This is a genomic window from Psychrobacter sp. TWR1-1-1 (assembly GCF_049895865.1).
GTDB lineage: Bacteria > Pseudomonadota > Gammaproteobacteria > Pseudomonadales > Moraxellaceae > Psychrobacter > Psychrobacter immobilis_A.
The window spans coordinates 57672-173014 of the sequence record NZ_JAFCTE010000005.1 but is presented as its reverse complement, the minus strand read 5'-3'; the positions used below and the strand labels follow the sequence as shown (position 1 = coordinate 173014).

86 protein-coding genes and 1 tRNA gene (1 of these 87 only partly in view) are annotated in these 115343 nt (G+C 43.2%); 59 read left to right on the top strand and 28 right to left on the bottom strand.

What is annotated here, in order from left to right; genetic code table 11:
• Positions 1–16: 16 nt before the first annotated feature.
• From ACP69U_RS07070 to hisC, 5 genes are all read left to right on the top strand, one after another.
• The gene (locus ACP69U_RS07070) at positions 17–268 is read left to right on the top strand and encodes a BolA family protein (protein ID WP_010200621.1); all 252 of its coding nucleotides are present in this window, start codon (positions 17–19) and stop codon (positions 266–268) included.
• 106 nt (positions 269–374) lie between these two features.
• Positions 375–1643, top strand: coding sequence for a UDP-N-acetylglucosamine 1-carboxyvinyltransferase (murA, locus tag ACP69U_RS07065; RefSeq protein WP_201540651.1), 1269 nt, complete (start codon positions 375–377; stop codon positions 1641–1643).
• Positions 1644–1790: 147 nt separating this feature from the next.
• Entirely contained in the window at positions 1791–2486 is a 696-nt protein-coding gene (hisG, locus tag ACP69U_RS07060) for an ATP phosphoribosyltransferase (RefSeq protein ID WP_045447985.1), read from the top strand.
• Between the two features lie 289 nt (positions 2487–2775).
• Positions 2776–4071 carry a histidinol dehydrogenase gene (hisD, locus tag ACP69U_RS07055; protein WP_426138201.1) on the top strand — a complete coding sequence of 432 codons (1296 nt, stop codon included), beginning with the start codon at positions 2776–2778 and terminating at the stop codon, positions 4069–4071.
• Positions 4072–4150: 79 nt separating this feature from the next.
• A complete protein-coding gene (hisC, locus tag ACP69U_RS07050; RefSeq protein WP_426138200.1) occupies positions 4151–5284 on the top strand; it encodes a histidinol-phosphate transaminase in 1134 nt (377 codons plus the stop codon).
• A gap of 112 nt (positions 5285–5396) precedes the next feature.
• On the opposite strand, the gene ACP69U_RS07045 is transcribed toward hisC, so the two are convergent.
• Together ACP69U_RS07045 and ACP69U_RS07040 are read right to left on the bottom strand one after the other, a co-directional pair.
• Entirely contained in the window at positions 5397–7076 is a 1680-nt protein-coding gene (locus ACP69U_RS07045; protein ID WP_426138199.1) for an anthranilate synthase component I family protein, read from the bottom strand.
• Positions 7077–7114: 38 nt separating this feature from the next.
• The gene (locus tag ACP69U_RS07040) at positions 7115–8350 is read right to left on the bottom strand and encodes a beta-ketoacyl-ACP synthase II (protein WP_201540647.1); all 1236 of its coding nucleotides are present in this window, start codon (positions 8348–8350) and stop codon (positions 7115–7117) included.
• Positions 8351–8846: 496 nt separating this feature from the next.
• Between ACP69U_RS07040 and ACP69U_RS07035 the strand changes: the two genes are divergently transcribed.
• The 15 genes from ACP69U_RS07035 (at position 8847) to ACP69U_RS06965 (ending at position 29731) form a co-directional block, all read left to right on the top strand.
• Complete coding sequence (locus tag ACP69U_RS07035; protein ID WP_426138198.1) at positions 8847–10031, top strand: EcsC family protein; 1185 nt, start codon at positions 8847–8849, stop codon at positions 10029–10031.
• Positions 10032–10489: 458 nt separating this feature from the next.
• A complete protein-coding gene (gene rpsL / locus ACP69U_RS07030; protein WP_011281154.1) occupies positions 10490–10864 on the top strand; it encodes a 30S ribosomal protein S12 in 375 nt (124 codons plus the stop codon).
• Between the two features lie 206 nt (positions 10865–11070).
• Positions 11071–11544, top strand: coding sequence for a 30S ribosomal protein S7 (rpsG, locus tag ACP69U_RS07025; RefSeq protein WP_021814163.1), 474 nt, complete (start codon positions 11071–11073; stop codon positions 11542–11544).
• A gap of 345 nt (positions 11545–11889) precedes the next feature.
• The gene (fusA, locus tag ACP69U_RS07020; RefSeq protein ID WP_109592406.1) at positions 11890–14016 is read left to right on the top strand and encodes an elongation factor G; all 2127 of its coding nucleotides are present in this window, start codon (positions 11890–11892) and stop codon (positions 14014–14016) included.
• Between the two features lie 224 nt (positions 14017–14240).
• Positions 14241–15431: an elongation factor Tu gene (gene tuf, locus ACP69U_RS07015; RefSeq protein ID WP_055124836.1), complete on the top strand. Its 1191-nt coding sequence runs from the start codon at positions 14241–14243 to the stop codon at positions 15429–15431.
• A 379-nt stretch (positions 15432–15810) separates the two neighbouring features.
• Positions 15811–15886, top strand: a tRNA-Trp gene (locus tag ACP69U_RS07010).
• A 51-nt stretch (positions 15887–15937) separates the two neighbouring features.
• The gene (secE, locus tag ACP69U_RS07005; protein ID WP_083475710.1) at positions 15938–16426 is read left to right on the top strand and encodes a preprotein translocase subunit SecE; all 489 of its coding nucleotides are present in this window, start codon (positions 15938–15940) and stop codon (positions 16424–16426) included.
• A gap of 57 nt (positions 16427–16483) precedes the next feature.
• Positions 16484–17014: a transcription termination/antitermination protein NusG gene (gene nusG / locus ACP69U_RS07000; protein WP_045443893.1), complete on the top strand. Its 531-nt coding sequence runs from the start codon at positions 16484–16486 to the stop codon at positions 17012–17014.
• Between the two features lie 91 nt (positions 17015–17105).
• Positions 17106–17537 (top strand): 50S ribosomal protein L11, encoded by a 432-nt coding sequence (gene rplK, locus ACP69U_RS06995; RefSeq protein ID WP_010201717.1) that lies wholly within the window; start codon positions 17106–17108, stop codon positions 17535–17537.
• Complete coding sequence (gene rplA, locus ACP69U_RS06990) at positions 17538–18239, top strand: 50S ribosomal protein L1 (protein WP_045443901.1); 702 nt, start codon at positions 17538–17540, stop codon at positions 18237–18239. It abuts the gene before it with no gap.
• 446 nt (positions 18240–18685) lie between these two features.
• On the top strand, positions 18686–19213 hold the full coding sequence (gene rplJ / locus ACP69U_RS06985; RefSeq protein ID WP_045443904.1) for a 50S ribosomal protein L10: 528 nt from the start codon (positions 18686–18688) through the stop codon (positions 19211–19213).
• A 126-nt stretch (positions 19214–19339) separates the two neighbouring features.
• A complete protein-coding gene (gene rplL, locus ACP69U_RS06980; protein WP_011514491.1) occupies positions 19340–19711 on the top strand; it encodes a 50S ribosomal protein L7/L12 in 372 nt (123 codons plus the stop codon).
• A 791-nt stretch (positions 19712–20502) separates the two neighbouring features.
• Positions 20503–24621, top strand: coding sequence for a DNA-directed RNA polymerase subunit beta (rpoB, locus tag ACP69U_RS06975; protein WP_087814768.1), 4119 nt, complete (start codon positions 20503–20505; stop codon positions 24619–24621).
• Positions 24622–24809: 188 nt separating this feature from the next.
• Positions 24810–29042 carry a DNA-directed RNA polymerase subunit beta' gene (gene rpoC, locus ACP69U_RS06970; protein WP_055124834.1) on the top strand — a complete coding sequence of 1411 codons (4233 nt, stop codon included), beginning with the start codon at positions 24810–24812 and terminating at the stop codon, positions 29040–29042.
• Positions 29043–29209: 167 nt separating this feature from the next.
• Positions 29210–29731, top strand: a complete 522-nt coding sequence (locus tag ACP69U_RS06965; protein WP_426138197.1) for a DUF6586 family protein — start codon at positions 29210–29212, stop codon at positions 29729–29731.
• Between the two features lie 322 nt (positions 29732–30053).
• Here the strand turns inward: ACP69U_RS06965 and ACP69U_RS06960 are convergent, their stop codons facing one another.
• Positions 30054–32702: a penicillin-binding protein 1A gene (locus ACP69U_RS06960; RefSeq protein WP_426138196.1), complete on the bottom strand. Its 2649-nt coding sequence runs from the start codon at positions 32700–32702 to the stop codon at positions 30054–30056.
• A gap of 193 nt (positions 32703–32895) precedes the next feature.
• Between ACP69U_RS06960 and ACP69U_RS06955 the strand changes: the two genes are divergently transcribed.
• From ACP69U_RS06955 to ACP69U_RS06900, 12 genes are all read left to right on the top strand, one after another.
• Positions 32896–33951: a pilus assembly protein PilM gene (locus ACP69U_RS06955; RefSeq protein WP_426138195.1), complete on the top strand. Its 1056-nt coding sequence runs from the start codon at positions 32896–32898 to the stop codon at positions 33949–33951.
• Positions 33951–34613: a PilN domain-containing protein gene (locus tag ACP69U_RS06950; protein WP_426138194.1), complete on the top strand. Its 663-nt coding sequence runs from the start codon at positions 33951–33953 to the stop codon at positions 34611–34613. The genes ACP69U_RS06955 and ACP69U_RS06950 overlap by 1 nt, the downstream gene beginning before the upstream one ends.
• Positions 34610–35344 (top strand): type 4a pilus biogenesis protein PilO, encoded by a 735-nt coding sequence (locus ACP69U_RS06945; RefSeq protein ID WP_045453405.1) that lies wholly within the window; start codon positions 34610–34612, stop codon positions 35342–35344. Before ACP69U_RS06950 ends, ACP69U_RS06945 begins: the two co-directional genes overlap by 4 nt.
• Positions 35344–35877: a pilus assembly protein PilP gene (locus ACP69U_RS06940; RefSeq protein WP_055124829.1), complete on the top strand. Its 534-nt coding sequence runs from the start codon at positions 35344–35346 to the stop codon at positions 35875–35877. Before ACP69U_RS06945 ends, ACP69U_RS06940 begins: the two co-directional genes overlap by 1 nt.
• Before the next feature lie 27 nt (positions 35878–35904).
• Positions 35905–38244, top strand: coding sequence for a type IV pilus secretin PilQ (pilQ, locus tag ACP69U_RS06935; protein ID WP_198330549.1), 2340 nt, complete (start codon positions 35905–35907; stop codon positions 38242–38244).
• A gap of 164 nt (positions 38245–38408) precedes the next feature.
• Positions 38409–38969 carry a shikimate kinase AroK gene (aroK, locus tag ACP69U_RS06930; RefSeq protein WP_045453412.1) on the top strand — a complete coding sequence of 187 codons (561 nt, stop codon included), beginning with the start codon at positions 38409–38411 and terminating at the stop codon, positions 38967–38969.
• Between the two features lie 118 nt (positions 38970–39087).
• Positions 39088–40197: a 3-dehydroquinate synthase gene (aroB, locus tag ACP69U_RS06925; protein ID WP_198330550.1), complete on the top strand. Its 1110-nt coding sequence runs from the start codon at positions 39088–39090 to the stop codon at positions 40195–40197.
• A 129-nt stretch (positions 40198–40326) separates the two neighbouring features.
• Positions 40327–41400, top strand: a complete 1074-nt coding sequence (locus tag ACP69U_RS06920; RefSeq protein WP_198330551.1) for a hypothetical protein — start codon at positions 40327–40329, stop codon at positions 41398–41400.
• A gap of 911 nt (positions 41401–42311) precedes the next feature.
• Positions 42312–46775: a glutamate synthase large subunit gene (gene gltB / locus ACP69U_RS06915; RefSeq protein WP_426138193.1), complete on the top strand. Its 4464-nt coding sequence runs from the start codon at positions 42312–42314 to the stop codon at positions 46773–46775.
• A 180-nt stretch (positions 46776–46955) separates the two neighbouring features.
• Complete coding sequence (locus ACP69U_RS06910) at positions 46956–48377, top strand: glutamate synthase subunit beta (RefSeq protein ID WP_201602883.1); 1422 nt, start codon at positions 46956–46958, stop codon at positions 48375–48377.
• Between the two features lie 162 nt (positions 48378–48539).
• Positions 48540–49775 carry an FUSC family protein gene (locus ACP69U_RS06905; protein WP_426138192.1) on the top strand — a complete coding sequence of 412 codons (1236 nt, stop codon included), beginning with the start codon at positions 48540–48542 and terminating at the stop codon, positions 49773–49775.
• Between the two features lie 245 nt (positions 49776–50020).
• Positions 50021–51256, top strand: a complete 1236-nt coding sequence (locus tag ACP69U_RS06900) for an FUSC family protein (RefSeq protein ID WP_426138191.1) — start codon at positions 50021–50023, stop codon at positions 51254–51256.
• A gap of 228 nt (positions 51257–51484) precedes the next feature.
• On the opposite strand, the gene ACP69U_RS06895 is transcribed toward ACP69U_RS06900, so the two are convergent.
• Positions 51485–52606 (bottom strand): ABC transporter substrate-binding protein, encoded by a 1122-nt coding sequence (locus tag ACP69U_RS06895; RefSeq protein WP_426138190.1) that lies wholly within the window; start codon positions 52604–52606, stop codon positions 51485–51487.
• Between the two features lie 404 nt (positions 52607–53010).
• On the opposite strand from ACP69U_RS06895, the gene ACP69U_RS06890 reads away from it, so the two are divergent.
• Positions 53011–53274, top strand: coding sequence for a hypothetical protein (locus ACP69U_RS06890; RefSeq protein ID WP_109591911.1), 264 nt, complete (start codon positions 53011–53013; stop codon positions 53272–53274).
• A gap of 75 nt (positions 53275–53349) precedes the next feature.
• On the opposite strand, the gene ACP69U_RS06885 is transcribed toward ACP69U_RS06890, so the two are convergent.
• Positions 53350–54180: an HAD family hydrolase gene (locus tag ACP69U_RS06885; protein ID WP_426138189.1), complete on the bottom strand. Its 831-nt coding sequence runs from the start codon at positions 54178–54180 to the stop codon at positions 53350–53352.
• A 300-nt stretch (positions 54181–54480) separates the two neighbouring features.
• On the opposite strand from ACP69U_RS06885, the gene ACP69U_RS06880 reads away from it, so the two are divergent.
• From ACP69U_RS06880 to ACP69U_RS06870, 3 genes are all read left to right on the top strand, one after another.
• The gene (locus tag ACP69U_RS06880; protein WP_426138188.1) at positions 54481–54996 is read left to right on the top strand and encodes a hypothetical protein; all 516 of its coding nucleotides are present in this window, start codon (positions 54481–54483) and stop codon (positions 54994–54996) included.
• 382 nt (positions 54997–55378) lie between these two features.
• Complete coding sequence (locus ACP69U_RS06875) at positions 55379–55858, top strand: BLUF domain-containing protein (RefSeq protein ID WP_404643416.1); 480 nt, start codon at positions 55379–55381, stop codon at positions 55856–55858.
• A 181-nt stretch (positions 55859–56039) separates the two neighbouring features.
• Positions 56040–56855 carry a hypothetical protein gene (locus ACP69U_RS06870; RefSeq protein ID WP_426138187.1) on the top strand — a complete coding sequence of 272 codons (816 nt, stop codon included), beginning with the start codon at positions 56040–56042 and terminating at the stop codon, positions 56853–56855.
• Positions 56856–56994: 139 nt separating this feature from the next.
• Here ACP69U_RS06870 and ACP69U_RS06865 read toward each other — a convergent pair whose 3' ends face one another.
• The 3 genes from ACP69U_RS06865 to parC all read right to left on the bottom strand — a co-directional run bounded on the left by ACP69U_RS06865 (position 56995) and on the right by parC (position 60228).
• Positions 56995–57315, bottom strand: a complete 321-nt coding sequence (locus tag ACP69U_RS06865) for a hypothetical protein (protein WP_426138186.1) — start codon at positions 57313–57315, stop codon at positions 56995–56997.
• Between the two features lie 145 nt (positions 57316–57460).
• Entirely contained in the window at positions 57461–57928 is a 468-nt protein-coding gene (locus ACP69U_RS06860) for an AC76 family protein (RefSeq protein ID WP_193009066.1), read from the bottom strand.
• On the bottom strand, positions 57928–60228 hold the full coding sequence (gene parC / locus ACP69U_RS06855; RefSeq protein WP_426138185.1) for a DNA topoisomerase IV subunit A: 2301 nt from the start codon (positions 60226–60228) through the stop codon (positions 57928–57930). Before parC ends, ACP69U_RS06860 begins: the two co-directional genes overlap by 1 nt.
• A 571-nt stretch (positions 60229–60799) precedes the next feature.
• On the opposite strand from parC, the gene ACP69U_RS06850 reads away from it, so the two are divergent.
• From ACP69U_RS06850 to ACP69U_RS06835, 4 genes are all read left to right on the top strand, one after another.
• Positions 60800–62527, top strand: coding sequence for an AMP-binding protein (locus ACP69U_RS06850; protein ID WP_201605164.1), 1728 nt, complete (start codon positions 60800–60802; stop codon positions 62525–62527).
• Between the two features lie 640 nt (positions 62528–63167).
• A complete protein-coding gene (locus tag ACP69U_RS06845; RefSeq protein ID WP_426138236.1) occupies positions 63168–64895 on the top strand; it encodes an AMP-binding protein in 1728 nt (575 codons plus the stop codon).
• Positions 64896–65136: 241 nt separating this feature from the next.
• On the top strand, positions 65137–65853 hold the full coding sequence (gene rph, locus ACP69U_RS06840) for a ribonuclease PH (protein ID WP_045443953.1): 717 nt from the start codon (positions 65137–65139) through the stop codon (positions 65851–65853).
• Between the two features lie 77 nt (positions 65854–65930).
• A complete protein-coding gene (locus ACP69U_RS06835; protein WP_198330562.1) occupies positions 65931–66428 on the top strand; it encodes a hypothetical protein in 498 nt (165 codons plus the stop codon).
• Positions 66429–66548: 120 nt separating this feature from the next.
• Here ACP69U_RS06835 and ACP69U_RS06830 read toward each other — a convergent pair whose 3' ends face one another.
• Positions 66549–68684 (bottom strand): WG repeat-containing protein, encoded by a 2136-nt coding sequence (locus tag ACP69U_RS06830; RefSeq protein WP_426138184.1) that lies wholly within the window; start codon positions 68682–68684, stop codon positions 66549–66551.
• A gap of 214 nt (positions 68685–68898) precedes the next feature.
• Here ACP69U_RS06830 and ACP69U_RS06825 point away from each other — a divergent pair, with 214 nt between their 5' ends.
• On the top strand, positions 68899–69663 hold the full coding sequence (locus ACP69U_RS06825) for a hypothetical protein (protein WP_238049337.1): 765 nt from the start codon (positions 68899–68901) through the stop codon (positions 69661–69663).
• A 115-nt stretch (positions 69664–69778) separates the two neighbouring features.
• On the opposite strand, the gene hemJ is transcribed toward ACP69U_RS06825, so the two are convergent.
• The 6 genes from hemJ to serB form a co-directional block, all read right to left on the bottom strand.
• Positions 69779–70213, bottom strand: coding sequence for a protoporphyrinogen oxidase HemJ (hemJ, locus tag ACP69U_RS06820; RefSeq protein ID WP_045453451.1), 435 nt, complete (start codon positions 70211–70213; stop codon positions 69779–69781).
• A gap of 89 nt (positions 70214–70302) precedes the next feature.
• Positions 70303–71337: a biotin synthase BioB gene (gene bioB, locus ACP69U_RS06815; RefSeq protein WP_426138235.1), complete on the bottom strand. Its 1035-nt coding sequence runs from the start codon at positions 71335–71337 to the stop codon at positions 70303–70305.
• Between the two features lie 359 nt (positions 71338–71696).
• A complete protein-coding gene (locus ACP69U_RS06810) occupies positions 71697–72203 on the bottom strand; it encodes an SCP2 sterol-binding domain-containing protein (RefSeq protein ID WP_198330565.1) in 507 nt (168 codons plus the stop codon).
• Positions 72204–72605: 402 nt separating this feature from the next.
• Positions 72606–73007 (bottom strand): AciT family ciprofloxacin tolerance protein, encoded by a 402-nt coding sequence (gene aciT, locus ACP69U_RS06805; protein WP_227676010.1) that lies wholly within the window; start codon positions 73005–73007, stop codon positions 72606–72608.
• A gap of 239 nt (positions 73008–73246) precedes the next feature.
• Positions 73247–74242, bottom strand: coding sequence for a DUF368 domain-containing protein (locus ACP69U_RS06800; RefSeq protein WP_426138183.1), 996 nt, complete (start codon positions 74240–74242; stop codon positions 73247–73249).
• A 176-nt stretch (positions 74243–74418) separates the two neighbouring features.
• On the bottom strand, positions 74419–75609 hold the full coding sequence (serB, locus tag ACP69U_RS06795) for a phosphoserine phosphatase SerB (RefSeq protein ID WP_060491848.1): 1191 nt from the start codon (positions 75607–75609) through the stop codon (positions 74419–74421).
• Positions 75610–76103: 494 nt separating this feature from the next.
• Here serB and ACP69U_RS06790 point away from each other — a divergent pair, with 494 nt between their 5' ends.
• From ACP69U_RS06790 to ACP69U_RS06760, 7 genes are all read left to right on the top strand, one after another.
• Positions 76104–77570 carry a hypothetical protein gene (locus ACP69U_RS06790; protein WP_426138182.1) on the top strand — a complete coding sequence of 489 codons (1467 nt, stop codon included), beginning with the start codon at positions 76104–76106 and terminating at the stop codon, positions 77568–77570.
• Positions 77571–77754: 184 nt separating this feature from the next.
• Positions 77755–77991: a PA3496 family putative envelope integrity protein gene (locus ACP69U_RS06785; RefSeq protein WP_045443968.1), complete on the top strand. Its 237-nt coding sequence runs from the start codon at positions 77755–77757 to the stop codon at positions 77989–77991.
• 283 nt (positions 77992–78274) lie between these two features.
• Entirely contained in the window at positions 78275–78832 is a 558-nt protein-coding gene (locus ACP69U_RS06780; protein ID WP_426138181.1) for a YecA family protein, read from the top strand.
• Between the two features lie 85 nt (positions 78833–78917).
• On the top strand, positions 78918–79364 hold the full coding sequence (locus tag ACP69U_RS06775; RefSeq protein ID WP_201582054.1) for a YbjQ family protein: 447 nt from the start codon (positions 78918–78920) through the stop codon (positions 79362–79364).
• Positions 79365–79424: 60 nt separating this feature from the next.
• Positions 79425–79889, top strand: a complete 465-nt coding sequence (locus ACP69U_RS06770) for a YbjQ family protein (RefSeq protein ID WP_055124801.1) — start codon at positions 79425–79427, stop codon at positions 79887–79889.
• Between the two features lie 132 nt (positions 79890–80021).
• Positions 80022–80207, top strand: a complete 186-nt coding sequence (locus ACP69U_RS06765; protein WP_426138180.1) for a hypothetical protein — start codon at positions 80022–80024, stop codon at positions 80205–80207.
• Between the two features lie 288 nt (positions 80208–80495).
• Entirely contained in the window at positions 80496–81419 is a 924-nt protein-coding gene (locus ACP69U_RS06760) for a bile acid:sodium symporter family protein (RefSeq protein WP_426138179.1), read from the top strand.
• 101 nt (positions 81420–81520) lie between these two features.
• Here the strand turns inward: ACP69U_RS06760 and ACP69U_RS06755 are convergent, their stop codons facing one another.
• Positions 81521–82624, bottom strand: a complete 1104-nt coding sequence (locus ACP69U_RS06755; protein WP_426138178.1) for a formate/nitrite transporter family protein — start codon at positions 82622–82624, stop codon at positions 81521–81523.
• A 317-nt stretch (positions 82625–82941) separates the two neighbouring features.
• On the opposite strand from ACP69U_RS06755, the gene ACP69U_RS06750 reads away from it, so the two are divergent.
• The 5 genes from ACP69U_RS06750 (at position 82942) to ACP69U_RS06730 (ending at position 90391) form a co-directional block, all read left to right on the top strand.
• Positions 82942–85875: a valine--tRNA ligase gene (locus ACP69U_RS06750; protein ID WP_426138177.1), complete on the top strand. Its 2934-nt coding sequence runs from the start codon at positions 82942–82944 to the stop codon at positions 85873–85875.
• Positions 85876–86097: 222 nt separating this feature from the next.
• Entirely contained in the window at positions 86098–87915 is a 1818-nt protein-coding gene (locus ACP69U_RS06745; protein WP_426138176.1) for a hypothetical protein, read from the top strand.
• 8 nt (positions 87916–87923) lie between these two features.
• Positions 87924–89219: a VWA domain-containing protein gene (locus ACP69U_RS06740; protein ID WP_426138175.1), complete on the top strand. Its 1296-nt coding sequence runs from the start codon at positions 87924–87926 to the stop codon at positions 89217–89219.
• A gap of 295 nt (positions 89220–89514) precedes the next feature.
• Positions 89515–89937: a YbaN family protein gene (locus ACP69U_RS06735; RefSeq protein ID WP_201600785.1), complete on the top strand. Its 423-nt coding sequence runs from the start codon at positions 89515–89517 to the stop codon at positions 89935–89937.
• Between the two features lie 244 nt (positions 89938–90181).
• Positions 90182–90391, top strand: coding sequence for a cold-shock protein (locus tag ACP69U_RS06730; protein ID WP_045453470.1), 210 nt, complete (start codon positions 90182–90184; stop codon positions 90389–90391).
• Positions 90392–90571: 180 nt separating this feature from the next.
• Here ACP69U_RS06730 and ACP69U_RS06725 read toward each other — a convergent pair whose 3' ends face one another.
• Positions 90572–91654: a YeiH family protein gene (locus ACP69U_RS06725; RefSeq protein WP_426138174.1), complete on the bottom strand. Its 1083-nt coding sequence runs from the start codon at positions 91652–91654 to the stop codon at positions 90572–90574.
• 233 nt (positions 91655–91887) lie between these two features.
• Between ACP69U_RS06725 and ACP69U_RS06720 the strand changes: the two genes are divergently transcribed.
• Positions 91888–92823, top strand: coding sequence for a LysR substrate-binding domain-containing protein (locus ACP69U_RS06720; RefSeq protein ID WP_426138173.1), 936 nt, complete (start codon positions 91888–91890; stop codon positions 92821–92823).
• Between the two features lie 148 nt (positions 92824–92971).
• Here ACP69U_RS06720 and ACP69U_RS06715 read toward each other — a convergent pair whose 3' ends face one another.
• Positions 92972–93433, bottom strand: a complete 462-nt coding sequence (locus ACP69U_RS06715; protein ID WP_045453475.1) for a universal stress protein — start codon at positions 93431–93433, stop codon at positions 92972–92974.
• Between the two features lie 436 nt (positions 93434–93869).
• Here ACP69U_RS06715 and ACP69U_RS06710 point away from each other — a divergent pair, with 436 nt between their 5' ends.
• The gene (locus ACP69U_RS06710; protein WP_426138172.1) at positions 93870–96947 is read left to right on the top strand and encodes an insulinase family protein; all 3078 of its coding nucleotides are present in this window, start codon (positions 93870–93872) and stop codon (positions 96945–96947) included.
• Between the two features lie 100 nt (positions 96948–97047).
• Here ACP69U_RS06710 and ACP69U_RS06705 read toward each other — a convergent pair whose 3' ends face one another.
• Both ACP69U_RS06705 and ACP69U_RS06700 read right to left on the bottom strand, forming a co-directional pair.
• Complete coding sequence (locus tag ACP69U_RS06705; protein WP_426138171.1) at positions 97048–98376, bottom strand: serine hydrolase; 1329 nt, start codon at positions 98374–98376, stop codon at positions 97048–97050.
• Positions 98377–98537: 161 nt separating this feature from the next.
• Entirely contained in the window at positions 98538–99101 is a 564-nt protein-coding gene (locus ACP69U_RS06700) for an NUDIX hydrolase (protein WP_045453478.1), read from the bottom strand.
• Positions 99102–99692: 591 nt separating this feature from the next.
• On the opposite strand from ACP69U_RS06700, the gene ACP69U_RS06695 reads away from it, so the two are divergent.
• Complete coding sequence (locus ACP69U_RS06695; RefSeq protein WP_055124790.1) at positions 99693–100427, top strand: NUDIX hydrolase; 735 nt, start codon at positions 99693–99695, stop codon at positions 100425–100427.
• A gap of 66 nt (positions 100428–100493) precedes the next feature.
• Here the strand turns inward: ACP69U_RS06695 and ACP69U_RS06690 are convergent, their stop codons facing one another.
• From ACP69U_RS06690 to nhaA, 3 genes are all read right to left on the bottom strand, one after another.
• Entirely contained in the window at positions 100494–101858 is a 1365-nt protein-coding gene (locus tag ACP69U_RS06690; protein ID WP_314886081.1) for an oxygenase MpaB family protein, read from the bottom strand.
• A gap of 92 nt (positions 101859–101950) precedes the next feature.
• Positions 101951–102535 carry a DUF2799 domain-containing protein gene (locus tag ACP69U_RS06685; RefSeq protein WP_314886083.1) on the bottom strand — a complete coding sequence of 195 codons (585 nt, stop codon included), beginning with the start codon at positions 102533–102535 and terminating at the stop codon, positions 101951–101953.
• A 149-nt stretch (positions 102536–102684) separates the two neighbouring features.
• Complete coding sequence (gene nhaA, locus ACP69U_RS06680; protein ID WP_087813539.1) at positions 102685–103887, bottom strand: Na+/H+ antiporter NhaA; 1203 nt, start codon at positions 103885–103887, stop codon at positions 102685–102687.
• Positions 103888–104405: 518 nt separating this feature from the next.
• On the opposite strand from nhaA, the gene ACP69U_RS06675 reads away from it, so the two are divergent.
• The gene (locus ACP69U_RS06675; protein WP_193009040.1) at positions 104406–105161 is read left to right on the top strand and encodes a TSUP family transporter; all 756 of its coding nucleotides are present in this window, start codon (positions 104406–104408) and stop codon (positions 105159–105161) included.
• Positions 105162–105273: 112 nt separating this feature from the next.
• On the opposite strand, the gene ACP69U_RS06670 is transcribed toward ACP69U_RS06675, so the two are convergent.
• The 3 genes from ACP69U_RS06670 to radC form a co-directional block, all read right to left on the bottom strand.
• The gene (locus ACP69U_RS06670; protein WP_314886085.1) at positions 105274–106650 is read right to left on the bottom strand and encodes a dicarboxylate/amino acid:cation symporter; all 1377 of its coding nucleotides are present in this window, start codon (positions 106648–106650) and stop codon (positions 105274–105276) included.
• A 944-nt stretch (positions 106651–107594) separates the two neighbouring features.
• Positions 107595–110540, bottom strand: a complete 2946-nt coding sequence (locus ACP69U_RS06665) for an acyl-CoA dehydrogenase (protein WP_426138170.1) — start codon at positions 110538–110540, stop codon at positions 107595–107597.
• Positions 110541–110887: 347 nt separating this feature from the next.
• The gene (radC, locus tag ACP69U_RS06660) at positions 110888–111571 is read right to left on the bottom strand and encodes a RadC family protein (RefSeq protein WP_201502515.1); all 684 of its coding nucleotides are present in this window, start codon (positions 111569–111571) and stop codon (positions 110888–110890) included.
• Between the two features lie 127 nt (positions 111572–111698).
• On the opposite strand from radC, the gene coaBC reads away from it, so the two are divergent.
• Together coaBC and ACP69U_RS06650 are read left to right on the top strand one after the other, a co-directional pair.
• Positions 111699–113117, top strand: coding sequence for a bifunctional phosphopantothenoylcysteine decarboxylase/phosphopantothenate--cysteine ligase CoaBC (gene coaBC, locus ACP69U_RS06655; protein ID WP_426138169.1), 1419 nt, complete (start codon positions 111699–111701; stop codon positions 113115–113117).
• Positions 113118–113156: 39 nt separating this feature from the next.
• Entirely contained in the window at positions 113157–113939 is a 783-nt protein-coding gene (locus ACP69U_RS06650; RefSeq protein WP_426138168.1) for a sulfite exporter TauE/SafE family protein, read from the top strand.
• A 48-nt stretch (positions 113940–113987) separates the two neighbouring features.
• On the opposite strand, the gene ACP69U_RS06645 is transcribed toward ACP69U_RS06650, so the two are convergent.
• On the bottom strand, positions 113988–114905 hold the full coding sequence (locus ACP69U_RS06645; protein WP_426138167.1) for a histone deacetylase family protein: 918 nt from the start codon (positions 114903–114905) through the stop codon (positions 113988–113990).
• A gap of 118 nt (positions 114906–115023) precedes the next feature.
• Positions 115024–115343 carry the 3' end of a YbjN domain-containing protein gene (locus tag ACP69U_RS06640; protein ID WP_426138166.1) on the bottom strand. The gene runs 490 nt beyond the window's last position, so only the last 320 of its 810 coding nucleotides appear in the window; its start codon lies beyond the right edge, outside the window; the stop codon is at positions 115024–115026.

Genomic DNA, 115343 nt, shown 5'->3' with positions numbered 1-115343 from the left:
TAAGGCAGAATATTCTATGAGCATGAACGCTGATGATTTGATTGCATTTTTACAGACTCACTTCCCAGACGCTTTTATTCAAGCTGCCAATCAAGGTAATAAGTTTGATGTACGCGTGGTTGATGCCAGTTTTGAAGGTAAGCGTGCCGTGCAACGTCAGCAGGCGATTTATGCATTAGTCAATGATAAGATCGCCAGTGGCGATATTCATGCGCTCAATATTCAAGCGCTGACGCCTGCTGAATGGGACGTTCAATCCAAAGGCTAGACCGTTATACATATGATTGGGCTTATTAGACTGGCTATTATGTTGGCTGGGTGTGATTGGTCTGATTTTCACTATTTTTAATACTCATCGTTAGGTTGTCACTTCTATGGATCAATTTTTAATCACTGGTAGTAGTCGTATCGCAGGGGAAGTTACTATCTCAGGCGCCAAAAATGCTGCTTTGCCGTTACTTGCCGCTATGATATTGGCCGAGACGCCAACGACATTGCACAATGTGCCATCGTTGCAAGATGTGCGGACGTTGATTGAATTGATCGGTGGTATGGGTATCAAAATCCAAAAGCAGGACGATACTGTCACCTGCGATACCAAGAATATCGATAATTTCTATGCACCGTATGATTTAGTAAAAACCATGCGCGCATCGATTTTAGTGCTTGGACCATTGCTGGCACGTTTTGGTGAGGCAGAAGTGTCATTGCCTGGCGGCTGTGCCATTGGTTCACGTCCTGTTGACCAACACCTAAAAGCCTTTGAGGCGATGGGTGCTGAAATTAGTGTCGAAAATGGTTACGTAAAAGCACAAGCGCCAAAAGGCGGTAAGCTGATTGGTTGTAACTACTCTTTTGATATGATTACCGTGGGCGGTACTGAAAACGTTATTATGGCAGCCGCACTTGCTAAAGGTACGACCGTCTTAGGTAATTGTGCCCTTGAGCCAGAAGTCGTTGATTTGGCCAATATGTTGGTCGCGATGGGCGCTAAAATCAGCGGTATCGGCACTTCGATTATGACCATCGAAGGCGTTGAGCGCTTACACGGTTGTGAGTATTCGGTGGTACCGGATCGTATCGAAACAGGCTCATACCTTGCTGGCGCACTCATGACGCGTGGCGATGTGTTGACTAAAAACACCTCTGCGCTATTACTAACACCTGTATTAGAAAAATTCGAAGACATGGGTGCCATTATTACCACTGGTGATGGTTGGATTCGTGCGCAGATGAAAGGTCGCCCTAAAGCGGTTGATATCCGTACTCAGCCGCATCCAGGTTTCCCAACCGATATGCAAGCGCAGGTCATGGCTATTGCGTGTCTGGCGGATGGTACGAGTACCTTTATCGAAAATATCTTTGAAAACCGCTATATGCATGTCCCTGAGCTTAATCGTCTAGGCGCTTCTATCCAAGTAGATGGTCATACGGCCGTAGTAAAAGGCGTCGAAAACTTCACCGCTGCCCCTGTGATGGCGACTGATTTACGTGCGTCTATGTCATTGGTGATGGCAGCGGCAACTGCTGAAGGTGAAAGTTTAATCGACCGCATTTATCATATCGATCGTGGTTATGAGCATGTCGAAGAAAAGCTGCGTGCGCTTGGGGTCAATATCGAACGTATCAATACTAACGACTAATATCGATTTACTTATCAAATCCATGACCTCAATGATTGACACGATTGGCATTGATATGAATAGCTTAGCAATCTACCACTATTAGTAACCTACCAATAAAAGCCCCCTTCAGCGGGGGTGTTAACTGCACATGGACATGATGTCATTATGACTGAAGCAAGCAATAGCCTACCAAATGATGGTTTATTAAATGAAGTAAATGATGAGTTTTCAGGCTTAACACTGGCCTTATCAAAAGGTCGTATTCTAGAAGAGACCATGCCATTGCTACGCGCAGCTGGTGTTGAGTTATTAGAAGATCCTGAAGCCTCACGCAAACTTATTTTTCCAACCTCAAACCCCAATGTGCGTGTATTGATTTTGCGTGCCAGTGATGTGCCAACCTACGTTGAGCATGGCGCGGCTGACTTTGGAGTGGCGGGTAAAGATGTGTTGCTTGAACATGGTGCCAACCATGTCTATGAGTTACTTGATTTGCAAATTGCTCAGTGTAAGTTGATGACAGCTGGCGTGAAAGATGCGCCGCTACCCAATCGTCGCCTACGTATTGCGACCAAATACGTCAATGTTGCCCGCGCTTACTTTGCCAGCCAAGGTCAGCAAGTGGATGTGATTAAACTGTATGGCTCTATGGAGCTTGCGCCGTTGGTCGGGTTGGGTGATTTGATCGTCGATGTGGTTGATACAGGTAATACGTTGCGCGCAAATGGTCTTGAAGCACGCGACCATATTTGCGATGTGTCCTCACGCCTTATCGTCAATCAAGTGAGCTACAAGCGTAAATTTGCGTTACTTGAGCCGATTTTAGATAGCTTTAAAAACAGTATTGCTAGCGCTTCATAAATTAATTCCTAATGAATCAATGCTTTATCAAACGATACTAATCATTGGTAATCTTAAGCATTGTCATACAAATTTTTAAACCAGTTTAGCGCTATAAAATAGATATAGCGTGCTAAACTGGTTTTGTTGTATTTGCTTGCCAGAAAGTATGAGGTTAGTATAATCTGAACAAACTAAATATATAGAAACTGGTATATCAGCCATCACAATTATTATTAATACTCAATACCCCTCATTTTTACATCGCTAATTTTCAGCAGTCTTTTATGCTCAGATATAGGATTAAGTCATGCGCCAACTAAGTACCCAAGATGCCGATTTTGACAGTCAATTGACAGAGTTACTTGCCTTTGAAACCGTCAATGATGCCGATTTGTTAAAGACCGTTGATGATATAATCGCGCAAGTTAGGCATGATGGCGATCGCGTCGTACTGGCGTTAACCCAGCAATTCGATCAGCATCCAGCGACAACGATGCAAGAGCTAGAGCTGTCTAAAGAGGCGCTTGCTGAAGCGTTTGCGAATCTTGATGATACAGTAAAATCCGCATTGACCACCGCAGCAACGCGTGTGCAGGCCTTTCATGAGCGCCAAGTACAAGAGACTTGGCAGTATGAAGATGAGCTTGGTAATCGCTTGGGTCAAAAAGTCACTGCACTTGATCGAGTAGGCATCTATGTCCCTGGTGGTTTGGCCTCTTATCCGTCTTCGGTATTGATGAATGCCATTCCTGCCAAAGTGGCGGGTGTTAAAGAGGTCATCATGGTAGTGCCAGCGCCAAAAGGCGTGCTCAATCCATTGGTATTGGCAGCTGCGCATTTGGCACAAGTCGACCGTGTCTTTACCATCGGCGGTGCGCAAGCGGTTGCTGCCTTGGCATATGGTACCGAAACGATTCCAGCGGTGGATAAAATCACTGGCCCTGGTAATAAATATGTTGCTGCCGCCAAGCGCGCAGTATTTGGTCAAGTTGGGATTGATATGATCGCTGGTCCTTCTGAAGTATTGGTCTATGCAGAGGGCGAGGCGCAAGACCGTGCTGATTGGTTGGCCATGGATTTACTGTCACAAGCTGAACATGACCGTATCGCTCAAGCTATCTTTGTCACAACCAGTGAACAGCAGCTAGCTGAAGTTGCCGCTGAGATCGAAAAAGCATTGGCAGAATTGCCAAAAGCCGATATCGCCCGCGATTCGCTAAAAAATCGTGGCGCACTTATTTTAGTCAAAGACCGCGTGGAAGGTATGGCTGTGATTAATCGGGTTGCCCCAGAACATTTAGAGTTGTCAGTTGATCATCCTGATGCGCTACTCAACGATATTCGTCATGCAGGTGCTATTTTCATGGGACGTCACACGCCTGAGGCGATTGGTGACTACTGCGCAGGACCCAATCACGTGTTGCCAACATCTGGCACTGCGCGTTTCTCTTCACCGCTAGGTGTTTATGATTTCCAAAAGAAATCCTCTATTATTTATTGTACTGAAGCCGGTAGTAAGCCATTGGCTGAGACCGCAGATATTTTAGCGCAACGTGAGGACTTAGAAGCCCATGCGCGCTCAGCCCGTTATCGTTATCAGTAACGTGGCTTGATGATTGCTTTTGAATTGTACTTTTGAGATTTATATTTAATAATTTATGTGGCTAATAGTAGGATAACTTATGAGTGAGTTAAAGATAGACACCAGACTTTGGTCATCTAAAGCGCGTAATTTGTCACCTTACGTTCCTGGTGAGCAGCCTCAGCATGAAAATTTATGCAAATTAAATACCAATGAAAACCCATTCCCACCGTCACCGAAAGTAGGCGAGGCAATCGCAAAAGTCCTAGAGCAGCAAGCGGCTGATCTGCGTTTATATCCAGCGCCTGAGTCTGATGATTTGCGTGCCGCATTGGCACAACTCTATGATATTGATATCAACCAAGTGTTTGTTGGCAATGGCTCTGATGAAGTATTGGCGCTAGTATTTGCCAGCTTTTTCCTAAAAGAGCGACCTGTTTTAGCACCTGATATCAGCTATAGTTTCTATCCAGTCTATGCGCAGACCTTGGGTATCGAGCTGGTACAAATTGCCTTGGAAGAAGATTTTAGTATTGATCCTGATGCTTATCGCCAGCCTTGTAGCGGCATTATCATTGCCAATCCAAATGCCCCAACTGGACTGCTATTATCGCTTGCCGATATTCGCAAGCTGGCTAGTGAGCACTCAAACTCAGTGATTGTGATTGATGAGGCTTATATTGATTTTGCGCGGGCAGCTGACGGTAGCTCAGATGCAGAAATTTCAGCAGTGAGCCTAATCAATGAGTTTGACAACATTCTTGTTACCCAAACCTTTTCAAAGTCACGTTCGCTTGCTGGATTACGCGTTGGTATGGCTTTTGGTAATGCCTCATTGGTTGAAGCCTTAACCCGTATGAAAAACAGCTTTAATAGCTATCCACTGGATAAGCTGGCGCAAGTAGGGGCGACTGCCAGTGTATTGGATGTTGAGTATTTTACCCAGACCTGCCAGCAAGTCATCGACTTACGCCACTCTCTGACAGCAGAGCTGACAGCGTTAGGTTTTGATGTGTTGCCATCGCATGCCAACTTTGTTTTTGCCCGCCCTAAAGATGGTAATGCTAAGACGGTAGCGAATGCGTTACGTGAGCAAGGTATCATCGTCCGTCATTTTGACAAGCCACGCATCAATGAGTATTTGCGTATCACTACCGGTACAGCAGAGCAAAACAACCGTTTGATAGATGCTTTACAGACGTTGCAGAAAGAGGCTGAAATCATTGCTGATTAATATCTGGTTCGCGATTTAAATCCTGATAATTGCATCACGATGCTTGTATTGATAAAAAGCCTGCCAACATTATGTTGAGCAGGCTTTTTGACAAATTTCTCTAGTCACGTTTTTAGAACAATCTTAAGGGTATTTGTGGGTATTTTTTTTGAGTTAAAACGCTTAATAGATTACCGACTTTATCCAAACATTCTTGGTATTCAGCATCGCAATCAGAGGCAACAGTGATACCACCGCCTGCCCATAAGCTGATATGTCTTTTTTTCAGCCCATTATGTGATGAAGTGTTAGCTTGCAGCGTACGAATGAGTACATTCCATTGACCACTGCCATCAAAGTTCATATAGCCCAATGTGCCGCAATAAGCACCGCGCGGTGCAGTTTCTAGCTCAGATATAATTTCAACTGCCCGCTTTTTTGGTGTGCCAGTAATCGAGCCAGCAGGCAAACTACCAAACAAAACGGCGAGTGGGTGAGTGTCCGTCTGTAATTCTGCGGTAATGGTGCTGACCATATGGTGCACATTGCTAAAACTCTCAATCGAGAATAACTGCGGCACTTTGACGCTGCCAATCTTGGCATATTTGCCCAAATCATTACGTAGCAAATCGACAATCATCACATTTTCGGCGCGATCCTTTTCACTATCAGTCAGTTGCTGTTTATAAGCATGGTCTTGTTGAATATTGTTGCTGCGCGGCATGGTCCCTTTGATGGGCTTAGTGATGATATGGTGCTTGCCAGTATCGATATCCTTGGTAAATGTAAAAAACAACTCAGGCGAGCAGCTCAATAATTCAAACGGATGCTGGGACGTATTATTTTTGATTTCACGGTTAAAGGGATTAACCGCTAAGTATCCAGCAAAAGGTGCTTGGGTATTACGATGTAAAGCAGGTAAGTAATCAATCAGCATCGGCAAAGCGCTATTATCGCTAGGGTTATGATCAAAAAAACCTTGCCATTCTTGGGTTAGGTTGATTTGATAACAGTCGCCTTGCTGTAGATATTTTTGGGTTTGATTGAATGCTTGTTGATAGTCTTGTTTGCGCCATCGTGACTTTAATACTAAAGGAGCAGGCAGTGGTGATGCTGTCAGTTGCGTTTTATTGAGACAGTTATCAGCCAGATTTTTATCTACTATATCTAAATAAGAGACAAGTGCCGTGATCATTTTATTTTTTTGCTGATTATCAGAGTCGTTTTCAGAGTCGTTAGCAGTTGCCTTTATCGTTAATTCCCAACCCGTGTTGCCATGATTTTTCTCAGGTGCTAAGTAAATATCATAATGTCCTAATACGGCACAAGGCTGTGCTGCTCGCTCAATTTTGGCGGCCGGGCTTAGCTCATGAGCCGCAATATCATAACCAATAAAACCTATCAGACCATGATGATAACTTGGTTTTTCATTTAAATCGCTTACTGATTCTGAGTTTTCATTATCAGTCTCATAAGTTTGACTATAACTGATTAATTCATCTTGCCAGTCGCTATAACTCCTATAAGTGACAGTGATATCATTGTGAACGGCGTCACGATAGGTTTTTGTGACTTGATAAAGGGCTGCTTGTTCGTTAGAATTTGACGTTTTTTCAGAATAATCATAAACAGACCAGCTTACTTTTGGCAATAAGCCAATCACCGGTTGACCATCATTGTTGAGCCAAACCAATTGCCAGTTTGCCTTAGTATCTTGTGCGATTAAATACTGCTGTAGCAGCGGCATAAATTCTGCAGCCGATAGGTCACCAAAACGCCAGCTAGGTTTAGTAGCTGGCGATGGATCAGACATTATTTGCTCAGTTTTGAGAGGATGTGCTGCGAGCATAGTTAGGCGTCAAACTTCTTAATGATTAATGTGGCATTAGTACCGCCGAAGCCGAAGCTGTTGCTCATTAGTGTCTCAAGCTTGGCTTCACGCATTTCGGTGACAATATCAAAGCCTTCAGCCGCAGGATCTAAATTATCAACATTGATACTGGGTGCAATGAAGCCTTCTTGTAGCATCAATAAGCAATAAATCAGCTCTTGCGCACCAACGGCACCAAGGCTATGACCTGTCATAGATTTAGTAGAGCTGATCGCAGGTACTTGACTGATATCATCGCCAAATGCTTTAGCAATGGCTTTAAGCTCAGTGATGTCACCTAACGGCGTGCTGGTACCGTGGCTGTTTATATAGTCGACAGTTTGCAAACCAGCTTCGGCTAGGGCTTGCTGCATACAGCGCACGGCACCTTCACCACTTGGCGCAACCATTTCAGCACCATCAGAGCTGGCACCATAACCGACGATTTCAGCCAGTATATTGGCACCACGTGCTTGTGCATGTTCTAGACTTTCAACCACGACCATCGCACCACCAGCAGCAATCACGAAGCCATCACGATCTTTATCATAAGCTCTTGAGGCGCGCTGCGGTGTCTCATTATATTGAGTACTGACTGCACCCATGGCATCAAACATACAAGACTGTGTCCAATGTTCCGCTTCGCTACCACCCGCGAGTATCACATCTGCTTTGCCTAATTGAATAAGTTCAGCCGCATGACCGATACAATGGGTTGAGGTGGCACAAGCAGAGGTGAGCGAGTATGATACGCCTTGGATTTTTAGACCTGTAGCAAGCGCCGCTGATACTGAGCTGCCCATTGTTTTTGGCACAGCCATCGCGCCGACACCGCGCAGACCTTTATCCCGCATGGCATCTATGGCATTGACAATATTCTCTGTCGACGCGCCGCCAGAGCTTGCGACCACGCCCACGCGTGGATTATTATTGATGGTTTCAAGCGACAAACCAGACTGCTCAATGGCGTTTAAAGCACTGACATAAGCGTATAGACTGGCATCACTAAAAAACCGCTTCAACTTACGATCGATACCACTGGTATCAAGCGTCGACTGGTCGATACTGCCGCTAACGTGTGATTTAAACCCATGCTCAGCATAAGCCTCATTAAATGTAATGCCAGACTGCCCTTGCTTTAGAGCGGCAGTAACCGTGGCTAAATCATGTCCGATACAAGAGACGATCCCTGCTCCAGTGATAACAACGCGGCGCATATTCTATTCCTTATGAGTAACGATTTTTCACAATTACTTTTAATAATCGTTTTTAAGTATGTATTTCTATTATTTAATATTAGGGTATGTTGAGCGTTAAAGTCTCATTTTACAATCATTGTGATGATCATAGTAAAACTATATGCTTGGTAACTGATTATTTATAAGTAACGAACTACTTATAAATAGAAGTACAAGTGTACTGTGAGTTATGGCACATGATAACGTATCGAGCGTCCAAAATCTTTGTACAAGTGCAAAATAACGACAAAATCGTGCTTGCTGTCTAAAGCCATCTAAAAAGACCATTTGCTTGAAGACAGCTTGCATAATGGTATCAATCATACATTAAGTGATACTTTTGGATACAAAATTTGTGATTGCGATAACATTGTTCGCACTGACATTGATTATAGTGATTGACTAGAATGGCACATCTATTATTATAAATCGCTTACAATAAAACAAAATTACTCATCACATTAAGGACATCACGATGGCGAAGCGTAGCACTCTCTCTAAAGGTATCACTACCGTTGGCTCTTTTACTCGCAACAATCTAGAGCGCGTGGGCGCTATGATTGATAGCATGAATGCTAAGACGGGAAAACCGCGTCAATACAAAGCAGTCAACTTAGGCGATGAAGACTATCAGCAGGATTTATTCCGTGAGCAAACGTTAAAAGCCACTCAGCAATTATTAGGGTCACGTTTTGCCACTTATGGTAAATATGCCAAAAAAGTAGTGCCAAACAGTTTTTTTCAGTCGACGGTCGATGGCGCTTTTGCACAAGTGGCAAACCTTGCTTCTAACTGGAGTCAGATTGATTTACCTAATGAACATCGTTTCGCCAATATCGCAAGCTTAGATGATGAAGAGCGTTATGCATTAGCCACTGATATCGCCAATCAAAACCGTGCATTGGCAACGATAGGGGGCTTAACAGGTTTGGCTGGGCTTCCTGGTTTGCTTGCTGATACGCTATGGCTTTTATTGGTATCATTACGTACCGTCTATCAGTTGGGTGCTGTCTACAATAAACCCCTCACAGGTAAGCAAGGTGTCAAAATGGCTTATGAGCTGTTAGCGAATGCTGATCTGAGCAAGATGCAAGAAAAACAAGCATTGCTAGCAGGTATTGGCATTGGCAAAGGTTTATTGGATAATGCCCAAAGCAGTGGTCTACACAATGAGCTAAAAAACCTAGGTTTAAAGGATAAAAACGTCAACTTTTATGCAGAACAAGTTGACAGCATTGCCAGCCAGGTCGGTATTGACCTGGATAAAATCAATTTAACATGGATACGCAAATTCTTACCAGTTACCGCTGTTATCGTTGGTATGCGCTACAACAGCCAGCTCATTGATGAAGTGATTGGCGTGGCTCAAGCGACTTTTGCCCCAGAAGCCAAACTTGCCAATCGTGCAATCACTGATGATAGCGGTAATGAAGCTAAGGTAAACAAAACAGCTGACAATGAAAAGCAGCAAGATGCTGAGAAAGAGTCAAGCAAGGATACCGATAGCAAGAAAGATACTGCTGAAGAAAAAAATAACCATCAAGAAGTTGATGAAAAGGTCATGAAAGAAACGCAGAAAGACGACAATGATAAGCAAGGTGGTCAGAACAAATCCTCTGATAGCAAATCAAACAAGACGGCTAACAAGAAAAGCAAATAAGAGCGTCTAAATAATCAGACTTACCTGTTTTCTTTCTTCAGCCAGCTTCTATCATAGAAGGATTATGAGCTGCATATCTACTACTAATTTTGGCGATAGTGTCTTCTTTCTCTTGAAAAACAAGATAATATCGCCATTTAGTACTTATAAATTGCTATTTATTTATAGTTAAACATCTTATTTAAATCGTTCGTGACGCTACTTTCGATATACTGTATGACAATCTACTTTTTAGCTGATTTTTAACTAAAAATAGAGAAAGTGTTATAGTAGTAGGGTGAATGCATATCTATCAAATGTTGTAAAGTGCAATCACGCATAAGTGGTTGAAATAGCAGCAACAACTCTTTATAATACACTGTCCTAAAAATGGGTGTACCAAAATCTGTCATTAAAGTCAGATAGATGGTGCGTTTCCCCATTTTTTTGTTTTATACCAAACGGGAGAAGGATGCCTCATGGCAACAACTAACCAATTGATTCGTAAAGGTCGCAAAACCATCAAGGAAAAGTCAAAAGTTCCTGCGTTGGAAGCGTGCCCACAACGTCGTGGTGTATGTACTCGCGTATATACTACTACCCCTAAAAAACCTAACTCAGCCATGCGTAAAGTATGTCGTGTACGTTTGACTTCAGGCTATGAAGTATCAAGCTACATCGGCGGCGAAGGTCATAACCTACAAGAGCACAGTGTTGTTCTTATCCGTGGTGGTCGTGTAAAAGATCTACCAGGTGTACGTTATCACACCGTCCGTGGTGCATTAGATTGCGCAGGCGTTAAAGACCGTAAGCAAGGTCGCTCTAAATATGGTGCTAAGAAGCCTAAAGTTTAATAACTAATCGTTATTAGCTAAGCTTTTTTATACCAAACATTAACTGTGCATGGGTCTGGTGTTGACAGTATTATTAAATTAGTAATTCACTGTTAAAACATACCGCCGTGCAGTAAGGCTGACTGACAACTCGATATAACGCCATCCAATATTAATTGGTGCGAGATTGTGAATGTCAGACACTCCTGAAGAAAAGGATATTTATTATGCCAAGACGTCGCGTCGTTGCTACCCGTGAGATCCTACCGGATCCTAAGTTTGGTAGCCAAACTGTTGCAAAATTCATCAACCATGTAATGAGTCATGGTAAAAAATCTACTGCTGAGCGTATCGTTTACGGTGCACTTGAGACAGTAAGCGAAAAACGTAAAATCGAAGATCCAGTATCTTTCTTCGAAGAAGTTTTAGAAAATGTACGCCCAATGGTAGAAGTGAAAGCTCGCCGCGTTGGTGGTGCAACCTACCAAGTACCAATGGAAGTACGCCCCTCCCGTCGTACTGCCTTGGCTATGCGTTGGTTAGCTGAAGCTGCTGCTAAGCGTTCTGAAAAATCAATGGCTTTGCGTTTGGCTGGCGAATTGAATGATGCTGCTGATGGCAAAGGCGCTGCTATGAAAAAGCGTGACGAAGTTCACCGCATGGCAGATGCTAACAAAGCGTTCTCTCATTACCGCTTCTAAGCTACTGTTTATTAGTAGTAGCTTTAGATTAGCTGGCTGAAGTCAGCTAATCTTACATTGTTATTTATTCTATTGATTGCCGCCATCATTTATCTTGTTGTAACTAGTTTTTGACTATCAACAACGAGATGGCGGACATCTATCAAGATGTCTCTCTTAATTAAGTATGCTTGTCACAAGAGAGCATCCCAAATCTGATGCCGCACTATTCTTAGTATTTGCTCTTTTTTTGTCCGTATTAGGCTCAATAATCAGTAAGTAATATGAAGCTGACCGCTTTGTCATAGAGTATGAGGTAGAGACACAATACATTATTATATACACGACTTTTCCTAGGAAAACACTATGGCTCGTAAAACTCCCCTAAAACGCTATCGCAACATTGGTATCTCAGCGCACATCGATGCTGGTAAGACAACCACTACTGAGCGTGTTTTATTTTATACCGGTGTTAGTCACAAACTTGGTGAAGTACATGATGGCGCAGCCACTATGGACTGGATGGAGCAAGAACAAGAGCGCGGTATTACTATTACCTCAGCGGCGACGACTTGTTTTTGGTCAGGTATGGCAAAACAGTTTGACGAACATCGTATCAACATCATTGACACCCCAGGTCACGTTGACTTCACGATCGAAGTTGAACGTTCTATGCGTGTACTTGATGGCGCTTGCATGGTTTACTGTGCAGTAGGCGGCGTTCAGCCACAGTCTGAGACCGTATGGCGTCAGGCAAATAAATATAAAGTTCCACGTCTTGCATTTGTAAACAAAATGGATCGCGTCGGCGCTGATTTCTATCGTGTTATTGAGCAGATCAAAACTCGTCTAGGTGGTAATCCTGTGCCATTGGTTATTCCAATTGGTAAAGAAGATGACTTCGAAGGCGTTATCGATCTAGTTACGATGAAAGCTCTTTATTGGGATGAAGCATCTCAAGGTATGGAGTTTGAAGAGCGCGAAATCCCAGCTGAATTACAAGAAAAAGCAGAAGAGTATCGTGAGATTCTTGTAGAAAATGCGGCTGAAGCAACAGAAGAATTGATGAATGAGTATTTAGAAAATGGCGAGTTGTCTGTAGAGCAGATCAACGTTGCTATTCGTCAATTGACTATTGATAACCAAATCATTCCATTACTTTGTGGTACTGCCTTTAAAAACAAAGGTGTACAAAAGATGTTGGATGCGGTTATTCAGTATCTTCCAGCACCAATGGATGTACCTGCTATTAAAGGTATCCTTGATGACAAAGATGAAACTGAAGGCACTCGTGAAGCATCAGATGACGCACCGTTCTCAGCTTTAGCATTTAAAATCATGAATGACAAATTCGTTGGTAACTTAACCTTCGTTCGTGTTTATTCAGGTGTTTTGACGCAAGGCAGCAGTGTTTATAACCCAGTTAAAATGAAGCGTGAGCGCGTTGGTCGTATCGTACAGATGATGGCTAACTCTCAAGAAGAGTTGCAAGAAATCCGTACTGGTGATATCGCTGCATTGGTCGGCATGAAAGACGTAACGACTGGTGATACGCTATGTGATGAGCAAAATGTTATCACGCTTGAGCGCATGGAATTCCCAGATCCAGTCATCAGCCTAGCGGTTGAACCTAAGACCAAAGCTGACCAAGAAAGAATGTCAATCGCTTTAGGTCGTTTGGCGAAAGAAGATCCATCGTTCCGTGTACATACTGACGAAGAGTCTGGCCAGACAATCATCAGTGGTATGGGTGAGCTGCATCTAGAGATTCTTGTTGATCGTATGAAGCGTGAGTTTAACGTTGAAGCGAACATCGGTGCGCCGCAGGTTGCTTATCGTGAAACGATTCGTAACACAGTTGAGCAAGAAGGCAAATTCGTACGTCAGACTGGTGGTCGTGGTAAATTCGGTCACGTTTGGTTACGTCTTGAGCCACTTGATCCAGCGGGCGATACTGAATATGAATTCGCTGAAGAAGTTGTTGGTGGTACGGTACCGAAAGAATTCCATGGTGCTGTTGATAAAGGTATCCGAGAACGCATGAAAAATGGCGTACTTGCTGGTTATCCAGTGGTTGGCGTAAAAGCGACCTTGTATGACGGTTCTTACCATGACGTCGACTCGGATGAGCTATCATTTAAGATGGCTGGTTCTATGGCATTCAGAAAAGGCTTCATGGCAGCAGATCCAGCGCTACTTGAGCCAATCATGAAAGTTGAAGTTGAAACGCCTGAAGATTATATGGGCGATATCATGGGCGATCTTAACCGTCGTCGTGGTTTGGTACAGGGTATGGAAGACCTACCTGGCGGTACTAAGCAGATCCGTGCCGAAGTGCCATTAGCAGAAATGTTTGGTTATGCCACACAAATGCGCTCAATGTCACAAGGCCGTGCTACTTATTCAATGGAATTCCAAAAGTACGCTGAGATTCCAAAATCAGTTGCTGCTGACATCATCTCTAAATTCAACAATAAAGATGATGACGAGTAAGTAATCGTCTATTAAATATGACAATGTAGCTATTATCTCTATGTTGTCATAGAAGAATACGCCAATAATTGGTTAAAAGACTTGTTATTGGCGGTGATTTTCTTATAATATCTGCACATTAGTATGTGTACCCTTTTAACAATTATCTTAATGTGGTCAAGATCGTCTTTGTTATCGTATTTATACGAGCTTAGCATTTGACCCCAAAAAAAGAGGAAATACCCATGGCAAAGGCCAAGTTTGAACGCGTAAAGCCACACGTCAACGTCGGTACAATCGGACACGTTGACCACGGTAAAACAACCCTAACAGCTGCCATCGCAACTGTAGCAGCAATCACCTCTGGTGGCGAAGCCAAAGACTACGCGTCTATTGACTCAGCACCAGAAGAAAAAGCACGTGGCATCACCATCAACACCTCACACGTAGAATATGACACCCCAGCACGTCACTACGCTCACGTCGATTGCCCAGGTCACGCCGATTATGTTAAAAACATGATCACTGGTGCCGCTCAAATGGACGGCGCAATCCTAGTCGTATCAGCAACTGACGGCCCAATGCCACAAACCCGTGAGCACATCCTGCTTTCACGTCAGGTTGGCGTACCGTACATCATCGTATTCATGAACAAATGTGATGTTGTTGATGACGAAGAACTGCTAGAACTCGTAGAAATGGAAGTTCGTGAACTTCTTAATGACTACGACTTCCCAGGTGATGACACCCCAATCATCCATGGTTCAGCCACTGAAGCCCTAAAAGGCTCACAAGAAAAATACGGCCAACCAGCGGTTGTAGAACTTCTTAACGTTCTTGACACCTACATCCCAGAGCCAGAGCGTGACGTTGACAAAGCATTCCTAATGCCAATCGAAGACGTATTCTCAATCTCAGGCCGTGGTACTGTTGTAACAGGTCGTGTTGAATCTGGTATCGTACGCGTAGGCGACGAAATCGAAATCGTTGGTATCCGTGACACTCAAAAAACCACCTGTACTGGTGTAGAGATGTTCCGTAAACTGCTTGACGAAGGTCGTGCAGGCGAAAACTGTGGCGTACTACTACGTGGTACTAAGCGTGAAGACGTACAACGTGGCCAAGTACTCGCTAAGCCAGGTTCAATCACTCCTCACACCAAGTTTGACGCTGAAGTATATGTATTGTCAAAAGAAGAGGGTGGTCGTCACACACCCTTCCTAAACGGCTATCGTCCACAGTTCTACTTCCGTACTACTGACGTAACTGGCGCAATCCAATTACAAGACGGTACTGAAATGGTCATGCCTGGTGATAACGTTGAGATGGGCGTAGAGCTTATCCACCCAATCGCTATGGACAAAGGTCTTCGCTTCGCTATTCGTGAAGGCGGCCGTACGGTAGGCGCTGGTGTTGTTGCTAACGTATTGAACTAATCTATCCGTCTCAGTAATGAGATTGTAAGTTAGTCATAAAAAGCCATCCTTGTTTAAGGGTGGCTTTTTTTAGATTAAATGATCAGGAAATATGGTTATTCTTCGATAGTATGATCAAACCTTTCGTTATCTTATCCAACATAATTAGCCAGTTATACCTATAACGTTTAGAATTTACTTTCCAATCTATTGTAATTCTTAGCGGAGCTTGCTATATTAACGCTGCTTCTTATTAGTCGCTTGTATCTTCATTTTGTTAAAGTAATGATGATTCAATAGCACATCCAAATAAGAGTAAAACTAGGTAAAAGTAATAATTTTACCGCTAAAGGCTTGCATTTTATATCAAATATTGTATAATGCTGTCCTTTACACCCATAGGCGATTGGCTCAATTGGTAGAGCATCGGTCTCCAAAACCGAGGGTTGTAGGTTCGAGTCCTACATCGCCTGCCATCTTCTTATCACATCTTTGTTATACCTCACCATCTCCGAAGCGAGTTCTTTATGAGCAATGATCAAGATAACCTCGAGACTAAGTTATCTGATGCCAAGGCGGGTGCTGGTGGAATGCTGTCTAAAGGTAAGCACATCTCAGCGGGCAATCAAACAACTGCTGTTGAAGTAGCTAAAACAGGTTCAATAAAAGATGTGGTACTGTGGCTACTTGCCGCAGCAGTATTAATCGGGGCGACGTTAGTTAATCAGTATTTACCTGGCTATTGGCAACCTGCCAATGATGTTTGGGTACGTATTGGTATTATCGTTGCCCTTATTGTATTCGCCTTAGTATGCTTGGCATTAACGCATCAAGGCCGCGCTTTTAAAATATTATTAAAAGACGCTGCTGTTGAATTGCGCCGAGTGACATGGCCAGGTAAAGATGAAACGTTTCAATATACCTGGCAGGTCATTGTCATGATTGCCATTGTTGGTTTTCTGGTTTGGTTATTAGATAACTTTTTCAATTGGTTCGTTGGCATCTTTATTGGTTAGTCGCACGTATTAGTGAGTCTTACCCCAAAATTTACTTATAATGATCAGGAGCGTGATATGCGTTGGTATATTGTCCAAGCGTTTTCAGGATATGAAAAGCAAGTACAGCGTTCATTAACTGATCGTATTAATCGTAGTGACTTTGCTGAATCATTCGGTGACGTATTGGTTCCTACTGAAGAAGTCGTCGAAATGAAAGACGGCAAAAAGCGTAAGAGTGAGCGTAAGTTCTTTCCAGGTTATGTATTGATCCAGATGGAAATGAACGACAATACTTGGCATATCGTTAAAGAGTGCCCACGTATTATGGGTTTCATCGGTGGTACACCTGAAACACCAGCGCCAATTACGCAAGTAGAAGCAGATCGTATTTTAAACCGTTTGAATCAGACTGAAACCGATCCACGTCCTAAGACTCTGTTTGAGCCGGGCGAAGAGCTGTTGGTTATCGATGGTCCATTTACTGACTTTAAAGGGTTGGTAGAAAAAGTGGATTACGAGAAGTCTAAACTACATTTAACGGTAAACGTATTTAATCGACCGACTCAGGTCGAGCTTGAATTTAGTAAAGTTGAAAAGCTAGACTAAATCAGCAAAAAAGTTCATCAACCGGGGAGCTGTTAGTCAATAAGGTTTATACCACATTGATTTGGCGCTATTACCCATTTAGGAGAAAATCATGGCTAAGAAGATTGATGGTTACATCAAACTACAAGTCCCTGCAGGCAAAGCAAATCCTTCACCACCGATTGGTCCAGCATTGGGTCAAAAAGGCGTGAACATCATGGCGTTCTGTAAAGAATTTAACGCTGCGACCTCAAACCAAGAGCCGGGTCTACCGATTCCTACTGAGATCACTGTATATAGCGATAAGTCTTTTACTTTCATCATGAAGTCACCACCAGCTGCATACTTACTACGTAAGGCTGCTGGTATTGCTAAAGGTTCTGGTACACCAAATACCGCTAAAGTCGGTAAAGTTGACCGTGCACAACTAGAAGACATCGTTAAGACCAAAGATGCAGATTTAACTGCTGCTGATCTTGATGCTGCTGTTCGTACCATCGCTGGTACTGCACGTTCAATGGGTATTACCGTGGAGGGTGTGTAAATGAGCAAGCTAACCAAACGTCAAAAAGAAATTCAAAGCCGTATCGTACATGAAAAGCAGTATACAGTTGAAGAAGCGGTTCAAATCCTAAACGATTTACCACCTCTTAAATTCAAAGAGTCAATTGATATTGCGATTAACTTGGGTGTTGACCCACGTAAATCTGATCAAGTGGTTCGTGGCGCTACCAACCTACCTGCTGGTACTGGTAAAACCAAACGCGTTGCTGTATTTGCTCAAGGTGCTGCTGCTGAAGCCGCCAAAGAAGCTGGTGCAGATATCGTTGGTTTTGAAGACCTAGCAGAATCAATCAAAGCTGGTAACATGGACTTTGATATCGTTATTGCTGCTCCTGATGCAATGCGTGTTGTTGGTCAACTAGGTACTATCCTAGGTCCACGTGGTCTAATGCCTAACCCTAAAGTCGGTACGGTTACGCCTAACGTTGCTGAAGCGGTTACTAACGCTAAAGCCGGTCAAGCACAGTATCGTGTAGACAAAGCAGGTATCATCCACACGACTATCGGTCAAGTTGGTTTTACTGCTGAGCAAGTAATCCAGAATGCTGAAGCACTGATTGCAGATTTAAGACGTGCTAAGCCTGCTACTTCTAAAGGTACTTTCATTAAGAAAATTACCTTGTCTAGCACGATGGGTCCTGGTCTAAGTATTGATCCAGTTCCATATCGCACAGCAAAATAATCAGATATTTGCCTTTATTTGACAATTTTAAATAAAGGCTGCAAAAATATTTTAAAGAATTAGGTCAGCGTAGCAAACGCTATGCTGTCTAAGACCGTAGGTAGAAAGCGGTTTTACGTTTTTATTAATTGTTTTCGGATCATTAGTAATAACAACGAGCTGTTTTTGTTAATCGACGAAAGATGAAAATCTTAGTTGTCCTACGCAGACGGTGACCCACCCAGTTGTTGATAAGAGCCGATAGTTCAATCTATCACTTGATGTCATTCTGATAACGGTGCCGTAATCAGTCGTTATGAGTATATTTATCTTTAATAAATATACTGATAACGTGTCGTATCAAGTCAGTCTAAGCGATTCGTTTAATTATTGAATGCCAATGCTTAAAAGCTTAGGTTTAAATGATTAAATATTCAGCTGATTGATAAGATTAAAGGAGTCAACTTATGGCATTAACGCTAGAGCAAAAACAACAAGTTGTGGCTGAAGTGTCTGAAGTTGCTGCTAATGCTTACTCAGCAGTAGCTGCCGAATATCATGGTATTGGTGTTGCAAAGCTTACTAAGCTGCGCGAACAAGCCCGTGAAAAAGGCGTCGTTTTGAAAGTGGTAAAAAATACCCTAGCAAAACGTGCGTTTGAAGGCACTAAGTTTGAGAGCATGTCAGACCGTATGACTGGTCCATTACTTTTGGCTTTCTCTATGGAAGATTTGGGATCTGCTGCTCGAGTTGTTTTCGAGTTCAGTAAAGATCACAAAGCTTTAGAGACCAAATTGGTATCAGTTGGTGGTGTTGTTTATGGTCCAGAAGAGCTAGAGCGCGTATCGAAGCTACCAACTCGCGACGAAGCAATCTCTATCTTGATGGCTACTATGAATGCACCAGTTACCAAGCTTGTTCAAACTATGAACGCTGTTCCTAGTAAGCTTGTTCGCACGGTAGCAGCAATCAAAGACGCAAAAGAAGCGGCATAATTGCTTGTTTTAACGTAACTTTGACATCGCCGATTGCACTTTACTGCCAACACTATTTGAAAATTTGGCAAGCAATCCAAGCGATTTTAAAATCAATTAATTTTTATCAGATAACGGAGAGTTCTCATGGCACTATCTAAAGATGACGTGTTAAACGCAATCGCTGAAATGTCAGTAATGGATATCGTTGAATTAATCAGCGCTATGGAAGAAAAATTCGGCGTAACAGCTGCTGTTGCTGCTGCACCTGCTGCTGCTGGCCCTGCTGCTGCTGCTGCTGAAGAAAAAGACGAGTTTGACGTAGTTCTTGCCAGCTTTGGCGAGAAGAAAGTTGGCGTAATTAAAGCCGTACGTGAAGCTACTGGTCTTGGCTTGAAAGAAGCGAAAGATTTGGTTGAAAGCGCTCCAGCTCCAATCAAAGAAGGCGTTAACAAAGCTGAAGCTGAAGAGTTGAAAAAGAAACTTGAAGAAGCTGGTGCAACTGTTGAACTAAAATAAGCTTCGCTTATCTTAGTGTTGTACAAAAAAAGCTGGTAATGCCTTGCATTGCCAGCTTTTTTTTACTATAATTCGTAGCTTGACCTTTTGTGTCTGCCAACATACGTATGCAACATCACGGTGGATACCCATCAAAAGGACAGACGATATACATGCAAGCACACATGCCAGTTTTTGAAATCAGTTAATTTAAGCTAAACGTCCATAGATGTTTGGCATTTTTTTGTGTCTGCATGCTTTCCCATTAACACTATAGTTTATACTGATTCTAAAAGTTATAGTTACCCCGATTATTATTAATTCTGAAAAGCTATTAAGTTTAGGTTGTCCGTTTCGCAGAGTATTACTGTCAGTAGTTAGGCTTATAGACGGTACATATCAGCGACGATATTAGTTTTGATAGAATTGTTGGTTTTGAAAGAGCCAGTTTTTTGAAAGAAAAATGACTAAATACAATCAGTTTTGATAGCAGATAACTTAGAAATACCCTTGAACGAGTCATTTTTTCTTACCTCTATGAGTAAGTTTTGCTTAAAAAGTAATATATTTTAGATGATGTGATATTGAATTTGGTTGTCTGAGTGGTCATATAGACTGACTTAGATACCGATCATAAAATGAAAGTAAGGGTGCTAAGTAAGCACTGATAGCAGAAGTAGTAATTGACAAAAGATATCAACTGAACACGATTACCTGTTTTATATTATCGTTTACGTCGCCAAGTTTGCATCGTATTTATGCACGCTGGCCACGCTTTTAATTTGTTTCCACGTTTACTGTAAGGACTCTCGATGGCATATTCTTATACTGAAAAAAAGCGTATTCGCAAAAGTTTTGCTGAATTGCCCACTGTGATGGACATTCCCTATTTACTGTCTATTCAAGTAGATTCTTACGAGCAATTTTTGCAAGAGCACAAAAAGCCAAAAGCTCGTGAGAATACTGGTTTGCAAGCTGCGTATTCCTCTATTTTCCCAATTGAGAGTCACTCTGGTAACGCAGAGCTACAATTCGTTGAATATTATTTAGGCACGCCTGAATTTGACGAACGTGAGTGTATCTTGCGTGGCTCAACATTTGCCGCGCCTATGCGTGTCAAAATCCGTTTGATCATCAAAGACAAAGACAGCAAAGACAAAGACAGCAAAGCGGCTATTAAAGATATCCGTGAGCAAAGCGTCTATATGGGCGAGATGCCGTTGATGACGGCTAACGGTACTTTTATTATCAATGGTACTGAGCGTGTTATCGTATCTCAGCTACATCGTTCACCTGGTGTGTTCTTTGACCATGATAAAGGTAAGTCGCATTCAAGTGGTAAAGTGCTTTATAACGCACGTATTATCCCTTACCGTGGTTCATGGTTAGATTTTGAATTTGATGCCAAAGACTTAGTTTTTGCTCGTATTGACCGTCGTCGTAAGCTATTGGCTTCAATTATTCTACGTGCGCTTGGTCTAACAACGTCTGAAATATTAGATTTATTCTTTGATAAAGTAGCCGTATATAAAGGTGAAGAGCAATTCGAGATTGATCTGGTTGCTGATCGCTTGCGCGGTGAGATGGCTCAGTTCGATATCGTATCACCAGAAGGTGATGTCATCGTAGAGCAGGGCAAGCGTATTAATGCACGCCGTATTCGTCAGCTTGAAGAAGCAGGTATGACGAAGATTGCGATACCTGATGAGTATCTCTATGAGCGTATTTTAGCTGAAGATATCGTGGTGAATGACGAAGTTATTGCTAAAGCGAATACGCTAATTGACCATGAGTTATTGGTTAAGTTGAGCGCATTTGAAGCCAGCGAGTCTATCAAAGAGTTCAGCATTCTATTCACCAATGATATCGATCAAGGCAGTTATATTGCCGACACTTTGCGTGCTGATAGTACGTCAAGCCGTGAAGAAGCATTGATTGAAATCTATAAAGTCATGCGTCCAGGTGAGCCACCAACGGTTGAAACCGCTGAAAAACTATTTGACAGCATGTTCTTCAACGCTGATCGTTATGACTTATCGAACGTCGGTCGTATGAAATTTAACCGTCGTTTAGGGTTAGAGTTTGATAATACTGATGATCCAGACATCCAACGCGCTCGTAGTGTATTGACCAATGCCGATATCGTTAATGTCCTAAAAGAATTGATTGAGATTCGTAATGGTCGCGGCGAAGTCGATGATATCGACCATTTAGGTAACCGCCGTATTCGTTCGGTCGGCGAGATGGCAGAAAACCAATTCCGTGTTGGTCTAGTACGTGTCGAGCGTGCAGTCAAAGAGCGTTTAAGCTCAGCGGAATCTGATAACTTGTCACCACAAGATTTGATTAACTCAAAGCCAGTAGCGGCTGCGGTCAAAGAATTCTTTGGTTCAAGCCAGTTATCACAGTTTATGGATCAGAACAATCCATTGTCTGAAGTTACCCATAAACGCCGTGTCTCAGCTCTAGGACCCGGTGGTCTGACCCGTGAACGTGCAGGCTTTGAAGTACGTGACGTACATGATACTCATTATGGTCGCGTATGCCCGATTGAAACTCCTGAAGGTCCAAACATTGGTTTGATTAACTCATTAGCGACCTTTGCAAAGACCAACAGCTTTGGCTTCTTAGAAACGCCTTATCGCCGTGTGGTTGATGGTAAAGTAACGGATGTCATTGAGTATCTATCAGCAATTGAAGAAGTAGGTACGGTCATTGCACAGGCTGACTCACCAGTAACCGCAGAAGGCGCGTTATCTGATGAGATGGTCAGTGTGCGTAGCTATGGTGAATTCGTCCGTATGCCGCCAGAAAAAGTGACGCATATGGATGTGTCGCCAAGTCAGGTTGTATCGGTAGCTGCTGGTTTGATTCCGTTCCTAGAGCATGATGATGCTAACCGAGCGCTTATGGGCTCGAACATGCAGCGTCAGGCAGTTCCTACATTACGTGCTGATAAGCCGTTAGTAGGTACGGGTATGGAGCGTCACGTTGCGCGTGACTCAGGTGTTTGTGTGATCGCTAAGCGTGGCGGTGTGATCGAAGACGTTGACGCCTCACGTGTTGTGGTTCGTGTCAATGAAGATGAGATGATTGCTGGTGAAGCTGGTATTGATATCTATAACCTCGTTAAATACACGCGTTCTAACCAAAACACTTGTATCAACCAACGTATTATTGTCAACCAAGGTGATGCTATTGCTGTAGGTGATATCTTGGCCGATGGTCCGTCAACGGATCTTGGTGAGCTTGCACTAGGTCAGAACATTCGCATTGCATTTATGCCGTGGAATGGTTACAACTTCGAAGATTCAATATTGCTGTCTGAAAAAGTGGTGAAAGAAGATCGTTTCACCACGATTCATATTCAAGAATTAACTTGTGTAGCACGTGATACCAAGCTAGGTACTGAAGAAATTACTGCCGATATTCCAAACGTTGGCGAAGCGGCGCTATCAAGTCTTGATGAAGCAGGTATCGTTTATATCGGTGCTGAAGTCGACGCTGGTGATATCTTAGTTGGTAAAGTGACGCCAAAAGGTGAAACGCAACTGACGCCAGAAGAGAAATTGCTCCGGGCTATCTTTGGTGAAAAAGCGGCTGATGTTAAAGACACGTCGCTACGTGTACCAACATCAAGTAAAGGCACGGTTATTGACGTGCAAGTCTTTACTCGTGACGGCGTTGAAAAAGATGCACGTGCAAGAGCAATTGAAAAATCACAGCTTGATAGCTATCGTAAAGATTTAAAAGAAGAGCTACGTATCTTTGAAGAAGCGGCTCGTGGTCGTATCGGTAATCTGTTAGATGGTCAAAAAGTCAGCGGTGGTTCTGGTCTAAAAGCCGGTACAGTGATGGCATTGGCCGATATGAAAGATATGAGCCTTGAGACTTTGCTTGATATTCAGCCTGTTGAAGAAGAAATCTCTGAGCGTCTCACGCAAATCGCTGAGTATTTGGTTGATAAGCAAAAAGACATCGATGTTAAGTTTGCTGAGAAAAAACGCAAATTAACCGCTGGTGATGACCTACAACATGGCGTACAAAAAATCGTTAAGGTATATCTAGCGGTTAAGCGTCGTATTCAGCCTGGTGATAAAATGGCGGGTCGTCATGGTAACAAAGGTGTGGTATCGCGCATTATGCCAGTTGAAGACATGCCTTATGATGAAAATGGTAATACCGTTGACATCGTCTTGAATCCGCTTGGTGTACCATCGCGTATGAACATCGGTCAGGTTCTAGAAACGCATTTGGGTATGGCAGCGAAAGGTTTAGGTGAGAAGATCGATGGTATGCTCAAATCGCAAGCAGCGATCAAAGATTTACGTGACTTCTTAGACAAAATCTATAACCAAGTCGGCGGTGAGCAAGTTGATCTTGATAGCTTAAGTGATGATGACATCATGGCGCTAGCAGATAACTTGCGCGCTGGTGTACCAATGGGCACAGCAGTATTTGACGGCGCAAGAGAAAGCCAAGTTAAGGATCTGTTAGAGCTTGCTGGTATGGATCGCGATGGTCAACAGACGTTGTATGATGGTCGTACTGGTCAGAAATTTGACCGTAAAGTAACCGTTGGCTACATGTACATGCTGAAACTTAACCATTTGGTTGACGACAAGATGCATGCGCGTTCAACTGGTTCTTATTCACTTGTGACGCAGCAGCCACTCGGCGGTAAAGCTCAGTTCGGTGGTCAGCGCTTCGGTGAGATGGAAGTCTGGGCACTAGAAGCTTACGGCGCGACTTATACGCTACAAGAGATGCTGACTGTGAAGTCGGATGACGTTGAAGGCCGTACGCGTATGTACAAAAACATCGTTGATGGTGAGCAGTATATGGATCCAGGTATGCCTGAATCGTTTAACGTACTGACCAAAGAAATCAAATCACTGGGTATTAATATTGAGTTAAAACAAACCCATTAAGCACGGCTGACTGAGGCTACTTTTAACATGGTCTCAGTCAATTATTATCCTTAGTGGTCAATCTAAAAGCAGTACGCGCATCGCTGCTGCTTTTAGTGATTTGTCTCAACCCTGTTCATTGCCTTCATTCATCTTATTTGCGTCAATAATACGCTGTCAGATGATTATAAAGATAACGGAGAAGCAACTTGAAAGATTTACTCGATATCATGCAAAGCCCTACCGGCAACGGTAACCAAGAGTTTGATAGCATCCAAATTACATTAGCCTCACCTGACGTAATCAAGTCATGGTCACATGGCGAAGTAAAAAAGCCTGAAACTATTAACTATCGTACGTTCAAGCCTGAGCGTGATGGTCTATTTTGTGCCAAAATATTTGGCCCAGTAAAAGACTTTGAATGTTTATGTGGTAAATATAAGCGCCGTAAGTTCCAAGGCGTTATCTGTGAAAAATGTGGCGTAGAAGTGACCACTGCGAAAGTACGTCGTGATCGTATGGGTCATATTGACCTAGCCAGTCCAGTGGCGCATATTTGGTTCTTAAAATCATTACCAAGCCGCATCGGTCTATTGCTAGACATGACGCTACGTGATATCGAGCGCGTTCTGTATTTTGAAAGCTATATCGTTACTGAGCCAGGTTTGACTTCTCTAGAGAAGTATCAACTGCTTGATGATGAAGACTATTATAAGGCCCTTGAAGAATTTGGCGATGAATTCACTGCCAAAATGGGTGCTGAAGCGGTTCAAGACCTATTGAAAGATATCGATTTAGATCTTGAAATCGATGATTTGCGCGAAGCGATTCCGCAAACTGGTTCTGAAACCAAGCTTAAAAAGATGTCTAAGCGTCTTAAATTATTAGAAGCCTTCCGTGATTCTAATAACAAGCCTGAGTGGATGGTGATGAACATCTTGCCAGTACTACCACCAGATTTGCGTCCGCTAGTACCACTAGAAGGTGGTCGTTTTGCGACGTCAGATCTAAATGATTTGTATCGCCGTGTGATCAACCGTAACAACCGTCTAAAGCGTCTGCTTGAGCTGAGCGCCCCTGATATCATCGTACGTAACGAAAAGCGTATGTTGCAAGAATCAGTAGATGCCTTGCTTGATAACGGTCGTCGCGGTCGTGCGATCACTGGTAGTAACAAGCGTCCATTGAAATCTTTGGCTGATATGATCAAAGGTAAGCAAGGTCGTTTCCGTCAGAACTTACTTGGTAAGCGTGTCGATTATTCTGGTCGTTCGGTGATCGTTGTTGGTCCGACGCTACGTCTACATCAGTGCGGTTTACCAAAGAAAATGGCACTTGAATTATTCAAACCATTTACTTATAACAAATTATTGTCTCATGGTTTAGCGACCACGATTAAAGCTGCCAAAAAGATGGTAGAGCGTGAAGAGCCGCAAGTGTGGGATATGCTGGCCATGGTTATCCGTGAGCATCCAGTGCTTCTTAACCGTGCACCAACGCTTCACCGTTTGGGCTTGCAAGCATTTGAACCAGTACTTATCGAAGGTAAAGCAATCCAATTGCATCCGCTCGTTTGTACCGCGTTCAACGCCGATTTTGATGGTGACCAAATGGCCGTTCACGTGCCATTGACGCTAGAAGCACAGCTTGAATCACGTGCGCTAATGATGTCTACCAATAACATCTTGTCGCCTGCGAACGGTGATCCAATCATCGTACCGTCACAGGATGTTGTACTGGGTCTATATTACATCAGTCGCTCGTCTATCAATGCCAAAGGCGAGGGCATGATTTTTGCCACCGTTAATGAAGCATTGCGTGCGATTGGTTCAAACGATTTGCATGTAAACGCTAAGATCAAAGTGCGTGTCACCGAGACGCATATCGATGAAGACGGCAATGAGACTAAAGAAATCAGCTTAAAAGAAACGGTTGCAGGTCGTTTATTGATCTGGAACATCATGCCTAAAGGTATGTCTTTTGATGAATGTAACCAAGAGATGACGAAGAAAAACATCTCTCGTTTGATCAACTCTTGCTACCGTAAAGTTGGCGTTAAAGAAAGTGTCATGTTTGCTGACCAATTGATGTATCTTGGTTTTGCCCAAGCGACATTGTCTGGTGTGTCTATCGGTATTGATGACATGGTCATTCCACCACTGAAAAAGCAAATCATCGAAGTGGCAGAAGGCGAAGTTCGCGAAATCGAAGATCAATTCGAGCAAGGTTTTGTGACCGCTGGTGAGCGCTATAACAAAGTGGTTGATATCTGGTCACGTACCAATGACAAAGTCGCTAAAGCGATGATGGACAACTTAGCCACTGATAAAATCATGAACGCCAAAGGTGAAGAAGAAGAGCAGAAGTCATTCAACTCTATCTTTATCATGTCAGATTCTGGTGCTCGTGGTAGTGCGGCGCAGATTCGTCAGTTGGCTGGTATGCGTGGTTTGATGGCTAAGCCAGATGGTTCAATTATCGAAACGCCAATTAAAGCAAACTTCCGTGAAGGCTTGACCGTACTTCAGTACTTTATTTCAACGCATGGTGCACGTAAAGGTCTTGCGGATACGGCACTTAAAACGGCTAACTCAGGTTACTTGACGCGTCGTTTGGTTGATGTGGCACAAGATTTGGTTATTACCAGTGATGACTGTGGTACTGAGCAAGGCTTGCTCATGAAACCACATATTCAAGGTGGTGAAATCATTGAGAAGTTAGGTGAGTTAGTACTAGGTCGTGTGACGGCTCGTGATGTGACTTATAACGATGATGCCGATAAGGTATTGATTCCAGCAGGTACTTTGATCGACGAGCATTGGGTAAACGTGCTTGATAACAATGCGATTGATGATATCTGGGTACGCTCAGTTATTACTTGTAATGTTGAGCATGGTGTTTGTTCACAGTGTTATGGTCGTGATTTGGCTCGTGGTCATAAAGTGAATATCGGCGAGTCAGTCGGTGTTATGGCGGCACAGTCTATCGGTGAACCAGGTACTCAGTTAACGATGCGTACATTCCACGTGGGCGGGGCAGCAAGCTCAGCATCAGTGGATAACAGCATCTCAGTTCGTAGTGCTGGTCAAGCGCATTTCGAAAACATGAAAACGGTTCAACATACCGATGGTCACTTAGTCATCGTATCGCGTTCAGCTGAAATCGCCTTGACCGATGAGCTTGGTCGTGAGCGTGAACGCTATAAAGTGCCTTATGGTTCTAGCGTGCTTGTGAAACACGAAGATCAGGTTGATGCTGGTCAAACCATCGCTAAATGGGATCCGCACACGCATCCTATTATCACAGAATTTGCTGGTACTGCACGCTTCAGTGAGATTACGGATGGCTTAACTGCTACCGTAAAAGTTGATGATGCGACTGGTATGAGCTCATTTGAGATTCTTGCTACTCGTGACCGTTCAAGTTCAGCAAAAGACTTACGTCCTGCGATTATCTTGAACACTGACGAAGGTAAAGAAGTGGTTTACTTCTTACCAGCTGAAACCATCATTCGCGTCAGCGATGGTGAAAAAGTAGCAGCCGGTTCGATTTTGGGTCGTGTACCACAAGCCTCTTCAGGTACTAAAGATATTACCGGTGGTCTACCACGTGTTGCTGACTTGTTCGAAGCACGTCGTCCGAAAGATCACGCCATCATGGCAGAAATGACAGGTGTGGTTAGCTTTGGTAAAGAGACCAAAGGTAAAAACCGCTTCATCATCACCAATGAAGATGGTGAGATTCATGAAGAGCTAATCCCGAAATGGCGTCAAATCAACGTCTTTGAAAACGAAACGGTAGCACGTGGTGAAGTGATCGCTGATGGTCCACAGAACCCGCATGATATCTTACGTTTGAAAGGTCAGACTGCACTTGCTGATTATATCGTTAACGAAGTACAGGACGTTTATCGCTTGCAGGGTGTAAAAATCAACGATAAGCACATCGAAGTGATTATTCGTCAGATGTTGCGCAAAGTTGAAATTACCGATGGCGGCGATTCAAACCACTTTAAAGGCGATCAAGCAGAGTACTCTGATATCAAAGCATTGAATGCTAAGCTGGAAGCGGAAGATAAATTCCCAGTACAGTTCGAGCGTCAATTACTAGGTATCACCAAAGCAAGTCTGGCAACAGAAAGCTTTATCTCAGCAGCATCATTCCAGGAGACGACCCGTGTACTAACTGCGGCTGCCGTGACTGGTAAAGTGGATGAACTACGTGGTCTGAAAGAGAACGTCGTTGTTGGTCGATTGATTCCTGCTGGTACTGGTTTGGCTTATCATAAAGCACGCAAAGAGAAAGCGGAGCAAAAACTGCTAGATAAAGATCTTAAAGCAGGGTTTGACAATGCAGCATTTGATATGTCAGCGAGCACGGATAGTAAAGACTTTGCAAGCTTTGATGAAGCCTTTGCACAAGAGCTTAATCAGGATAATTAATAGTATTAAGCGTCTTTGATTTATTGTTAATTTGATAAAAAGCCAGCCTAAGTTGCTGGCTTTTTTGTGTGTGCAATAAAGTGAGAAATGCATGGTACTGTTATCTAAAAAAATAGTACACTGGAAAATATGCCCTAATTTACACTTTATATAAGGATAAGTCGCAAATGGCAGGTAAAACCCGCGTTGCCAAGTATCAAGCAGATAGAACCAATCAAAAACTGTATTTCTGTCGTCTATCCTGCCAAGCAGCGGGAAGTACCGATGATAAGCAGCTATACCAAGCCCATTGTGAAACTGCTATTTTTCATCTATACGGTGCCTTTCTCGCATTCACCCAAGAGCTAGGTTATTTTTATAGTTTAAACATGAGCGCACCAACATTGTCAGATATTGAGCAAGCATTGAGCGAGCGTACCCAAGTATCGCCTGAGATTCAGCGATTACAGCAGTTACAGCAGCAGGGTTTTTTGGCCAATGTAGAGCGTGCGTATCAGCGTTGTCTGTACGCCGTGCCACCAGATACTATCGTAGATCAAACACCAAGCAATACTGCCTCACCTGATCTTATTGTTAACGTTGTGACCTTGTCGAATCAATGGCTGCCAGATGAGACGACCATACGAGAATGGCGTCAGCAGTTTTTAGAGCTGATTGAGCAACTACGTGCTGGTATGGTTGAGTTCTAAAAATAGTTATTAAAATTTTATCTCATTTTTATCACCATTTTTAAAATGAAGACGTGTCCTATAGTCAAAGAAAAATAAAACCGATACGATTGTATTATGGTGCTACTGGTAAAAATTTTACTTGCTTGCTGTATTCACAGAGGCTGCGAAAATTTTATCCCAGCAGCACTGTAGCGATTTAAAAATACTTTGACTATAGTTGACTGATGACTATTCTTTAATAGAGTGGTATTGATCAAAATATTAAGTATAAAAAAGGCTTATTTAGCGAGTGCTAAATAAGCCTTTTTTTGCGTCATAAGTTTATATTATTAATGGTTGTCTACTCTGGTATCGGTGGCATGCGCTCAACGGGTGTTACCGATAAAGGGTTTTGCGGCACGCTATCATTACTACGACTGTTACTAGGTTTGGCTGCTTGAGAGCTAGTTTGTGCTTCAACAGGCTCAGTTGGTGGTGATTTACGCTGTTGAGCCTGCGTCTTAACTGGTTTTTCTGATTCGCTGCTATCCGTATCTTCATCATCGGCCAGAATACCATCATCAGTCATTTCTATAATTTTTTGCTTTTGTTTTTTCGATTTGGCGCGGTTATTGATAGATACCCACTGATGAGGCGTATCTTTAAGTTGGGCTTTCATAAAATCCATCCAAACGGGTAGGGCTGCCACACCACCATATTCGCGACGACCCATGGTTGATGGTTGATCAAAACCCATCCATACGACAGTTGCATTGGTAGGATGAAAACCTGCAAACCAAGCGTCTTTTGCTTCATTGGTGGTACCAGTCTTGCCACCAATATCATCACGACCTAAAGCCTTGGCTCGTACTGCCGTACCACGCTGTACGACGTCACGTAAGATATCTGCCATCTCAAAAGCGACTCTGGGTTGTAAGATTCGAGGTGCTTGCTTAGCCACTGCATATTGAACCGCTGGCGCTTTTAAGCGATCGGCCTGTGGACTAGCATCATAAACCTTTAAATTTAGCGCTTTACCGTTTTGTTCAATGTTATCACTGTTTTCTAAATTTTGTTCTTTAACCATCACTTCATCATCGATAGCACTGTCTTCATTTTCAATTGACTTCTTATAATCTTCGATGAGATTTCTATTGAGGTCTTCAAGTTTTTCATTGAAGCAGGTGGCACACGCTTGGCGTGGGTTTGCCTGAAAGAGGAGGTTATTATTATAATTATAAATTTGTTCGATAAAATACGGCTGTACACGGTGACCGCCATTCGCGAACGTGGCATAGGCTGTTGCCATTTGTAACGGTGTTGCTTGTCCTGCACCTAACGCTAACGACAAAGTCGTCGGTAGCTTTTCTTTATCAAGTCCGAATTCATCTAATAGGTCGCGCGTATCAGAGATACCAATGGCTTGTAAGAGACGAATAGAGACTAAGTTACGAGATAAATACAGTCCACGGCGTAAAGTGATTTCGCCTAAAAAACGTTGATCAGAATTTTTCGGTTTCCAGTCACCTACTTGAATCGGTCGATCCGAAACAATGCTATCTGGGCGATAGCCTTTTTCTAGAGCAGCGGTATAGACAAGTGGTTTAATGGTTGAGCCTGGTTGACGCCAGCCTTGTAGAGCACGATTGAATTTACTGTGATTAAAGTCAAAGCCACCGACCAATGCTTTAACAGCGCCAGTTTCTGGATTCAATGAGACCAGACTTCCTTGTAGTTTGGGAATTTGTCCCAACTGCCAATTACCATTCGCGGTCGGTATCAAACGAATGATATCGTTTTTATTGACAATTTGGCGAGCGTTGTCAGGAAAGTAACCAATACGATTGGCAGAAATATACTTGCGTGCCCAGCTCATCCCAGACCAACCAACGGTCACATTCTCACCAGAGGGCATTATCGCCTCAAAACTGCGAGCATTAACCTTGGTGACTTTGGCAGGAGTCATATTGCTATAGCGTCGGAAATTTTCTAGCGGTTCATCATTTGCTTCAGCCCCGCGCCAACCATGACGATGTTCGTAAGCCACCAAACCGGTCAGTACCGCCGCTTCCGCATCTGTCTGTGCTTTGCTATCAACCGTAAGGCGTACTCGCCATCCACTATGCATCACTTGCTCACCATAGCGATCAACTAAGGTAGAGCGTGTCATTTCTGCCAAATACGGCATATTGACGTCGAGCTTCTCTTTATAGAGGTTAATGCCTACTGGTGAGCTGATCGCTTCGTCGCGTTGTGCTTTGCTGATATAGCCTAACTCGTGCATGCGTCCAATAATCCAGTTGCGGCGAGTCAGCGCGCGACTGGGATTGGCAACAGGATTATATTTAGAAGGGGCTTTGGGTAGACCTGCCAACATTGCTGTTTCAGCAATTGTGAGGTTTTCTAGGGATTTACTATAGTATTTTTTGGCCGCGGCGCGGATACCATAAGCGCCTTCGCCTAGATAGATTTTGTTGACATAAAGCGTCAAGATATCATTTTTACTGAGCTCATCTTCTATTTTACGTGCTAAAAATAGCTCGACTAATTTACGATTTAAGGTGCGCTCTGGACTTAAGAAATAGTTTTTGGCAACCTGCATAGTAATGGTAGAGCCGCCCGTTTGGCTGTCGTCATCAGTTACTACTTCTGTCACCGCGCGACCAAGACCTTTAATACTAATACCACTGTGCTGAAAAAAGGACGCATCTTCTGCTGCTAAAAAAGCGTGAGTCAAATTTTCAGGAATATCTTCAAAAGTAACAGGTAAAGACAAACGGTTACCATATTGGCCAATGAGTTTGTCATCACTACTATATATCTGTAATGGCATCTCTAAATTCGCTGTTTTAATCTCTTGAATACTGGGCAGGGTAGGCGATAAATACATCGCCATCCCATAAAAACCAATGGGCACAGCAAGTGCTAAGATAACTGCCAATGCCAAGCAGGCAATAACAAGCCCCACCAAAAAGTGAATGAGACGGGCGGTAGCATTTTTTTTGGTCATAAGAAGACTTATCAATTAAAATTTGCAACAGATAATGTATTATACCTTGAACAAAATCAGCAGGTCATAATAAATGTGTAAGTTGACCTTAATAACTTATTTAAATGCTTGAATCTATCTGTTAAGTAAAGTATTGTACTGAATTATTACAAATAACTATCAGATTGTACACTTAATATAAGGTATAGAGTTTGTGAGGCTATTTACTTCAAAAAGTCGACATTTGATTGGTGTTGATATCTGTGCCACTTCAGTGAAGTTGGTTGACATAGAGCGCCAACAAGGTATGTTTCATCTAAAATCTTATGGCATCGAAAGATTGCCAGAAGGTATAGTCGTCGATAAACTTCTTGTAGACACTGAAGCGGTCGGTCATATCATTGCTAACTTAGCTAAGCGCTGTCACGTCGCTGGTAGTAGTGCTGCAACTGCCGTATCAGGATCAGCAGTGATTACTAAAATTATTGATATGGATGCTGCGCTAAGCGATGTTGAGCGCGAAGCTCAAATACGTTTAGATGCTGATCAATACATACCTTATCCATTAGAAGACGTCAACTTAGACTTTGAAGTTTTAGGACCTTCTTTAGTAAGTGATGATATGGTGCAAGTCTTACTTGCCGCATCACGCTCGGAGAATGTTGACCAAAGAGTTGATGCCTTAACCTTTGGTGGTCTTCAAACGAAGGTTATGGATATCGAATCCCATGCGATAGAGCGTGCTTTCGGACTCATGGTAGATAACTTGCCAAATGCCCCTGAATTAGTGGCTTTGATAGATATTGGTCATAATCAAACGACTTTATATATCGCTAAGAACGGTGAGTTTATCTATAGCCGTGAACAACTATTTGGTGGTGTTCAGTTGACAGAAGCGATACAAAATCGTTATGGACTATCTGCTGAAGAAGCGGCTATCAGTAAGCGTGAGCGTACCTTACCAGATGACTACTACTTTGATGTATTGACGCCTTTCATTGAGAATACCATTCAACAAATTACTCGCTCATTGCAATTTTACTTCTCTTCAAGCCAATACAGTAGTATCGATCATGTGGTTCTTGCTGGTGGTAGTAGCTCTATTGCTGGTCTTGCTGGCATGGCACAGCAAAAACTTGGGGTAACTGTCAGTATTGCCAACCCTTTTACCAATATGACTATTGCACCAAATATCGATAATGAGCAACTGGCCATTGATGCACCAATTTTAATGGCTGCATGCGGTCTTGCGTTAAGGAGCTTCGACTAATGGCTCGTATTAACCTATTACCTTGGCGCCAAGAAGAGCGCGAGCGTCGCAATAAAGAATTTCTCACGTTAGTAGTGGCAGTGACTTTGCTTACTTTATTGGCTGCATTTGCTTCATGGAGCTACTTTAACAACGAGCTTGATGAACAACTTGATGCGAACGCATTGATTGAAAAAGAAAATGTGCTTTTAGATACGGCTTTGACTGAAATTGATAGTCTGGAGCAGCGCCGTGACGATATCATTTCACGTATGCAAGTCATTCAAGACTTGCAGGGTCGACGTCCTGTGCCTGTTCGTTTATGGGATGATCTTGCTAAAGCTATCCCGCCGGCACTTTATTTGAATAACCTCAAACGTGAAGGCGATGTTTTGACGCTGACAGGTCGAGCTGATAATCCAAATATTGTATCAAGTTTGATTCGTAATCTTGATGATAGTAAATGGATGGGTGATTCAGCCGTTAGTAATATCCAACAAAATATCAGTGCTTATGAATCTGCACCAGTGCTTAATAATACGGTCACCGCTGGTGAACAGCCGCGTCCTATTTATCCTGAAGACAGTTATGTACAGTTTGTGATCACGACCAAAGTACAGTCGGAAACAGCCGTTCCTGTAGAAGGTGCTGACGGTACCACTGTACCTGGAGGTGAGTTATGAAGCTTAACCGTAAAAAAAGCTTGATTAAAACCAAAAAAACGGCCTTGAAACCAAAGCAACAGTTTGATTTACAGGAGTTTCGCCGCAGTTTTGAGTCGTTAGACTCTGAAAACTACGGCAGCTGGCCATTACCTGTAAAGGTAACGGTAATAGGGCTTATCATTACGCTCATCGCAGCGTTGGCGTGGGCTTTACCGATTAGTAGTAAAATCGATGAGATCAATGCTGCTGAGAGCCAGCAACAAACGTTACTTGATAGCTATCGTGAAAAAGAATCACGCGCGCGTCATTTAAAAGCTTACCAAGAGCAAGTTGTCCAAATGGAAGCTGAGTTCAATACCTTACTCGATCAGCTACCAAAAGATACGCGTGTATCAGAGCTGGTTGAGGGCATTAACATGACGGGTGTCGGCAGCAATATACGTTTTCAAGACATTTCAGTAGAGCCTGAGATTGAAAACGAATTTTTTATTGAGCAACCTATCCGCATTGCTGCTTTGGGCGAATATCATCAGTTTGGTAGCTTTATTAGTGGTCTTGCAGCCTTACCACGAATCATTACTATGCATGATTTTGAGGTTAGCAATCCGCAGCCGACATTGGATGTTTTACCGGAGCTTAATTTGGTATTACAAACCAAAACCTATCGTTCAAAAGAAGCTGACCCTGAGGGTGATGAAACGGTTGCTGTCACTGACGCTGCAACCACTGATAATGCAGGAGGCAACTAATGAATATTCAAAAACTGCCTACGCTATTGGTTTTAAGCATGGCTGTATTGTCCATGACAGGGTGTGCGGATCGCATTGGTATGGCAGAGCAATCAATGACCGATATCCGTAATCAGCCAGCTCAACCTATTGAACCACCGCCCAAAGCTGAGCTAGTAGAAGACTTTGTTTATAGTGCCAGCGCACAGCGCAGTCCATTCTTACCACCGAGTTTAGTCAATGTCCAAGGTCCTACCACTTCCATCGATGGTGTGCGTCCTGACATTACCAGAGTGAAAGAACCTCTTGAGCAATATGAGCTATCGCAACTGATTTTTCGTGGTGTCGTAATTTCACCTGAAGGTCAGCGATATGCGTTGGTACAACGCCCTGATGGTTCAGTCGCGAGTGTGAAAGTAGGTGATTATCTTGGACTAAATGACGGCCGTATTGTTGAAATCACGCCGACCCAGATTAACTTGATTGAAATTGTGCCAGACAGCCGCGCTGGGTTTGTTGAAAAACCCCAGTCGTTGGTTTCACCCATAAGCTAAGTCGGCAGATTTTTTGAGGAATAAATAATGACAGTACGCAATAACAAGGTAATGATGATGAGCAACCGCGTATCTTCTGCTTTTGCCATTTCAGCATTGGCAATCAGCATGGTAGCAGTGAGTAATAGTGCCCATGCCGCACAGCGCATTAACGAAGTTTCTGTGGTACAAACTGCACCATCAGTGACGCAAATGCGTTTGGGATTTGACGGTTTACCAGTGTTACCTGCCGCCTATCAGCTTGATAACCCTAGCCGTTTGGTACTAGATTTTGAAAAAGTGCAGAATGGACTTGCTAGTCGCTTTAATGAATACAATATTGGTATGATTGATAAGGTCACGACGTTGAATAGTGACAGTACTACGCGCCTGATTGTTGAGCTAAAACAGGCAGGTAACTATACGACATCGATTGAGGGTAACGATTTACTATTAACCATTACCGATCCTAATCGTCCAGTAATGACCAATGATCCTATCCAAGACGTACTCAATGACAATAATGCGATCACGACGACAGCAGTCGTTACACCGATTGTAGAAACCAGTAGTGCACCGGCAGTCAATATAGCCAGTAAAACGGTGGTTAAAAACCAAGTGCCTGCTGATACCATGGTGGTCAGAGTTAACCCATTATTAAGCCCACAACTTGCTGCATCGCAAGTGAGTAAGCAATATAGCTATGATGGTTTGAGTGCCGTCAATTTTGCCGCAGGAAATGATGGTGGTGGCAACGTTAGCATCGCACTTACCAATGAAGCCATTCCCGTTGATGTACAACGTCAAGGCAACAAGTTAGTGGTACGCTTAACGGGTAGCACCGTGCCAAGAAATTTATTGCGCCGTTTGAATATTAATAGTGGTCTGGTTGATAGTATTGATACTAAAAACCAAGGTCAGAATGGTGTAATCACTATTAATGTCAAAGAAGATTATGAGTATCAGGCTTATCAATCAGGCAATCAGCTGAATATTAATATCAGAAAACCTGAGCTACTACGTGAGCCAACACTTGAAGAAAAAGTCTATAGCGGTGAAGCGCTATCTATGGAGTTTCAAGACGTTGAGATTCGTAGTGTCTTAGATATCCTAGCGCAGTTCACAGAAATGAATATTGTGGCTAGTGATTCAGTCGCGGGCAATATCACCTTACGCCTGATTAATGTCCCATGGGATCAAGCGCTAGATATTATTCTAAAGAGTAAGAATCTTGGTAAGCGTGAAAATGGCAATGTCATTTTGGTTGCGCCTTCCACCGAGCTTGCTGAGCAGGAAGCACGTGAGCTTGAAGCACAGCAAGCAGTTGAGTCTTTTGCGCCATTACGCACAGAATATATTCGTCTTAGCTATGCAAAAGCGCCAGATGTTTTGACACTTATTTCTCAAGGCAGTGGCTCATCAGGTGGCAGCAATGCAAATGCTGCTGATAACAATACCTTATTGTCTAATCGTGGAACGGTAACGGTAGATGAACGTACCAATACTTTAATTATTAAAGATGTGGCTGACAGTATCGAAAATATCCATAAATTGATTGGTAAAATTGATATTCCAGTCCGTCAGGTCATGATTGAAGCGCGTATTGTGAGTGCCACTGATAGCTTTAGTAAAGAGATTGGGGTTCGTTGGGGTATCTTGTCAAATGGTGCTGCTAACAACCGTAATTTATTGGTCGGTGGTAGTAATCAAACGCTATGGGATTTAAAAGACTTCGATGTAGAAACGACGACGGTAAATGGTCAAACAGTTTCTTATCCTTCATACGATATTACTCGTCCTGATAACTTAAACGTCGATTTAGGGGTTGCCAACCCTGCTGGTAGTATTGCCTTTGGCTTGCTTAGCATGTCAGATGTGATGCTTGATCTTGAATTGTCAGCACTGCAAGCGGATAATCGCGGTGAAGTGATTTCTACGCCGAAGATTCTGACAGCAGACAAGCAAACGGCGAAAGTCTCTTCAGGGACGCAGATTCCTTATCAAGAAGCGTCTGCCAGTGGAGCAACTACCACTAGCTTTAAAGAAGCAGCATTGAGTTTAGAGGCCACACCAAATATCACCCCAGATGGTAAAATCGGCTTGCAATTGTTAATCACTAACGGTACGCCGACCATTATTAACAATCAGGTTGCTATTGCTGAAGACTCTATTTCGACCAATGTTATTGTTGAAGATGGTCAAACGGTTGTGTTGGGTGGTGTCTTTAAGAATCGTACCAGCAATGGTGTCGATAAAGTACCTTTCTTAGGAGATCTGCCTTATATTGGTCGCGCTTTCCGTAAAGACGTGCGTAGTAATTCTAAAGAAGAGTTATTGATATTTATCACGCCAAAATTAATCAATGATGGTATTAGCCGCATAGATTAATCATTTATTGATTGGTTTTCGCTCAAAAGAAGCAAGCATCAACGCTTGCTTTTTTTATGGGAAAATTTTCATATTGATTGAATTTTACTAACAATAATCAACGCTCATTACTAGCCAGAATATCAATGACGTTGTATCATAGCTAATTTAGCTGAGTAAGTATTATGGTGGAGGAATTGCCGTCGGTGTTTTTAGTAGGGCCGATGGGAGCAGGGAAGACAACCATCGGTAAATTGCTGGCTAAGCAGTTGGGGCGCACCTTTGTAGACAGTGATTGGTACATTGAATCGCAGACAGGGGCTGACATTGCTTGGATATTCGCTAAAGAAGGCGAGGCGGGCTTCCGTGAGCGTGAAACGCGCGCCATCGATGAGTTGACTCAAAAAGACCAAATCGTCTTAGCGACAGGTGGTGGCGCTGTGATGTGTGCTGAAAACAGAGCGTTTTTGCATCAGCGCGGTATCGTGGTTTATTTGAATGCGCCAGTTGATGTGCAAATGGCTCGCACGGCTAAAGACAAATCACGACCACTGTTACAGCAGCCAAATCCTAGAAAAATCTTGCAAGATTTATATAGCACTCGTGATCCCTTATATCGCCAAGTCGCTCATATTATTATGCCAACTGGTCATACTTATCCCCGTCATATGGTCAATCAGCTTTTACAGCAACTAGAGTCATTTACTGACTCGACTGCTATAGCACCAGAAGATAAAGAAAATTAACCATAATGATAAACTTTATCAAGGCGTGTCCTCATTTAAAAATGGCGATAAAAATCAGGACGCGCCCTAGTTAAGCTCAGCTACTTTTATCTCATTCAAAATGCTTAGGGAGTGTTTAATGGCAACGCCACTGTTTCATGACGGTTTAACGGTTCATACGCAAAGCCATGACTATCCAATCGTCATTACTGAGAAAACAGCGATAAATCACAACAGTATGGCAAAGATGATCACACCTTATATTCGTGGTCGCCAAGTATTGATTGTCACTAATGATACTGTTGCGCCTTTATACCTAAACGCTTTAGAAAAAGAGTTAACAGAGCAGTTCACTGTGCGTGTTTGCGTATTGCCAGATGGTGAGCAATATAAGCATCAGACCAGTATCAATCAAATTTACGATGTATTGATGGCAGCGCATTTCAATCGTGACGTTACGCTTATTGCTTTAGGTGGTGGCGTTGTGGGCGATATGACGGGCTTTGCTGCTGCAAGCTTTATGCGTGGTGTAAATTTTATCCAGATTCCAACCACGCTACTGTCACAAGTGGATTCGAGCGTTGGTGGTAAGACGGGCATCAATCATCCTCAAGGCAAAAACATGATTGGCGCTTTTTGGCAGCCGCAAATGGTACTCGCTGATATGAGTACGCTCAAGACTTTGCCAGCGCGCGAGTTGTCAGCTGGGTTGGCTGAGGTCATTAAATACGCGCTCATTATGGATATCACGTTCTTAGATTGGCTGGAAGTCAATCTGCCGGCGATGATGGATTTGGATTTAGCGGTACTTGGTGATGCCGTAAAACGCTGCTGTCAGTATAAAGCCGATATCGTCGCGCAAGATGAAAGAGAGTCAGGCGTGCGAGCATTGTTAAATTTTGGTCATACTTTTGGTCATGTCATTGAAACCCATGAAGGCTATGGTAATTGGCTACACGGTGAGGCAGTTGCTGCTGGCATGGTACAAGCCGCAGAGTTATCACAGAAAATGGGTTGGTTAACGGCTGAGGACGTTGCTCGTATTAAGCGTATTTTAACCTTAGCAAATTTGCCTATCACCCCGCCACGCATTGATACACAAACGGCGCTAAGCTTGATGGGACATGATAAAAAAGTGAAACACGGACAAATCCGCCTGATTTTGTTAAAATCACTAGGTCAGGCCGTATTGACCAATGATTTCGATGAAGATCTTTTACTCGAGGTATTGTCACAACACCGCGTATAATGTCTTAAAGCTTTAGTGCTCATGAATACTCACTGAACTCAAGGGTTTAAAGCAGACTGGCTCGCCGCCATTCTACTTACTGCGCATCTCTTGAATGCGGTCAACTTTATTTTCACCAAGGATACTCCCATGGCAGCTTCAAGAACGACGCCGCGTACCGCTAGCCAGTCATATCGCCGTCAAGCGTTGATTTGGCTGATAATGACCTTGCTGCTGGGTGTGGTTACGGCTCTGATTTGGATGTTTAGTCAAACGCCAGCGATGGGTGCCAAAATTGAAAATGCCCCCATATCAGCACCGCAACCATTGAGTGCTGAGCTTGAGCAGCCCTTAAAAATAGAGTCGTTACACGAGCTTGATACCGACGTGCAGCCCATTAGTTTTGATACGACGGTACGTGATTTGCGCAATTATCCTGCTGAGTTTAAAGACAAACGTTATTTGTTGGCGAATAAAGGTAAGTGGACAGTGCAGGTGATGAATGTCGCCGAAAACGATGTGATTGTCAGTTATCTAGAAGGCCGCGCAGACCGTAATAAATTTGCTTATTTCCGTTATCTTGACGATGAAAATCAAGTCCGCTATATGTTAACTTATGGGCTCATGAGTAGTCCACAAGAAGCGGTTGGCGCGGCAAAACTGATAGACTTTAAGTTGCCAGCCAATGTGCGTGTGTTGCCAGAAGAGATCAATCGTTATGTCGGTATCATCGATAATTATGAACGCCCTGATCCGGTTAAAGATTTGAGCACCAGACGCACACGTTCTGTTGATTTAAAACCGACTAAGCGCGAAGTGCCAGTGCGCCAGCCACTGCCAGAAACGAATAATGGGGACAATGCTGGTCGTAGCAGTCAAGAAACTGCCAGTAACAGCGACAATGAAAGTATCCGTCAGTCAGCGGACACCTCCGATACTTTATCGGTCACTGAAGAGCGTATTGTTGGCAATGAAGAGGAGGTCTCCTCTGTTACCACGCCTAAAAATGAAGGTAGTGGAACTAAGTCTGAACCAGAGAATAAAAAACCAGTGACATCAGGCACTGAAAATACCACTAAAAAACCCCCAGTAGTCGCAACACCAAAGCCGCCAAGTAGTACCAGTAGCACAAATTCTGGCGCAAACGCTACTAGCAAGAATACCAATCCTCCTAAGAGCAACAATGACAGCATAAAAACATTGATAGAAGACAAAAGTAATTAGAGTGTGTTTGTCCTTTGATCATATCGTTGATAGCTATGATAACCTCGTTACTACTATGATTGACAAAAACCCACTGACAAGCTGGTTAGTGGGCTTTTTTGTGGAGCATCATAAAGCATATAATTAGTACTAAAAATACATTTCCAAAAGAAGTTGATCTTAATTAAGTATCTCAACTAAGCCTTGTCACAGATACTATGTATCAAAATTTGCATAGAACATTTAATCATCCTATAACCAATAGTAATAAGTTCTCTTACAAAATATGGTGGGTGAATCGATAGAAAAGACTAGATTTTTTGTCCGTCATTAACTAATATAACTGTGGGCGACGTTCTGTATAGTTATCGTAAAAATTGTTTTTTAACAATGAATTGGTAAACTTCTATCATTTAAAAGATACGTTACTAAAATTTTTTGTCTCAAGCGTTGTCACTTGCTATCTATAATTAAGCTATCGCAAGTGGCGCAACCTCTCTTATTATTGCTCTCTTTAGAGTGAATGAAGCGCTTGATTACAGAGCGTCAGATATTCAAAATTAGTCAAATGCACGGTTATTACATGCGTAGTCAATCAGTCTGGATTGCTAGGCATGGTGTGATAACAAGTGACACTCAAGATAGCGACATTGCGTTATTGACGATTAGGTAACGGGTATACAGGGCTGTATGTCATTGCCAAGGGCGACCGTTTACTATCTTTTAATATGTTAATGATCTATTGAAACATCATTCAATGACTGGGAGTGCCAGAGCTTTCACCTTAGTCCCAAAGTATGATGTCTATGAGCGTCACATCATTTATTAATTCGGATATACGAATATTAATTATTAGCCCGTTCTGCTTACGGTCTTCAGTTTATGATCTGCATTGGATGCATAAATTGCCCGTTCACCTAAAAGGACTAGCCATGTCAATGATTTCCTCGCAAACCCACCTGGCCACGCCAGATGACTTTTCTGATAACTGTGGTTTTGGTTTGATCGCTCATATTGAGGGACAAGCCAGCCATGATTTGGTAAAAACTGCTATTCATAGTCTAAGCTGTATGACCCATCGCGGCGGTGTTGCTGCTGATGGTAGAACGGGTGATGGTTGTGGTCTACTACTGGCGACGCCTGTTGAGTTTTTTAGAGGTATTGCTGCTGAGCAAGGGTTCGCGATTACTAACAACTTTGCAGTTGGTATGATCTTTGTCAATTTAGATGAGACAAAAGCTCGTGATAGCCAGCAAGTGCTTAGCGATGAGATTGTTGCCCAAGGATTAGAGGTTGCTGGCTGGCGTGATGTACCGCTTGATTTGAGCATCGTCGGTGACATTGGCCGTGAGACTTTACCTGATTTTAAGCAAGTGTTTGTCAACGCACCCGATGATTTGGCAGCGGATGACTTTAACCGTAAACTGTTTGTCGCACGCAAAAAAGCAGAGCAGCGCTTGGCTGATGATGAGCTGTTTTATGTGTGCTCATTAAGCTGTCAGACGATTATCTATAAAGGTTTGGTGATGCCATCAGACTTGCCAGCATTTTTCTTGGATTTGCAAGATGCGCGTTTGGCATCGCATATCGTGGTATTTCATCAGCGTTTCTCCACCAATACCTTGCCGCGTTGGCCCTTGGCGCAGCCGTTTCGTTATCTTGCCCACAATGGCGAGTTGAATACCATCACAGGCAATCGCAACTGGTCTGAGGCACGGACGCCAAAACTAAAATCAGACAAATTGCCCAATTTGAATGAATTGACGCCACTGGTGAACAGTACGGGCTCTGACTCATCAAGCTTAGATAATATGCTTGAAGTCCTCATGTCAGGTGGTATGAATCTATTCCATGCGATGTCGATTCTCGTGCCACCTGCTTGGCAGAATGTCGATAGCATGGATATGGATTTGCGCGCCTTTTATGAGTTTTATTCGCAGCACATGGAAGCGTGGGATGGTCCAGCAGGTTTGGTGATTCAAGATGGACGCTATGCGGTCTGTATGCTTGATCGTAACGGTCTGCGCCCATCGCGCTGGGTAACGACCAAGAACGGCTATATCACCGTTGCCTCTGAAGTTGGTGTGTGGGATTACTCGCCAAAAGATGTATTGGCAAAAGGACGCGTTGGCCCTGGTCAAATGCTCGTTATTGATACTTTAACGGGTCAAATTTTAGATACTAAAGCGATTGCGACGTTACTGAAAAAAGCCCATCCGTACCGTAAATGGCTGCGTGAAGAAGCAACCCGTATCCGTGATGATGAGCGTTTAGAGGAAGAATTAGCAGCGCAAACATGCCGTGGTAATGAGCTAAAAACACTGCAAAAAATGTATCACATCACCAATGAAGAGCGTACTGAAATTATCCGCCCCAACGCCGAAAATGGTCAAGAGCCTGTCGGTTCAATGGGTGATGATACGCCCATGGCAGTGTTGTCGCAGCAAATCCGCCATGTCGGTGACTTTTTCCGCCAGCAGTTCGCACAGGTGACCAATCCACCGATTGATCCATTGCGTGAATCTATCGTGATGTCATTGCAGACCTGCCTCGGTGCTGAGACCAATGTGTTTGCGCCATCAGCGCGAGATGCACACCGTATTATCTTATCGTCGCCTGTACTGTCAGCCAGCAAGATGCAGCAGCTTGAGACCTTGGGTGATCCAGCCTTTAAAATGGCGCGTATTGATTTAAACTATGATCGCACCCTTGAGTTATCAGAAGCCATCATGGCTATCTGCGAGCAAGTGGCTAACAGCATCCGAGCTGGTCACACTTTGATTGTGTTGTCTGATAAACATATCGATGCCGATAAAGTACCAGCCAACGCCATCATGGTAACGGGTGCGGTGCATCATTATTTGATTGGTCAAGGTATTCGTACTGATGCTAATTTAATCATTGAGACTGGTTTGGCGCGCGACTCGCATCAAGTGGCAGTATTGATTGGTTTTGGTGCGACTTGCGTGTATCCATACTTGGCTTATGATGTTATTGACGACTTAGTAGCGACTGGCGAGCTGCTTGGCGATCCGATTCAAGCGCGGGTTAATTTCCGTAAAGGCTTGGATAAAGGCTTGCTAAAAATCTTATCAAAAATGGGCATCTCGACCATTGTCTCTTATCGCGGCGCGCAGTTATTTGAAGCAGTGGGTCTCTCTGAAGAGGTGGTGAGCCTGTGTTTCAAAGGCGTACAGAGTCGTATTAAAGGTGCGACCTTTGCTGACTTAGCTGCCGATCAAGCACAGCTAGCGGCGAATGCTTTCAAGCGCCGCGCGCCACTCGATCAAGGTGGCTTACTGAAGTTTGTCTTCAACAAAGAATATCATGCCTTTAACCCAGACGTGATTAATAGCCTGCATACAGCTGTACGCACGGGTGATTACGACAATTATCGTAATTATGCCAACTTAGTGAATAGCCGTCCTGTGGCGACCTTGCGTGATTTATTGCAATTAAAAACAGATAACTCTATCGATGTGAATGACGTAGAGGATATCTCAGCTATTCTGACGCGCTTTGACTCGGCAGGCATGTCGTTAGGAGCATTGTCACCGGAAGCCCATGAAGCGATTGCCATGGCGATGAATACCATCGGTGGACGTTCAAACTCTGGTGAGGGCGGCGAAGATCCAGTACGTTATGGCACGCTGCGCAACTCAAAGATCAAACAAATTGCCTCGGGTCGTTTTGGCGTCACCCCAGCGTATTTGCGTTCAGCAGAAGTGATGCAAATCAAGGTTGCACAGGGTGCCAAGCCGGGTGAGGGAGGTCAGCTGCCGGGTGGTAAGGTCAATGCTTTGATTGCGCGCTTACGTTATTCTGTACCGGGTGTGACGTTGATTTCACCACCGCCGCATCATGATATCTATTCTATCGAAGATTTAGCACAGCTGATTTTTGACTTAAAACAAGTCAATCCAGATGCCTTGGTATCGGTGAAACTGGTCTCACGTCCGGGCGTTGGTACTATCGCGACTGGTGTGGCAAAAGCCTATGCCGATTTAATCACCATTTCAGGCTATGATGGCGGCACAGCAGCCTCTCCGCTATCGTCTATCCATCATGCAGGGTCACCATGGGAGCTAGGACTTGCTGAGACCCACCAATCACTACGAGTAAATGGCTTGCGTCATAAAGTTCGTATTCAAACTGATGGTGGTCTAAAGACAGGACTTGATGTGGTAAAAGCCGCTATCCTTGGGGCAGAAAGCTTTGGCTTTGGTACCACGCCGATGATAGCCGTTGGTTGTAAATACCTACGCATTTGCCATCTTAATAATTGCCCGACTGGGGTTGCGACGCAAAAAGCCAAGCTACGTGACGAGCATTTCATTGGTGAAGCAGAGATGCTCATTAACTTCTTTAAATTTGTAGCAACTGAAACGCGCGAATGGCTTGCCGCCCTTGGTGTGCGTAGTATGGAAGAGTTGGTCGGACGGACTGACTTGCTTGAAGTATTAGAAGGTAACACGGATAAGCAGCGTCATTTGGATTTAACGCCATTATTATTTAGCCATCCGGCCAGTAGTGGTAAAGCCCAAACCTGTCAGGTTGAGCGTAATGAGCCATTTGATAAAGGCTTACTCGCTGAACAGATGATTAGTGATATGCTGCTCAATATTCGTCAAGGTAATGGCGGCGATTATAGCTATTATGTCGGTAACTGTGATCGCTCTATCGGCGCGCGTATCTCTGGTGAAATTGCGCAAGTATGGGGCAACCTTGGCATGAGTGATATGCCAATTAAACTGCATCTGACTGGTACTGCTGGGCAAAGTTTAGGCGTCTGGAATGCAGGTGGTCTAAATATTGAGCTAGAAGGCGATGCCAATGATTATGTCGGCAAAGGCATGGCTGGCGGTGAGATTGTTATTTATCCACCAAAAGACTCAAGCTTTACGGCGCAAGAGACCGCCATCATTGGTAATACCTGCTTATATGGCGCAACGGGCGGCAAACTATATGCAGCTGGTACTGCTGGCGAGCGCTTTGGGGTGCGTAACTCTGGCGCGCACGCAGTCATCGAAGGCACAGGCGATCATTGCTGTGAATATATGACAGGTGGTATTGTCACTATTCTTGGGCGTACGGGTCTCAACTTTGGGGCAGGTATGACAGGTGGTTTTGCTTATGTGCTCGATATGGAAGGGGACTTCTTTGACCGTTGTAACCATGAGCTGATCGATCTGAATCGTATCTCAAGTGAGCAAACCGAAGAGCATCGTATTCATTTGCAGCAAGTGATTGAAGCGCATGTTAATAAAACAGGCAGCGCGTGGGGTCAGACGATATTGGCTGACTTTGAGCACTATGTTCGTAAGTTTTATTTGGTGAAGCCTAAAGCGGCAAACATTGCGAGCCTTCTCAAGACCACCATGGCTGACCCACAGTAGCTTTGCTTGGATTATCCAATGTTCCGCTTTTAAAAACCTTTTAACTCAGAGGTTTTCAGCAGGTAAGTGACGGTCACGATATAAAGCTCTTAATTTTGCGATAAATGAGACATCGTTGACTGTCACCGCCCACTTTAAAAAAGCTTGATATAAAAAGCCTCATATTAAAGAGACAATACCATGGCAAAACGCTTAGAAAATAGTTTTCAGTTTTTAGATGTACCACGGCTTGAGCCGACCAAAAAAGACATCGCCACGCGCTCAACGGAATTTGTTGAAATTTATAAACCGTTCGAGAGTGAAGCCGTTGCGCAGCAATCGCACCGCTGTCTGGAGTGTGGTAACCCTTATTGTGAATGGAAGTGCCCTGTACATAACTACATTCCTAACTGGCTCAAATTGGCCACCGAAGGGCAGATATTTCAAGCGGCTGAATTGTGTCACCGCACCAATACGTTGCCTGAGGTCTGCGGTCGCGTCTGTCCACAAGATCGCTTATGTGAAGGCGCTTGTACCTTAAATGATGGCTTTGGCGCTGTGACCATTGGTAATGTCGAAAAGTACATCAACGATACCGCCTTTGCACTTGGCTGGCGTCCGGATATGTCTGATGTGGTTTGGACAGATAAAAAAGTCGCGATCATCGGTGCAGGGCCAGCAGGTTTGGGCTGTGCGGATATACTCGTTAGAAATGGCGTAAAACCAGTTGTGTTTGATAAGCGTCCTGAAATTGGTGGTTTACTGACCTTTGGTATTCCAGAGTTTAAAATGGAAAAGGACGTCATGCGTAACCGCCGTGTCATCTTTGAAGGCATGGGCATGGAATTTCGTCTTGAGACAGAAATCGGTACTGATATTAGTATTGATGAACTGTTAAGCGAGTACGATGCGGTATTTATGGGCATGGGTACTTACACTTATATGCGTGGCGGCTTTGCTGGTGAAGAGCTTTCCGGTGTTCATGATGCGCTAGATTACCTAATTGCCAACGTCAATCGTTGCAACGATTGGGAAAAAAATCCTGAAGAATATATCGACTTTAAGGGTAAAAGAGTGGTGGTGCTAGGTGGTGGTGATACTGCGATGGATTGTAACCGTACCAGTATTCGCCAAGGCGCTGAGCAAGTAGTTTGTGCCTATCGCCGTGACGAAGAGAACATGCCAGGTTCGCGCCGCGAAGTGGTCAATGCTCGCGAGGAAGGCGTTGAGTTTCTATTCAATCGTCAACCGACAGAAATCATTGGCTTGAATGGTAAAGTGAATGGCGTGAAAGTCGTCACGACTCACTTGGGTGCGCCAGACAACCGTGGTCGTCAGCGTCCTGAGCCGATTCCTAATTCAGAAGAAATTATCCCATGTGATGCTGTGATTATGGCTTTTGGCTTCCGTCCTAGCCCTGCTGACTGGTTTGAGTCTCAGCAAGTGGCAATGGACAGCTCTGGGCGCGTGCTGGCAGCGGAAAAGCAAACCTTTAAATTCCAAACCAAAAACCCCAAGATATTTGCTGGTGGTGATATGGTACGTGGTTCTGATTTGGTCGTGACCGCGATTTGGGAAGGTCGTGAAGCTGCTGAAGGTATTTTGGACTTCTTAGAGGTATAATGGGTTTGGTTTACATCCAATTATTGACCACTCTATTTCGATCTCAAACGTCTTTTGCCTTTTAACAGGTAAGAGACGTTTTTTTTGATATCAGCAGTACATGATGGTTCGATATTACTTTTCATTGACTATATATTCTTCAATTAATAAGAGTACCTGTGCGTGAAACCAAAAATTTGGCAACGATTTACTGCACCATTCATTGAACCTTATGCGCGCTATCAGCACGCTGATATCTTGCACGCCATACGTATCGGTGCAGCCATTGTACTTGCGCTGTTAGCCAATCAAATAAGCCATTTTCCACACGGAGAATGGACGACGATCACTGTCTTTATTATTTTAGGATTGCTACAGTATCAAGGCGCTATTTATACCAAAGCCAAAGAGCGAGTACTAGGCACGGTTTTGGGTATTGTCGTGGCATTTGCAATCTTATGGTTCAATAAAGGGACGGGTGCTTGGTTAGGGATAGAGTACCTGCTTATTGGTATCGTCAGTGGGATTATTGGTTATTTTTCGGTCAGGCGGCTAGGGTATACTGGATTACTCACTGGCATTACTATGCTGATGATCGTCTCTAACTTGAATCAAGTTAATATGGCGCAAGATGGTGTCTATCGCGCACTCAATATCTTAATCGGTACAGGTATTGCGGTCATGGTGACAGTGATCTTACCTCTAAAGTCGACGTTGATGTGGCGATTCTTATTGGCAAATAATTTAGAAGCCTGTAGTACTCTTTATGCTGGTGTCGGACATCATATCGATGCTGAAATAGTGGCTCCCAAGTCGCTTGTCTATACTAGAGCAAAAAGCTCAGCTAGCCTGTCTTATCCTCAAAGTAGCGCTATTGCAGATATGCCTGTCAATAAAGCGTTGATAAAATCGCTGCAGCAAATAAACAAGCGACTACTTGCAGTACGTCCACATATCGCTGCAACAGCAAGCGAGTCCGGCATTCATAAAGAGACGATAGAAACGATTCAGCGTACCCATCGCAATATCATCGGTACCATCGATTTGTTACTCAGTGCAGCACCGCGTTTGGCGAATATCGATATCGACGATGATAATCATACGCTACTGATTCACTATCAACACGAGCTCACCCAAGCCATGCAGCATATCGCGGCAGTATTACGTAGTCCAGGCGATCAGACTTTTCGACCTATTACGCGTATTGCGCTATCAGAATATCCTAGCGTACAGTATGCAACGTTTGAGTGGCAAGGATATTTTTGGTTGACGCAAACGTTACAAGCACAACTACAACAGTTAAGTGATCTGCTACAAACGACCAAACCGCAGTGGTATGCCGCTTCTGGTCTGCGCTATCAAAGGCGTGAGCAGCGTAGAATGAAAGAGCAGGGTGGCGAGTCCGATTTACACTTGTAAATATAGGAGGTGCTGGCAAGTATTTGTCAGCACCTTTCAGCATTACCAATAGCCAAATGCTATGTTGTTAGGGTGTTTTTTCGTCGTTATGTGCTAGCATGTTTTGACCTTCAGCGTCTTTTATCTTTTAATAGGTAAAAGGCGTTATTTTTTGATCATGACTTTATCATCGCTTTATTAATAGTTAAGCCAGTAGCTAGAATTTAACCGATTTTTTCTTCCTTCACTTATAAGAGATACCCTGCGTGAAACCGACTTTTTGGCAACGATTTACCGTCCCGTTTGTAGAGCCTTATGCCCGTTATCAGCATGCAGATGTTTTGCATGCCATACGTTTGGGTCTGGCTGTACTTATTGCGCTCTTGTTAAATGAGTTTACGCACTTGCCGCATGGTGAGTGGACGACCATTACCGTGTTTGTGATTTTGGGTTTGTTGCAATATCAAGGAGCGATTTATACCAAGGCTAAAGAGCGGATATTGGGTACTTTGCTTGGGGTAGTAGTTGGGCTTAGCTTCTTATGGCTGATTAAAGATATCGGTGGCTGGCTGTGGTTGTATTATGGGCTGATTGGCATTATCAGTGGCATCATCGGTTATGTGGCGGTCAAGCAATTGGGCTATATCGGTCTGCTGACAGGTATTACCATGCTGATGATTGTGTCGAGTCCTGACCACAGCAATATTACTCAAGATGGCTTATATCGCGCGTTCAATATTTTGCTTGGTGCAGGAGTAGCGGTGGCCGCAACGTTAATTTTACCGCTTAAATCGACGTTGATGTGGCGGTTTTTGTTGGCCAGTAATCTTGAGACCTGCAGCAATTTGTATGCAGGGGTTGGCAATCATATTGATGCGGATGTCTTAGTGCCTAAGCCGTTTAAATATAGTAAGGCGACCAGTTCGGCCAGCATTATTTATCCATCGAACAGCTCTATACCAGATACACCCGTCAATAAGTCCTTGGTGAAAGCGCTACAAAAAATCAATAAGCGTTTGCTTGCCGTGCGCCCGCATATCGCCGCCACAGCAAGTGAGTCAGGCATTGAAAAGGAAACACTAGAAACCATTCAGCGTACCCATCGTAATATCATTGGTACCATTGATTTATTGTTAAGTGCGGCACCGCGTTTGGCCAATATTGAGATTGACGATGAAAACCATATTTTGCTTATTCATTATCAGCATGAATTGACGCAAGCGATGCAGCATATGGCGGCGGTATTACGTAGTCCAAATGATGAAGTATTTCGACCGATTACGCGCATCGCTGTATCAGAATATCCAAGCGTAGAAAATTTAGGCTTTGAGTGGCAAGGCTATTTTTGGCTGACCCAAACGCTGCAAGTACAGCTGCAGCGGCTCAGTGATTTATTGCAAACGACTAAGCCAAAATGGTTTGCCGCCTCTGGTCTGCGCTATCAACGCCGCGAGCAGCGCCGTATCGAGCACAAAGGCAGTGAAAATGATTTGCACTTATAAATATAGTCAATCCTATATAAATCAGATACAGTGTCAGGCTCGCTTAGTCTACTATTCGTAGTATTTTCGCTCGCCTTCCTTGTATCCAAATTATATTGAACCGACTATAAAAGTTAAATAAAAGCCAAGAAAGAATAAATAAAAAACGCTGACTTTATTAAGTCAGCGTTTTTTTTGCGGTAACAGTTGTTAAAAAAGCTATTAAAAACAGCTATCAACAAACAGTAATTAACGGCCAGTTTTTAGCTTATCCCAATACTGCTGATAGATTTGCAATGCTTCATCGCCCACATCTTCTTGGAACTCCGCTTTTGCCAGCACGTCTTTGCTCGGATAGATGGTTGGATTGTTTCTCACCTCTTCTGGCATCATCTCACGCGCAGCCATATTAGGCGACGCATAACCAATCTCTTCGCTGACGATTTTGGAGTTCTCAGGACGCAGCAAGTAGTCAATAAACTTGTGCGCTGCATCGACTTGTTTGGCGTTTTTAGGAATGACAAAATTATCCATCCACAAGATAGCGCCTTCAGTTGGATATTTATAAACCAAGCTAGTCAAGCCTTCGTTGTTGGCGATAATTGCCTCGCCATTCCAACTCATACCAACCGTGGTTTCGCCTTCCATATAAGGCATACGCGAGGCATCCGAGTTAAAGGTCTTCACATTTGGCATCAAGGTCGTGAGCTTCTCATAAGCGTCTTTGATTTCGTCAGGATTTTTACTATTACCTGAATGCCCAAGGGTCAATAGCGCCATGCCAAACACTTCGCGCATATCGTTCATCAGCATCACTTGCCCTTTATACTCAGGACGCCATAAATCGTTCCAGCTATTTACGGTTGCAGGATCGACCTTGTCACCATTAATGGCAAGACCAGTGCTGCCCCACATATAAGGAATCGAATATTTGTTTTCTGGATCAACCTTGGTATTGGTAAAAGACGTATCAAGATTCTTAAAATTGCTCAATTTGGATTTATCGAGCTCTTGCAGCAAGCCTTCTTTGGCCATTTTTTCGACATAATATGTTGATGGGATGGCTAAGTCATATTGGCTAGAGTCATCGAGCAATTTAAGCTTGGCGTACATAGCTTCATTAGAGTCGAAAGTGGTGTAATTGACCCGAATGCCTGTCTCTTCAGTAAAGCCGTCAAGGATTTCTTGCGGCATATACTCTGACCAGTTATACAGATTGAGCGTTTCAGCACTCGCCGCTGTACCATCAGCCGCCGTATGGTCTGACTTACTACAGCTAGCAAGTGCTAGCCCAACAGCCACGGCTAATAGTGCTTTTGGTAGTATATGAGCGCTACGAGCAATGTTGTGGGGCGATGATAAATGAGTCAAAATATCTCTCCTAAATAAGAATGATGCAAATGAGTAAAAAGTTAAATGATAGATAATGGAAGCTAAGGGCTAAATACTAAGTGTTGAATATAAGGTATCGAGCCAGTTGTGAAACTATTATGGCTATGATTGTTAAGAATTTAAAGGGCAAGGAAGAAGTTCGTTCTTCATAATATTGCTAAAAGTGGCACTGATAAATGGCTGAAGAATCTATAAAAGCACAAATATGAGATTTACTGCTGAATTTGAGTAAGATAATAAGCGTAAATAATCATGCTATGATGAGAGCTGCTTTACCCTTAAGCCATGAGTTTACAACGTGGTTTTTATAAGATACAAAGAGTACCGATAAAATAAAAACAATCGAATGTTAATTAAATGGTTCGAATTAAAAGAGGCAAAAGATGAATAATCGTAAACGTGCTGGACTGATTACTGCTGTGCTTGGCATCGTCGCCTTTATGACTATGTTTAACGCTGGCTCGCCGACACCTATCGTTAATTGGCCGGTTGAGACGTACATGGGTTTGGCATTTACGATTGGCTGGTTGAGTAATGTGCCTGTTTGGTTGGCCTATGTGCTGGCAGCGGTGGTGCTTATTTTGATTGTTGTCGGATTTTATAAAATCGGTAGTTGGCTTTATAGTTTAATGACGAAGCATGGTTAGATTTATCTGGGGCGTGTCCTTATTTTAAAAATGAGGACACGTCCTAGATAAATAGCAATTTGCAAAGTCTGATTATTAAGACGCAATATGAAATTGCTCAAGCACCGACTGAATACCGCGCTCCTCAATCGTACCCGTGACGAAGTCTGCACGCGCAATCAACTCTTGCTTTGCATCACCCATCGCCACCGCATAGCCGACCAAGTCAAACATCTCTAAATCATTCATCCCATCACCAAACGCCATACACTCACTGGCATCTACCCCATAATATTGACAGACGTCTTTAATGCCTCGCGCCTTGGATGCCTCTATCGGTAAGATATCTGCGCCGATATGATGCCAATGGACGAGCTTTAAATCGTACTGGGCAAAATCGACGTCTTGCATTTTCTCTTGTTGATTGTTAAAAAATACTGAGCATTGATAGACGGTATTTCCTTTATGATATTCAGGGTCAACGATAGAGTTTGGCGTGATGGCATTAAACTCGCGCAAGCGCTCATTTTCACCTGACCAAGCGATATGGGTGGCAGAGTCAAACTTATGAATCAACTCGCTCTGTTGGCACAGACGCACGATGGTATCCGTTTGCTCAGCGGACAACGGATAGTGGCTAATCCGACCCTTTTTATCAAAACTATACTGTCCATTCATACAAATAATCGCATCTAAGACATCAGCTTCGAGCAAGGCTAAAATATCTGCTGGCAATATGGCTTTGGAGCGTCCCGTTGAAATCACCAGCTTAATATCAGTACCTGCAAGCTCCTCAAGGGTCGCTTTGTTGTGTTCGGCAATGATGCCATTGCGGCTCAAGGTATCATCGATGTCAAAAAAGATGATCTTGGGTGTCGGAGTCTTGATAGTCATACTTTCTGTGGCGATTTTGTCTTCGATAAACATGATGATCCTATTGTTTTTTAGTCGTTTCAATACCAATGATTTAGATACTACTACAACACACCCGAAGAGATAAATACCTATAAAGTAACCTGCGATGATGCAAATTTGGCTACTGCTGCGGTATTAGCTTTGCTGGCATTGCGATTGATTTGCGCTTATTTGAAAGATTAACAAAAACTCTAAACGATATAATTAACTTAAGAGTGGCTATTTATTATAAGGTTGAGATTAACGATCAATATCAGTTAACAAAATGATGAACGATTTTTATCAGTGTATCCGCTACCTAAAGGAGCTAGTATGAAAATTTTTACCTTAAAATCAGTCACCACTTTGACGGCATTGGCAACATTGGCACAATCTGCCAATGCCTTTGCAATGGATGTTAAGTTTAACGAAGCTGCTTGGAATGGCAAAAAAATACCTGAAGGGCAGCAGTGTCTAAACTATGATGGCAAAAATCCAGCCACGCCGAGCATGACGGTCTCAAACATACCGATGGGCGCGGAGAGCTTGGTTTTCGTTTATAACGATGTGAGCAATAAACGTATGCAACATGGTGGACATGGCATTGTAGAGTTTGCCCTACCAGAAGGTGCTACGAGTGCTGAGATTCCACGTGTGTTTGGGCACACTTATGAAGTGTCAGTCGGGATTGAGATGATCGCGGAATATCGTAGCCGTGCAGGGGAAGCGGGAGGGGCGTATAAACCACCTTGTTCAGGTGGTAAAAATCATCTGTATACGGTAGATGTGCAGGCTTGGCAAGGCGATAGTGTGCTTGCTGAGACAACGGTTGAGATGGGTCGGTATTGATTTGATGCCTTGGTCGTTTTAATGAGCGTAAAAAAGCCGTCTATACCGTGTGTATAGACGGCTTTTTAGTAAGAGTAAGTGATGTTTGCAACGTCTGAGCTATGAGTAAGCGTGGGTCAGTCGTATGTTAGGGTTGAGACCGTGCTATAGGAATATATAGATTAGGCTTGTTAACTATTAGAATAATGATATCGCAGTCATTGTACCAATTTTTATAGTACAATTGTACTCTGAGAAGTATAGGCGTCCTATTTCATTAAAATTCCAATGGTTATTTCTAGAAATACAATGATGCTAGATGACAAAAAACCACTAAGAAAAAAAATTTTATTGATTATACTTTATCTTAAATTAGATCAGGTTTTTATAAATAAGGTTTCTCATGACTATAGCGACAAGCCATACTCCAGAAAGCAAAAAAATAAATGGCGAGCATATTCTTATCAACATGATATATATCGCCAAAAATGTCGACCTAGATTCGGGAATCGAGCTGACTCGCGCGCTTGAGTATTGGCGAAGGTATTTTGAAGAAAACAATATAGCTTCAGCTTTAGTCATTAGTGAAGGTTATTTCGTTCAAAGTTTTCAAGGGACAAGACCCGCTATCAATATTGCCTTAGAAAAAATACTTGACGAGCATTCAACCATTTTTCCCAATATTGTTAATATAGAGGAAATAGAGTCGCGTCAATGGAATGGGTTTTTAGTGAAACATCTAACATCAAGCGCTGAAGATGAAGACTATGCCCTCAAAAGCTTCTCAGCAGGTTCTGACTATAATCCCTATCTAATGACAAGTGCTCAGATTAAAAGCTTTTTGACAGCAGTTTTTGAAAATGCTGACTCTAACAAGTCTTAGACGATTTTTCTATTCTGATTGTCGTAAAAAAGCCGTCTATACCGTGTGTATAGGCGGCTTTTTAGTTGTTTTCAATATCTTATATTTATAGATCGTAAAGGTTGAGTGTTGTAATTCTACATATGTTGTGTATTATCATCTGAGGCGTTCGCTATTTGAATAACTTAAACGGATTATACATATGAAAAAATTGTCTTTATTACTAGTAACGCTTTTAGGTTCATCAATCGTATTAAATAGTTGTGCGACTATCGGTCTTACAGATTATGCCAAAAACGATAATAAAAAGGAGCACACAAAAAACGTTTTATCTGAGAGCGTCATTGCAGTGGGATATCCTAATAAACCTATACAAGGATACGAAGATGCTATGATTCTAGCTGGTAAAAATTATAGTTTTTTGGTAGAGCCTGTAGTCTCTGCTAATACGCAATCTAATCTGTTTAAAAGAATTTTCGCTCAAGTGGATTTAGGCTCGTTATATATCGACACTCAATCTTCATATACCAATCGTAATATTCAACAAAAAACTCAAGCTGGTTCCAATGAGCTTATTCTAGATGTAGAAAATGATGAATCAAATCAAATTAAAAACGTACCTACAACTGTTGGCTTACTATATGCTAAGCCGATTAGTGCCCTAAAGATTAACGAGCAATCAAAGTTAGAAAGTTTTGGATTTGAATGTAAGACAGCCATTGTTACTGAGCAAAAAAATTTAATTTGTCAGCGTGCAGTAAACGTTGAGCTGACGGTAGCTTCTGCAGTACAAAACATTAATGACGTCAATTATAAGCTCAAGCAGCCCTTAAATATCCAGTTGAATTATAAGTGGGAGACAGGCAGTAACGCTAATAAGTTTAGCGCGGTTCTACTACCAGTTGCCATGGCAGTAGATATCGTCACTCTACCTATTCAAGCTTTAGGTGTTGGTCTTACATATGCAGCTTTCGCAGCAGCATATGGTCAATGCGGTAGTAGTCGTAGCTGTATATAGCGTGTCGGCTTTCGAAAGTTAAAGCGTGCCTTCCATGCACCTTTCGGGTTTTATTTATGTAATGGAAACCTGAAGTTCAGCCTACGCCAGGCCGTCAACTCTATATGATAAAGGCATCATTTATATTTACTAATGCAATTTAACCAACGACGCTACCCATTTCAAAAATAGGTAGATAAAGAGCAATAATGGTCAAAGGAATAAGAAGAATAGCCAAAGCTAAGAGAAAATATTGAGTGGTAGCTTGCCATCTTTTTGACGATTCCAACAAATAAACCAAGGGTATTGGTATTAAAGCTAGCCCTAACCAATATTCATGAGTACTTAACACGACCTCAGTAAAGACTGGTACATCAACACCAAAACTTCTATATAATTCTTCAAAAGTAGGAGTCACCAAAATTACTGCAAGTGCGCAGAATAAAAATAAAAAAGATACAGATATTGCTAAAATTTTCATATAGTTACTAATAATTAAAGTCGTAAACTGCGTCCAGTTTTCTATTTTTTAACGTTATTACTCTCATCGGTGTATGGAACGCACCTTACGCCTAATATTATCGGGAGAAAAATTCCGCACTAGGCTAGTTTCTCTAATTTGATGCTTAAATTTTATAACTATTTTTTCTACGATTATTTTTACGTTGTCTACGCTTTCTCCATTCTAAATTTCCTTTTTGGTATGTTGCTAAGTCTTCAACATAACTCGATTTATTTAGCCATATTATCTCTACAATAAATGTTGGGAACATAAGTAATAGAAATAACCAGATTGAAAAGTCTAGGATATTATTATTTAAAAGGAATAAAAAATTTACTATCATCACCAGTAAGAAAGTAATGAACCAGTTTTGAGACAGTTGCAGTTCATTCAAGTAGTAGCGTTCATCATGACGATGGTTCTTGATCTTGATAAGTTTTTTCTTACGGGACCATATTTGAAAGTTTTTGAACACTAAAGGTGCTTTACTAAAGTAGCCTTTTACTTTAGAGAAAGCCCATACTACTATAAGGAGTGCTACTCCATTAACTAAAGTTTCTAGTTTGATCATTTCCCAAAAATAATTTACCATCACCCAACCTCAACACTCGTCACATTCTGAAAGCCTCTTGGCAACTGACCACCACGATTGCCGCGCACACCCGTATAGTTAGCCAAATCATTTGGCTTGAGTGTCACATGGCGTTTGCCAGCGGTAATAATTAGGCTGTCTTGTTGACTAAGTGGCGTGATGGCGAGCACTTCCTCATTCTCTTTTAACTTGATAAGTTTATTGCCTTTACCGCGTGCCTGTTCAGGCAAATCATCGAGGGCAAATATCAGCAAATATCCAGCATTGGTCACGACAGCAATATGGTCAGGCGCTACATTGGTATTGCCACTGTCAGCATTATTAGCTGTTTCTACTGGCGCATCGATACGCGCAACAGGGAGCAAACGACTATCAGCCGCTAGGTTAATGATGTTTTTACCCGCTTTTTGATTGCTATCGAGATTGCCGATGGTGTTGATAAAGCCATAACCTGCGGAGCTAGCGAGGATGATGCGCTGATTGTCAGCACCAGTTAATAGCTGCTCAAAGCTAGCACCTGCTGGCGGTTTTAGCACACTGGTCAGCGGGTCGCCTTGACCACGCGCAGACGCTAAGTTATGCGCATCAATACTATAGCTGCGTCCAGTGCTATCGAGCACATATATTTTCTCATTGGATTTGCCACGGACGTGCGCTTGATAGCTGTCACCTGAGCGATAGCTCATGCCAGCAGCATCGACGTCATGACCTTTGGCAGCACGAATCCAACCTGCCTTTGATAGGATGGCAGTGATCGGTTCGCTCGGTACAAGGTCAGATTCTTTTAATGCTTGTGCTTCTTCGCGCTCTGCCAATGGTGACACGCGCTCATTGCCATGTTCTTTCATATCGGCTGTCAGCTCGTCAATCATCAGATTGGTCAGACTGTCTGGATTGTCCAAATACTCTTGAATGATCGCGCGTTCGGCAGCCAGTTCATCTTGCTCGCGGCGTAGCTCAATCTCTTCTAGTTTAGCGAGCTGACGCAGACGAATATCCAAGATGGCATTGGCTTGGATGTCAGTCAGGTCATAATCTTGCATTAACGATAACTTTGGATCGTCCTCTTCGCGAATGATGCGAATGACTTCATCAATATTAAGATAAGCAATCAGTAAGCCTGCGAGGATGTGTAAGCGCTTGTCGATTTTATCGAGGCGATATTGTAAGCGACGGGTGACCACTGATCGGCGGCAGACCAGCCATTCATCAAGAATTTCTTTTAGGTTTTTGACCTGCGGCTTACCATTTAGGCCAATCATATTCATATTGACGCGATAATTGCTTTCAAGGTCTGTACTGGCAAACAGGTGACTCATGACACGAGCGACATCGACCCGTGTTGATTTTAATTCAAGTACGATACGGCAGGCGTTTTCATGATCTGACTCATCATGGATATCAGTAATCCAAGGCAACTTTTTGTCCGTCATGAGCTTAGCGATTTGCTCTTGAATTTTATTACCGGATACTTGGTAAGGTAGCGCGTCAATGATGACGAGATTCTTTTCTTTAGGATCAATATGGAAGGTCGCACGCATTTTATAGCTACCGCGTCCAGTCTCATACATCGCTTGCAAGTCTTTTTTACTGGTAATGATTTCAGCAGGGGTTGGCAGATCAGGTGCGGGTATCGATTGGGTTAATTGTTTAACTGATAGCTCGGGATTTTTTAGCAAACGAATAGCCGCGCGTACCACTTCGTTGAGATTATGTGGCGGAATGTCTGTTGCCATACCGACTGCGATACCTGTTGTGCCGTTTAATAGTATGTTAGGTAGGCGGGCAGGTAGGGTAGTTGGCTCTTGCATCGTGCCATCAAAGTTATCTTGCCAATCGACCGTGCCTTGTCCGAGTTCTGCAAGCAAGGTATTGGCATAAGCCGACATTTTGGCTTCGGTATAACGCATGGCGGCAAAAGATTTAGGATCATCTGGGCTACCCCAATTACCTTGACCTGTAATGAGCGGATAGCGATAGCTGAACGGCTGCGCCATGAGCACCATGGCTTCATAACAAGCGCTGTCCCCATGCGGATGGTATTTACCCAAGACGTCACCGACGGTACGCGCAGATTTTTTCGCTTTTGCCGTTGATTTTAGCCCCAGCTCACTCATGGCGTAAACAATGCGACGCTGGACAGGTTTTAGGCCATCGGCGATATTTGGTAACGCCCGATCCATGATGACGTACATCGCATAGTTGAGATAGGCCTGCTCAGTGAACTCTGCGACTGAGCGAGTATCCATCGGTTCATTAGGAATAATAGGGTCAATCGTATGATCAATAACATCGGACATAAAATAGGGTTCACTTATCAGTTTTAATAGGTATAGATAATTGGTGCAAGCGTACAAATAGGATAGCGCTATCGTAAAGGATATTGGCAAAATTAAAAAGGCATAAGTCAGAATAGACGACAGGTCGTGACGTGCTGGATAATGATAAAAAGGGTACACGACGTAACTTTGTGACCTTAACAGAGCTTGCTACTGCCCTTGATAGTAAAGGTAAAAAATAGTTAACGATAAAACACTATAAAGAGTATTAATGAATAAATGTTCGCTAATAAATCGCTGAAAAATTATCGATTATCGATACTAAGATTTTGATAACTATGACATTATTGAACGTCAAGACAGTTTGCGAACTCAAGTAGCAATCTTTTATATTGAGTAGTCTGTATAAAGTGTGTATGTTAATGAACAGAGGGCTATTTACCGCTATATTGTTTGCTCATCACCATATGATTGCCTCACAGCCAAGCCTGCCGTTACGATGACAAGCCTGCGCTCTGAGTTCTTATATTTTTATCACACTGTGATTCGCATGGGTTGACGGTAGCGTACTATTACTAGGAGAGAAAAGATTATGGAAAATCACAGTAACCTAATTCGTCGTAACGATAAAGTGTGGGTCAAAACTTACGAAAAGCTTGGTATTCAATACGACATTGATATGCCAGCCGCTAATACTTCTTTAATTGATATATTTGAGCAGAATTTTACGAAGCACGCTGGCAAGACAGCGTTTGTCTGTATGGATGCAAAACTCTCCTACGAAGATTTAGATCGTTATAGCAAACAAATTGCTGCCTACTTGCAATCACTTGGGTTAAAAAAAGGCGATAAAGTTGGCGTCATGATGCCAAATATTTTGCAGCTACCGGTTGCCGTATTGGGTGTGCTGCGTGCTGGCATGACCTTGGTTAATGTTAACCCGCTTTACACCTCAAAAGAGCTTGAGCATCAACTAACAGACTCTGATACCAAAGCATTATTTATTTTAGAAAACTTCGCCAAAACCTATGAAGACATTGGTAAGGACTTGGTTGACCATGTCATCGTGACGTCGATGGGTGATTTGATGAGTCCATTAAAAGGCTTTATCGTTAATATGGTCGTGCGTCACGTGAAGAAGCTTGTACCTGACTATAATCTTAAAACCAGCACCAACTTCAAAACGGCGCTGAATCGCTTCTCAGCCAAAAATTACAAACGTCCAGATAACATCTGCCTTGATGACATTGCTGTTTTGCAATATACCGGCGGTACCACAGGTGTTGCTAAAGGTGCAATGCTCACGCATGGTAATTTAGTCGCCAACCTGATTCAATGTGATACCTATCTTGGCGATGCTTTTGATAAGTTTGAAGGTATGGATGAGCAGCCAGTTATCATGACCGCCTTGCCGCTATATCATATCTTCTCGTTTACCGTTTGTGGTATGTTTGGCTTATATCGCGGCTGTATCGGGCTACTGGTACCAAACCCACGTGACGGCGCAAGCTTAATCAAAGCTTACAAAGATTATCCACCAGCGTTTTTCCCAGCGGTCAATACGCTGTTTAATGCTTTAGCAAATAGCGATCCATTCAAAGCTTTAGATCATAGCAAGCTTGAGATGTCGATGGGCGGTGGCATGGCAGTATTAAAAGACACCGCTGACAAATGGCAAAAAATTACTGGTAATGTAATCGTACAAGGCTATGGTCTGTCAGAGACGTCTCCTGTGGCGTCAGCAAACCCAGAAGGTACGGGCGAATTCTCAGGTAATATTGGTCTACCGATGCCAGCAACAGACATGGCTATCTTGGATGAAGAAGGTAATGAGGTCGCACTGGGTGAGCGCGGCGAGATTTGTGTTCGTGGTCCACAAGTGATGAAAGGCTACTGGAAACGTGATGATGCTACTGCTGAAGTCATGACGTCTGACGGTTATTTCCGTACGGGTGATATCGGCGTGATGGATGAAGAAGGCTACTTTAAAATCGTTGATCGTAAAAAGAATATGATTTTGGTATCTGGCTTTAACGTCTATCCAAACGAAGTCGAAGATGTGATGTCAGGTCATCCAAAGATTTTAGAGTGTGGTGTCATCGGTATCGAAGACGAAAAGAGCGGCGAAGTGCCAAAGATTTATGTCGTGCGTAGTGATGACAGTTTGACTAAAGAAGAAGTGCTTGCTTATAGCAAAGAGAATTTAACTGGTTATAAGCGTCCTCGTTATGTTGAGTTCATCGATGAGCTGCCAAAGTCAAATGTCGGTAAGATTTTGCACAAAGATTTGCGCGTGCTGGAAGAAAAGAACCACGGTTAATCAGCTAGCTTTCAGCGCCAGAGTATTTTTATGAGTGTCTGCTACTGTTTGTTAGGCACTCGTAAAGTCATCATGATAAGTCACCACGATACTAATGATAAAAACTAACGCTACGAACTAAATCTGCAAGAAACTATCAGGATGCTAAGTTATCGTGATAGTGGTGGTTGTGATACTGGGTGTCGTGATCCAAAAATGGTAAGGTTGCTGGTATGCTGCCTTATCATTTTTTGTATTTATTGCTTTTTTTGTCGCTATGCCCCAGTCAGGTAGAGATAGAGAATTTTTAGCAAAACTGCTATAGTGCTTACCGACATATTTGTCTATTTATCGACGAGATGACGTTAGTTTTGCGCTATATCTCTGATAAAACTATCAGGGATAAAGGGGGTTTTAATTCGGAAATGACGAGTTATTGTGCTATTTATTAAGGACTTAACGTTGCGCTTTGATTGACAAAGCTTGTGAATGATAAACATTTTTTGTTACCACGTTTTTTATTCACAAGCTTCTGCTGTCATTGATCAATCACAAAAAATAATGGTGTTTTCATTAGATTATTCTACGTTTTTAACGGTAACATTTAGGGAAAATTATGACCGACAGTATCAATAAAGAGACCACAAACGATAACGCTGCAATGAATAATAAAGACAGCGTATTTCCTACTATGCCGACGATAGATAGTGACAGCCCATGGTTGAAAACTTATGAGCGTTATGGCATTGATGCGACTATCGATATGCCTGATGACAATACCTCTTTACTTGATGTGTTTGAGCGTAACTTTAGCCGTTATGGGAAAAAAACGGCTTATATTTGTATGGGTGCATCGATTAGTTTTAAGGAATTGGATTTATACAGTCGCCAAATTGCCAGTTACTTACAATCATTAGGCTTGGTAACAGGTGATAAAGTTGGGGTGATGATGCCCAACCTCCTGCAATATCCAGTGGTTGCTTTGGGGATCATCCGTGCAGGTATGGTGTTGGTCAACGTCAATCCTTTATATACCAGCCGAGAGTTATCGCATCAGCTGCATGATAGTGGCACCAAAGCCCTGTTTATCGTAGAGAACTTTGCGAACACCTATCAAGAGGCAGAAGACAAAGGTCAGGTTGAGCATGTCATCGTTTGTAAGATTGGCGATATGCTAGGAACAGTGAAAGGAGCCGTCGTTAACCTCGTTGCGCGCCATGTCAAAAAAATGATTCCGGCTTATAGTCTGCCACACAGCGTGAGTTTTAAGCACGCTTTAAATGCAGTATCAGCCAGCAAATATAAGCGCCCTGATTTGAATTTAAGCGACGTGGCATTATTGCAATATACGGGCGGTACGACAGGGGTTGCCAAAGGTGCAATGCTGTCCCACGGTAACTTAGTTGCCAATATGCTACAGATTAGTGCATTGATGGACAGTGCATTTGATGATGATGTTGATGCCAATGATGTCATCCTGACGGCACTACCGCTATATCATGTATTCTCATTTATGGTCTGCGGCATGTATGGCATGTACCGAGGTTATGCAGGCTTGCTTATCCCAAACCCTCGTGATTTGGATGGTTTGATTAAAGAGATGGCCAAATACAAACCCGCCTTTATCCCTGCGGTGAATACTTTGTTCAACGGTCTAGTACACAAAGACGGCTTTGCAGACTTAGATTTCTCTAACCTAAAAGCGTCTATCGGTGGCGGTATGTCTGTCTTGCCAAGCGTGGCAAAAGAGTGGCATAAAATCACTGGTCTGCCTATCGTGGAAGGTTATGGTTTGTCAGAAACTTCACCAGTGGCTGCTTTTAACCCGATGACCATTGCTGAATTCACGGGTAAAATTGGTATCCCTGCCTCTAGCACCAATATAATACTAATCGATGATGATGAAAATGAAGTCGCATTGGGTGATCGCGGCGAGATTTGTGTCAAAGGGCCGCAGGTGATGATAGGTTATCAAAATCGTCCAGAGGAAACAGCTGAAACGTTTACTGCCAATGGCTTTCTGAAAACTGGCGATATCGGTATTATGGACGAAAAAGGATTTATCAAAATCGTTGATCGCAAAAAAGACATGATTTTGGTCTCTGGTTTTAACGTCTATCCGAACGAAATTGAAGAAGCCATGAGCGAGCATCCAGCTGTGGTAGAATGCGGCGCTATCGGTATTCCAAACGATGACCGCGGTGAAGAGCCCAAGTTGTTTGTGGTCAAAAAAGGCGATGTGACTGAGCAAGAGTTGCTTGATTTTGGCAAAAAGCAACTGACTGGTTACAAGCGTCCGCGTCACATACAATTCGTCGATGAATTACCAAAATCAAACGTGGGTAAAATCCTGCGTAAAGAATTGCGTAAGATGGAAGGGTTAGAATAAAGTTGGTGCTATTTCTTTGTTAAGCCAATGACTGGCTCAAGTAGCGGCGCAATAGCTCGAACGAATCTTGCTATTGCGCCGCTGCCACGTTAGGATATCTCAATATTTACGTCTGCTATGGCATCCAATCATTATTTATTTTAGCTTATTAATAGTTTGCTAGATAAATGATGGTTAGCCACATAATGATAGACACCTCATTTTATGACACCGCCTTTAAAACATTGTACTAGGGATTTTTATGCGTATTGACAATCGTGAGCTTGACCAACTTCGCTCGATCAGCTTTGAGCGCCATTATACTAAGCATGCCGAAGGGTCAGTGTTAGTCAGCTTTGGTGATACCAAAGTATTGTGTACCGCTAGTGTTGAATCTGGCGTACCGCGTTGGCTCAAAGGTAAAGGCAAAGGTTGGATCACTGCTGAGTATGGCATGCTGCCACGCGCGACCAATACTCGTAACCAACGTGAAGCGGCACGCGGTAAACAATCAGGTCGTACCCAAGAAATCCAGCGTTTGATTGGTCGTAGCTTACGAGCGATGATTGACTTGAGTAAGCTGGGTGAAAATACCATTTATCTTGATTGTGATGTTTTGCAAGCTGATGGCGGTACTCGTACTGCTAGTGTGACGGGGGCTGCTATTGCGCTTATCGATGCATTAGAGAGTATCCAAAAAAGCAAAAAACTCAAGGCAGATCCACTGATTGGTTTGGTCGCTGCGGTCTCTGTTGGTATGAAAGACGGCAAAGCGTATCTAGATCTAAACTACGAAGAAGATGCCAGCTGTGATACCGATTTGAATGTGGTTATGACCCAAAAAGGCGAATTTATTGAGCTACAAGGAACAGCGGAAGAAAAGCCATTTACCCGCGCTCAAGCCGACGATATGCTGATTCTTGCCGAAAAAGGCATCGCTGAGTTGATTGCCATGCAAAAAACAGCATTAGGTTGGTAGTCCTATTGATGACTACTTGCTCATCGTATTTTTATTAAAATTTTACTTTCTTATTACTCTGTAACAGGTAGTCATGCATGCTCAAGCTGACAGACGATGGTGCCAAAATCACGCTACAAGATCAGCCCAAAACGACTGAAGAGGGCATGTTTTGGTTTGGCTCAGCATTATTAATAGGAGCAGTGGCGGTTGCTTTGGCAATGAGTCTGCTGCCTGAGCGCTTGGCTATAGGGGCATTGGCGCTACTGATTATTGGTAGTTTTATCTTTAATCGAAAACGCCAACAACAGAAAAAAGCCATGGCTGGCGTTATCAGTAGCGGCATCTTGTGGCTGCGTGCTGGTGAGCTGGTGCATGACAATCAAGGTAAGCGTCAGCATATTCAGTTGACCGACGGTGATAAAATCATGCTTATTGGTGAGCAATTACAGATTATTGATTGTGATGATATATGCAAATACCGTATTAGTGGCTTTGATAGTATCCAAGAGGCAACCGCCGCCAAAGCTATTTTGCAAGGTCAAGCATTGGGCAAGCGCCATGTGAATATCAAGATGGGTGATAATACGTCCTAGCATTAAAAATCTAGCATGGTATCTAGATATCATAATATGTACTGACGTAACGCAATCACTTGAACCTCACCGAATATCTGAAATACTCAGCGAGTTACTTTATTTTGTGGCTTTAATTTATTAAGGTAGCTTCTCTATAAGAATAGATTCTTTCGTTTTTTTGTTGAAAATGAATTTTTGCTTATCGCCTACAAAGTGTAGTTCATCCTTATAGCCGTAATCGAGCGGCTCGTCTTTAAAGTCTATAGGAATGATGATTTCTCCTTTAGCGTCAATTAATCCCCATTTTTCTTCTGACTGAACGACAATGCTGTCATTATTTAATGCTGTGATTTTAGAGAACCGCTTATCAGGATGAAGGCGCTTGCCTTGAGCATCATATAGGCGCCAGTCTCCTGGGTCAGAAAACCCTACCATTGTGGTCGTCATACTATCTGTCGTTGCACTATCAAATATACTAAACTCTTTTATATCGTGGTATTTGATAGGCACTATGGTCTTATTGGTGGAACTTATCATACCCCATGCGTTTGGTTTTGCCGCAAAGTAGGTCTGCGCCCCAATTTGCATCAGTCTATTGTACATGGGCGGTATCAGCACGTTGCCTTTCACATCTATCATGCCAGTCTTACCGTTTTTACTGACCCTATAGCGATTAGGATTATCATAAGTAATCCTGTCAAAGGGTAGCGGTAAAACCTTACGACCTTGTTTATCAATAAACCAGTTTTTATTGTCTATTTTGGCAACCGCAATACCGTCATGAAATGCTTGTGCATGCTTATAAATGTTTTTAATGACCAGCGTTCCAGCAGTATTTATATATCCCCATTTGCCGTCTTTTTGAACTGCTGATAGGCCATCACTAAATGGAGATATATCTTCATATACGATAGGAGTCATGAGCTGTTCTTCTTTATTAGCCAAACCTTGTAGACCATCACGTGCCACTAAAAATAGCCCATTGAGTGAGATGCCTTCATAATCATAGTCATCAGACAAATATATCTTCCCAGACGAATCAATGACTCCTTGATTATGGCCTTTTGCGATAGAGCCATAGCCATTTGCATAACAGCAAATTAGCATATCATATTCAGGGGGTATCAGGATGCTGCCGTGACGATCGATAAGCCCGTACTTGTCCTCTTTCCTGATCGTTCGAACACCTGATTCATCATCTGGATATCCCAATTTATCGTATTCTACTGCTAAAATGATTTCGCCAGCACCATTAATGAGACCGTATTTTTTGTTTTTTTCAACCACTCTCAAATCTTGTTCATCGGCGGTACTAATATCAGCGTATTCAACTGGAGCGATAAGTTGACCCGCGGAGTTGGCAAGGCCGTAAAGATTGTCGTTTTTTAATTCGTATTTTTTATCGTCAAAAACGGAGATGTTATCGTAGTTGGCTGACGATACAATCTTACCTTCGTTATTAATAAAGCCAACCTTGCCATCCTTTTCGAATGTTTCTACTCCAACCTCATCGGGATAGAAGCTAGGTAGTTGGTCAAACTCAAAGGGATGTAGAATATTGCCTTTTAAATCTATGAGCCCCCATTTGTCCTCCTTCTTTGCTTTTAGCATCATAGGACGATGCGAAAACGTTTTAATCTCTTGATACTCAATTGGGCTCAGTAGATTTCCTAGTTCGTTGGTTAGACCATATCGGTTACCTATAGCAACTTTGCCGTAATAAGGCTCTCTACAACAAAATAATCGGTCGTATTTTGCAGGTAAGACAATATGACCTTTTTCGTCAATTAACCCTTTTTTCTCCTGTTTTGAAATCAAGGCTCGATTGTGATTGTGGTCATTATCTAGACTGTCAACCCAATCATACTCCAAGGGCAATACGATGTTTCCAAGAGGATCAGCCACTCCATACTTTCCGTCTTGATTTAGACGAAAGTAGTGATTGTCATAGAGCGTAATGCCATCATAAACGGTCGGTAAAATCTGTTTTCCTTGTTTGTTGATGATACCTTTTTTACTGCCACTAGCCACCCCTAATAGCGTGTCATTAATATCAATAAAGTTGTCGAACGCATAGTCTGTTAACAGCGCCCCTTTTTCATTGACTAAAGCCCATAAGGTGTTATCAAGCGTTGCCACCGTTAATTTATCTTCGCGTAAACAGCCTACGTAGGTAGCACCATTCACTGACGGTTTGACGCACTCTTCATTGGCATGGACCATAGAAGTGGGTATAAAAATACAAACAATAATCAGTTTTTTAATCGATAACACGCTATTTCCTAAGTTTTTTATCGTTTGGATGAATAATAACTCAACTAAATTTTAATAGTAAGGCGGTCTTAAGGTTTTCTTATAATGCATTTGGGTTTGAGAATGTATTCACAAAGCTTGCAGCGTCATGTCTAAATGGTTTATAAGTAAGATTAGAAAGTCCTATGATTATAGTTTATGTTGTCATTTATATTTTATTGACAAGGAGTTGGTCATGTCGCGTTTGCCTGTGTCTATGTCGTCGTCGGTTACAGCGTCGTGCAGTCTTTTATTGTTTACCGTTGGCCTAGTAGGTCAAGCCCATGCAGATAGTATGAGTGCGCTGATAGCCCAAAAATCTGTGCAATCTGATTTCAGTGCACGCTATACACCATCATACTCTTCCGTGCCCTCTGCCAAAGTCAGCACGCGTTCTACCATTCAACGTGCAGGAACTTATCGCTCAAATTCTGCCAGTACTCCACCAGTGATTCAGACATCCTATCGTTATCCTGAAGTAGCGCGTCAAGCACCAGCAGTGATGCCCGCTTTTTTATCGGGTAATTATGATAATGTCGATAGCGAGTATTTACCGTTACTGAGCAGTGCGGAGATGCAGAGTAGTTTGGCCGCACGTGAAGTGGTTAGCACCGCCCGCAAGATGGCGCTGAACGAGCGTGCGATCATTCAAGGTGGCTGCTGGGACTATCTCAATGCCGTATTTAAACGCGCCGGGGTGACACGCGATACCATTCATAAAGGTACTTATGGTCAAGGCCCGTATGCCAATAGTGGCGAGATTGAAGTTGGGGACTGGCTCTATTATATCAATCATGGCTATAATGGCGTCGAGCATAGTGGACTGTTTGTCGGCTGGGTTGATGAGCGTGCAAAGCAAGCACTGATCCTCAGCTATGCGGGCGAAAACCGCCGCGAACCTGCGCGTTACCGTGTTTATGATTTGAGTAATGTCTATCAAATCATGCGCCCTAGTGTTTAAGCTTTCATATTTATGATGTCCTAAAAAAAGCGCCCGTTACTTTAATAAGTAACGGGCGCTTTTAGTTTAGAGGTATTCAGATTTAAAAATTAGTTATGAACATATTTATTGGAATTTAGAAGGGCTTTACTACTACTAAGATGACGATAATGACTAATGCAAACACTGGTACTTCGTTAAACCAGCGCCAAAATTTATGCGTCTTATAATGCGGATTATCCATTAGCTTTTTACGATAAAATCCACAAGCACCGTGATAGCCAGAGAGTAGCACCACTAATAATAGCTTGACGTGTAACCAGCCTTGGGTTTTATATACCTCCCAGCCTAGCCCCAACATCCATAGACCGAAGACCCATGTGGCTATCATCGATGGCGTCATAATACCGCGATATAGCTTGCGCTCCATAATAGCAAAGCGTTCGTGGCTGATGCTGTCGTCACTCATCGCATGATAGACAAATAAGCGTGGCAAATAAAATATCGCCGCAAACCAGCAGACCATCGATATAATATGTGCCGCTTTAATCCAATTGAAATAATCTGCCATCATATTCTCTCTTACGATTTAATATTTTATCATCAATAATGTCGGCAAGCTTAGCGCAGATTATCCAATAATGGTAGCGATAAAAAACGCTACTCTGCCATCACCACTTGCGATTGATGACCACTCATCGCATCCATCACAGGCAATACTTTGGGCGCTCTTGGCGCGGCAAATTGCTTTGTTAGACCAAGCTCACGCATGAGTCTGTCATCGCCTGATTGGCTTGCATTGCCAGTAGTCAGCAGTTTATCGCCATAAAAAAATGAGTTGGCACCTGCCATAAATGCCAAGGCTTGCTCAGAGTCGGATAGGCTTTCGCGGCCAGCAGACAAACGCACATAGCTGGTCGGGCAGCAAATACGTGCTACGGCAATAGTACGAATCCATTCAATCACTGACAGTTGACCTTCTGCCAATACTTTATCGCCAATTGGTGTGCCAGCAATAGGGACGAGTAAGTTGACCGGAATTGACTCTGGTGCTTTGGGCATTTTTAGCAGCTCATGTACCCAATCGATACGGTCGTCACGGCTTTCACCCATACCGACGATATTGCCACTACAGACATTGATGCCTGAGTTGCGCACGTTGTCTATCGTATCTAAGCGCTCGTCATAGCTTCGCGTGCTGACGACTTGCTCATAATAACGACGTGAGGTATCTAGGTTATGATTGTAATAATCGAGTCCAGCATCCGCCAGCTGCGTCGCTTGATTGGTATCTAGCATACCAAGGGTCATACAGGTTTCAAGTCCCAATGCCTTGACTTCTTTGATCAGCTCAACCACATAGGGCATGTCTTTGGCGCTTGGATGTTTCCATGCTGCACCCATACAGAACCGTGACGAGCCACTGGCTTTGGCACGTTTGGCTGCAGCAATGACTTTATCGACCTCTATGCGCTTCTCTGCTTGTAATTTAGTCGTGTCGCGGTGGTGACCTGACTGTGAGCAATAGCCACAATCTTCGGGGCAGTTACCTGTTTTGATCGACAACAAAGTACTGATTTGTACTTCATTGGCAGTGAAGTGCGCCCGATGTATCGTTTGCGCTTGCAACAACAAATCCATCAATGGCAAATCAAACAGTTCGGCGATTTCTTCGCGGCTATGCTTACGGGTCATTTGTTGGCTGGCGGTGGCATCCGTTGTTAAGTTGTTTAAAAAGTCATTGTTCAAGCCGCTGTGGCTGTTATTTTTATTATTGAACGTGTCAGTGGGGCTACTGGCATTAGGCTCTGAGATGTTAAGTAATCCTGCCATCATATAATTCCTTTTATAATAGTTTTTGCAACAATCATTTTGAAGAGAATAGTGGTTAAAAGAGTTGTGTGTAAAGCCATAAAATTTTAGGTAATAAAAAAGGCTGCGATATAGTATACCGCAACCTTTTTAGAAAATCAGAACACTGCGAAAGAGTAAAGTAACTGAGCGCTAAATAATCGTGATCTGTTTTCTTTATTTACGTCGATCTATTTACGTTATTATTTGCCAAGTTTGTGCTTAGCAACCCCAATCCAATGATTGGCAAGTTTTTGTGCTTTATAAGCATAAGGCTTGGCTTTTTGGATATAAGGTTTACATTCTTCTGGAACAGCTGGCACGATATGCTTAGCAAGCTTATTGAACCACATCATTAGGCTGTAATCGCCTTCGATGCTGAGGTTGCCTTCTTGTACAGCAGTCATAAAGGCAGGAAGATTGCCTTTGGTCAAAAGCTTAACACCTGTCATCGAATCTTTGAAATTGATGGTGAGGTCTGCTTTTTTAGCATGACCACTGTATTGGCTGAAGCTACCATTATCAAAGACAAAATAACGGGCGATATCCGCTTCAGTGCTGGCAAGCTCAATCGTCACATTGCGATCAGCGAATAGTGCTTTCACATCTTCGTTATCACTATCAGCAAGCATGGACAAACGATAGCCAATCACGGCCAATAGCACATCTAACGGATCAGATTTAATATCTAATACAGGAACAGTAAACATAATCGAACTCCTAAAGAATGAGACGCAAAATAATGCGTACTTTATAACAATTTTTGTGACAAATATATAACTAGATTATAAACGATAGAGAGGTTGCTATTCTTTAGGAGTTACGTAGAGAGCGTTAAGTATCTTGTAACATCCAATGACCTCATCTTGATTAAAACAAGTTGTTAATATTTATAAAAATGACAGTAGAAAAGAGAATAGCAACGAAAATGAATGCTCGCACTACCTATGCTAGATTGAGCGAATGTGATGGCAGGTTAATCGTAATCTTTGGACGAGATACAGTCGAATAAAGATAATGTAATACAGGCTATATAAAAGGCAAGTGAAAGTACTGCAAACAGAAAATGAGGCAACCTAACAGCGTCGCTCGTTGATATAATTGCGACTCTATCAGTGGAAGCGTGGTTGGTAGTCGTCATCATAAACAGGCGTATGCTCGATATAGCGTGCCGCTTGCAATTGACGCTGCTGCTGAACGGATTGACTGACATCCTCGTAACGTAGTGCCCGATACAGCACCCAGCCCGCTAAAGGCAACCAACTGATACCCATGGCGATGATATAGCTGTGCCATTCTGACAGCTCTGATAGCATAGGACGACCCGCCACAATGCTTTGAATCGCCTCAACTGCTAGCCAATATGCCATACCACCAAATAGATACCAGAGCAGCCAGCGCTGTGAGGATAAGGCAAGCGCCAAAATCAAGCCTGCCAGCAAGCTATAACCAAGCAGTGCCGCCGTGCTCCACGTTTCTATACCAATAACCGAAAATATAGTCAGTAACATCATTCATCTCGCTATTCATAAGGTGAATTCCAATAGGGTCATTATGAAAGTTTGGGGAACAAAGCTAAAGAGGGGACAAGCGACTTTGCGACAACCGTTGACGTTTGGTTTTTTAGCACATTTTGATGGTTTTGTATGGCAAGGTTTAAGCATAAGCGCCGCAAGGATGGGCGCTTATTATTAAGAGTATATAGGAGAGTTTTTGGGTTTTAAAAAGAGACTGATGCAGGTTTAAGGTAAGGTTAAGCGCGATTGCTACGAGTGCCCCACCAAGACAATAGTGAGACTAAAATCGCGCCTAGCAGCATCAGTCCTACAGTGGTTAGCCAATGTGAACCAGTAGGATATTGCCATGGCATCACGTTGTTGATCGCGTCACTATTAAGCGCGCCTAACGCATCTACTTTCCATGGCCATACTTTCACAAGCGAGCCTGCGATAAAACCTGTGAGCAAGGCCAAAGTTGCCTGATAGTAGCGAGACAATAACCATTTAAGTGCGCGAGTAAATAATAACAATCCCGTTGCCATACCCGCAATGACCGTGAAGATTATCGTAAAGTTAAGGCTATGTACGGCTTCTAATACTGCGTCATAAGCACCTAATAGTAATAAGATAAAAGACCCAGATATACCTGGCAGTATCATGGCACAAATAGCGACTGCCCCTGCAAAAAACAAATAAGGCAAGCTTGGTGTGGTCGTGAGCAATGGTAAGCTGCTAATGACCACAGCGGCAACAAGACCAGTCACGAATAGTGCTGCCCGCCCTATATTCCAACGCTGAATCTCACTCAATAATATAAATACCGTTGCGACAACCAGTCCAAAAAAGAACGACCAAATAAATAACGGTTGATTATCCAATAGATGTTTGATAATACCGGCTAAAGTAGCAAAACTGGTGGCGATTCCCAATAACAAAAACAACAAAAAAGTGGCATCAACTTGTCGCCATACCGCAACCAAACCTTTGATTCCGCCTTTCTGTCGAAATATCTGCCAGAGATTGGGGCCGATGCTACTCAGGGCATTAATCAAGCGCTCGTAAATACCAGCAATCAGCGCAATGGTACCGCCAGAGACACCCGGTACGATATCCGCTGCCCCCATGGCCATTCCTCTGATATAAACCCCAAATAGTTGCTTTGGACTATCGGAGGATGCAGCAGTGCTGCTCTTATCCAGTGGTTGTGGCGCTGACGGCTCATTTTGCCGCGGTGATGGTGATGCCGTCATGGACAATCCTTTTTAATTTAAAAACACAGTGAAAGTTAATGCGATGCTGCTAAGTATGCTAGGACAGTGATGCGAAAATTGACTGTGGCAATGTAGCAATGTAATAAGACATAAAAGCCAGATTAATGTTAAAAACACTAACCTAGCTCCATGGTATGGTATTGCAAGTGTAGTCGTTACTCAGCAGGCGCAAGTGCTGGATAACCAAGGGCATAAAGTATGCCTTCAAGCCCTGTGACATTGATGGCGGCATCAGCACGTGCTTGGACAATGGGCTTAGCATGATAGGCGACGCCTAGGTCTGCAATGGCCATCATCGGTAAATCATTGGCACCGTCACCGATACAGACCACTTGTGACATTTCGATGCCTAAACGTTCAGCAGTATGCTCAACGATAGCCGCTTTTTTGGCACCATTGACGATGGGCAGCTGTACGTGACCAGTGACTTCCCCTTCGTCGATATCTAGGGCGTTGGCGTGAACTTCGTCAATGCCTAATTGCTCAGCGATGTAGCGCGCAAAGTAGGTAAAGCCGCCTGATACCAGTACGGTATGGTAGCCCAAAGCCTTTAGTGCACTGATGGTAGTGCGAGCGCCCATTGATAGCGTTAGGCGGCTGCAGATATCATCCAGCACATCGGTCGAGATGCCTTTTAGTAACGCTACCCGCTGGGCAAAAGACTCATCAAAATCCATCTCACCGCGCATTGCCGCTTCCGTAATGGCTTCGACTTCTTCGCCGATGCCGGCTGTTTTTGCCAACTCAACGATGACTTCTTGCTCGATTAAGGTGGAATCCATATCAAAGCAGGCAAGCTTGTGGGTACGTAGCATATGACCGACTGATAAAATATGGCAATCGACAATATCCAAGCGTTCAGCACTGCTCGCTTGATGACTATCGTTATAAGCTTCGGTCAAGTCATGACGCAAGCGCGTGGTCAGCTGATCATCAATGATGTGAGCTGCTGCGGTCTTTTTGCCAGGATGCATGAGCGTATCAGTGACTGGAACCAACAAATAGCGGAACACTTGTGCTTGAGTAAAAGGCAAGCGCTGTGCGTTTGCTGCCGTTGGCTCTGTATCAGAAACGGTAATATTGACAAAACTGGCATCAGTATCTTCAGCGACGGTGACCAAATGCCAGCTTGGCTGTTCATCGACCCATGATTGCACATACTGGTGGATATCAAGCGTCGATACTTTGGTCGGTAGCACAACAATAAGAGCAAAAACTGGCAGGGACTGTAGCGCATCAAAATCTTGTAAGTTCGTGTTATCTGGTAACAGTGACGCAATAGAGTCAACGGCTTGTTGCCATGCTTTGCTGTCTTTTGGTAACGAGTAAGATGTATTGTGTGGCATGGCTCAATGGTCCCTTGTATGCTCATATAAGATTGGGAATAATAGCAGCTTTACTCGGCAGCGCCTATAGATGACGCACAAAGTATCACCGTCGATTAAAGATGGCAGCAATCATTAAAAAATCATTTGAAATTGAATGTGATTATTATGATAAATTTATAAATCTACTAACGCTATAAGACTTATTATGGTGATATAGTAGATAAGATAAGCGGACTGTATTCATGATGATATTCACAACAATGCTCTCAGTCACCGCTTACCAAATGTGCCGTAGATTATCCTGAGTATTAGTATTTGAGACAGCGGTTTTTAAGTAACCAAATCTTGTTGTAAATGCTATTGTAGGCAACAACAGACGTGTTAGGTTATGGTACTTAAATTCAATACATACTTATTAAGATGCGTACTATTATAGTTTTTTTAAATTCGCCAAAAAATGAGGGATAGCCTTGTTTTTTTAATTTCTCTTATCCAAAAAAGTTTACCATATCATGACGTATTTAGCGCCGCGGCAAGGGTTGTTTGCCATTATTCTTCTGGTTAGTTTTTGTTTGCAGACGTTGTTATTGGTCATCAGTACCGATCAACAGCTGAGCAAAAGTCGTGCGTTAAAAGGCGAACAGATGGTCGCCCAGCTGATTGATGAAGCAAGGTTGTCTTTAGAAAATAAAGACCGTGTCAGCTTAAGTGTCATTGCCAATCGCTATACCAGCGAGCAAGACGTGACGCGCATATTGATTAAAGACAATAACGACGACATCTTGGTGCCTGTTGGCAATGCGCCCATGCAGCAAGGTGATACCATTCGTCAGATTGCCACCAATGGCGATTCGGTGATTGGCAGTGTGTCGTTGACATTAAAAGATATTAGCAAAGGCGAGATTATCGCTATGCAATGGCCGTTCGTCATCGGTACGATGCTGCTGCATTTGTTGCTTTGGCTGGTTTATGGTTACCTTGCCCGTCCAACCAAAGAGCAAATTAACGCGCTTAGCCGCGATATTCAAGATTTGCATCGTGAGCAGTATATGCAAATCGATCAGCGCAGTTATGATCGGGAGTTTGAACGCCGTGCCACGGATATGGATAGAGAAACATCGGAGCATTCTGTAGAGAGTGCGACGGACGGTCAGCCAGCCAATGCACACAAATTGGATGTACATAGTGAAGTAAACCAGTATTTAAGAACGCAACAGAATCAAGCGGCGACTGATACCACTGGCTCTGATAGTCAGCCTATCGATAGTACGACTGAAGAGCGAGCGGAGCATGATGCAGCAAATGGTGCTGCCCAAGATGAGATAAGCCGTGCTCCTAAATCTGGTAGCGCCTCTCGGTTGTCTGCCACCCGTTCATTCGACAGTGTGAGAGTGCAGATTGTATTCCATGACGAGTTCAATATGCTTGAGCGTCTGGCACCGGCTCAGCGTTTACCTTATTTGGCATTATGTACGCAGCTATTAAACCAAGCGGTGACCGAGTTACTAAAGCAGCCATTGTTGCTGGGTGTCAGCGCGATGAACGAGCCGCGTTTCGATGACACGGGTGCTAGCGTGTTGTTAAAGGCGGACAATAGCCATGCCAAAGTGGCGTTAGCAGGCGTGATGCTGGGCAAGCTGTATTTGATGCTCAACAAAATCATCCATGACAAGCACATTGAGCTAAGCCGCTTTGCCCTTCCTGCTAAAGCAGGTGTCAGCGATGATGCACAGGCGCAAGCAATGACACAATTATTACACAGCGTCGGCAAAAAAGAGCAAATGCTGATTTTGTTACCCAATGCAGGTCTTAAGCAAATCAGCCACCATGTGCAGGTACAGAGTATCATGCGCCCAACCACGGTTTATGAGCGTGAATGTGCGGTGTTCGATGGTGGTAATGATTCGATGATCCAACGCTTAGCAGATGTGCGCAATGCGGTATTGATGATTGAAAGCGCAGATGAGTCGGCTATTTAATGCTGCTTATATTCGCTTATTACTATACAATTGTCTGAGATATTGTCTCTGTCGTTATCTTTAAACAGCCTAAAAATAAGGCAGTAATAATAAAAAGCATTGACAACGTGAAGTAGAGACTTTATAAGGCATATATATATTAATGTATTCTTAATACCCTTGCTAAAAATGATAGGAGCTTGTCATGAGTGATGCTGATATTGACGACGATTTTGATGATGATTTTGTCGACGATGATGATGCAAAGATGGTGGAAGAGGCCGAGACGAGCGTGCGTACGCGCTTAAGTAGTCTTGAGAAGCGTCGACTGATCGATAATCTGCTAGAAGAAAAGCGTTTGGCCAAAGAGCTAAAGGATGATCTAGACGATATAGACAATTTCGATGAAGATGGCGATGATTGGGATGATGACGATCTTTAGTTTTTAAACTTAAGTCATAGCCTAATGTGAAAGTGCTCAGTCATTTAAGCCGACTAAAGCCTTTTAATAACGGCATATTAGCTGACAGTGTAATGCTAATGATATCGCGATCGTTATTTTTTGACGGTTGCTCGCCACCCGCTCTATGCAATGATTCTTATTTTATAAAGATGGTTTGGGTGCTTTACCGAAACCATCTTTACCTTCAAATTATCCACTATTCTGCACTTAACCGATCGTTTATGGCGACTGCCGCACTCTATCTTTCAAGGACAATTACATCATGAGTAACCAACTAAGCTTCGATGAATTATTAGACTATTTGGACAATCAAGAGAGCCCATTTGTGCTTGATAGTGTCGCCGCGCATGGTTTTTTGACAGCGACAGTCATTGGGCGCTCATTACCGAATTGGCTGGATGCACTGTTTGAAGGCCATGTTAGTGAAATTCCAGAAAACGTCATCGACGGTATTCAGCGCTGGCGCGATTCTATTATCGCTGAGCTAAAAAACGAGACGCCTATTGAGCTACCGTTTGGTGAAGATGCGGGTGATGAAGAAGTGGCCGTTGATTTTTCAGATGAATCAGATATTGTTGCTTGGTCCATTGGCTTTGTCGATGCGATGTATGGCGATGAAGCCAGTGATTGGTTTGAAGATGAAGAGACGGCTGAAGATGTGGCTGTCTTGACTTTACCAATGATTTTGCTAAGCGGTATCGATGATGAAGATCCAGAGCTTGCAGAGATGCGTAAAGATGAAGACAAGCTGGCACAAATGGCCAATAGCATCGAAGGCAATTTGACCGAGTTATTCTTATTGTTCCATACCAACGATTAGCCTTTTTTATCAATATAGGGACAGCGTGGTTTGGTCTATATCCAAGTTGACGCTGTCTATATAACGTCACCGATAAGGTCGTATTATGACTGTGCAACTCTCCAATCTTGAGCATTTGCCCAACTATCAAATCACCGAGCGTTTAGATGTGGTGTACGGCAGTACCGTACGCTCAAAACACGTCGGCAAAGACTTGTTTGCTGGACTAAAAAATATCGTCGGTGGTGAGTTAACGGCTTATACCGAGCTGTTAGAAGAGTCACGGCAAGAGGCGATCGATCGGATGATTGTCAAAGCAGAAGCTTTGGGTGCAGATGCAGTTGTGGGGTTGCGTTTTTCGACCTCTAGCATCGCGCAGGGAGCTTCTGAATTGTTTGTCTATGGCACCGCTGTCAAAGCCATACCGATGCCACAGCAAGTCTATCAAACCCCACCAAGCGACTCTCATCATCAGTCTGGTCAACAGCCAAATCTACAAAATTCTGCACCGACAGCGACCGATGACTTGCCACGTTTCAACCCTTTTGGTTAGCTAACCAAATCTTAAAGCATCGATGCTTTTTTATGATAAGTTTATGACAAGAGACGTGCCATGAATAATTCCCTTACCCAAATGCTTATCAATTACGCACCGTTTATTTTACTATTTGCTGCTGGTTGGTTCTTTGGGTCGCGTCATGAGCGCCAACATCTCGCGCAGTTAAGCATTGCAGAGCAAGAATTAAGCCATATTATGGTCTCAAGTGAGCGCTTTTATGTGCCGAAACTTGTTGCCAATACTGAGGGCGAGCTGGTACTTGGTAGCGTGGTTATTGCCCAAGATTATTTCAAAATGATTATCGCTCGGGTATTGAGCATTTTTGGCAAAAACTTGACCACTTACGAGACCTTACTCGACCGTGCCCGCCGCGAGGCTCTTGTACGTATGCGTACCGAAGCACAAGCCAAAGGCTATAACCATATCTACGGCTTACGTCTAGAAGTTAGCAATATCAATCAATTGGGCAGCATGGTTGAAGCCATCGCTTATGGCACTGCAGTGAACAGCCGTGAGTAACTCTAAAGCGCAATGAATCACTCAGAATTAATGTAATCAATATCTACGATTAAATGCTAGTCATGCGTTTTGATTGTCCCTCATCTATACCGTTTCTTACTTACCTCACCTGTTATTTATAAAGAATAAACCATGCTTCTTCTACAGATTATCGCTGGATTTATAATCTTTTATATCCTCATAAAAGTGGCTAGTTGGTTTGGAAGTAGCGACAATTCGCCAATTTCTTTGGATTCTTCTTGGGATCAGGATAATCTTGACGATAGCGATTCAGGCAGCAGCGACTCAAATAGCGGTGATTCAGGTGGTGGTGATTGAAGGTTGCTGTTCAATGATATTTCATCGTTTTCTAAACCCAAAAACCATATTTGACTGATGAGTCGTTGAATAAAGCAAATAAGGGCGACTTTACCCCTATATACTTGCTTTTAACATGTCTTATTTTTTGCTGTTTTTTAATTGATTGTCGGTGTTTAACGGCTATTGATTATGAGGACACGCCTTAGCAAGGATTGCTAATCAGGCATCATTTAATCAGCATAATCGGTCTAAAAATTCATCTATAAAATGAATCTATAAACAGCTCTTATCTACAAGGATGTAGTTATGGAAGGTCTTGCAATAGTCACGTTAGTCAATTCAATTATCATTCCTATTTGTCTGTTTTTAATCATGATGGGCATGGGTCTGACCCTCGTCACCAACGATTTTAAACGGGTTTTAAAATACCCAAAAGCAGTCGGCATTGGCTTGACCAATCAGTTGATACTGTTACCTATCATTGGCTTTGCCTTGGCCAGTATCATGCCATTACGCCCAGAGTATGCCGTCGGGGTTATGCTCCTCGTATTGTGTCCGGGTGGCACTACCTCAAACTTATTTACCTATTTAGCCAAAGGCGATGTGGCGCTGTCGGTGACGATGACCGCGATTGCGAGCGTGATTACCGTCTTTACCATTCCCATTGTGCTGAGCTTTTCATTGATTTATTTTATGGGCAGCGGTAGTGAGTTTGAGTTACCAGTAGTAGAAACGATGCTGACTTTGGTGGTGCTGACGATAGTGCCTATTAGTGTCGGCATGCTGATTAAACGCTATGCACCAACCGTTGCCGATCGCTCACAAGTCTACGTATCTCGATTTGGGGTGATGTTTTTAACGTTTTTAGTGCTGTTTTTGGGCTATGTCCAACGCGATATCATTGTCGACGCCTTTATCGCTACGGGTCCCGTATCGGTATTATTAAATCTCTCAACCATGGCGCTCGGTTATTATAGTAGTAAATGGCTCGGTCTCAACTGGGCGCAAAGAACCTCGGTGACGCTAGAAGTCGGTTTGCAGAATAGCACCTTGTCGATATTTATGGCATTGACACTATTATCTAACTATGACATGTCGATGATGCCAGCCATTTATACCTTGGTGATGTTCTTAAGCGCGGGGATTTTGGTGCGTATATTTAGTGCTCAACACGATAAGCTAAGAAAAGCTGAAATAGAAAATAGCGTGTTGGCAGCGCGTATGCTGTAGATGCTGAAAACCCATAACAGGTTTAAATATTGAACCTTGTTATGGGGAATAGGTGAGTTATCTATTTATAGCATTTAGGATTTAGCATTAACCAATACCAATCAAGGTCGGCGGGTATTTATACTGCTTCTAGCTTCCGCTTGTTCGCTGGCTGTTTGTTCTTTCACTTTTTCGATTTGAAATAAGAAGGTACGGTTTTTAAGTACCGCCACAAACACCACGCCGCCGACGGTATTACCCACCAATATCACTACTAAAAACAGTAAATAACGCCCCAAGCTGACGGTATTGCCGTATAGCAGGGCAGAAAAAATCTCAATATTGCCCACGATACTGTGATGCAATCCTAAAAAACCAATACTGCCAGTAATAAGCGTTACCAAAACGATGCGGCTAAGGGTGTCGCGTGCTGAGGTCACAAGCCAAGCGGTGACGCCCATCATCCAACCTGCTAAGATGGCGCTACCAAATATGACCCACCACCTAAACCCTAAAATGTGTTCGGCATAAGTGTCGATGTCGCTCACGCTAAACAGCTGCATATTTAAACCCAACCCTATCATCAATGCGGCAAACAAACAGCCGCCAACGATGTTGCCAGCGATGACAATGCCCCAAAGGCGTAGTAATTTATGTAGCGGTTCAATCTTATTAAGCACAGGTAGGCTTAATAATGAGGTTTGTTCGGTGAATAATAGCGACTGACCAATGACCACGATGATAAAGCCAATTGGGTAAAGTAGGGAGGCGAGCACGATTGCGTATTGGCTTGGTAGCACACCACTCAACAGCGCAAAAGCCGATAAAATCATAAAGAAGCTAATGCCAATCTCAAGCCCAGCGGTAAAAGCACTGGTAAATAGCGAGCCAAGCGAACGCTCAAAGGTTTCTTTGGCATCCATCACTTGCTCAACCAATATACTGGCATAGCTCTTTGCTTGGCTTAAATTGTCATCATTGGCGAGTTTTTTGATGGTTTCTTTATCTGCTTCGCTCATATCTTCAGAGAAATCTTCGTCTTCTAAACTTTCTGTCGCCTTGGTATCATCTGGAATCGCAGTCTTGCTAACGTCTTTATCTTCAGTAACAGATGGTTGGTAAGCGCTATCATCAATCAAGCGCTTATCGTCTATTTCATTAGCGTCAGATTCATCAGCTTGAGAGTGGCTGCTATTGTGATAGGTGTGCTCGGTATCTTTGGACACGGTCGGCTCGCTGTTTATAAGATCATGATTTTAGGATAAAGACGCCATTTATATGCTAGTGATGTTATAGAATATACCTCATAGCATGACCCATATTTTATAACATCACTAGCACTTATTTTGTGGGATTCTCATTCGATTGGGGACGTTTATGGGCTTTTGCGCTTATTAATGTGGCAATGCCACTCTGCAAGTCTGATAAATCACCTTAGCATCTAACAAAATCTGCCTATCTGCGTTAAAATCACTCTATTCATGATTTTCCTAATTTTTATATTCGCTTTAATCACATTCAATCAATAAAAGATAATGCCATTATGAGTAACCACAACCTCACTAAATCTATTCAAGCGGCGCTTAGCCAGTTAGAGAATGCGTACAATCCTGCGGAAGTCGAAGCGGGCATGTATCAAGGCTGGGAAGAAAGCGGCTATTTTAAGCCGACCTTTGATAAAGAAGAGTCGTTTTCTATCGCCTTGCCACCACCGAACGTCACTGGCTCTCTGCATATGGGTCATGGTTTTAACAATGCGATTATGGATGCGCTCACCCGTTATCACCGCATGGATGGTGACAATACGCTATGGCAACCGGGTACGGATCATGCGGGTATTGCTACGCAAATGGTTGTTGAGCGTCGCTTAGAAGCACAAGGCATCAAACGTCGTGACATGACGCGCGAAGACTTCGTCGATAAAGTATGGGAATGGAAAGAAGAGTCGGGCGGTAATATCACCAGCCAAATTCGCCGTTTGGGTAGCTCGGTTGACTGGTCACGTGAGCGCTTTACCATGGATGATGGTCTATCCAATGCGGTAAAAGAAGTGTTCGTACGCCTGTTCGATGATGGTCTTATCTATCGTGGTAAGCGTTTGGTGAACTGGGATCCTAAGTTCCAAACCGCACTGTCAGATTTAGAAGTAGAAAACCACGACGAAAAAGGCAGCTTGTGGCATTTCCGCTATCACTTCACTGATAAAGACCTGACCACTCAAGATGGTAAAAACTATCTGGTGGTAGCCACCACACGTCCTGAGACATTGCTTGGTGATACTGCTGTTGCGGTCAATCCTAGCGATGAGCGTTACGCACACTTAGTTGGCAAAACTATTACCTTGCCAATCACTGGTCGCGTCGTGCCTATCGTCGCTGATGATTATGTCGAAAAAGACTTCGGTACAGGCTGCGTAAAAATCACCCCAGCGCATGATTTTAACGATTATGAATTGGGTCGTCGTCATAGCTTGCCATTGATTAACATCCTCGATGAGCGCGCCAATATTTTGCCAGCGATGGAAGTTTATCCTGACTTGCAAACGCGTGAGCCAGAATTAGAAACCACACCTAGCGAGTATGCTGGACTTGAGCGTTTTGCCGCTCGTAAGTTCCTCGTGGCGCAAGCAGGCGAGCAGGGCTGGCTAGAAGACATCGAAGACTATGCACTAAAAGCTCCGCGTGCTGAGCGTGGCGGTACGATCGTTGAGCCGTGGTTGACCGATCAGTGGTATGTCGCTGTTAAAGAGCTTGCTAAGCCTGCGATTGACGCGGTAGAAGACGGCAGCATTGAGTTCGTCCCTGCGCAGTACAAAAACATGTATATGTCGTGGATGACCGATCTGCAAGACTGGTGCATCAGTCGTCAGTTGTGGTGGGGACATCGTATCCCTGCATGGTATGACGATGCGACTGGTGAAGTCTATGTCGCCCGTGACGAAGCAGAAGTGCGTAGTAAATACAGTCTCAGCAATGATGTGATCTTGCGCCAAGATGATGACGTACTTGATACTTGGTTCAGCTCGGGTCTATGGACGTTTAGTACGCTTGACTGGGCAGACGTCAACGCTGATCCACGCGTGATGGATACTTTCCATCCAACCAGCGTGTTGGTGACAGGTTTTGATATTATCTTCTTTTGGGTAGCCCGCATGATCATGATGACCATGCACTTTGTGAAAAACGAAGACGGCACGCCGCAAGTACCGTTTAAGACCGTTTATGTGCATGGTCTGGTACGTGATGGCAATGGTCAAAAAATGTCAAAATCAAAAGGCAATGTCTTAGATCCGATTGACCTCATAGACGGTATTGATCTAGAAGCACTGGTAGAAAAACGCACCAGCAATATGATGAATCCAAAAGACGCGGCCAAAATCGAAAAGCAAACGCGGAAAGAGTTCCCAGAAGGCATCCCAGCCTTTGGTACGGATGCACTACGCTTTACCTTTACCTCGCTTGCCAGTACTGGTCGCGATATCAACTTTGATCTAAAGCGTGTCGAGGGTTATCGTAACTTCTGTAATAAAATCTGGAACGCCAGCCGTTTTGTACTCATGAACTGTGTCGATAGCGAGGGCAATGCAAAGCCTATCGACCAAGCGGCAAACCCTGAGGTATGGGAATTGCCAGAAAAATGGATCATGAGTCGTCTGAACTCTACCGTTGCCCATATTCATCAGCATTTCGCTCAGTATCGTCTCGATATGGTCAGCCAAGATATCTATGAATTTATCTGGAATGAGTACTGCGATTGGTACGTTGAGCTTGCCAAAGCCAGTCTAAATGATGACTCGGTATCGGATGAACGCAAAGCGCAAATCCGCTATGTACTGCTGCACGTGCTAGAGACGGCGCTACGCTTTAGCCATCCAATCATGCCATATCTGACCGAGCAAATCTGGCAGACGGTTGCGCCACTGCTAGGTCGCAAAAACACGGACAGCATCGTGGTCGCTGACTATCCAAAAACGGATGACGTACAAATCAGTGAGCAGGTTGAGGCAGATATGGCGTGGCTACAGGAGCTAATTGCTAGCGTGCGTAACATCCGTGGTGAGATGAAACTGGGTAATGCGGTACGTCTGCCAGTGCTACTACAAAATATTTCGCTAGCAGAAGACGAGCGTCTATCACGTATCGCCAATCAGTTTAAAGCACTTGCTAAGGTCGAGAGCCTAGAGATCGTCAAAGAAGGTGATGAAGTGCCACTATCATCATCAAGCATGGTCGGTCAGCTACGTGTACTCGTACCGATGAAAGGTCTGATTGACCCAACGGCTGAGCTGGCACGTTTAGGTAAGTCATATGATAAGTTAAAAGGTCAAGCCGAAGGCATCGCGCGTAAGCTCGGTAATGAAGGCTTTGTCAGTAAAGCACCTGCGGAAGTGGTCGATGCAGAGAAAGCAAAACTGGCTGAGCTAGAAGGGCAGTTGACCGCGATGACGGCGCAGATGGAGCAGTTGAAAGCGTTGTAATAGACCTCTTGCAAAAGTACCATTTCATTGACCTCGGCTAACAGAATATCGATGGCTAGCAATGACTTATGCAAGAGATCTAATCTATCACTTTAATAATTAAAAAAACGCCTTCAATATGGAGGCGTTTTTTTATATGGATAGGGGTTTTAATAATCGAGTAGATGTTTGTGTGGTATTATTCCCAATAATTTAAATTTGGCTTTAAAATAGGCTAGCTCTATGACGCGCTCTTTTTATAACTTTAGCAAAAGAAAACTAAAGCTTGTTGACTATAAGTTGTCAAACGTATTAAAACTCCATTATAAGCTGAGTTATAGTGAATGTAGTGCATACAAAGAATGTAAAAACCCAGTTTTTAGAAAACTTAATAGCTGTGCTTTACATTGTCAAGATGAAGAAGTTGAAGTTAAATATATAGACCGTTATCTTAAGGAGTTTTGTGTATTTTTGATGGAATATTTGATTGAAAAAATAAGAAATGATAAATTTTATACTGTGAGCAAAGCTGGATCAGTTCTAACTGACTATCCTGATAGTGAGTTTGAGTATAAAAATATTATTTTTAATAATGAGTTGAAGGAAAGAATAGGTGGAATAAGTATTTCAGTTGAAAATATAATTTTCCCAAAAGTAAGTGATTTAGAAGATTTTATTCAAAATGCTAAAACGATAGTAAGATATTTAGGGAAAGTTAATTTCAAAAAATGTCAATTTAGTTTTTTATATTTTAATGGACCCAATAACTGCTATTATGAAAATTGTACATTTAATGAAGAGCTAAAAATACATCCATTTCCACAAATGAAAAATAAAGAGAACGAAGATAGTATTGAGTATAGATACATAGATTGTAATTTTGAAAAAAATATCTATCTATCGGCATCTATTTTTACTGATGAGATGAAATGTAACATGTTCTATCATTGTTTTTTTAATGAAAGCATAATTGTAAATAATTTAAAATTCAAAAAAACATTATTAAAGTTTCCTGATATCTTACAGGTTATAGAAAATAAAAAGCTAGTTGATATTAATTTTGATGGAAAGAAAGAGTTTGATAGAATTAAATGCTGCTATAAAATTAAAAATTTATCAATTATTGACTGTAGTTTCGAATCTGAATTTAAGTTAAATGGAATTAGCAAAGAGTACTATCAAAGTGTTGAAAATGCAGGATACGAAATTGAGAAGAGTATTTTTCATGTAAATAACCTAAGTATAATAGACAATAAATTTAAATCTAAGGTTGAAATTAAATATAGGACTGTGGAAAAATTAATATTTAATAACTCCAATGTGGACAAGGTTTTTGATACGTTTCAAAGTGTATTTATAGAAGCGAAATTCAGCAAGAGTATTTTTAATGATTTCGCTGGTTTTGAAGAAGTAGATTTTGGTGTAACAGGTAACGAGGATAACAAAGAAGATAAGCAGTTTTTAACTATATTTGAACATGTAACGTTTCTAGACTTCTCAAGTTTTAGAGGGGCTAACTTTAGGTCAGGTTTAGACTTTTCAAAAACCAATCTAAAAGATACGCCTAATTTTCTTAATGTTGATGTTAGCTTCACGAATACGACACGTGAGACTTTTAGGATCATTAAGAACTCTTTCGATGATGTAGGAAATAAACTTGAAGCAAATAAATTCTTTGCTGAGGAAATGGCAGTTTATAAAAAAGAGCTTGATGAGGATGGTGACAAATGGGACAGATTAGTCTATCGGGCGAACGAAGAAATTTCAGATTTTGGAAGAAGTTATATAAAGCCTAGTGTTTTACTATTCTTAAGCTTAATAATATATACGAGTTTGCTATCTATTCATGAATCATTTTTCGAAAACTATGATTATCTCTTACATCCTTGGGTTAACTGTTTGTCAATTCAAGCTAATGAAGTTGCAAAAAACCTATTACCTTTTAGTAAGTTTTTAGAGAAAAAGAGTGGTATTGAGTTTGTCAGCTTATTATTTTACATTTGGTTTGGCATACTGATCTGGCAAATTGTGGTAGCAGTTAAAAGACATACACAACGTTAAGGAACACCATGAACCATCTCACCGTCGGACAACGCGCGCCTTTAACCAACCTTGCCATTGACGATACCACGCCAATCACGCTGAAGTTTACCCGCCAAAGCCCGATAGAGATGGACGTCAGCTGTTTTGCCTTAGACGCAGAGGGCAAACTGATTAACGATGATTACATGGTGTTTTATAATCAGCCAACCTCTCCATGTGGGCAAATCAAGCTCACCCATTACGAGTCGCAGCCAACGGCGAGTAAAGGCATCCAAGCCGAGTTTGAAGTCAACTTATCCAAACTGACTACTAATATAGACAGCTTGTTTTTTGTATTATCAGCCGACACGCCGCTGAATCAAATTCAATCGCTAGAGATTGGCATTTGGCAGCAATCGCAAAAGGTACAGGCAGAGTATCACGCAGCAGACTTTGCCCAGCAGCAAGCCAGTATGTTGATGCAGCTTTATCGTAAGAGTGGCGTTTGGCGGGTATCCAACGTCGCGCAAGGCTTTAATGGTGGACTTGCCGCCATCGTGCAGCATTTTGGTGGTGATGTAGAAGATAGTAGCCCAAAAGTAGCAGACGTGACCGCAGCACCACTTCAAGCAAAACCATCGTTAGAGAAGGTTATACTAGACAAAGCACCAAAATTGGTCAATCTGGCTAAAAAAGCCACGATATCGCTTGAAAAACGCCAATTACAGCAATTAACGGCAAAAATTGCGTTGGTGTTAGATGCCTCAGGCTCAATGAACAGACAGTATAAACAAGGCCGCGTGCAAGAGGTGGTCAATCGTCTATTGCCATTGGCAGTGAGCTTCGATGATGACCAAGCGCTAGACTGCTGGGCGTTTGCCCGAGATCCACAGTATTTGGGCGAGATTGGGCTGAGCAACTATGACGATTTCATTGACAACGCTCATGGCGGCTGGCGCAAATGGGCGCTTGGCCCGCGTGTGAATAACGAAGCAGAAGTCATGAAAGCCGTGACGGAGTTCTATCAAAAGGACGGCTTAGATGTGCCTGTCTATGTTTTGTTTATCAGTGATGGCGGAGTGAATGACAATCGCGGTATCACGAGAGTCATGACGGAAGCGGCGAAACTGCCGATATTTTGGCAGTTCGTAGGCTTGGGTGGTCGTAGTTATGGCATCCTAAAAAAACTAGACGACATGGCAGGGCGCGTGATTGATAATTGCGACTTTTTTGAACTTGATGATTTGGATGATATCAGCGAAGAAGCTCTTTACGAGAGCATGTTAGAGGAATTCCCAAGCTGGTTAAAAGAAGCACGCGAGATAGGATTGATAGCGAAATAACTAAATTAGGATAGTATCTTCAACGATAAAACCGTTTATAGTCTAGACTGTGAGCGGTTTTTTATTACTAACAACTTAGCCAAAGGTTGTGAGCTCACTTACTCAACCACTAACCAAACATACCTATTGATAGCAAAAACCTCGTAAAAATAGCATTGTACCGTTTTGAGTGATATTGCATGCTTAGCTACCTTATAGGTAGGTAGCTCCATAAATGATTATCTGGTTTAAGACGTTAGCTGTCTAACCTTTATCGAATATTAGCCACTCCATATCATTCAATGACAGTATTTTTATGAGCCAACACAAAAAAGTCTTTTATTATCGACCCAAAACCAATCAGCATAACAGCCCAACGGTGCGTTGGACGTTTGTCATACTGGGCTGGCTATTTTTTGTATTAGGGATTATCGGTGTGTTACTGCCAGTCATGCCGACTGCGCCTTTTATATTACTGGCGGCAGGTTGCTGGGCGCGTAGTTCGCGGCGCTTTCATTTTTGGTTGATTAATCATAAATACTTTGGGAAATTTGTCCGCGATTGGGAAAATAATCATGCGGTGCCACTCTATGCTAAGTGGTTAGCGACAATAATGATGACTATTTCAACAACGATGTTATTTTTTAATATTCCCGCCGATATGATATGGATGGCATGGCTGGTAGCCGTGGTCTGTACTGGGGTAGCGGTCTATTTGTTCCGTTTGCCAAATGCCTAAAATGCGTTGATTTTCAGGTCAAAAATCGTAAGAAATAGGCTTTAGTTACATGAAAGCTAAGATAAGACTTGCGAAATCAGGATGTTCCCCCTATAATACGTCCAAGCTTAAGAGCAGTTCTGCACCAAATCATTACCTCGTAGTATTAGTTATAATCCTTCGTTTTAATATTTATCGTTCAGTAGCTATTTGCAAGCGTTATCGGTCACTAGGCCATTAATAAATTTAAAAGTAGGATTATATTATGTCAGACGTTCAAAAAGGTACAGTTAAGTGGTTCAACGAAGCTAAAGGCTTTGGTTTTATCGCTCCAGAAACTGGCGCAGACGTTTTTGCTCATTACAGCGAAATCACTGGTTCAGGCTTCAAAACTTTAGCTGAAGGCCAAGAAGTTGAGTTCACTGTAACTCAAGGTCAAAAAGGCCCACAAGCCCATAACATCGTTGCTATCTAATTTGTCTTTATAGACACTTAGAGCAAGATGAAAAAAAAGCGAACCTTCGGGTTCGTTTTTTTTCGTCTAAAATTTGGTGTAGATTACTTATAAAAAAGCCTACTTACTATGTTAATAGTCGTAGGCTTTGTTGATTCTGCATAAATTTATAGTGGGCAAGCTATCATAGGAATGAGCGTCTTATAAAAAACTGATACCTATATTGATTAGACCACCGCCAACGATCAGCCAAGCGAACATAATCGCCCCCAAGATAAGGGGTTTAACGCCAGCTTGTTTAATAGCGCCCAAATGCGTGGTTAGACCTAGCGCAAACATCGCCATGGTAAGCAGCACGTCGTCTAGCATCACCATACTACGCTCAAAGCTTGCGGTCATCGGCACCCAAGTGTGTAGTAAGACGATGGCAATAAATATAAAGGCAAACCAAGGCACTTTGACTTGTTGGACGCGATTTATAAACGATGGTTTTTTGCCATTGTCGCTGCTACCTTTGGTTAAGGCAAACGATAAAATAAGTAAAAAAGGGGCAAGCATCATGACGCGTATCATCTTGGTGACAACCGCTGTGTCACCCACTTCAGGACTGACGGCGTTACCAGCGACGACGACTTGCGCCACTTCATGAATGGTGGAACCCGTATAAATCCCGTACTGCTGAGCATTTAGCCAAGGTTGCAACCAACCAAGATGGTATAAAAATGGATAGAGCAGCATCGCAACCGTACCAAAGACCACCACTGTCGCCACGGCAATAGTGACTTTGTGTGCTTCCGCTTTGACCACTGGCTCAGCGGCAATCACTGCGGCGGCACCGCAAATGCTTGCGCCTGACCCAATTAATAGCGTCGTTTGTTTATCGACTTTTAACCATCGGGTACCTATCCAATAGGTGAGTAAAAAGGTCGATGTCAATACCAATGCATCGCTCATCACCGCAGACAGTCCGACACTTGATACTTGCGTCAGGGTCAGCTTAAAGCCATAAAACATGATGGCGAGGCGCAATATTTGACCTTTGGCAAATGCCACGCCGACACTTAAGCGCTCAGCAAGGTTAGGATAGACCGTATTGCCCAATACCATACCAAGGAGAATGGCTAAAGTGAGAGAAGACAAGCCGACGATACGTCCATTGGTCCATGTGTTGACACTAGTATTGAGCCATAAACAAAATAAGCTGCCAATCAGCACGACAATAAGCCCTGCTAAATGGCGGCTGCGCGGGAAATAATTATTTACTGATTGGGTCAAGGCGTACATGACTGACTGTCCTATTATGTATTATCTATAATCGAAATAAGCATAAGCTTATGAATAGACATTATAAGGCAGACCAATATATAATAAAAACAGATTAATTAGATAAAACCTATCGATTTTTTAGGTTAATAAAAGTCTTTGGGTTAAAAATATGGGTTTTTAGATAATAAAGGGTTTTTAAAATAACAGGTGGTTTTTAAGTTGTATCAATAAGATAGGGTGTCAGAGAAATTATGAAAAAAGCCATGCAGGTATTACCAAAGATTACCCTCAAGCAATTATCAGTGTTTGTCAGTATTTATCAAACGGGTAGTACCAGCCGTGCCAGTGAAGCGCTGTATTTATCGCAGTCGGCGGTCAGTAGTGCGCTGACAGAATTAGAAGCAAGGCTGCAGATGCCATTGTTTGAGCGCGTCGGGCGTAGGCTCAATCAGCACCCCAACGCCCATCCTATTTATATACAGGCACAAGCCATCTTGGGGCAGTCCTTAACTCTAGAGCATTATCATAAGCATCAAGCAGGGCAGATTCATATCGGTGCCAGTACCACGATCGGCAATTATGTGCTGCCGCCGCTGCTTGCCAAGCTATATGCGGCGCTACCCGACGCCCATATCGATATGTATATTGCCAATACTCAAGAAGTGGTCAGCGAAGTTGAGCAGTTAAATGTTGATATTGCGCTCGTAGAGGGTATGCCGCGCCCAACAGACATGAAGGTGATTGAGCAGCGTGCGTGGCGGACAGATACCTTGATGATCTTTACCAAGCGTGATAGCAAATGGTTGACAGACATGGCAGCGTATAACGATGCGGATAATTGCTACGAGCTTAGCATTGCACAACTGGCAAAGCTGCCGCTATTGGTACGAGAGGCAGGGTCAGGTACACGGCAAATTATCGACGAGCAGCTGCTGAAGCATTTGCCTGATGCGGAGATTGTGATGGCGATTCAGCAGTCGGAAGCTATTAAGCATATGGTGAGTGCAGATATTGGTCTTGGTTGTTTATCACAGCATGTCATTCAGGCAGAGCTGACAGCAGGAGCGCTGGCACAGGTGAAAGTCGCGGGCATCGATTTGTCACGAACTTGGTGGCTAGTGTGGCATAAAGCCCGCCATCAAAGCCCGATTTGGCAAAGCTTTATTGATATTTTGACAGAAGATTGATTTTTTTGGTAAATATAGAAGTATTGGTAAGAATGTTTACTATTTTAATCAGTAATAAAGAAGCGCACTGTCAGACAATGCGCTTTTTTTAATGAGCTTTTTTAATAGTTTTAACTAATTTGGAAACGACGTTAAGTCTTTTCTTAAACTACTTATTAACGGGTTTATCCAGTCTTACGACTAAGCTATCGCATGGGACGTTAGGCAAGATATTATCTGCCGTCGCGCCACTGAGCCACGCTGCGATACCATGGCGTTCGTGACGACCGATGACTAGTAAATCAACATCATGCTTGTGGCAATAGTTGACGATGCCTTCACTGTTAGAGATGGCAGTGGTCACTTCAGAATTCACCGCATGCAAGTCATTACGCTCCAAAAACTGTGCCAATTTGGCGCGCGCTTCCTGACAGCGTTCATCGTCAATCTCATCGTATAAGCTGGAGGCTGGCACCAGCTCATAGCCAAAGCCAACCATAGTATCTTTGACGATATGTAATACCGATAACTTAGCGTTAGGACGATTTTCGACGATACGTTTGGCCTTTTGGGCGACCACATCAGCATCGGACATTAAGTCGGTGACCAATAAAATATGTTCGTAACTCATAGCGGCTCCTTGTGACAGATGATTTTAACTATAGCACTACTGATGGCTGCTGTTAAGTAAGCTTTGAGTTCGCTTTGTGAAAATCCGACATTCTGCCATATTGGTCATCTTTATCACTAGAGTATCTTGACTTATGAAGGTACGAACCCCATCTAATTCCGTTAGGCAAATTCTTTTTAATTTATACCGGTGCATTGCTGTCATTTAAAATAATGCACGGGTACATGCCATTAAATTTGAATATTACTCATAGGTTAATCACAATAATACGCACAATATTTTTATATAAATATCATATAAAAAAGACCCTACGATAAGTATTACATACACTATTTATCTATTGTTTACTCCGATTTTATTTTATCGCCACTGGCTAGATTTAGTCACTAATCGCATATTATTCTAAATAAAATTAGAGCAATCCATAAGGAAAATTATGACCAACACGTTATCTACTACTGATCTAACTTTGCATCCTGCCTTTGAGCTGATTGAGCACCGCCATATCGATGCATTATCGATGGACGTATTGATAAGCCAACACGTCAAAACAGGCGCGATGCATTACCATTTGGCACATCCGAGTGACGAAAATGCCTTTTTGGTGGGCTTTCGAACTCAGCCAATGGATTCAAAAGGCGAAGCGCATATTTTAGAGCACGTGGCTTTATGTGGCTCTGAGAAGTTCCCCGTTCGTGACCCGTTTTTCTCCATGATTAAACGCTCATTAAACACGTTTATGAATGCGATGACCGCTGCCGATTGGACGGCGTATCCTTATGCGACGCAAAATAAAAACGACTACTTTAATTTGCTTGCCGTTTATTTGGATGCCTCGTTTTTTCCAAATATTCATCCGCTGGATTTTGCCCAAGAAGGCATTCGTGTAGAGTTAGACGAAAATGACAAGCCGCAATTTAAAGGCATCGTTTTTAATGAAATGAAAGGCGCAATGAGTGGTGAGATTGACCAGTTGTATCATACGGTCGCCCATCATTTATTCCCAACGACGACGTATCACTATAATTCGGGCGGCGATCCTGCCGATATTCCTGACTTGACCCATACTGAGCTGGTTGAATTTCATCAGAGCCATTATCATCCGTCAAACAGCGTGATTATGAGCTTTGGTAATATTCCAGTCGCTGAAACCCAAGCCAAAATCCATGAAGATGCCTTGATTCAGTTTGAAGCAGGTAAAAAACACGTCTCACGTCCTGAAAAACGCCTGTCTGCACCGATTAGTGCGGTTGATACTTATACGGCTGACGAAGCAGGGCCTGACCAAACGCATCATGTGATTGCATGGTTATTACCATCGATTACTGATCCGAAGCAGCGTTTAGCATTGCGTTTATTAGAAGGCGTGTTGGTTGAACATGCTGGCTCACCGTTACGTGCTTATTTGGATAGCCATCCACTTGGTAAAGCACCAAGTCCGCTACTAGGGCTGGATGACAGTCATTATGAAATGGTCTTTTATACCGGTCTGCGCGGTTCAAACCCTGAACACGCCGAAGCGGTAGAGCAGGGCATTATTGATTTGCTTAAAGAGGTCGCGAGCCAACCGATTGATGATGAAACGATTGAGACGATTCTGCATCAAATCGAGATTGATCAGCGCCATATTGGCGGCGATAGCATGCCCTATGGTCTAAATCTGATGCTAGAAGGCTTTAGCACTGCTATTCATGACGGTAATCCTATCGATGTCTGGGAAGTTGATGAGCATTTACAATGGCTGCGTGAACAAGTAAAAGATGCGCAATGGTTACCGAATTTAATCAAGACTCATTTGCTTGATAATCAGCATCGTGTGCGCGTCACAATGACGCCTGACAGCGAAAAAACTACCCGTTTGGCAGCAGCTGAGCAGACTCGTCTTGATACCATCGAGATGGATTTGACCGCTGATGATAAAGCTATCTTAAAACAACAAGCGCTTGATTTGGCCGCGCGCCAAGCAGCGCCTGATGATTTAAGTCTATTACCAAAAGTTGGTCTAGAAGATGTACCAACCGATATCAGCTTTAAGCAAGGCACGCAAAAGCAGATTAATTTGAGCGGCAAAGAAAGTACGTTATTTGAATATGAAGCGGGCACCAATGGCTTATATTATTATCAAATAATTGTACCGTTGACTGATGCGATTGGTAATGAGGATACAAGCGAGCTACCCGTTAATGAAGTCATTAATCATCCGCTATTGCCTATTTATTTAAGCTTATTATCAGAGCTCGGTACAGATTCTCTAAGTGCCCATGAAATGCAGGCCAAACAAGCGGCGCATTCATCAGGGGTGACGGCGCGTATCAGCCAACGTACCAATGTCGATGACAGCCAAGCGATTAGCAGCTACTTTGTGGTGGCAACGCGCGCGCTGAATCGTAAACCTGAAGCGATTGATTTGCTCAAAGAAGTCATGGAACACAGTATCTTTAGTGAGCATGATCGTATCAAAGAAATCTTGCAGCAGCGTCAAGCAGGTTGGCAATCAAACCTTGCTGGTTCAGGGCATTCTTATGCCATGCAAACCGCCAGCCGTGGTATGAGTCGTCAAGCGCAGTTAGAATATGTACGCAGTGGTCTGCCAGCATTGAACGCGCTAAAAGACTTCTTGACCCATGCCAGTAGCGATGATGCACAGTGGGATAAACTTGCAACCAGCTTGATGGACTTACATCAACGTTTAATCAGTTTACCTAAGCATGCCGTCATCATCTGTGAAGCGGAGCAAACTGAACGCTTAAGCAATTTAATCGTTGATAGCTGGAAAGACAGTCAAGCGCCAAAAATTGCAGCGCAGTTAAAAAATGCTGATGCAAGTATCGACGCCAATATTCCAAGCGAGTTTGCCGAATTGCAACTTGATACGGCGTTAAATGGTGATAAAGACGCGGTCGAAGCGCTAGAAAGTGATGTGGTGCTCGATGTTGAAGACTTGGCGTGGTTAGTGCCAACCAACGTCTATCATAATGCCAGTGCTTATACCGTGCCAGCGGCTGATCATCCTGATACGGCAGCCTTGATGGTATTAGCGCCTTATCTACGCAATGGTTATCTGCATAGCGCTATTCGTGAGCGCGGCGGTGCTTATGGCGGCGGTGCGGGCTACGATGCCAATGCCTGTGCCTTTAAGTTCTTTAGCTACCGTGACCCGCAGTGTGCTGAAACTTTTGCGCACTTCGATGCCAGTATCGAGTGGCTATTGAATGAGCCGCAAACGGACGAGCAGTTAGAAGAAGCCATCTTAGGTATTATCTCAGGTATGGATAAGCCAGGCTCTCCAGCAGGGGAGGCGGTTAAAGCCTGCTTTGCAGATTTGCATCATCGCGGTGTAGAGTGGCAGCGTAAAATGCGTGCCTCAATATTGGCTGTGACCGTGGCAGACTTGCAGCGCGTTGCTAAGCAATATCTACAAGGTCAAAAACACGTGCGGGCAGTACTCGCACCTTATGATAAAGAAGCAGCGGTAAAAGAGTTAGGCTTTAACGTTTGTAAAATTAAAAGCTAATCTTCTTCAAGTCTGCTGATTTAATTATTATAAAAAAACCGCCGCTTTCACTAAAACTGGAAGCGGCGGTTTTTATTGCTTGATAGTGTTTTTTACAGGTTTACTTTCTAATTAAGTAATTTGCCACCGCTTTATAAGCTGGTAGCGAGGTAGGGTCGATTTTACCGTTACTAGCATCCGGATATGACGCAAAACGAACGATGACCATATCGGCTGCTGGATCCACATAGACAGTTTGACCGTGGACGCCGCGTGCCGCATAAATGGGCGTGGGGTTATTAAATAACCACCACATGCTTGTGTAGCTGCCGTTAGTCAGCTGCTTATAATCGGCTTTCGCAAAAGCCTCTTTATCGCCACCCGCTTCGATATTATCAACGACCGCAGCTGGGAATAAGCGCTCACCATTAATCTCACCTTTATTGAGCATCAAGCTACCAATGCGTGCCATATCATGCAAACCTGCACTAAGACCGCCGCCAGCAAACGGCGTACCTTTAGCATCGACCGTCATATATGCGCTTTGTTCAGCACCGATTTTTTGCCAGATGCGTTCCGAGAGTAATTCATTCACCGCTTTACCAGTCGTACGCGAAATAATCCAACCTAGCGCGTCGCTATTGATGGTGCGATAGTTGAATGCTTCCCCATGTTCGCCGTTCTTCTTAACTGTTTGCAGGTACTCAAAGTAACCATTGGGTCCTTTATAATCTTTCGGTTTTGGTAATGGGCTTGCCGCTTCTGAATACTTCCAGATATCGGCATTAGGATCGGCATAGTCTTCGCTATAATCGAGCGCTGTGGTCATGTCCATGACTTGGCGTACGGTTGCATCACCAAAGCCACTGTTTTTGAGCTCTGGAATGATAGACGCCACCAAGGCTTTATCGTCAAGCTTACCTTCGGTCACGAGGATTTCTGCTAACAGCCCAGTCATTGATTTGGTCATCGACATCGCCGCATGATTGCCCAGCTCATTGAGGCAGCCGTTTTGGCGCTCGTATACCACCTTGCCATGATGCATGACCATAATGCCGTCAGTATAATTGGCATCCAGTGATTGCTTCCAAGTCATCGGGCGCTTACTGTTAGTAGGCATAAAGGTGATGGCATCGATGTTTTTGTCTAACGCATAGCTGAGCTTGGAAGGCGCGCCGATACCGCGACTGACGTCAGTAGTGGGCATCAATTCACGGATATGACAGACCGTCCAACGCAGCTTGGGAAAACTAAAAAAATTAGAGGAAGGTTGAGTAATCAGTTTATCGGCAGGCGGCGGAAAACCTTGCATCCAGCCAAGCGTTTGTGGGTCGGATTGTTTGGCGGTTAACCGTGCATCTTCCGCATGGCTGGTGATACTTATACTGGTTAGAGTCATGGCGATGGTCAGTGGTAATAGAGGTAAAGAGCGTTGCAATAAAGTCAGCATAATATTCTCGCAAGTCGGCTTAAACGATCAACTTCAGACAATAAAAAACCATTGATAAGTGGCTATATTCAAAACTTAGCATAAGACTTATCAATGGTTTTTACCAACCACTTTTGTAAAGCAGTCGATTTTTTATAAGGTTATTTTTTATATGCTTAGGGCTAGTAGCGCTTGATCGCTTGGTCTTTACCGATGATATCCTGATGAATAGGGAAATTTTCATGGTTATCGTATTGCTTGCGGTCAGCAAAGTAGCTTTTTAGGGTGCGACGTACCGCTTCAAAGGCAAGTTTGTCCCATGGAATGTCTTCTTCGGTAAATAACGCACAATCAAGACTTTCAGAGCCGATGCCATAAGCGCCGTCTTTTAGCTCAGTGATATAGATGCTATAGATTTGCCCGATATCAGGAATATCATATAAGCAATATAAATGCGGATTGATGACGACCGCTTCTGCTTCTTCAAAACTTTCACGAGCGGCCCCTTCTGCCATGGTTTCGCCATTTTCCATAAAGCCCGCTGGCAGTGTCCATAAGCCATACTGTGGCTCGATCGCGCGGCGACATAGCAGTACCCGATGCTTATGCACAACGAGTGAGCCACAAATCACTTTTGGATTTTCATAGTGAATATAGTGGCAATTGGGGCATACCAAGCGTGGGATATTATCCGTGGCTGGTATTTTGCGTTCCGCTTCATGACCGCATTGTAAACAATAGCGCATATCAACTGCCTTATTTAATGATAAATCTACATGATAAATAGAAATGAGAAAAAGGATTGTCATTCTTTGAAGAATTATGATTCTTATTTTATAAAATAGTATGACTTTAGCTTATCAGATGTTATGTGATCATAGCTGTTAATCCTAAGATAACACAAATTCTCATCACACTGGCAGTGATAATAACAAGCACACAGGTTTGCGCAACTGCTTACGGCTACGATTGCTATTAATGAATGCATCAGCAGGCAGAGCAGGACAGTCACATAAAGTATAAGCAGTCACGATAAGATTGCGCTAGGCTAGACTCACGCTAACTATTGAATGATAGCTTTACTTATAACGACAGTAATGGCTGCCGCGACTGGTGTTGTTCTAAGTAAGGGCAACCAGCAAAGCGCGCACATTTATCAGAGTAGGGAGTATTAAAAAATGCCACTTTACGTCGCCAAGCATGACGATGAATGAATGGAGGCCAGCATATAGATGCGATATGCGTAGCAATAACACTGGCGCAAGCGTTGTACACATTGCGAGAGATAAGCTCCACCATCCGATGCTTAATTCTAATAAAAATATAGGGCAATAATCATGTTACTTCCCCCGCAGTCGCTACGTTTTGATGAGTTTTCAGTCGCTGTGCCGGATTTTATTCGTTATCCCACTATTAGAACGCTGGCGGAACGGGTACAGCATGAGACCTTAAATGCCGTCACCAGTCCTGCGCTGTATGATGCTAGCACTTCTCGTAGCACTCGCATTCTAGATAGCTTGTATCAAACACCCATTGCCGATGCCTCGGTATTGGTTGCCATTACCCATGAACGCCATCCAAAACTGCTACTGACACGCCGCGCTGCGCACATGAACAGCCATGCTGGCGAGGTCTCTTGCGTTGGTGGTAAACATGACGCAGGCGACGGTAATAATGTCGTTACCGCTTTGCGTGAAGCCTGTGAAGAGACCGCACTACCACCTAATAAAGTCCAGCTAATTGGTCAATTGCCCATTCAAACCTCCAAAAGCGGTATGAGTGTGCGTCCTATTGTGGCGCTGATTGCGCCCGATTTATTATTAGTACCTGAGCTTGGCGAAATCTCGCGCATTTTTTGGGCAGATTTTGAAACCTTGCTGACTCAGCCTACTGTCGAGTATGCGGTAGAATATGCAATGCAAGATAAGATCGCGACCATTCTCACGCCTAGCTGGCAAGTGGATGGTGAGACGGTTTGGGGTCTGACAGGACGAGTCATTGCCAGCTTGTTAGAAACAGGCTTTGATCGCCAGCTTGAGTGGTATTATCGCATCCAAAATACGCGAAATTAATCCGTAAGGCGACTGACGTCTAATCCTTATTCATTTTTTTATTTACTAGGCTTTATTTATAATTCCTTACTTATAATATTCGTCGTTTTTCTTTAGCCACCAATTCATATTATCTTGGCGTTTGGCGCGGAAGGCTTCTAGTTTTTCGGCTATCGTTTGATTGTGTTGGCGTGCCGTATCAAGGGCAAAGAGAATCGGCACCGATGATAAGACGCCAAAGCGGATTTTTGATTTTGGCAAATCCAGCCCATCGCCGATATCATCGCCGACCAAGGTACGGGTCACGCTAGCATTGACCATCTCAACGAAACGCCCCCGCCGATTGTCTTCGCCCATCAGCTGACGCGGCAAATCATGCAGAGCTTTGGCTAATGGCTGTCCCATTTTAAAATCAAGCTGCTGAATTGATAAATAGGTATAGAGCCACTCCCAACAAGCGGTTTCATCTTTTGGCAGGCGATCTAAGTCAACGCCCATCCAATAGCTGGCAAGATTCCATAGATGCAGGATACCTTCTGCTTCTTCAGTGCTGATGCGTGCACCAAGCAGCCGTAAGCCGCGCATAATCAACAATGAAAACTGCAAATGAGTAGCAATCATATCGGTTTGGTTGATAGGAAGACCCCAATAGGCGGTATTCCAGCTGCCATCTGGGTTATGGTGTTGGTCGGCATTTGGTATGACGCCTTTAGCAGCATGGCCTTTACCTTTGAGCAAATTTTGCCGTACTAAAGTATGAATTTGCCGCACTTTGATCGATTGCCGCCAACCTTCAGAACCAATCGCCAATACTTGCTGGATAGGCTGATGGGTATTGCGTGCACTCGTATTCGACTTATGTAATAGTGGATGTTCAGAGACAGCTAGGATATAAGCGTAAGTACGCATCAGGCGCGGCAGGGCATCATGCATCAATGCACCTGTCTGAATGAGCGGCAGGGAGAGGGCAGGAATGCTGTAGCCTGCCATCAGGGCGACATTACGTAATAGCCAAATCAACATCAGTGGATAGCGCCGATAGGCAACCGCGCCGATTTGGGCGAGCTTGGGGTTGAACCAATCAGGATGACGGCTAAATTGTTCAGTCAAAGCGTTAAATGCAGGGTTATTTGCGAGGTCAGAGTCTAGGTTATTGCTGTTGTCGCTGATAATAACTTGCTGTAAAGGTTTTGCAAAACGAATGCTATCAGCGGCCAACGCATCTGCCAGTGAATCGCCAATATCGTAGCCCGTTACTATTTCATTTAATAAATCTTGCGAGATAACAAAATCTTTTGGCAGCAAATAACGTCTAATGCGCTTTAAGACTTGCAGGTCGCTATGGTCATCAATCGCGGTCGTCCGTCCGTGACGCTGATAAGGTTTTATTGAGGGTTGTTGGTGACTCAAAGTATCGGCCGTCTGTTTATCAGTTATGTTGATTGAATCCATATTTATCAAATGCCTTTTTACTAAATGCCTTTTTACTAAATGCTTTCTTACCAAATGCTTTCCTATTAGATCATTTCACAAAGCCAATAATATTAATAGTTATTTGACTGGTTTAGAGCTTCTAATTGTCTTTGCATGGTATTCATACGGCGCTTGGCTTTACGTAGCTCGTCGGCTAATGACAGCAATCGCGCGCGCGCTTCTTTTTCATTAGCAAAGTCTAGCATCGCCCCACTTTCTAGCTGATCAAATTCTTCTTGGTAGGCTTCTATTAGGCGCTTGTCTTCGTCTAGCTGACTGTCTAAGGTGTAATAGTCTAAGCCTTTTTGATTGGCAGTTTGCAATGTATTCGCCAAGGTTATTGGACAGACATTGTTGAGCTGACGTCCGCGTCGACCGACATTGTATGCATTACTGGTCGTGCAGTATTGCTTAAGCCCCAGCTGGCGACCGCGCTCCCATGCTAGATAGTTGGGGGCAACACTGGCCTTGGCACAGGCTTTGGCATGTGATGCGAGACGGTCTGATTGGTAACCTGCCACGCCATCATTATAGCCAATAGCCTGCCAGTCACCAATGAGGCACTCCTGCTTAGAGAGCGTGGCACAGCTTGATAGTAAAACAATGCTACCAAGGATAGCTAACATTAACGAAGGCCGCGGTGCAAACTGTCGCATGATTACCTTTTCCATGGCTATTGATGCAAGCCCGAACATAGCTGATGAAACATACTTTTAATCAATTATGTCCGGATATCAAAACTCGTGAACTATCAAATAATAAGCCACCGATAAGCTAAATCGCCTTTAAGTGGCTTGTTGTCCTATTAATGAGGGCGAGTCAGATCGACTGATGTGCCGCTTGCATTGTCTTTTAGGCTGACTTTAAGCATGAGATAACCGGCAATACCAGAGACGATTGAACCCATAATAATACCTAGGCGTTCATCGAATAAGGCTGTGTCACCAGCAAATGCCAAGCCGCCGATGAACAGACTCATGGTGAAACCAACACCACAAAGTAAGGCTGCACCGTAAATCTGCTTATAGTTCATGCCTCTTGGCATGGTTGAGATGCCAAGCTTAAATATCAACCAGCACATGAACATCACGCCCAGTTGCTTACCGATGAATAAACCGGCTGCAATACCAAGTGGTACTGAATGGAACAGCTCAGCGAAGCCTGCACCTTTGAGGGATATACCTGAGTTGGCAAACGCGAACAACGGCAAGATACCGAAGGCAACGGTATTGTGTAGATCGTGCTCTAGCTCTTCTAGTGGTGAATGCTCAGGATCAGTACGATCAAACATAGGAATAAATAGGGCTAAGACCACCCCAGCCAAGGTGGCATGGATGCCAGATTTGAGTACCGCAATCCACATGATTACACCGATTAGCAGATAAGGCGTGATGCTGGTGACGTTGCGACGATTAAGAAGGTATAGAAAGGGTAGGCATAGACCTGCCACTGCTAATGACTCTAATGACAAATCACTGGTATAAAATAAAGCAATGATTAAAATTGCGCCAATATCATCAAAAATCGCAATCGATACTAAAAATACTTTTAAGGAGTTGGGAACGCGGTTGCCTAACAAGCTCAAAATACCTAGGGCAAAAGCAATATCAGTCGCGGCTGGAATCGCCCAACCTTTCCAAAACTCAGGCTCGTTATAGTTAAAGAGCAGATAAACAATCGCTGGCATGATCATGCCACCGAGTGCCGCACCAGCTGGCAGGATGATTTGCTTGACGTTAGACAGCTCGCCGATTAAGACTTCACGTTTTAGCTCAAGTCCCACTAAGAAAAAGAAAATCGCCATCAAACCGTCATTGATCCAGTGATGAGCGTCTTTAGCGATAGCGAACTCACCGATTTGAATGGCAACGGGTGCGTGAATAAAGCCTTCATACCACACATTAAGAGGGGAGTTGGCAATAATCATTGCAGCAATGGCAGCCAATGCTAAGACGATACCGCCCGCTGCCTCAAATTCAAAAAATGCTTTAATCCTGCGTATTGCCATATCATCCTCATTTGCTAAATACAATTTACTAAACACGAATTATAAAATAATCCAATAACCTCAAATAATCTATGTCACGACTCATAAAGACATGATAGAAAGCAACAGTTTCTCATACTCTTATTGATATAGACAACAAAATACGTCAACCAAAAGTTATAAGTGCCGCTTGTCACCTCAATAATAGCGATATTATAAAGTCGATAGAACAGACAAAAGCGTGATAACTCATTAAATATTTTTAATCGATCACTGCTTATTTTAGAGGCTTATTGAGCCTTTAGACAAATCTAGCAGACTTTTTTACGTTTTTGGCTTTTTTTAGCGTTTTATCTTTATAATGAGCAGCATTTTGTGATGTTATGTCACAGCTTTGATACATATCAGCAGTACTACTACTATTGGCTAATAAATAGCAAAGTTGGTAGCAATACTGATAGTGATAATTTATTCTCAGTTCCTACAGCCAGTTTTTAGGACTTTCTTATTTTTCATCATAAAATTTACAGGTCAGCGTCATGGATTTATCGCTTTCGTTAGAGGTTATATTAATGCTTACCGCTGTGGCAGCGTTGGCAGGCTTTATTGATGCCATTGCTGGTGGTGGCGGATTATTGACGATTCCCGCCATGTTGCTTGCTAATATTCCACCAGTGCTGACACTCGGTACCAATAAGCTACAAGCCGCGTCAGGTGCGTTAGCAGCTTCTATTACGATGATTAGGAAAGGGGTGGTCAAACCGCAGCGTATTAAAGTGGCTATTATAGGCGCTTTTATCGGTTCTGTTATCGGTACTATCGCCGTACAGATGTCGCCGCCGGATCTGCTTGAAACACTAATTCCGTTTTTGATTGCGGCTATTGGGATTTATACCTTGTTTGCGCCTCGACTCGGTGAAGTAGAAGCCGCGCCGCGTATCTCAGAAGGTAAGTGGCAAAAAGTGGTTGCACCGTTAATTGGTTTTTATGATGGTTATATTGGACCAGGCACAGGGATGTTTTTTGCGCTCGGCAACGTGGCGTTGCGTGGTCGGCAAATTATCGAAGCGACAGGCGCAGCAAAGGTATTGAATTTATCGACCAATATTGGCTCGTTAATATTCTTTATTTTGGGTGGTAATGTTTTGTGGAAAGTAGGGCTGGCAATGATGGTTGGACAAACGATTGGTGCATATTTTGGCTCTCATATGGTGGTCAAAGGTGGTAGTAAGCTGATTCGTCCGGTGATTGTATTGGTGTGCTTGGCGATGATAACCAAATACGTTTTTGGTTGATTACTGTCTATCAAGAAAATATATTTAACGATATAAAAAAAACCTCAGCCAATATGACTGAGGTTTTTTTTATATCGTTAATAAATTATCAAAATCTATTCAATGCGAGTGCCTAGCGGCGACGATCGATATCATCGTACTCACTGCCCATGATCCCATCACTAAAGACTTCAGAGAATTCACGCTCATTGTCTTCATCAATGTGACCATCGAACACGTCTTTTGCGCCAGCGTTAGGATCGTTATAAATAGCCAAATCCATTTTGCCTTCTGATTTTGCCACAATAGCGGTCACAGCGGCATCACCACCGACGTTCACTGCGGTACGTAACATATCAAGGATACGATCCACACCTAAGATTAAGCCAATACCTTCGATAGGTAGACCCACTTGGGCAAATACCATGGACAGCATAATCAGACCAACACCCGGTACACCAGCGGTACCGACGGAAGCCAAGACGGACATTAGAATGACAGTCAGATACTCAGTCACGCCCAAGTCAATACCATAAATATTGGCAATGAAGATGGTCGCAGTACCTTGCATGATGGCGGTACCATCCATGTTGATGGTCGCACCAAACGGAACAGTAAATGAAGCAACTGAGTTGTTTACACCCATACGCTTGGTGACTGTACGCAAGGTAATAGGAATTGTCGCGTTCGAGCTTGAAGTACTAAAAGCAAAAATCTGAACTTCACGCATTTTTGCCAAAAAGGTTTTGATGGATAAGCCTGAAGAGACTTTGAGTACAATCATCATAGTGACAAAGAAATGGAATGCCAATGAGCCGACCAATACCGCCACATAACCGAGCAGTGACCAAATCAAGTCTAAACCCAACTCTGCCATCGCTTTGGTCAATAGAGCAAATACACCATAAGGCGCAAGATTCATAATGATGGTCACCATTTTTAAGATGACTTCATTGATTAATTCTAAGCTCTGCACTAAGCCTTTGGCAGGTTTACCCACCATCAAGATACTAACACCGATCAAAATAGCAAAGAAAATAATCGATAACATATCACCATTTGCCATCGCACTGATGGGGTTTGATGGGATAATGTTAGAGAAAACATCAAGTAGAGGCGGCGCTGATGCTGCTTCAAATGCCGCTTCGGTTTCGATATTCATGCCTTTACCGATACCAAATAGCACGCCAAGCCCAATCGCTGTTGCGATAGCCAGAGCTGTTGTCATCATATAAATAAGAAATGTCTTGGTGCCGATGCGACCAAGCAAACGAATATCCCCAATACCGCAAACACCGCAAATCAGTGAGATCAGCACCAAAGGCACGACTAGCATTTTGAGCGAGTTGACAAATAGCTTGCCGACAATGGCGAGGAAGCCATTAGTAATGTACGTATGAATGAAACCGCCTTCAGTGTTCAGTCCTGAATAGTTTATAAACAATCCCAGTATGATACCGAGTACCATAGCGACAATAATCTTGCCGGTCAGTCCCATATTTTTCCACATAACTTATATCCTTTGTGTACGTGCCCCAGTAGCGAATAGATAGGCTGCTCACATCAATGTGATTGTTGCCATTATTATCACCGCTCTTGCTACGTCTATTAAATTCTTTCAACTTCCACTTAGTGTCACGTTTTCGGGGCACAATATAAAATAATTGTTAAGGATACTGCAACGTTTTTTTATGACTAAGGTAATATAAATCAATAGTTAAGTTGTCTGTGCCGAATTTTTCGCGAGTAAAGTAGTTAAATGACAAGGCATATTGACCAATATTAAGGTGTGTTGAACATTTAAAACTAGATACTGCTGATCGCTAAAACTGTTCCAGACAAGGCATAAAATGACGGTAATGTTCATGCCTTAATTAGTTTTATAACACATTTCTTATATGGAGCTGGGAGAATTTAGTATTATTTCCAATATTAATAGAGGGAGACAGGGCTGTTTTTTGCCATTTCATTGTTAAAAGTAGACGCTTAGAATGAACAGACTTACTATTTTTAACGTCGAACTGCCTAAAAAACAGTCTCTGTCAGTGTCATGGTTGAATCATCAAACACGCCTTAATGGTTAAAAATGGCGATTCATAACTAAAAAAAGACTGCTCAAATGGGGCAGTCTTTTCTAAGTGGATGATCAGAATGTATCGTGCAAGGCTTCTATAGTCATTCCACTATAAAAGTATTACTGCGTTAACCTCGCTTGAAGTATTAAATATACATCTACACTCGGTTGCCTTGTACTACTTTTAAATTGAATCGACTATAGCAGCCTTAACATCTATTGTTTTTTAAATATTTTAAGCCTGATTCTTTTGTGCCTTGTTATTTCAAAGCCTATTATTTCGAAGCCTATTATTTCGAAGCCTATTATTTCGAAGCCTATTGTTTCGAAGCCTATTGTTTCAAAGCTTGTCATTTTACGAATTATCCAAGCTTTTTATTTTAAACTTCGTCACTTTCATCACGGCGTAGACCATCCTGCCATTTAGGATCAGTAGCGGCAGGCTTGTCTATATCATCCTTCACATTTTCTGCATCTTCAGATATTTCAGAAGGCTCTAGGTCGTCAGCATTATGTTGATTCAGACGATGGTTGTTACTCATGCGTTCACTTAAGTGTGACTCTGCGTCACGGTGGCGATGATCTAGTGCTTCCACCTCAGGCTCAGACTCATCAAAATCGGTCTGTGAACGTACCTCCTCAATGGTATCTTGCTCTTTGACCATTTCTACATCACCGTCACTCTCATAACCATGATTGGGGTTGGCATCGCCAGTTGGTTTGTCTGTACTGACGGGCGTAGCCAAATCATTAGTGTCGACATCATTTTCAGCTGTCATATTTGTCGCAATACCATTTCTGGCTTGCGCGTCATTTTTCAATTGTGCATAGTCCGTTAATTGCTGTACGGCATTATCAAGGCTGTGTGGATTGGTGCGCTCTTGGGCATGCAATAAATGTTTATCGAACACGTCAGTCAATAATGAGTCAAAGCGTATGGCGTTATACTGAATAAGCACTTCAGCTTCTTCTTTGGTAATATCGCCGTTTTGGCTGGCATATACCACATGATCCTCAAAAGTAAGCCCTTCAAAACTGTCCTTGTGTTCAGCTTTTTTAAACCTCTGCCATAATGGCTCGATGCTCAGTAGCGTTTGATAAGCGTGTTCCATACGTCCAGTGACATCATCGGCTTCAGTATTATAATAGACCATGGTTTTAAGATAATCACGGAACGGGTTGGCTTCAAAGTCATCCATAAAAGCATCGCCCAACTTGCGTTTGAGCTCATCGCTTGGCGGCGTAAAGATAGAGCCGCTAGGAAAAGTCACAAAACTGACCAAACTGGCCGCCATACGATTAGGGAAGTTTGCAAAAAAGGCTTCAAAAGCTTCTTGAATGGTATATAAGCTATTTTGTAAGGCAACCTCAGCATGCAAGCGTTCGGAAGCTGATTTAGTACCATGCTCATAAAACTGCAAAATAGCAGTGCTAATGAATAAATGGCTATGAATATCAGCTAAGCGTCCAGACAGCATCTCTTTACGTTTTAAGTCACCAGCGAGCAACCCTAACGCCATATCAGCCGTTAAGGCAAAGCTTGCGCTCAGGCGGTTGATGTGTTTGTAATAGGGACGAGTAAAGCTGTCAGCGAAGCTCGGTGCATGATTACTGCCACCGACATAACCTGCGACAAATGCCTTTGCGCCGCGATTAAAGGTATAACCCAAATGTTTAAAAAATAGCGTGTCGAACTGTTTGAGTGCGCCTTCTTTATCTTCGCTTTGCAGCAATTGCAGCTCATCAAAGAGATAAGGATGGCAACGCATCGCGCCTTGACCAAATATCATGAGCGAGCGCGTCAAGATATTTGCGCCTTCAACCGTGATAGATACTGGAATTGCCTGATAAGGTGTGGCCAAAAAGTTACGTGGACCCATCTGTACTGCGCGTCCACCAACCACATCCATACCATCATTAACCACACTGCGCATAGTCTCAGTCGCATAGTATTTTGCCATTGCCGTCATCACTGATGGTGTGCCGCCTTGGTTCAGACCACAGGTAACGAGGTGACGAAAGGCCTCTAGCATATAGGTGTTACTGGCCATGCGGCTGGTAGCGTCTTGGACGCCTTCAAACTTACCAACAGAGATTTTAAACTGTTCACGTACTTTGGCAAAAGCACCGACAGACAGATATGTCATCTCACTGGCTGAAGTTGATAAGGCTGGTAAAGAGATGCCGCGACCAACGCCTAAGCACTCCATCAGCATACGCCAACCGCGACCCGCATTTTCGACGCCGCCGATGATGTAATCCAGTGGAATAAAGACGTCTTTACCATCGACTGTACCATTCATAAATGGCGAGCCGATTGGGTTATGACGTGGTCCTATGATGACGCCTTTATGGCTGGCAGGAACAAGTGCACAAGTGATACCGTAATCAGTCTTATCAGGATTGCCAAGCAAACCTTCGGGATCGTGCATCTTGAATGCTAAACCCACGACCGTGGCGATAGGTGCCAAAGTAATCCAGCGCTTAGAAAAATTCATACGCAAACCGAGCACTTGCTCGCCCTCATGCGTACCATAACAAACCACCCCTGTATCTGGAATCGCACCAGCATCGGAACCTGCTTCTGAACCCGTCAAACCAAAGCAAGGCACCTCGTCACCTTTGGCAAGACCGGGTAGCCAACGCTGTTTTTGTTCGTCTGTACCATAATGCATCAACAGCTCACCAGGGCCGAGCGAGTTTGGCACCATACAGGTAACCGCAGCGGTCGGCGAACGCGAAGCGATTTTACTCATGATACGACTTTGTGCATAAGAGCTAAAATCTAAACCACCAAACTCTTTTGGAATGATTAAGCCTAAAAACCCATTGGCTTTGATAAATTGCCATGCTTCAGGCGACAGCTCTTTGTCTTCATGCTGAATTTTCCATTCATCAAGCATGGCGCATAGTACCTCTACTTCATTATCAATAAAGCTTTGCTCTTCTGCCGACAGCTCTGGATAGGGATATTGAGCAAAAGTATCCCAGTTAGGCGCACCCATAAACAGCTCTTTTTCCCACCAGCTGGTACCCGCATCGAGTGCTTCTCGCTCGGTATCGCTCATGCTCGGCATTGCCCCGCCCAAAGTCTTGTAAACAGGTCTGGTAATCAGTGACTGACGAATAGGGGCGACGAGCAAAACGATGCAAAGTAAAGCGATTGGTATACCCAAAATGAGCGACCAAGGACTGATAAAGGCGGTGACAAGGACGGTAACTAGGGCAACGATACTGCCTGTGACTCGTGATAGGGACAATAAAAAGATGGCCAAAACCATGGCTAATTGAATAATGATTGCCAAAATAAATAAGCCAATTGCCATGACTGTCTCCTTTTATAACGCTAAACCAAAAGCGCGAAAAATGTGTGTATTAAAGTATTTGAATAAATCTTGTTGTTATTTTTGCTGATGTTTAAAGGTCTGGTGACCAAATTAAACCAATGAGCCGTTATGGATTTTGTAGCATATTTTATGATCAATTTTAATTTGTTGAGCATTTTACAAAAGTGGCTTTGATAACTGTCTAACCAGTGACAGACAAATAAAAGACAAATTTAGCCATCAATATGAAACAGTTGCCGATAACTATCAATAGCTAAAATGCTACGCTGTGTCGATTATATGTATCAAGATTTTCTCATATAGGCAAAAATAACAGTCGTAATCAGTTATCCAAAAGGTGCTAAGCAGCTTTCGGCATAAGATAATGTCTCATTGCGTCCGACAATGATGTGGTCTACCAAGGATAAATCGATTAAATCGCAGGCTTTCTTTAGCTCGTAAGTTAATAAATTGTCTGCCGTTGAAGGGGTCGCATCGGTATGCGGATGATTGTGTGCGACGATGAGTTGGCTGGCGGCGTGACTCAAGGCATGACGCAGAACGTGTTTGATACAGACGGAGCAAGAGGAGATGCCGCCAGTAAACAGTATCTCAAAATTAATGAGATTTAACGCATTGTCTAAGCAAAGTACCGCAAAGACTTCGCGATGCTCCCCGCGCAGCTGAGTACTGATATAGTCTTTGACCATTTGCGAGCGCCCAAGTGCGTGACCAGTTTTAAGCTGACTATCCAAATAACGCGTGCCCATCTCAAGTGAGGCCAATATCTGCGCGTATTTAGCAGGACCAATACCATGACAAGCCAGTACAGTTTCTTGCGGCGCCGCCAATAATTCTGCCAAGCTACCAAATTGCTCGATCAAATGACGCGCCAATTCGATAGCTGACTGTGACTGCGTACCTGTGCGCAGAAATATCGCTAATATCTCGGCATCAGATAAATGAGCTGCCCCAAATTTTAGTAGTTTTTCACGTGGTCTATCATCTTCATGCCAGTCTTTAATCGCCATTGTCACTCCTTGAGAATGGATTGCTGCCAGATATATTGAGTAAATACGGAAATTCTTACCCAACTTATCTCATAATTGTTACTATAAGCGCAATTTTATCTTTCAACTTTTTATTGATGCCATGCTTATGTCCAATATTGTGCTTGCTATCACTGGCGGTATCGCCGCTTATAAATCTGCTATCTTTGCCCGCCTATTAATCAAGGCAGGCTTTGAGGTGCGTGTCATTATGACCACAGGCGCACAAGCTTTTATTACGCCACTGACCCTGCAAGCTTTGACTGGCAATGAGGTGCATATCTCATTACTCGATGAAAAAGCAGAAGCGGGCATGGGGCATATCGAATTGGCGAAATGGGCGGACTTAATCATCATTGCCCCAGCCTCTGCCAATACGCTGGCGCGTCTCGCGATGGGCATGGCTGATGATTTATTGACAACCGTATGCCTGGCAACGGCGGCACCAGTCATCATTGCGCCAGCCATGAATCAGCAGATGTGGGCGCACCCTGCGGTCAATCTCAATGTACAAACCCTGCGCGATATGAATTATCAAATTATTGCGCCTGCTAGTGGCGAGCAAGCCTGCGGTGATGTGGGAGCAGGGCGTTTGCCTGAACCTGAGCAGCTATTGGCAGAAGTGTTATTATTTAACGCCATGCAAACCACGCCGCAATTATTGGCCGGTAAACGCGTGGTGATTACTGCAGGACCGACGGTAGAAGCTATCGATCCGGTGCGTTACTTGTCCAATCACTCTACTGGCAAGATGGGCTTTGCATTAGCATGTGCGTGTGTGGCTGCTGGTGCAGACGTTATCTTGATTGCGGGCGGCAAAGTGGCACTGCCGACACCGCTGAATGTCACACGTATTGATGTATTGTCGGCTAAAGAGATGCTGATGGCGGCGCAGCAGTGCGTGGATGGTACGCACAGTGCGCTACAGTATGTGCCTGAAGATGAGCACGACCATTCTCACGATCACGATCACGACCATAGCCATCAACATGAACATCATGGCGAGTGTGATTGCGGCGATGATCATAGCCACAGTCATAACCACAGCCATGAGATTGATGATGAGGAGCATGCTCATAGCGAGAATCAAAATGTAATGGCGGATATCTTTATCGCCACGGCTGCTGTCGCTGATTATCGTACTGAAGAAGCTGCCCCGCAAAAAATTAAAAAAACCCAAGATGCGATGACGCTGAGTTTGGTCAAAAACCCTGATATTTTAGCGACGATTTCGCTTGCTCATCCAGCGCTGTTTGTCGTTGGTTTTGCGGCAGAAACGCAAGATATCGAGCGCTATGCTCGTGGCAAACTGGTGTCTAAAGATTTAGATTTGATCGCTTGTAATGATGTTTCACGAGCAGACATTGGTTTTGCTAGCGATGACAATGCCATGCAGGTATTTTTCTCAGAGCGTTATGAGCACGATAGCGTCACACTTGAGAAGGCGAGCAAAGATAAGATTGCCGAGCAGTTGGTTGGCATCATTGGTGAGACAATATGGCAACGCCACAATGGTCACAATGCCTAGTTATGTCACTATTAATCCAGACATTAGGTCTTAATTTTTATGGCTAATATGATGGATAGTGATAGCACCCAGACGTTGGTATTGATGGTAATCTTTGCACTGGCATCGTTGCTACACGGTATTAGTGGGTTAGGTGTGACGTTGGTGACGACCACTGCGCTTGCTAGTATCTACCCGTTACCACATGCTATTGTGTTGGTTATTTTTCCGTCGTTATTGCTTAATGCCATGACTTGGCTCGCGGGTGGCGGGCGCACAATCTGGCAAAATTTCATCTATTACGGCAGGCGCTATTGGTTACTGGCGTTGACCAGCTTACTCGGTAGTATTCTAGGCGCGAAGCTCTTACTATGGGTCGACAGCGCCTATATTTTATTACTATTGGCAGCGGTTATTGGTTTTTATGTCATAAGCAGCTTGCTTGGTAAGCAACTCCGTCTACCTGCTACCAAGCCTGTGTTAATCATCGTTGGTTTTAGTGCAGGGGTGATTGGTGGCTCGACCAATGCCATGTCGACCATATTGATGATGTATCTACTGTCTGCCAGCGATGATAAAAATACCATCGCTAAAGTTGGTAACATGTGCTATTTTTTGGGTAAAATTGCTCAAATAATTGTATTACGTGAGCCTATTATGGCGCTCAGCAGTGGTGAATGGCAGCTGATTACTCTGCTTAGTGTACTATCGATTGCTGCGCTTTTAGTTGGTATCCGCTTGCGTCGCTATTTGCCCCAAGCGCGCTTTCGTCAGCTTATTTTATTGATACTTACCGTGCTTGGTATTCGTGTCGGCTGGCAGGGAGTTATGGCATTTTTATAAGATAGCTCGCGAGGCAGCTGGCTTTTTAGATACTACTCTATGCGCGCGTTATTTTGTTATTTCATTAAAAAATATCTGTTGCGTCAAACGAAAGGTATTACAGTGCGCCTCAACCACATCTTCAATATCTTCTGAATAGCCACCACCCATCACGATAGCGATAGGAATTTTAGCGGCTTTTGCTTGGCGTAATACATATTCATCACGCGCTTTACAACCCTCTATCGTCAGCCCTAACTTTCCTAATTTATCAGTTGCCAGCACATCGACAGCGGATTGATAAAATATCATATCTGGCGCAACGTCGCTAATCAAACGTGGTAATGTCGCCTCTAGTAACTGCAAATATTCCACATCGCCAGTATCATTGTCTAGCTCAATATCCAAATCTGATACTTGCTTTCGAAATGGATAGTTCTTTGCGCCATGCATGCTAAACACAAAAACGCGTGGCTCATCCATCATAATACTGGCATTGCCATTGCCTTGATGGACGTCTAAATCGATCACCAAAATCTTTTGCGCTTGTCCGCGATTTAATAATAAATTACTCGCGATACAAACATCATTAAATACGCAAAACCCTTCGCCATGATCAGCAAACGCATGATGCGTGCCACCTGCGACATTCATCGCCGCGCCATATTGCTGCGCATATAATGCACATTCATAAGTGGCATGAGCAATATAACGCCCACGCTCTACCAGCTCTGGTGTCATTTCAAAGCCAATGGCTCGCGCTTCCTTTCGTGGTAGCGTTTGGGTTTTCAGCTGATACCAGTAGTCCGCAGTATGCGTGGTCAAAATTTCATCTTCGCTCAAACGTGCAGGGGCAAAAAAGTTTTCGGTACTGATAGTGCCTTCAGCCAATAGCCGCTCAGGAATCATGGTGTATTTTTGCATAGGAAAGCGGTGTTTTTCAGGCACAGAATATCGAAAAATATCAGAGTAAGCAATTTTTAGCATAGTGTTAGAAGATGTCTTTTTTGAAAAGTATGTTAAGGATAAATAGGTTTAAGCGCTTTGAAAGTAAGGTACAGATGAGACATTGTAAAAGCTACGGATAGCTATGATAGTCAGTTCATTACTGCACAAATTGCGTTGGCAAAAAGAAGGTTCTAGAATCTGATTGTTGACGTAGCTCGGTCAGCAATGTCGGTAAGTCTTCCGCAGGGTTTTGATTATCGATCAAATCACTAAATATCTCATTCGCGACCGTGGTCATCGCGATGACACTTTGTAATAAATGCTCGATAACATCATTACCGATGCCTACCGCTTCGACATCGATAGCGTGTTTGTAGCGTATTTCGCCATCATTGACATCCATTTCTAGATTGCCGATTAGCAAGTCATAATTTATTTGAGTAATCAGTAGCATCGCCGCGCTTTGATGACTCTCTG

Bases quoted from the DNA above. Each gene is read 5' to 3' on its own strand.
- ACP69U_RS07070 (WP_010200621.1), top strand. From the start codon at position 17: ATGAGCATGAACGCTGATGATTTGATTGCATTTTTACAGACTCACTTC.
- murA (WP_201540651.1), top strand. From the start codon at position 375: ATGGATCAATTTTTAATCACTGGTAGTAGTCGTATCGCAGGGGAAGTT.
- hisG (WP_045447985.1), top strand. From the start codon at position 1,791: ATGACTGAAGCAAGCAATAGCCTACCAAATGATGGTTTATTAAATGAA.
- hisD (WP_426138201.1), top strand. From the start codon at position 2,776: ATGCGCCAACTAAGTACCCAAGATGCCGATTTTGACAGTCAATTGACA.
- hisC (WP_426138200.1), top strand. From the start codon at position 4,151: ATGAGTGAGTTAAAGATAGACACCAGACTTTGGTCATCTAAAGCGCGT.
- ACP69U_RS07045 (WP_426138199.1), bottom strand. From the start codon at position 7,076: ATGTCTGATCCATCGCCAGCTACTAAACCTAGCTGGCGTTTTGGTGAC.
- ACP69U_RS07040 (WP_201540647.1), bottom strand. From the start codon at position 8,350: ATGCGCCGCGTTGTTATCACTGGAGCAGGGATCGTCTCTTGTATCGGA.
- ACP69U_RS07035 (WP_426138198.1), top strand. From the start codon at position 8,847: ATGGCGAAGCGTAGCACTCTCTCTAAAGGTATCACTACCGTTGGCTCT.
- rpsL (WP_011281154.1), top strand. From the start codon at position 10,490: ATGGCAACAACTAACCAATTGATTCGTAAAGGTCGCAAAACCATCAAG.
- rpsG (WP_021814163.1), top strand. From the start codon at position 11,071: ATGCCAAGACGTCGCGTCGTTGCTACCCGTGAGATCCTACCGGATCCT.
- fusA (WP_109592406.1), top strand. From the start codon at position 11,890: ATGGCTCGTAAAACTCCCCTAAAACGCTATCGCAACATTGGTATCTCA.
- tuf (WP_055124836.1), top strand. From the start codon at position 14,241: ATGGCAAAGGCCAAGTTTGAACGCGTAAAGCCACACGTCAACGTCGGT.
- secE (WP_083475710.1), top strand. From the start codon at position 15,938: ATGAGCAATGATCAAGATAACCTCGAGACTAAGTTATCTGATGCCAAG.
- nusG (WP_045443893.1), top strand. From the start codon at position 16,484: ATGCGTTGGTATATTGTCCAAGCGTTTTCAGGATATGAAAAGCAAGTA.
- rplK (WP_010201717.1), top strand. From the start codon at position 17,106: ATGGCTAAGAAGATTGATGGTTACATCAAACTACAAGTCCCTGCAGGC.
- rplA (WP_045443901.1), top strand. From the start codon at position 17,538: ATGAGCAAGCTAACCAAACGTCAAAAAGAAATTCAAAGCCGTATCGTA.
- rplJ (WP_045443904.1), top strand. From the start codon at position 18,686: ATGGCATTAACGCTAGAGCAAAAACAACAAGTTGTGGCTGAAGTGTCT.
- rplL (WP_011514491.1), top strand. From the start codon at position 19,340: ATGGCACTATCTAAAGATGACGTGTTAAACGCAATCGCTGAAATGTCA.
- rpoB (WP_087814768.1), top strand. From the start codon at position 20,503: ATGGCATATTCTTATACTGAAAAAAAGCGTATTCGCAAAAGTTTTGCT.
- ACP69U_RS06965 (WP_426138197.1), top strand. From the start codon at position 29,210: ATGGCAGGTAAAACCCGCGTTGCCAAGTATCAAGCAGATAGAACCAAT.
- ACP69U_RS06960 (WP_426138196.1), bottom strand. From the start codon at position 32,702: ATGACCAAAAAAAATGCTACCGCCCGTCTCATTCACTTTTTGGTGGGG.
- ACP69U_RS06950 (WP_426138194.1), top strand. From the start codon at position 33,951: ATGGCTCGTATTAACCTATTACCTTGGCGCCAAGAAGAGCGCGAGCGT.
- ACP69U_RS06945 (WP_045453405.1), top strand. From the start codon at position 34,610: ATGAAGCTTAACCGTAAAAAAAGCTTGATTAAAACCAAAAAAACGGCC.
- ACP69U_RS06940 (WP_055124829.1), top strand. From the start codon at position 35,344: ATGAATATTCAAAAACTGCCTACGCTATTGGTTTTAAGCATGGCTGTA.
- pilQ (WP_198330549.1), top strand. From the start codon at position 35,905: ATGACAGTACGCAATAACAAGGTAATGATGATGAGCAACCGCGTATCT.
- aroK (WP_045453412.1), top strand. From the start codon at position 38,409: ATGGTGGAGGAATTGCCGTCGGTGTTTTTAGTAGGGCCGATGGGAGCA.
- aroB (WP_198330550.1), top strand. From the start codon at position 39,088: ATGGCAACGCCACTGTTTCATGACGGTTTAACGGTTCATACGCAAAGC.
- ACP69U_RS06920 (WP_198330551.1), top strand. From the start codon at position 40,327: ATGGCAGCTTCAAGAACGACGCCGCGTACCGCTAGCCAGTCATATCGC.
- gltB (WP_426138193.1), top strand. From the start codon at position 42,312: ATGTCAATGATTTCCTCGCAAACCCACCTGGCCACGCCAGATGACTTT.
- ACP69U_RS06910 (WP_201602883.1), top strand. From the start codon at position 46,956: ATGGCAAAACGCTTAGAAAATAGTTTTCAGTTTTTAGATGTACCACGG.
- ACP69U_RS06890 (WP_109591911.1), top strand. From the start codon at position 53,011: ATGAATAATCGTAAACGTGCTGGACTGATTACTGCTGTGCTTGGCATC.
- ACP69U_RS06885 (WP_426138189.1), bottom strand. From the start codon at position 54,180: ATGTTTATCGAAGACAAAATCGCCACAGAAAGTATGACTATCAAGACT.
- ACP69U_RS06880 (WP_426138188.1), top strand. From the start codon at position 54,481: ATGAAAATTTTTACCTTAAAATCAGTCACCACTTTGACGGCATTGGCA.
- ACP69U_RS06875 (WP_404643416.1), top strand. From the start codon at position 55,379: ATGACTATAGCGACAAGCCATACTCCAGAAAGCAAAAAAATAAATGGC.
- ACP69U_RS06870 (WP_426138187.1), top strand. From the start codon at position 56,040: ATGAAAAAATTGTCTTTATTACTAGTAACGCTTTTAGGTTCATCAATC.
- ACP69U_RS06865 (WP_426138186.1), bottom strand. From the start codon at position 57,315: ATGAAAATTTTAGCAATATCTGTATCTTTTTTATTTTTATTCTGCGCA.
- ACP69U_RS06860 (WP_193009066.1), bottom strand. From the start codon at position 57,928: ATGGTAAATTATTTTTGGGAAATGATCAAACTAGAAACTTTAGTTAAT.
- parC (WP_426138185.1), bottom strand. From the start codon at position 60,228: ATGTCCGATGTTATTGATCATACGATTGACCCTATTATTCCTAATGAA.
- ACP69U_RS06850 (WP_201605164.1), top strand. From the start codon at position 60,800: ATGGAAAATCACAGTAACCTAATTCGTCGTAACGATAAAGTGTGGGTC.
- ACP69U_RS06845 (WP_426138236.1), top strand. From the start codon at position 63,168: ATGAATAATAAAGACAGCGTATTTCCTACTATGCCGACGATAGATAGT.
- rph (WP_045443953.1), top strand. From the start codon at position 65,137: ATGCGTATTGACAATCGTGAGCTTGACCAACTTCGCTCGATCAGCTTT.
- ACP69U_RS06835 (WP_198330562.1), top strand. From the start codon at position 65,931: ATGCTCAAGCTGACAGACGATGGTGCCAAAATCACGCTACAAGATCAG.
- ACP69U_RS06825 (WP_238049337.1), top strand. From the start codon at position 68,899: ATGTCGCGTTTGCCTGTGTCTATGTCGTCGTCGGTTACAGCGTCGTGC.
- hemJ (WP_045453451.1), bottom strand. From the start codon at position 70,213: ATGGCAGATTATTTCAATTGGATTAAAGCGGCACATATTATATCGATG.
- bioB (WP_426138235.1), bottom strand. From the start codon at position 71,337: ATGACCCGTAAGCATAGCCGCGAAGAAATCGCCGAACTGTTTGATTTG.
- ACP69U_RS06810 (WP_198330565.1), bottom strand. From the start codon at position 72,203: ATGTTTACTGTTCCTGTATTAGATATTAAATCTGATCCGTTAGATGTG.
- aciT (WP_227676010.1), bottom strand. From the start codon at position 73,007: ATGATGTTACTGACTATATTTTCGGTTATTGGTATAGAAACGTGGAGC.
- ACP69U_RS06800 (WP_426138183.1), bottom strand. From the start codon at position 74,242: ATGACGGCATCACCATCACCGCGGCAAAATGAGCCGTCAGCGCCACAA.
- serB (WP_060491848.1), bottom strand. From the start codon at position 75,609: ATGCCACACAATACATCTTACTCGTTACCAAAAGACAGCAAAGCATGG.
- ACP69U_RS06790 (WP_426138182.1), top strand. From the start codon at position 76,104: ATGACGTATTTAGCGCCGCGGCAAGGGTTGTTTGCCATTATTCTTCTG.
- ACP69U_RS06785 (WP_045443968.1), top strand. From the start codon at position 77,755: ATGAGTGATGCTGATATTGACGACGATTTTGATGATGATTTTGTCGAC.
- ACP69U_RS06780 (WP_426138181.1), top strand. From the start codon at position 78,275: ATGAGTAACCAACTAAGCTTCGATGAATTATTAGACTATTTGGACAAT.
- ACP69U_RS06775 (WP_201582054.1), top strand. From the start codon at position 78,918: ATGACTGTGCAACTCTCCAATCTTGAGCATTTGCCCAACTATCAAATC.
- ACP69U_RS06770 (WP_055124801.1), top strand. From the start codon at position 79,425: ATGAATAATTCCCTTACCCAAATGCTTATCAATTACGCACCGTTTATT.
- ACP69U_RS06765 (WP_426138180.1), top strand. From the start codon at position 80,022: ATGCTTCTTCTACAGATTATCGCTGGATTTATAATCTTTTATATCCTC.
- ACP69U_RS06760 (WP_426138179.1), top strand. From the start codon at position 80,496: ATGGAAGGTCTTGCAATAGTCACGTTAGTCAATTCAATTATCATTCCT.
- ACP69U_RS06750 (WP_426138177.1), top strand. From the start codon at position 82,942: ATGAGTAACCACAACCTCACTAAATCTATTCAAGCGGCGCTTAGCCAG.
- ACP69U_RS06745 (WP_426138176.1), top strand. From the start codon at position 86,098: ATGACGCGCTCTTTTTATAACTTTAGCAAAAGAAAACTAAAGCTTGTT.
- ACP69U_RS06740 (WP_426138175.1), top strand. From the start codon at position 87,924: ATGAACCATCTCACCGTCGGACAACGCGCGCCTTTAACCAACCTTGCC.
- ACP69U_RS06735 (WP_201600785.1), top strand. From the start codon at position 89,515: ATGAGCCAACACAAAAAAGTCTTTTATTATCGACCCAAAACCAATCAG.
- ACP69U_RS06730 (WP_045453470.1), top strand. From the start codon at position 90,182: ATGTCAGACGTTCAAAAAGGTACAGTTAAGTGGTTCAACGAAGCTAAA.
- ACP69U_RS06725 (WP_426138174.1), bottom strand. From the start codon at position 91,654: ATGTACGCCTTGACCCAATCAGTAAATAATTATTTCCCGCGCAGCCGC.
- ACP69U_RS06720 (WP_426138173.1), top strand. From the start codon at position 91,888: ATGAAAAAAGCCATGCAGGTATTACCAAAGATTACCCTCAAGCAATTA.
- ACP69U_RS06715 (WP_045453475.1), bottom strand. From the start codon at position 93,433: ATGAGTTACGAACATATTTTATTGGTCACCGACTTAATGTCCGATGCT.
- ACP69U_RS06710 (WP_426138172.1), top strand. From the start codon at position 93,870: ATGACCAACACGTTATCTACTACTGATCTAACTTTGCATCCTGCCTTT.
- ACP69U_RS06705 (WP_426138171.1), bottom strand. From the start codon at position 98,376: ATGCTGACTTTATTGCAACGCTCTTTACCTCTATTACCACTGACCATC.
- ACP69U_RS06700 (WP_045453478.1), bottom strand. From the start codon at position 99,101: ATGCGCTATTGTTTACAATGCGGTCATGAAGCGGAACGCAAAATACCA.
- ACP69U_RS06695 (WP_055124790.1), top strand. From the start codon at position 99,693: ATGTTACTTCCCCCGCAGTCGCTACGTTTTGATGAGTTTTCAGTCGCT.
- ACP69U_RS06690 (WP_314886081.1), bottom strand. From the start codon at position 101,858: ATGGATTCAATCAACATAACTGATAAACAGACGGCCGATACTTTGAGT.
- ACP69U_RS06685 (WP_314886083.1), bottom strand. From the start codon at position 102,535: ATGCGACAGTTTGCACCGCGGCCTTCGTTAATGTTAGCTATCCTTGGT.
- nhaA (WP_087813539.1), bottom strand. From the start codon at position 103,887: ATGGCAATACGCAGGATTAAAGCATTTTTTGAATTTGAGGCAGCGGGC.
- ACP69U_RS06675 (WP_193009040.1), top strand. From the start codon at position 104,406: ATGGATTTATCGCTTTCGTTAGAGGTTATATTAATGCTTACCGCTGTG.
- ACP69U_RS06670 (WP_314886085.1), bottom strand. From the start codon at position 106,650: ATGTGGAAAAATATGGGACTGACCGGCAAGATTATTGTCGCTATGGTA.
- ACP69U_RS06665 (WP_426138170.1), bottom strand. From the start codon at position 110,540: ATGGCAATTGGCTTATTTATTTTGGCAATCATTATTCAATTAGCCATG.
- radC (WP_201502515.1), bottom strand. From the start codon at position 111,571: ATGGCGATTAAAGACTGGCATGAAGATGATAGACCACGTGAAAAACTA.
- coaBC (WP_426138169.1), top strand. From the start codon at position 111,699: ATGTCCAATATTGTGCTTGCTATCACTGGCGGTATCGCCGCTTATAAA.
- ACP69U_RS06650 (WP_426138168.1), top strand. From the start codon at position 113,157: ATGGCTAATATGATGGATAGTGATAGCACCCAGACGTTGGTATTGATG.
- ACP69U_RS06645 (WP_426138167.1), bottom strand. From the start codon at position 114,905: ATGCTAAAAATTGCTTACTCTGATATTTTTCGATATTCTGTGCCTGAA.